Annotated in this window: 94 protein-coding genes, 1 tRNA gene and 2 pseudogenes (2 of these 97 only partly in view); 61 read left to right on the top strand and 36 right to left on the bottom strand. The window is 57.4% G+C overall.

Annotation, left to right across the window (positions count from 1 at the left end; genetic code table 11):
• On the bottom strand, nt 1-799 hold the 5' portion of the coding sequence (locus K5K95_RS27025; RefSeq protein WP_222590445.1) for an alkene reductase. Its footprint begins 302 nt before the window's first position; 799 of the gene's 1,101 nt are visible here — the first part of the coding sequence; the start codon lies at nt 797-799; its stop codon lies beyond the left edge, outside the window.
• A gap of 166 nt (nt 800-965) precedes the next feature.
• On the opposite strand from K5K95_RS27025, the gene K5K95_RS27020 reads away from it, so the two are divergent.
• The 5 genes from K5K95_RS27020 (at nt 966) to K5K95_RS27000 (ending at nt 5,060) form a co-directional block, all read left to right on the top strand.
• Entirely contained in the window at nt 966-1,577 is a 612-nt protein-coding gene (locus K5K95_RS27020) for a TetR/AcrR family transcriptional regulator (protein WP_222586921.1), read from the top strand.
• A gap of 144 nt (nt 1,578-1,721) precedes the next feature.
• On the top strand, nt 1,722-1,940 hold the full coding sequence (locus tag K5K95_RS27015) for a hypothetical protein (protein ID WP_222586920.1): 219 nt from the start codon (nt 1,722-1,724) through the stop codon (nt 1,938-1,940).
• A 192-nt stretch (nt 1,941-2,132) separates the two neighbouring features.
• Nucleotides 2,133-2,567, top strand: coding sequence for a hypothetical protein (locus tag K5K95_RS27010; RefSeq protein ID WP_261398085.1), 435 nt, complete (start codon nt 2,133-2,135; stop codon nt 2,565-2,567).
• Entirely contained in the window at nt 2,564-4,024 is a 1,461-nt protein-coding gene (locus K5K95_RS27005; protein WP_222586919.1) for an ATPase domain-containing protein, read from the top strand. The genes K5K95_RS27010 and K5K95_RS27005 overlap by 4 nt, the downstream gene beginning before the upstream one ends.
• 10 nt (nt 4,025-4,034) lie before the next feature.
• Nucleotides 4,035-5,060, top strand: coding sequence for a sensor histidine kinase (locus K5K95_RS27000; protein WP_222586918.1), 1,026 nt, complete (start codon nt 4,035-4,037; stop codon nt 5,058-5,060).
• A gap of 167 nt (nt 5,061-5,227) precedes the next feature.
• Here the strand turns inward: K5K95_RS27000 and K5K95_RS26995 are convergent, their stop codons facing one another.
• From K5K95_RS26995 to K5K95_RS26970, 6 genes are all read right to left on the bottom strand, one after another.
• Nucleotides 5,228-6,253: a Gfo/Idh/MocA family protein gene (locus K5K95_RS26995; protein ID WP_222586917.1), complete on the bottom strand. Its 1,026-nt coding sequence runs from the start codon at nt 6,251-6,253 to the stop codon at nt 5,228-5,230.
• Nucleotides 6,254-6,259: 6 nt separating this feature from the next.
• Nucleotides 6,260-7,147: a shikimate dehydrogenase family protein gene (locus K5K95_RS26990; RefSeq protein ID WP_261398084.1), complete on the bottom strand. Its 888-nt coding sequence runs from the start codon at nt 7,145-7,147 to the stop codon at nt 6,260-6,262.
• A gap of 117 nt (nt 7,148-7,264) precedes the next feature.
• A complete protein-coding gene (locus K5K95_RS26985; protein WP_222586916.1) occupies nt 7,265-8,698 on the bottom strand; it encodes an MFS transporter in 1,434 nt (477 codons plus the stop codon).
• Between the two features lie 329 nt (nt 8,699-9,027).
• Entirely contained in the window at nt 9,028-10,608 is a 1,581-nt protein-coding gene (locus tag K5K95_RS26980) for an aldehyde dehydrogenase (NADP(+)) (RefSeq protein WP_222586915.1), read from the bottom strand.
• 60 nt (nt 10,609-10,668) lie between these two features.
• Nucleotides 10,669-12,216: a UxaA family hydrolase gene (locus tag K5K95_RS26975; RefSeq protein WP_222586914.1), complete on the bottom strand. Its 1,548-nt coding sequence runs from the start codon at nt 12,214-12,216 to the stop codon at nt 10,669-10,671.
• Between the two features lie 157 nt (nt 12,217-12,373).
• Complete coding sequence (locus K5K95_RS26970; protein ID WP_222586913.1) at nt 12,374-13,327, bottom strand: LysR family transcriptional regulator; 954 nt, start codon at nt 13,325-13,327, stop codon at nt 12,374-12,376.
• A gap of 120 nt (nt 13,328-13,447) precedes the next feature.
• Here K5K95_RS26970 and K5K95_RS26965 point away from each other — a divergent pair, with 120 nt between their 5' ends.
• From K5K95_RS26965 to K5K95_RS26940, 6 genes are all read left to right on the top strand, one after another.
• Nucleotides 13,448-14,626 carry a fumarylacetoacetate hydrolase family protein gene (locus K5K95_RS26965; RefSeq protein WP_222586912.1) on the top strand — a complete coding sequence of 393 codons (1,179 nt, stop codon included), beginning with the start codon at nt 13,448-13,450 and terminating at the stop codon, nt 14,624-14,626.
• 365 nt (nt 14,627-14,991) lie between these two features.
• Nucleotides 14,992-15,720: an IclR family transcriptional regulator gene (locus tag K5K95_RS26960; RefSeq protein WP_261398083.1), complete on the top strand. Its 729-nt coding sequence runs from the start codon at nt 14,992-14,994 to the stop codon at nt 15,718-15,720.
• Nucleotides 15,717-16,517, top strand: coding sequence for a 2-keto-4-pentenoate hydratase (locus K5K95_RS26955; RefSeq protein ID WP_222586910.1), 801 nt, complete (start codon nt 15,717-15,719; stop codon nt 16,515-16,517). Before K5K95_RS26960 ends, K5K95_RS26955 begins: the two co-directional genes overlap by 4 nt.
• Nucleotides 16,518-16,520: 3 nt before the next feature.
• On the top strand, nt 16,521-17,414 hold the full coding sequence (locus tag K5K95_RS26950) for a fumarylacetoacetate hydrolase family protein (RefSeq protein ID WP_222586909.1): 894 nt from the start codon (nt 16,521-16,523) through the stop codon (nt 17,412-17,414).
• Nucleotides 17,415-17,435: 21 nt separating this feature from the next.
• Nucleotides 17,436-18,131: a DUF4286 family protein gene (locus tag K5K95_RS26945; RefSeq protein WP_222586908.1), complete on the top strand. Its 696-nt coding sequence runs from the start codon at nt 17,436-17,438 to the stop codon at nt 18,129-18,131.
• A 285-nt stretch (nt 18,132-18,416) separates the two neighbouring features.
• Nucleotides 18,417-19,712: an OprD family porin gene (locus K5K95_RS26940; protein WP_222586907.1), complete on the top strand. Its 1,296-nt coding sequence runs from the start codon at nt 18,417-18,419 to the stop codon at nt 19,710-19,712.
• A 194-nt stretch (nt 19,713-19,906) separates the two neighbouring features.
• Here the strand turns inward: K5K95_RS26940 and K5K95_RS26935 are convergent, their stop codons facing one another.
• Nucleotides 19,907-20,281 (bottom strand): winged helix-turn-helix transcriptional regulator, encoded by a 375-nt coding sequence (locus tag K5K95_RS26935; RefSeq protein ID WP_222586906.1) that lies wholly within the window; start codon nt 20,279-20,281, stop codon nt 19,907-19,909.
• 102 nt (nt 20,282-20,383) lie between these two features.
• Here K5K95_RS26935 and K5K95_RS26930 point away from each other — a divergent pair, with 102 nt between their 5' ends.
• Together K5K95_RS26930 and K5K95_RS26925 are read left to right on the top strand one after the other, a co-directional pair.
• Nucleotides 20,384-21,502: an NADH:flavin oxidoreductase gene (locus K5K95_RS26930; RefSeq protein WP_222586905.1), complete on the top strand. Its 1,119-nt coding sequence runs from the start codon at nt 20,384-20,386 to the stop codon at nt 21,500-21,502.
• 239 nt (nt 21,503-21,741) lie between these two features.
• Nucleotides 21,742-21,993: a hypothetical protein gene (locus tag K5K95_RS26925; RefSeq protein ID WP_315903128.1), complete on the top strand. Its 252-nt coding sequence runs from the start codon at nt 21,742-21,744 to the stop codon at nt 21,991-21,993.
• Nucleotides 21,994-22,102: 109 nt separating this feature from the next.
• Here the strand turns inward: K5K95_RS26925 and K5K95_RS26920 are convergent, their stop codons facing one another.
• Nucleotides 22,103-22,933: an SDR family NAD(P)-dependent oxidoreductase gene (locus tag K5K95_RS26920; protein WP_222586904.1), complete on the bottom strand. Its 831-nt coding sequence runs from the start codon at nt 22,931-22,933 to the stop codon at nt 22,103-22,105.
• A gap of 537 nt (nt 22,934-23,470) precedes the next feature.
• On the opposite strand from K5K95_RS26920, the gene K5K95_RS26915 reads away from it, so the two are divergent.
• The 7 genes from K5K95_RS26915 (at nt 23,471) to K5K95_RS26885 (ending at nt 30,486) form a co-directional block, all read left to right on the top strand.
• Nucleotides 23,471-24,640: an aldo/keto reductase gene (locus tag K5K95_RS26915; RefSeq protein WP_222586903.1), complete on the top strand. Its 1,170-nt coding sequence runs from the start codon at nt 23,471-23,473 to the stop codon at nt 24,638-24,640.
• Between the two features lie 117 nt (nt 24,641-24,757).
• Nucleotides 24,758-25,891, top strand: a complete 1,134-nt coding sequence (locus K5K95_RS26910; RefSeq protein ID WP_222586902.1) for an NADH-dependent flavin oxidoreductase — start codon at nt 24,758-24,760, stop codon at nt 25,889-25,891.
• A 44-nt stretch (nt 25,892-25,935) separates the two neighbouring features.
• Nucleotides 25,936-26,430, top strand: coding sequence for a heme-degrading domain-containing protein (locus tag K5K95_RS26905; protein ID WP_222586901.1), 495 nt, complete (start codon nt 25,936-25,938; stop codon nt 26,428-26,430).
• A gap of 222 nt (nt 26,431-26,652) precedes the next feature.
• The gene (locus K5K95_RS26900; RefSeq protein WP_222586900.1) at nt 26,653-27,399 is read left to right on the top strand and encodes a YkgJ family cysteine cluster protein; all 747 of its coding nucleotides are present in this window, start codon (nt 26,653-26,655) and stop codon (nt 27,397-27,399) included.
• 573 nt (nt 27,400-27,972) lie between these two features.
• On the top strand, nt 27,973-28,239 hold the full coding sequence (locus K5K95_RS26895; protein ID WP_222586899.1) for a hypothetical protein: 267 nt from the start codon (nt 27,973-27,975) through the stop codon (nt 28,237-28,239).
• A 344-nt stretch (nt 28,240-28,583) separates the two neighbouring features.
• Entirely contained in the window at nt 28,584-29,552 is a 969-nt protein-coding gene (locus K5K95_RS26890; RefSeq protein WP_222586898.1) for an XdhC family protein, read from the top strand.
• Between the two features lie 55 nt (nt 29,553-29,607).
• Nucleotides 29,608-30,486 (top strand): AraC family transcriptional regulator, encoded by an 879-nt coding sequence (locus tag K5K95_RS26885; protein ID WP_222590442.1) that lies wholly within the window; start codon nt 29,608-29,610, stop codon nt 30,484-30,486.
• 168 nt (nt 30,487-30,654) lie between these two features.
• On the opposite strand, the gene K5K95_RS26880 is transcribed toward K5K95_RS26885, so the two are convergent.
• The 4 genes from K5K95_RS26880 to K5K95_RS26865 all read right to left on the bottom strand — a co-directional run bounded on the left by K5K95_RS26880 (nt 30,655) and on the right by K5K95_RS26865 (nt 34,982).
• Nucleotides 30,655-32,895 (bottom strand): xanthine dehydrogenase family protein molybdopterin-binding subunit, encoded by a 2,241-nt coding sequence (locus K5K95_RS26880; RefSeq protein WP_222586897.1) that lies wholly within the window; start codon nt 32,893-32,895, stop codon nt 30,655-30,657.
• A 12-nt stretch (nt 32,896-32,907) separates the two neighbouring features.
• Entirely contained in the window at nt 32,908-33,381 is a 474-nt protein-coding gene (locus tag K5K95_RS26875) for a (2Fe-2S)-binding protein (RefSeq protein WP_064677641.1), read from the bottom strand.
• Between the two features lie 110 nt (nt 33,382-33,491).
• Entirely contained in the window at nt 33,492-33,875 is a 384-nt protein-coding gene (locus K5K95_RS26870; protein ID WP_222586896.1) for a putative quinol monooxygenase, read from the bottom strand.
• Between the two features lie 192 nt (nt 33,876-34,067).
• Nucleotides 34,068-34,982: a LysR family transcriptional regulator gene (locus K5K95_RS26865; protein WP_090184215.1), complete on the bottom strand. Its 915-nt coding sequence runs from the start codon at nt 34,980-34,982 to the stop codon at nt 34,068-34,070.
• Nucleotides 34,983-35,251: 269 nt separating this feature from the next.
• Here K5K95_RS26865 and K5K95_RS26860 point away from each other — a divergent pair, with 269 nt between their 5' ends.
• The 4 genes from K5K95_RS26860 to pgm all read left to right on the top strand — a co-directional run bounded on the left by K5K95_RS26860 (nt 35,252) and on the right by pgm (nt 41,557).
• Complete coding sequence (locus K5K95_RS26860; protein ID WP_222586895.1) at nt 35,252-36,274, top strand: zinc-dependent alcohol dehydrogenase family protein; 1,023 nt, start codon at nt 35,252-35,254, stop codon at nt 36,272-36,274.
• A 557-nt stretch (nt 36,275-36,831) separates the two neighbouring features.
• Nucleotides 36,832-38,310 (top strand): hypothetical protein, encoded by a 1,479-nt coding sequence (locus tag K5K95_RS26855; RefSeq protein ID WP_222586894.1) that lies wholly within the window; start codon nt 36,832-36,834, stop codon nt 38,308-38,310.
• Between the two features lie 67 nt (nt 38,311-38,377).
• Nucleotides 38,378-39,778: a PLP-dependent aminotransferase family protein gene (locus K5K95_RS26850; protein ID WP_222586893.1), complete on the top strand. Its 1,401-nt coding sequence runs from the start codon at nt 38,378-38,380 to the stop codon at nt 39,776-39,778.
• Between the two features lie 132 nt (nt 39,779-39,910).
• A complete protein-coding gene (pgm, locus tag K5K95_RS26845; RefSeq protein WP_222586892.1) occupies nt 39,911-41,557 on the top strand; it encodes a phosphoglucomutase (alpha-D-glucose-1,6-bisphosphate-dependent) in 1,647 nt (548 codons plus the stop codon).
• Nucleotides 41,558-41,711: 154 nt separating this feature from the next.
• Here pgm and K5K95_RS26840 read toward each other — a convergent pair whose 3' ends face one another.
• Complete coding sequence (locus K5K95_RS26840) at nt 41,712-42,407, bottom strand: pirin family protein (RefSeq protein ID WP_222586891.1); 696 nt, start codon at nt 42,405-42,407, stop codon at nt 41,712-41,714.
• Between the two features lie 279 nt (nt 42,408-42,686).
• Here K5K95_RS26840 and K5K95_RS26835 point away from each other — a divergent pair, with 279 nt between their 5' ends.
• A complete protein-coding gene (locus K5K95_RS26835; protein ID WP_222586890.1) occupies nt 42,687-45,161 on the top strand; it encodes a UvrD-helicase domain-containing protein in 2,475 nt (824 codons plus the stop codon).
• A gap of 55 nt (nt 45,162-45,216) precedes the next feature.
• Here the strand turns inward: K5K95_RS26835 and K5K95_RS26830 are convergent, their stop codons facing one another.
• Nucleotides 45,217-45,492, bottom strand: coding sequence for a DUF1652 domain-containing protein (locus K5K95_RS26830; RefSeq protein ID WP_222586889.1), 276 nt, complete (start codon nt 45,490-45,492; stop codon nt 45,217-45,219).
• Nucleotides 45,493-45,755: 263 nt separating this feature from the next.
• On the opposite strand from K5K95_RS26830, the gene K5K95_RS26825 reads away from it, so the two are divergent.
• The 10 genes from K5K95_RS26825 to K5K95_RS26780 all read left to right on the top strand — a co-directional run bounded on the left by K5K95_RS26825 (nt 45,756) and on the right by K5K95_RS26780 (nt 58,708).
• Nucleotides 45,756-46,571, top strand: a complete 816-nt coding sequence (locus K5K95_RS26825) for a nuclear transport factor 2 family protein (protein ID WP_222586888.1) — start codon at nt 45,756-45,758, stop codon at nt 46,569-46,571.
• A gap of 50 nt (nt 46,572-46,621) precedes the next feature.
• Nucleotides 46,622-48,028, top strand: a complete 1,407-nt coding sequence (locus K5K95_RS26820) for an NAD(P)/FAD-dependent oxidoreductase (protein ID WP_222586887.1) — start codon at nt 46,622-46,624, stop codon at nt 48,026-48,028.
• Nucleotides 48,029-48,057: 29 nt separating this feature from the next.
• Nucleotides 48,058-48,399, top strand: coding sequence for a cupin domain-containing protein (locus K5K95_RS26815; protein ID WP_222586886.1), 342 nt, complete (start codon nt 48,058-48,060; stop codon nt 48,397-48,399).
• Between the two features lie 72 nt (nt 48,400-48,471).
• Nucleotides 48,472-49,557 (top strand): polyamine ABC transporter substrate-binding protein, encoded by a 1,086-nt coding sequence (locus K5K95_RS26810; protein ID WP_222586885.1) that lies wholly within the window; start codon nt 48,472-48,474, stop codon nt 49,555-49,557.
• Between the two features lie 465 nt (nt 49,558-50,022).
• Nucleotides 50,023-51,471 carry a serralysin family metalloprotease gene (locus tag K5K95_RS26805; protein WP_222586884.1) on the top strand — a complete coding sequence of 483 codons (1,449 nt, stop codon included), beginning with the start codon at nt 50,023-50,025 and terminating at the stop codon, nt 51,469-51,471.
• 75 nt (nt 51,472-51,546) lie between these two features.
• Nucleotides 51,547-51,972 (top strand): AprI/Inh family metalloprotease inhibitor, encoded by a 426-nt coding sequence (locus tag K5K95_RS26800; protein ID WP_222586883.1) that lies wholly within the window; start codon nt 51,547-51,549, stop codon nt 51,970-51,972.
• Between the two features lie 158 nt (nt 51,973-52,130).
• On the top strand, nt 52,131-53,906 hold the full coding sequence (locus K5K95_RS26795; protein WP_222586882.1) for a type I secretion system permease/ATPase: 1,776 nt from the start codon (nt 52,131-52,133) through the stop codon (nt 53,904-53,906).
• Nucleotides 53,903-55,252 (top strand): HlyD family type I secretion periplasmic adaptor subunit, encoded by a 1,350-nt coding sequence (locus K5K95_RS26790; RefSeq protein WP_222586881.1) that lies wholly within the window; start codon nt 53,903-53,905, stop codon nt 55,250-55,252. The genes K5K95_RS26795 and K5K95_RS26790 overlap by 4 nt, the downstream gene beginning before the upstream one ends.
• 2 nt (nt 55,253-55,254) lie before the next feature.
• Complete coding sequence (locus K5K95_RS26785; protein ID WP_222586880.1) at nt 55,255-56,619, top strand: TolC family outer membrane protein; 1,365 nt, start codon at nt 55,255-55,257, stop codon at nt 56,617-56,619.
• Between the two features lie 235 nt (nt 56,620-56,854).
• Nucleotides 56,855-58,708: a polyurethanase gene (locus tag K5K95_RS26780; RefSeq protein WP_222586879.1), complete on the top strand. Its 1,854-nt coding sequence runs from the start codon at nt 56,855-56,857 to the stop codon at nt 58,706-58,708.
• Nucleotides 58,709-58,822: 114 nt separating this feature from the next.
• Here K5K95_RS26780 and K5K95_RS26775 read toward each other — a convergent pair whose 3' ends face one another.
• The gene (locus tag K5K95_RS26775; RefSeq protein ID WP_222586878.1) at nt 58,823-59,047 is read right to left on the bottom strand and encodes a YgdI/YgdR family lipoprotein; all 225 of its coding nucleotides are present in this window, start codon (nt 59,045-59,047) and stop codon (nt 58,823-58,825) included.
• Nucleotides 59,048-59,283: 236 nt separating this feature from the next.
• On the opposite strand from K5K95_RS26775, the gene K5K95_RS26770 reads away from it, so the two are divergent.
• The 3 genes from K5K95_RS26770 to K5K95_RS26760 all read left to right on the top strand — a co-directional run bounded on the left by K5K95_RS26770 (nt 59,284) and on the right by K5K95_RS26760 (nt 64,194).
• Nucleotides 59,284-60,888: a VRR-NUC domain-containing protein gene (locus K5K95_RS26770; protein ID WP_222590441.1), complete on the top strand. Its 1,605-nt coding sequence runs from the start codon at nt 59,284-59,286 to the stop codon at nt 60,886-60,888.
• A complete protein-coding gene (locus K5K95_RS26765) occupies nt 60,885-63,164 on the top strand; it encodes an ATP-dependent DNA helicase (RefSeq protein ID WP_222586877.1) in 2,280 nt (759 codons plus the stop codon). The genes K5K95_RS26770 and K5K95_RS26765 overlap by 4 nt, the downstream gene beginning before the upstream one ends.
• Before the next feature lie 127 nt (nt 63,165-63,291).
• Nucleotides 63,292-64,194: a zeta toxin family protein gene (locus K5K95_RS26760; protein ID WP_222586876.1), complete on the top strand. Its 903-nt coding sequence runs from the start codon at nt 63,292-63,294 to the stop codon at nt 64,192-64,194.
• Here K5K95_RS26760 and K5K95_RS26755 read toward each other — a convergent pair.
• Nucleotides 64,175-64,930 (bottom strand): type 1 glutamine amidotransferase domain-containing protein, encoded by a 756-nt coding sequence (locus K5K95_RS26755; protein WP_222586875.1) that lies wholly within the window; start codon nt 64,928-64,930, stop codon nt 64,175-64,177. The genes K5K95_RS26760 and K5K95_RS26755 overlap by 20 nt on opposite strands.
• 146 nt (nt 64,931-65,076) lie before the next feature.
• Here K5K95_RS26755 and K5K95_RS26750 point away from each other — a divergent pair, with 146 nt between their 5' ends.
• Together K5K95_RS26750 and K5K95_RS26745 are read left to right on the top strand one after the other, a co-directional pair.
• Complete coding sequence (locus K5K95_RS26750; RefSeq protein WP_222586874.1) at nt 65,077-66,999, top strand: PAS domain-containing sensor histidine kinase; 1,923 nt, start codon at nt 65,077-65,079, stop codon at nt 66,997-66,999.
• Nucleotides 67,000-67,109: 110 nt separating this feature from the next.
• Nucleotides 67,110-67,646, top strand: a complete 537-nt coding sequence (locus K5K95_RS26745; protein WP_222586873.1) for a hypothetical protein — start codon at nt 67,110-67,112, stop codon at nt 67,644-67,646.
• 55 nt (nt 67,647-67,701) lie between these two features.
• Here the strand turns inward: K5K95_RS26745 and K5K95_RS26740 are convergent, their stop codons facing one another.
• The 5 genes from K5K95_RS26740 to K5K95_RS26720 all read right to left on the bottom strand — a co-directional run bounded on the left by K5K95_RS26740 (nt 67,702) and on the right by K5K95_RS26720 (nt 73,464).
• On the bottom strand, nt 67,702-68,178 hold the full coding sequence (locus tag K5K95_RS26740; RefSeq protein ID WP_222586872.1) for a hemerythrin domain-containing protein: 477 nt from the start codon (nt 68,176-68,178) through the stop codon (nt 67,702-67,704).
• Nucleotides 68,179-69,398: 1,220 nt separating this feature from the next.
• Nucleotides 69,399-69,689 carry a hypothetical protein gene (locus tag K5K95_RS26735; RefSeq protein ID WP_222586871.1) on the bottom strand — a complete coding sequence of 97 codons (291 nt, stop codon included), beginning with the start codon at nt 69,687-69,689 and terminating at the stop codon, nt 69,399-69,401.
• Nucleotides 69,690-69,876: 187 nt separating this feature from the next.
• A complete protein-coding gene (locus tag K5K95_RS26730) occupies nt 69,877-71,220 on the bottom strand; it encodes a cation:proton antiporter (protein ID WP_222586870.1) in 1,344 nt (447 codons plus the stop codon).
• A gap of 99 nt (nt 71,221-71,319) precedes the next feature.
• Nucleotides 71,320-72,177 carry an SDR family oxidoreductase gene (locus K5K95_RS26725; RefSeq protein WP_222586869.1) on the bottom strand — a complete coding sequence of 286 codons (858 nt, stop codon included), beginning with the start codon at nt 72,175-72,177 and terminating at the stop codon, nt 71,320-71,322.
• A 132-nt stretch (nt 72,178-72,309) separates the two neighbouring features.
• A complete protein-coding gene (locus K5K95_RS26720) occupies nt 72,310-73,464 on the bottom strand; it encodes a MalY/PatB family protein (protein ID WP_222586868.1) in 1,155 nt (384 codons plus the stop codon).
• A 355-nt stretch (nt 73,465-73,819) separates the two neighbouring features.
• Here K5K95_RS26720 and fdnG point away from each other — a divergent pair, with 355 nt between their 5' ends.
• The 7 genes from fdnG (at nt 73,820) to K5K95_RS26685 (ending at nt 82,880) form a co-directional block, all read left to right on the top strand.
• The gene (gene fdnG, locus K5K95_RS26715) at nt 73,820-76,885 is read left to right on the top strand and encodes a formate dehydrogenase-N subunit alpha (protein ID WP_222586867.1); all 3,066 of its coding nucleotides are present in this window, start codon (nt 73,820-73,822) and stop codon (nt 76,883-76,885) included.
• On the top strand, nt 76,886-77,821 hold the full coding sequence (gene fdxH / locus K5K95_RS26710) for a formate dehydrogenase subunit beta (RefSeq protein WP_222586866.1): 936 nt from the start codon (nt 76,886-76,888) through the stop codon (nt 77,819-77,821). It abuts the gene before it with no gap.
• Nucleotides 77,818-78,471 (top strand): formate dehydrogenase subunit gamma, encoded by a 654-nt coding sequence (locus tag K5K95_RS26705; RefSeq protein ID WP_222586865.1) that lies wholly within the window; start codon nt 77,818-77,820, stop codon nt 78,469-78,471. The genes fdxH and K5K95_RS26705 overlap by 4 nt, the downstream gene beginning before the upstream one ends.
• Before the next feature lie 4 nt (nt 78,472-78,475).
• Nucleotides 78,476-79,402, top strand: coding sequence for a formate dehydrogenase accessory protein FdhE (fdhE, locus tag K5K95_RS26700; RefSeq protein WP_222586864.1), 927 nt, complete (start codon nt 78,476-78,478; stop codon nt 79,400-79,402).
• Nucleotides 79,403-79,452: 50 nt separating this feature from the next.
• Nucleotides 79,453-80,874 carry an L-seryl-tRNA(Sec) selenium transferase gene (selA, locus tag K5K95_RS26695; RefSeq protein ID WP_222586863.1) on the top strand — a complete coding sequence of 474 codons (1,422 nt, stop codon included), beginning with the start codon at nt 79,453-79,455 and terminating at the stop codon, nt 80,872-80,874.
• Nucleotides 80,871-82,778, top strand: a complete 1,908-nt coding sequence (gene selB / locus K5K95_RS26690) for a selenocysteine-specific translation elongation factor (RefSeq protein ID WP_222586862.1) — start codon at nt 80,871-80,873, stop codon at nt 82,776-82,778. The genes selA and selB overlap by 4 nt, the downstream gene beginning before the upstream one ends.
• A gap of 6 nt (nt 82,779-82,784) precedes the next feature.
• Nucleotides 82,785-82,880: transfer RNA gene (locus tag K5K95_RS26685), tRNA-Sec, on the top strand.
• Between the two features lie 8 nt (nt 82,881-82,888).
• On the opposite strand, the gene K5K95_RS26680 is transcribed toward K5K95_RS26685, so the two are convergent.
• The 7 genes and pseudogenes from K5K95_RS26680 to K5K95_RS33285 all read right to left on the bottom strand — a co-directional run.
• A complete protein-coding gene (locus tag K5K95_RS26680; protein ID WP_222586861.1) occupies nt 82,889-84,211 on the bottom strand; it encodes an OprD family porin in 1,323 nt (440 codons plus the stop codon).
• Nucleotides 84,212-84,276: 65 nt separating this feature from the next.
• On the bottom strand, nt 84,277-84,930 hold the full coding sequence (locus tag K5K95_RS26675) for a hydrolase (protein WP_084323411.1): 654 nt from the start codon (nt 84,928-84,930) through the stop codon (nt 84,277-84,279).
• Nucleotides 84,931-85,036: 106 nt separating this feature from the next.
• Nucleotides 85,037-87,427, bottom strand: coding sequence for an exo-beta-N-acetylmuramidase NamZ domain-containing protein (locus K5K95_RS26670; protein ID WP_261398081.1), 2,391 nt, complete (start codon nt 87,425-87,427; stop codon nt 85,037-85,039).
• On the bottom strand, nt 87,379-88,650 hold the full coding sequence (locus K5K95_RS26665) for a putative glycoside hydrolase (protein WP_222586860.1): 1,272 nt from the start codon (nt 88,648-88,650) through the stop codon (nt 87,379-87,381). The genes K5K95_RS26670 and K5K95_RS26665 overlap by 49 nt, the downstream gene beginning before the upstream one ends.
• Nucleotides 88,647-89,513, bottom strand: a complete 867-nt coding sequence (locus K5K95_RS26660) for a polysaccharide deacetylase family protein (protein WP_261398080.1) — start codon at nt 89,511-89,513, stop codon at nt 88,647-88,649. The genes K5K95_RS26665 and K5K95_RS26660 overlap by 4 nt, the downstream gene beginning before the upstream one ends.
• Nucleotides 89,488-90,456, bottom strand: a complete 969-nt coding sequence (locus K5K95_RS26655) for a ribose-phosphate diphosphokinase (protein ID WP_222586859.1) — start codon at nt 90,454-90,456, stop codon at nt 89,488-89,490. The genes K5K95_RS26660 and K5K95_RS26655 overlap by 26 nt, the downstream gene beginning before the upstream one ends.
• 44 nt (nt 90,457-90,500) lie before the next feature.
• Nucleotides 90,501-90,641: pseudogene (locus K5K95_RS33285) on the bottom strand (phosphoribosyltransferase); the annotation flags it as partial.
• Nucleotides 90,642-90,964: 323 nt separating this feature from the next.
• Here K5K95_RS33285 and K5K95_RS26645 point away from each other — a divergent pair.
• The 4 genes from K5K95_RS26645 (at nt 90,965) to K5K95_RS26630 (ending at nt 96,466) form a co-directional block, all read left to right on the top strand.
• Nucleotides 90,965-91,210, top strand: a complete 246-nt coding sequence (locus tag K5K95_RS26645) for an Lpp/OprI family alanine-zipper lipoprotein (protein ID WP_222586857.1) — start codon at nt 90,965-90,967, stop codon at nt 91,208-91,210.
• 154 nt (nt 91,211-91,364) lie between these two features.
• Entirely contained in the window at nt 91,365-92,741 is a 1,377-nt protein-coding gene (locus K5K95_RS26640) for an MBL fold metallo-hydrolase RNA specificity domain-containing protein (RefSeq protein WP_222586856.1), read from the top strand.
• 182 nt (nt 92,742-92,923) lie between these two features.
• Nucleotides 92,924-95,206 carry a heavy metal translocating P-type ATPase gene (locus K5K95_RS26635; protein WP_222586855.1) on the top strand — a complete coding sequence of 761 codons (2,283 nt, stop codon included), beginning with the start codon at nt 92,924-92,926 and terminating at the stop codon, nt 95,204-95,206.
• Between the two features lie 69 nt (nt 95,207-95,275).
• Nucleotides 95,276-96,466, top strand: a complete 1,191-nt coding sequence (locus K5K95_RS26630) for an MFS transporter (protein ID WP_222586854.1) — start codon at nt 95,276-95,278, stop codon at nt 96,464-96,466.
• A gap of 42 nt (nt 96,467-96,508) precedes the next feature.
• Here K5K95_RS26630 and K5K95_RS26625 read toward each other — a convergent pair whose 3' ends face one another.
• Nucleotides 96,509-99,835, bottom strand: a complete 3,327-nt coding sequence (locus K5K95_RS26625; RefSeq protein ID WP_222586853.1) for an EAL domain-containing protein — start codon at nt 99,833-99,835, stop codon at nt 96,509-96,511.
• Nucleotides 99,836-100,362: 527 nt separating this feature from the next.
• On the opposite strand from K5K95_RS26625, the gene K5K95_RS26620 reads away from it, so the two are divergent.
• The gene (locus K5K95_RS26620; protein WP_222586852.1) at nt 100,363-101,307 is read left to right on the top strand and encodes a sensor domain-containing diguanylate cyclase; all 945 of its coding nucleotides are present in this window, start codon (nt 100,363-100,365) and stop codon (nt 101,305-101,307) included.
• Here the strand turns inward: K5K95_RS26620 and K5K95_RS26615 are convergent.
• Complete coding sequence (locus K5K95_RS26615; RefSeq protein ID WP_222586851.1) at nt 101,295-102,434, bottom strand: sensor histidine kinase; 1,140 nt, start codon at nt 102,432-102,434, stop codon at nt 101,295-101,297. The two genes, K5K95_RS26620 and K5K95_RS26615, sit on opposite strands and share 13 nt — an antisense overlap.
• Before the next feature lie 659 nt (nt 102,435-103,093).
• Between K5K95_RS26615 and K5K95_RS26610 the strand changes: the two genes are divergently transcribed.
• From K5K95_RS26610 to K5K95_RS26595, 4 genes are all read left to right on the top strand, one after another.
• Nucleotides 103,094-103,723 carry a dTMP kinase gene (locus tag K5K95_RS26610; RefSeq protein ID WP_222586850.1) on the top strand — a complete coding sequence of 210 codons (630 nt, stop codon included), beginning with the start codon at nt 103,094-103,096 and terminating at the stop codon, nt 103,721-103,723.
• Between the two features lie 438 nt (nt 103,724-104,161).
• Complete coding sequence (locus tag K5K95_RS26605; protein ID WP_222586849.1) at nt 104,162-104,809, top strand: hypothetical protein; 648 nt, start codon at nt 104,162-104,164, stop codon at nt 104,807-104,809.
• Entirely contained in the window at nt 104,809-105,240 is a 432-nt protein-coding gene (locus K5K95_RS26600; RefSeq protein WP_222586848.1) for a phage holin family protein, read from the top strand. The genes K5K95_RS26605 and K5K95_RS26600 overlap by 1 nt, the downstream gene beginning before the upstream one ends.
• A complete protein-coding gene (locus K5K95_RS26595; RefSeq protein ID WP_222586847.1) occupies nt 105,237-106,052 on the top strand; it encodes a DUF3618 domain-containing protein in 816 nt (271 codons plus the stop codon). Before K5K95_RS26600 ends, K5K95_RS26595 begins: the two co-directional genes overlap by 4 nt.
• Before the next feature lie 435 nt (nt 106,053-106,487).
• Here the strand turns inward: K5K95_RS26595 and K5K95_RS26590 are convergent, their stop codons facing one another.
• Complete coding sequence (locus K5K95_RS26590; protein WP_222586846.1) at nt 106,488-106,859, bottom strand: TolC family protein; 372 nt, start codon at nt 106,857-106,859, stop codon at nt 106,488-106,490.
• A gap of 171 nt (nt 106,860-107,030) precedes the next feature.
• Between K5K95_RS26590 and K5K95_RS26585 the strand changes: the two genes are divergently transcribed.
• From K5K95_RS26585 to K5K95_RS26570, 4 genes are all read left to right on the top strand, one after another.
• Nucleotides 107,031-107,186: a hypothetical protein gene (locus K5K95_RS26585; protein WP_222586845.1), complete on the top strand. Its 156-nt coding sequence runs from the start codon at nt 107,031-107,033 to the stop codon at nt 107,184-107,186.
• 1,126 nt (nt 107,187-108,312) lie between these two features.
• Entirely contained in the window at nt 108,313-109,134 is an 822-nt protein-coding gene (locus K5K95_RS26580; protein ID WP_222586844.1) for a hypothetical protein, read from the top strand.
• Between the two features lie 449 nt (nt 109,135-109,583).
• Entirely contained in the window at nt 109,584-109,823 is a 240-nt protein-coding gene (locus K5K95_RS26575) for a hypothetical protein (protein ID WP_222586843.1), read from the top strand.
• A 354-nt stretch (nt 109,824-110,177) separates the two neighbouring features.
• A complete protein-coding gene (locus K5K95_RS26570) occupies nt 110,178-111,062 on the top strand; it encodes a manganese catalase family protein (RefSeq protein WP_222590438.1) in 885 nt (294 codons plus the stop codon).
• 293 nt (nt 111,063-111,355) lie between these two features.
• On the opposite strand, the gene K5K95_RS26565 is transcribed toward K5K95_RS26570, so the two are convergent.
• A complete protein-coding gene (locus tag K5K95_RS26565; protein WP_222586842.1) occupies nt 111,356-111,913 on the bottom strand; it encodes an ATP-dependent Clp protease proteolytic subunit in 558 nt (185 codons plus the stop codon).
• Nucleotides 111,914-112,174: 261 nt separating this feature from the next.
• Between K5K95_RS26565 and K5K95_RS33280 the strand changes: the two are divergent.
• Nucleotides 112,175-112,336 (top strand): annotated as a pseudogene (locus K5K95_RS33280) (general stress protein); the annotation flags it as partial.
• A gap of 383 nt (nt 112,337-112,719) precedes the next feature.
• Here K5K95_RS33280 and K5K95_RS26555 read toward each other — a convergent pair.
• The 3 genes from K5K95_RS26555 to K5K95_RS26545 form a co-directional block, all read right to left on the bottom strand.
• Entirely contained in the window at nt 112,720-113,241 is a 522-nt protein-coding gene (locus K5K95_RS26555) for a cupin (RefSeq protein ID WP_222586841.1), read from the bottom strand.
• A 179-nt stretch (nt 113,242-113,420) separates the two neighbouring features.
• Entirely contained in the window at nt 113,421-114,620 is a 1,200-nt protein-coding gene (locus K5K95_RS26550; protein WP_222586840.1) for a zinc-dependent alcohol dehydrogenase, read from the bottom strand.
• 230 nt (nt 114,621-114,850) lie between these two features.
• Nucleotides 114,851-115,343 carry the 3' end of an NAD(P)/FAD-dependent oxidoreductase gene (locus K5K95_RS26545; RefSeq protein WP_222586839.1) on the bottom strand. Its footprint extends 1,331 nt past the window's final position, so only the last 493 of its 1,824 coding nucleotides appear in the window; its start codon lies off the right edge, out of view — the gene reads right to left on this strand; the stop codon is at nt 114,851-114,853.

The following is a 115,343-nucleotide window of genomic DNA, read 5'->3' as shown; positions in this document are numbered from 1 at the left end:
CTTCGACTACATGCAGATAAACCAGACCCAAGGCATTGAGTTGATCTGTGAGGTAGTCGAATTGAGCCTGCGGATCGCTGCTTGAAACGTCATTGGCAGGTGATACGGGAGAAATGCGAATTCCGGTTCGATCAGCACCGATCTCGGCCACCACCGCGGCGGCAACTTCGAGCAGCAAGCGAGCGCGATTTTCAACCGAGCCACCGTAGGCATCAGTGCGAATGTTTGCGCCGTCCTTGAGGAACTGATCCAGCAAATAGCCGTTTGCGCCGTGGATCTCTACGCCGTCAAATCCCGCGGCGATTGCGTTTGCCGCCGCTTGGCGAAAGTCATTAACGATCCCTGGCAACTCTTCGATATCAAGGGCTCGGGGTTCTGAGACATCGACGAAGCTGTTGTTGACGAATACTTTCGTCGCGGCTCGCAGAGCTGAGGGCGCTACCGGAGCAGCACCGTTTGCCTGAAGGTCGACGTGGGAAACGCGTCCGACATGCCACAGCTGCAGGAAAATGCGTCCGCCTTTGGCATGAACAGCATCGGTGACTTTGCGCCAGCTATCGATCTGCTTCTGTGTATAGATACCGGGCGTGTCCTGATAGCCCTGTCCTTGCTGGGAGATCTGGGTAGCCTCGGCAATCAGCAGGCCTGCGGACGCTCTCTGGCTGTAATAGGTTGCAGCGAACTCGCTCGGTACAAAGCCCTCACCAGCACGGTTACGGGTCAACGGCGCCATTACGATTCTGTTGGAAAGTGTCAGCGAGCCGAGCGTGTATGGCTCAAACAATGTCTTGTCGTTCATATCGTTCCCACAATCGTTGATCAATGACGGCGTCGTGCGCCGTGCCCGCGATGATTCGCGATGACGACTTTTATGATGTTGATCATAATCAAAACTGTCAACTGTTTTGATTACGATCAACATCAGAGTAAGATGACGCATTGCTATGAGACGCTGAGGCCACGAAATGAAGATCACCAAGACGCAATCACTCGCCAACCGGGCTCATATCGTGGAGACGGCTTCCGAGCTATTTCGTGACCGTGGCTACGATGGCGTGGGGGTTGCGGAACTCATGGCAGCAGCCGGTTTTACGCAAGGCGGCTTTTACAAGCATTTCGGCTCCAAAGCCGATTTGATGGCAGAAGCCGCAGCGAACAGCCTCTCGCAATCGCTTTCCAATACCGGAGGCCTCGACGTTGCGGAATTCATCAATGTCTATGTGTCGAGGGATCACCGGGACGGCAGGGGGAGCGGGTGCACCATGGCAGCTCTGTGCGGGGACGCTGCGCGGCAATCAGACGAGTTGAAGGCCACCTTTGCCAGCGGGATAGAAAACACGCTGGCAGCGCTCGAAGAAAAGTTCAAGGCGGGAAATGATGCGCCGCAGGAAGGAATGCGAGCAAAGATGATCGACATGCTGGCGCATGCAATCGGCGCCGTCATGTTATCGCGCGCCTGCCCGGATGATTCTTCCCTGGCTGATGAAATACTCGACGTCTGCCGCGCTGAGATCATTGCGTCATTGCCTCATGCTCATGAGTCACAGGAGAGCACCTGGGAGTTGGCTGATTCGTAATCGAGGTCGCAAAAACGGACGAAACAGAAGCATTCGCTGAGCCGATTGTCGATGGTATGGATCGAACCCGGTAATGCGGTGTCGATGAATTGGATGGGTATAAAGATTCGTAATTTCGAATCAGCCCCATCTTGGCGGAACGAGATGCACAGCACCGATGATTTTCGATTCAAATCCCATCAATTCCTGCTAGAGCTCGACGCGGCAACCACCGAGATGATGATGTTGGTTTCGAGTCGTGAGACGACCGGCGAGCGTTGGGCGCAGGCTAGCCAACGGCATTGTGCGGCCTATGCCGCCTGGAATTCGTTCATCAACGAGTCAGCGCAACCTTTGCGCAATAAGCCCGCTGCTTCCGAGTAGAAACCGATTTTTCCACCGAAGGGTCATATTTGAATGACGCTTTGGCAGGTATCTATGTAACAGTGGTCCGGATGATCCTGATTGGGTTGTCACGTCACAGGTGGCATTAGGCGCAAATCCAATGTCCATTCGAATCTCTACGACTCGGTGAGGGTGTACTATCAATACCAGTCCATCAGAAATCAGTTAGCCATGACCGCGCTAAATGAAGAGTGCCGTCAGATCGTAGCTTCTCTGGCGCATCGGGTCGGCCCTAAAGCTGATGCTGCAAGGATCGCTGACGCGATCGTCTTGACGTTGCAGGATATGGATAAAGCCTTAACGCCTATCATCGGCCAGCAGGGGGTTGCCGCGCTTTTTCGCCGCAGCCTTCATCTTTGCGCCAACCACCACCCGCGCCTGGTCGACAGCGCAAACCGGGTGCTGGCTTCCCAGGCTCCGGCAGCCTTCAAGTCCATACTCGTTGAGCAAAGTGACGCCGATGCCTTGTTTTTCGGTGAGGTGTTACTGATGAACTATTACGAGCTGCTGACCACGCTGATCGGGCCCTCGCTCACCGCACGTTTACTTCGTGACGTGTGGGAGCCTTCTTTGAGCGACACCCCTTCGCAGGAAAATTCGCCATGAGCACCAAAGTGACTATCAACCGCCTGGCCACCGGCGTGCCAGGACTGGACGAGGTGCTGGGCGGGGGATTGCCGGAATTTTCGTTCAACCTGATCGCCGGCCCACCTGGCTGTGGCAAAACCACTCTGGCGCATCAAATGATGTTCGCCCTGGCGACGCCCGATCGTCCGGCGCTGTTCTTCACCGTATTGGGTGAACCGCCGTTGAAAATGCTGCGTTATCAGCAGCAATTCGATTTTTTCGACAACGAAGCGATCAACCAGTCGATCCGCTACATCAACTTGGCCAATGACACCCTGGCCGGGGATTTGGACGAAGTGCTAAGGCGCATCGTTGCTGAGGTTGAGACGTACTCGCCGTCGCTGGTTTTCGTCGACTCGTTCCGCTCCGTGGTGTTGGCCAGCCAGACCCAGGACAACCCCAACAACAACCTGCCGCAGTTCGTTCAGCAGCTGGGCATGTTGATGACCACCTGGCAGGCGACGACTTTCCTGATCGGCGAATATTTCACTGAGACCGACACCAACCCGATTTTCACCGTCGCCGATGGCCTGATCTGGCTGCGCCAAAGCGTTCAGCGCAACTCCATGGTGCGCAAGATGGAAATCATGAAGATGCGCGGCCAGCCAACGCTGCCAGGGCTGCACACCTTCCGCATCGCCACGTCGGGAATCAAGGTCTTTGCACCGGCGGTCATCAAACCGGTCGAGACGCCGCTGGAGTTCCCGATCAAGCGCCTGAAAATGGGCGTGCCGCAGCTCGACGAGATGCTCGGCGGCGGTTTGCCCCGTGGCTACTCCTTGCTGGTGGCCGGCCCCTCGGGCTCGGGCAAAAGCATTCTGGCAGCCACTTTCCTGGCCGAAGGCGCGCGCAATGGTGAAACCGGCGTGATTGCTGTGTTCGAACAACGGCCAAATCGCTCGCAGAACGCCACCCTTGCGGGGCTGATCCAAAGCGGTCAGGTCGGCCTGGTGGACAGCCGTGCGCCTGACTTATCTATCGACGAAATCGTGCAGTTGCTGCTGAGCGAGATCGACCGGCTGAAGGCGACCCGCGTGGTCATCGATTCGCTGTCCGGCTTTGAACTGGCGGTGGCGCCGACCTTCCGCGAAGACTTCCGCGAGTCGTTGTCGCGCATGGTCACGGCGCTGACCCGCGTGGGCGTCAGCGTGTTGCTGACCTCGGAGCTGGAAGACCGCTACACCGACCTGCGTTTCAGTCCGTACGGCACGGCATTTCTGACCGACGCCATCATCGTCCAGCGCTACATTGAAGTGCAGAGCCGCTTGTTGCGCATCATGGCCGTGGTCAAGGTTCGGGCAAGCGCTCACTCCGATGAACTGCGGCTGTACCGCATCGATAATGACGGCTTGCAGATCGGCGAGATGTTGCCGGATAAAGAAGGGTTACTTGGGGGGCGACCAACCCAGCAGTGCTTGGGCAAAGTCGAAGGATGAGCGCACTATCATGAGTGAGGCCGACGGCAAGAATGAGAAAGCGATAGCCACTGCAGCACGCGAACTGTTCCTGCTCGGCCAGAAAACGGTCGCGGCGCGTGCGGTACTCGCGGCGGTGCACAGGGAACTCAACCAAGCCAATACCCAGCTCGTCGATAGCCAGCAACTCGAGCAACTGATCGAAGCCAACCAGCAGTTGGTGCTGGCCATTCTGTCGGCGCAGTCGGATGCGGAAAGTCCGCCATTCGCTCAGGCAGAGCAGCAAATGTACCTGGAGATGCGCGAAGCCAATGAGCAATTGGTGATAGCCGCGCTTAGCGCCCAAGACCTCCAGGTTGCCGCGGAACATGCGCTGGAACAGCAACGCAACTTCCTTAACCAAGTGGCCCACGAGCTGCGAAATCCTCTGACGCCCATTAGCATGATCGCTGGCCGGCTGGTACGGGTCCCTAGCGAAGAACTACCGCGCATGCAGATGTTGATTGAAGGTCAGGTCAAGCAGATGTCCCGATTGGTGGAGGACTTGCTCGACATCGCCCGCGCCAGTACCGGCAAGTTTCGCCTTGATCGGCACCTTGTCGATATGGCTCAGATCATCCATGAGGCCATCGACCTCTGTACCCCGGTCATGATTGCTCACAATTTGCATTTCAGCTCGCAACTGCCTGAGTGTGAACTAATGGTGAATGGCGATGCGACACGCCTCACTCAAATTCTTGGCAATCTGCTGGGCAACGCAGCCAAGTACACGCCAGCGGATGGAGAAGTCATTTTTACAGTCACCGCCGAAGCCGATCAGCTGGAGATTCGCATCCGCGATACCGGCATCGGGATCACGTCCAAGGCATTGCCGTTCATCTTTGAACCATTTGTGCAGGATGTTCACGCGGTCGGTTTCAATGGGGCAGGCCTGGGCATCGGTCTCACGGTGGTGCGCGAGTTGATCGAAGCCCACGGCGGCACGGTGACCGGCAGCAGTGCGGGGGAAGGGCAGGGAAGCGAGTTTGTAGTGACGTTACCCTTGGTGATTCATTGATGCTTTTTTGTTGATAGAGCCGAGAATGACGAAGCTCTTGGCTGAAGCAGAACAAAGTGTCCCGCCTCCCCAAGGACCTCGCCATCGGTGTCTGGCGCTGTCAGCGATCTTGCTCGAGCGTCGCTGAGTTTGCGTGTAGTGGTCGAACTCTCAGGGTTGGCACTTTCTCAGAGGCTGCCCAGAGTCGGCGTAAGCGTCAAAAGCGTACCTCCTTGCCGAGCTGAAGCGTAGGCCGCGTCCATAACCTGCATGATTGCCTCGGCGTCGCGTAATGATGCAATTGGCTTGGCCCCGTTACGGCACTCAGCAAGCACTTGTTTGACGAAAAGTGGGTAATAGACGTCTGTGTCCAGTTGTAGTCGGCGGCTTCTAGTGCCGGCCGCCAGGTTCTGTCGATCCCTTATTTCGATTCGGTCGGGACCGGATTTGGCATACATGTGATCAGATGAAAGGGTGAAGGAAAACTCGCGCTGCTCGTCGGCGGTACTGGGGAAACTGTATCCCGTTTCCACAACTCCGATCACGCCGTCTTCAGTCTGCAGGGTCAGTAGTGAATAGTCTTCGACGGCACCCCGATGCGTGAGTGAATTCATGACGGCTGAGACTCGCGAGACTTCCTTACCGGTCAATAGTCTGAAGAGATCGATAAAATGCGTAGCCACGTTGATCGTCGATCCGCCGCCTGAAAAAGCGGGATCAATGGCCCAGCCTGAGCCTGCAGTTTCATAACGAGCGGGCGGACCTACGATGAATCGGAAAGACATGTAGTTGAAGTCCGCGGCCAGGTGTCCCTCAGCATCTTGCAAAGCACTAAGCAGTTCACTCATGCGGAAGATCAGCGGTACCGCACAGTAGAGATTGGCTTGCTCGGCTAGCTCACGTAACCGTGTGACCTGTGCCATGTTGATGCCGCAGGGCTTTTCCAGGGCAAAAGGGATGTTTCGCGCGATCACGGCCTCTGCCAGCGACGGCATTTCAGAATGCCTGCCGAACACGAAAGCAAAATCGACTTCCTCGCGCTCAAGCAACTCATAGGATGAGCTATACAACGGGCATTTAAATCGCTCGGCAATTGCCTCGCCCTTCATGTGCTCCGAATCCGATACGGCCACCACTTGGACCCCGTTGGTCTCAAGAGCATTCAGATACAGCGGGACATGCCAATGGCTGACCTCCAGTAACGCAACTTTCATGTGTACTCACTCCTGGCGCGGTGCTGTTACGTTATCGGGGTGGTAATCGAACCCAAGGAAGCGCAGTGCAAGCAACGCCTGGCCTTTGTGCATGGGGCCCCCGTCCTGGGTACGACAACCTCTTTTACGCGCAGCATCGCAAAGCGGTGTTGATTCCGGCGAGTTGATGATATCCACGACGAGGGTGCCGGGTTCGAGTCGCTCGGGATCCACAGGCATAGGATCATTCTTGTTCATGCCAAGCGGCGTGGCATTGATCACGATTTCATAGCCATGTGGGTCAGGTGGGCCGGAATGCGTGATGCAACCTGTTTCGTCAGCAACGGATTTCGCCAGCTCCTCGGCTCGGTGTTCGTCGACATCGGAGATAGTGAGCGATCGAGCTCCCGCCGATGCGACGGCAAATGCGATCGCTCTGCCTGCGCCCCCAGCCCCAACCAAAAGAACGTTCTTGTTCGCTGGTTGATAGCCTTCCCATTGCATGCCAAGAACACAGCCGAGGCCATCGAATACGGCACCGACCCAGCGTCCGTCTGTCTCGCAACGAATGACGTTGATTGCACCCACTTGACGAGCAGTCGGATGAAGTTCGTCGACAAGAGCCAGCATCCTTTGTTTATGAGGCATGGTGACCAGGATGCCGGCGAGATTGTTCAATGCTCTGGCACCGGCCACGAACGAGGACAGGTCATCGGCCTTGACCTCCAATGGAATACAAACCGCGTCTGCCTGTTGTTCTATAAAGAGTCGGTTGAATAATTGCGGCGACTTGGCGGCCATCAGCGGATGGCCGACCAATCCATAAAGGCGAGTTGTTCCTGTGATATGTGAGGCCATGGTTGCCTGATATTTGATGTTGACGGGAAGAGGAGCGCTGGCTGGCTTCTTGGGCATGCACAGCGTCGATGGCTATGCATTGGCAAGTGCCGACCGCATGATGCTGCTCTGCCCGTCGGGCCTGTGTGGGTCGCGAAAACTTAAGGGTCGCACCAGTGTAATCGTCGAAGGTCGTTACGAACGCAGTTGGCTAGCCAGGTCATTCGGGACGGCTGTCTGAGCTTTGCCCCGCATCGCTTCGGCCCGCATACGATCGTATTCTTCTTTGGCAATAGGCACTGCGTTGCGCTTGCCGAGATCTTCAAGGCGAATCCGGTATGTTTCGCGTGTAGTGAACGCGGCGATCGCAGCGATAACACAGATACCTAATGTAAGAGAACCGATTCTTAGCGGGATATTGTCAGAGCCGGGGGGCGCAACAGTGACGAAGATTGCCGGGAGAAACGCAGTCATCGCGGTCCCTATGTTCTGTCCGATGGCCATGCCGGTCACACGCACCCGCGTACGGAACAATTCGGGAAAGAGGCTCGGAAATACACCGTTGAAACCCTGGTAGGCGACGCCCCACATGAGTACGGAGAGAACCAGCGAAAGCCACAGGTTATGGATGCTGATAGCGTACAGATACGCGTAAGAGAGCAGTCCCGCGCAGAGAACGCCAATAATGACTGGCGGCCTGCGGCCGATCTTGTCTGAGAGGTTACCGACGAAGGGGATCAGGATTACCGCACACATGTTGCCCAGCAGAGGAATCCACAAATAGACGCCTGCAGGGAAACCGATTCCATAGGCCGGTTGAACCGCATAGGTAGCGCCAAATACCGAGGCGACAATGGCGATCACCGCAGCAAGTGCCATGCAGATCACACGCAAGAGATCACCCCAGCTCTGCCGGATGACTTCGACAACTGGCAGGACAGTAGCTTCGCCTTGCGTTTTTTGTTTGGCAAAAACAGGCGTCTCGTCGACCTGGCGGCGAATGATATATCCCAGGATGACTACGATGACGCTGAGCAGGAACGGAATCCGCCATCCCCAGGAAGAGAACTGATCCGCAGGCATGAAATGAGCGAGAGGCAAGAAGACTGCCGCTGCCAGCAGTTGCCCGGCCTGAACGCCCTGGAGGGTAAAGCTTGCGAAGTAACCTCGGCGACCGGACGGGGCGTGTTCGAGAATCATGGAACTGGCGCAGGAGATCTCCCCGGCTACCGCAAAACCCTGAATCAGGCGCAACGTCACAAGCAGCGCTGGCGCCCAGATCCCGATCTGCTGGTACGTTGGCAGAAGTCCGATACACATCGTCGAGAAGCCCATCAGGAACATGCAGTAAACCAGAACCGTTTTACGGCCGTGGCGATCACCTAAATGCCCTAGGACAACAGCACCTATCGGCCGGGCGATATAGCCCACACCAAAGCTGGCCAGAGAGGCAATGATGCCGACTGCAGGGTTATCAGATGGGAAAAAGAGCTGTGGAAACAGCAAGGCCGCCGCGGTCGCATAGATAAAGAAGTCGTAATACTCCAGTGCTGAGCCGATCCAACCGCTAGCTGCGGCTTTCTTTGATTGGCCTTTGGAATGAGCGTCGATCGGTATGCTCTGATTCATAACGTGTCTCCGGTTTCTCAATTGTTGTTATTGTAACTACGTTCCATCAGTAATTCTGTTACCAGCGTTGGCGCATTGTCAAGGGAGTCTTCCTTGGTCGATCAAGGCATAACGCTGGTTATTTGTGAGGTGCTAATTTCGTACGTCTGACGTCGTCGCCAAGCCGAGCGAGCACGCTAAAGCCCGCTCGTGCAATTGAGCGAATGGGCTGTAAGAGGATGAACAGGCTCCGACGCGTCAAGCGCTCGGCACTGTTGCTTCATACAAAGGGCAATGACGCCAACGACAGGTTCTAACGTCGTAGTACGCCGTCTTGCCCATTTGCCAACCTACAAGCTATCTCGTGAGAGATGACCGTCGATGAGCCTCGAAATGTTCAACGGATTCGCGTTCTTGAGAGCATCGGGAAGCAATGCATCGGGGTAGTTTTGGAAGCAGACTGGTCTCAGGAAGCGGTCGATGGCCAAGGTGCCGACCGAGGTACCCCGACTATCGGAAGTCGCAGGATAAGGGCCGCCGTGCACCATTGAATCGCAAACCTCGACACCCGTTGGGTAGCCATTGATGAGGATGCGACCGACCTTCACCTCCAACGAAGCAGTCAACTCTGCGAATTGCGTTAGGTCTTCTGGCTCACCAATCAAGGTTGCGGTCAATTGTCCGTGAAGGGCATTGATAGCAGCGTTGAGCTGCACCTGGTCATTGACCTCAATGAAGATCGATGTTGGACCAAAAATTTCTTCTTGAAGGACCTTGTCGCCTTTCAGCAGCAACTCTACGTCGGCTTTGAACAATTGTGGCTGGGCTTGATGACCCTGTTGGTTACTGCCAGCCAGGTGCACGATGCCGGCGTGCGCGTGCAGGTTCTGCAAGCCAGTCGCATAGCTACGCAGAGTGCCGGCGTTGAGCATTGTTTGTGCCGGCTGGTCGTTTATCAACGCTGCCACTCTGTTCTGAAAGGCACTGAATGCATCCGAGCGAATGCCAACCACGAGTCCAGGATTGGTGCAAAACTGCCCACAACCTTGAACCACTGAGGCGGCAAGATCCCGAGCGATACTGTCAGCTCGACGCGAGAGTGCCTGAGGCAGGATCACAACCGGGTTGATGCTCGACATCTCGGCGAAGACTGGAATGGGCTCGGGGCGTGCGGCGGCCATATCGCACAATGCTCGACCACCTTTGAGCGATCCGGTAAAACCAACACCCTTGATGAGCGTGTGTTTTACCAAGGCTTCGCCTACGCCACTGCCATAAATCATGTTGAAGACACCGGCGGGCATGCCGCTGCGCTCGGCCGCCCGGATAATTGCATTGGCGACCTGTTCTGCAGTAGCCATGTGGCCGCTGTGGGCTTTGAATATCACCGGACAACCAGCCGCGAGCGCGGAGGCTGTATCACCGCCGGCCGTGGAGAAAGCCAACGGAAAATTACTTGCGCCAAACACAGCAACCGGACCGATTGCTGTGCGGTACTGGCGAAGGTCAGGGCGTGGCAACGGCTTGCGAAGTGGTAACGCTTGGTCGATGCGAGCTCCATAGAAGTCACCACGGCGCAGTACGTTTGCAAACAGGCGCATTTGACCACTGGTACGTGCGCGTTCGCCCTGGATACGAGCTACAGGCAACGCTGTTTCACGGCAAACCAGGGCAATAAACTCATCGTCCAAAGCCTCTAGCTCTTCAGCAATAGCATCGAGAAACTCAGCCCGTTTGCTCGCGCTCAGGATGCGGTAGCTGGAAAAGGCATTGTTGGCTGCATGGGCAGCGTCCTCGATTTCTTGCGGGGTCGCCTGGTGGAAGGCATAGGGTAAGGTTTCCCCCGTGCTGGCATCGACACTCTTGACGATGATACTGCCGGCGGCGCTGCGCTGACCGCCGATAAAATTTTGGCCGGTGATGACGGACATCGTTGTCTCCAGATTGAATGTGCAAGAGATAGCTGGGCAAGACGTTCCCAGGACTGAAAATCAGGTGACGGCGCCGATCTGCCAAGGCACGAACTCGTTTTGTCCGTATCCGTGTTGTTCGCTCATGCTGCGCTCGCCCGAGGCAATGCGTAGCATGGTTTCAAAGATCGCTGCACCGCACTCTTCGATGGTCAAAGTGTCTTCGGCTATTTCGCCGCAGTTGATGTCCATGTCTTCGCGCTGAAGAGCCCACAAGGCGCTATTGGTTGCCAGCTTGATTGATGGGGCAGGGGCACAGCCGTAGGCCGATCCGCGCCCGGTAGTAAATGCAATCAGGTTGGCACCACCGGCGACCTGACCGGTAGCGGAGACCGGGTCATAGCCAGGGGTGTCCATGAAAACCAGCCCGTTGGCCGTGACAGTCTGAGCGTATTCGTAGACATCCATCAGGTTGCTCGAGCCAGCCTTTGCCACAGCGCCCAGCGACTTTTCCAGAATGGTGGTCAATCCACCTGCCTTGTTGCCGGCAGAGGGGTTATTGTTCAGCTCGGCCCCCATACGCTCGCAGTAGTGTTCCCACCAATGAATTCGAGCGATGAGTTTTTCGCCGACTTCACGATTGACAGCCCGCCGCGTTAGCAAGTGTTCTGCACCATATATTTCCGGAGTTTCGGAAAGAATCGCGGTACCGCCGCAGGCGACCAGGCGATCCACCGCATTACCCAGCGCAGGGTTTGCGGTAATACCGGAATAGCCGTCCGAACCACCGCACTGAAGCCCGACGGTCAGATGGCGAGCACTGACCGGTTCACGCTGAATCCGATTGGCCTCGCCAAGCAACTGCTTCACGTGATCAATGCCACTGGCGATGGCCTTGGACGTACCGCCACTGTCCTGGATGTTGAACGTGCGCAGCGTATTACTACGGGTGAGTCCTTGCGTCGTGAGTAATGAGTCGATTTGGTTCGTCTCGCAGCCCAACCCGATGACCAGCACGGCCGCAAAGTTGGCGTGCGTCGCATATCCGGCCAATGTCCGGCGCAACATGCTCAAACCGTCGCCCGCAGGATCAACGGCGCAGCCGGCAGAATGCGTCAGAGCAACAACACCGTCGACGTTTGGATAAGCTTGCAGTGCAGCGGGATTGATGTCCCGACGAAAATGGTCTGCGATGGCCCGGGCGACTGTGGCAGAGCAATTCACTGAAGTAAGAATGCCGATGTAGTTGCGCGTCGCGACTCGTCCATCCGGGCGTACGATACCCATGAACGATGGGGCTTCACTCGGTTTGACGTTGGGTTTCGCATCGATGCTGAAAGCATAATCGCGAGTGAATTCCCCCATGCCGAGGTTGTGCACATGGACATGCTCGCCTGCTTCTATGTCGACAACTGCAAAACCAATGATTTGCCCATAGCGCCTTACCGGTTGACCGGCTTCGATATTCCGGGAGGCAACTTTATGGCCCGGCACAATCGCTTGCCGGATAGTCACGCCTTCTTGCTCAAGGATTTCGCCAGCGAGTAGCGGTCGGCGTGCAATCAGCACATCGTCCAGCGCATTCAAGCGCAGCACAGCTGCGGCGCCGGTTTTCATGATCAGTTCCATCGCATCCTCACGGGCTGCTGGGTGGTGCGCGGTCGCTAATAGCGCCGCACTTTTGTGCCGGCACTATAGGATTCATGGAAATGGCTGCCTAATGAGAGCTTTCGATTGCTCGATAACTTTGCCTCATCGGCTTTTACCAAGATCGCTGCAGTACCTCTTACTCTGTAGCCGTTTGCCGCTGTCTGGCGAACGCTAATAAGGTCGCAATAAACTTCCGCGTTGGTTCTGACAGGGGTTCATCCTTGCGAGTGATAACTCCGTAATCCTGAGATTCAACTTTGAAGGGCGTGTTGAGGATTTGAAGCTGCCCATTTTGCAATTGCGACTGGACCATGGACTCGGGGAGCATCGCGAGCATTGGCCCAGACTGCAGCAACTGCAGAAAGGTTTGCATCGAAATGGTCTCCACTGTGTTGGTTGGCGGGGCGATCTTGAACAGTGTGAATGCGCGCTCCATGCGTTGTCGGATCGGCGTATTAAAGGGATACATGACCCATGGCCATTCGCTGATTGCTTCGATGGGGACCTCTTCAAGTTGGCACAGAGGATGTGTGCTGTTCGCGACGAGACAAAAGGGTTCAGGGCCCAGCGACGTAAATTCGAAAGGCTGACAATCCTCATCCGTGAAGCGCGCGATGATTAAATCGAGTTTTTTCTGTTCGAGCATTTCCAGCAAGTGGTTGCTGGTTTGTTCGATCACCTCGATAGAAAGAAGGGGGCGCTCACGTTTTATGCTGGCGATGGCTTCAGGCAGCACCACTGATGTTGCGGCGAAAATGGTGCCGATTTTTAAATGGCCATGTCCGCCTTTTCGCAGCTTGTTGACCTGATCGACGAACGATTCCGCGTCCTCCAGGGTAATACGCGCATAACGGGCCACGAACTCTCCTAGTTCAGTGAGGACCAGGTTGCGCGTTTGACGCTCAAACAGTGGGAAACCCAGGAGTACTTCCAGATCGCGAAGCAATTTACTGATGGCCGGTTGCGTAACATTCATATGTTCAGCGGTCGTGTGCATATTGCGGGTCTTGGCCAAGCTATTGACCAGTACCAAATGTTTGATCTTCAGCCATCGGGTAACACTGCCAAAAGTAATTTGATCGTTTTCCATCGGATAAGGCCTTGTCTGTCGATAACAAAACAGCATTGATCGGTGAGATTCTTTCATTGGGATTTACGGGGGAGGTCCATTACTTTTACGGCTCTGATGGCTGACTGATCTGGAAGCTCTATGGCGAACTTGAAACTGACGCGCGAAAACACCCTGCCAGTGGATGGCCTGGCCGGAACACTGATCGGCCGCGCATGGATCCCTGGTGCGATTGCAGGCCCCTCGCCGGTAATGCTGCGTGAGGACGGTGTGTTTGACCTTTCTGAAGTCTTTTCGACCATAAGCGAACTGCTGGAACACACCTCGCCATTGATGGCGGTTCGTCAAGCGCCTGGCCGGTACATCGGGACTGTCGAGGAGTTGCTTGGGAACACTGGCAGTCATGCCAACCCCGACAAGCCCTCTCTGTTGCCCCCTGCTGATTTGCAAGTCATCAAGGCGGCCGGGGTGACGTTCGCGTCCAGCATGATCGAGCGGGTAATCGAGGAGCAGGCGCGAGGGGATGCTGCCAACGCTGAAAGCGTTCGCCGCCTGGTGCAGGAAGCCATAGGCGATAACTTGCGGGCAATCAAACCGGGCTCGCCAGAAGCGATGCGCCTTAAAGCTGTGCTGATCAAGCAGGGTATGTGGTCGCAATACCTGGAGGTGGGTATCGGCCCGGATGCGGAGATTTTCACGAAGGCACCGGTACTGGCCGCCGTGGGCAGTGGCAGCGAAATCGGCATCCATCACAAGTCTGAATGGAACAACCCAGAGCCGGAAATTGTGCTGGCGGTGAACAGCCGAGGCCAAGTGCATGGCGTCACCTTGGGCAATGACGTCAATTTGCGTGATTTCGAAGGCCGCAGTGCACTGCTGTTGAGCAAGGCCAAGGACAACAATGCGTCCTGTGCAATTGGCCCGTTTATTCGTTTGTTCGATGAAACGTTTACGCTTGATGACGTGCGCAATTGTGTCGTGGATTTGCAAGTCCAGGGCGACGACGGCTTTGTCCTTCAAGGCAGCAGTTCCATGGCGCTGATCAGCCGTGATCCGTTGGATCTGGTGGCCCAGACGGTCGGTGGGGATCACCAATACCCTGATGGCTTCATGCTTTTTCTCGGGACATTGTTTGCGCCTACCCAGGATCGTGAAAAGCCGGGAAGTGGTTTTACGCATAAGCAGGGTGATGAGGTCAGCATAGGGAGCCCGTTGCTGGGCACGCTGCGCAACACAGTCACCTACAGCCACAAGGCTGCACCCTGGACGTTCGGCTTGCGAGCGTTGATGCACAATCTTGCTGCTCGCGGACTTCTGTAGGTACGGCAGGTGGGTGAGCTGCATTGGGCGTTCTTCCGCGAAGATTGAACATACACCGGCGTACGTCTATTGATAAAAAGAGCCGAACCTGAGGGTTCGGTTTTAAATATCTGTCAGGCGTCCCACGCCCTGGATACCCGGCTGTGTGACCAGTTCTGTCTCGATAAGGCAACCAGATACAAGCGGTTTGACTTATCGGGTGGCGCCTGCATACTATTGGAACAACGTTCCAGTACGAACAATGTTGCTCACATTCACCTCATTGTCAAAGATAAGTCGAGAAAAATATGAGAGTCGTGAAAGGTGCTGTTGACCGCTGCCTGGAGGCAATTGAGCTGTTGGCGCGTGAAGCTCGCTGGATGCGGATGTCCGATATCGCAGCCGAGCTGAGCTTGGAAAAGGGCCCCGCTCATCGAGTGCTTGCTCAATTAGTCGAGCAAGGGTGGGCAGAGCAGGATGAAGCCACCTCGCAATACCGCTTGACGCTGAAGCTGGCGCTGTTGGGGCAGCGCTATTTGCATGGAATTGGTTTGCCTGAGTTGGTCCAGCCGATCCTTGAGCAAGTGGCTGTTCAGTGCCAAGAGTTGGTGCGCCTGACGGTGGTCAACGAGGGCACCTTGTCCTGGCTGTCTTCGGCCCAAGGTGCCGCGCCGGGGCTCATGTATTCGCCGGCCATGGATAAACCGATCAACCTCTACGCCACTGCCAATGGCAAAGCCTGGCTGGCCTCAATGCCAGATGAACTGGCCATTGAGCATGCGCTGCGTAGCGGATTGGGGAAAGCTGACGCCGGGATGGGGCAGGGGCCGAAAGCGATCAACAGCATCGAAGGTTTGTTGGCCGAGCTCGCTCTGACCCGAAAGCGCGGGTATGGCTTGGTCATTGAAGAAGCCGAGGCGGGCGTATGGGCGATTGCCGTACCGGTCAGGCTGATTCCGTCCGGTACTGTGGTCGGCACGATGAGCATCGCCGGCCCGGTCTTGCGCATGCAGCCTGAACGTTATGACGAATTGCATGCTCTGCTGGAAGATGCCGCCAACAAGCTGGGTACGGTTTGGCCGCGCCAGAACAGCGTGCATGCGGAGAACGTATGAGCCAGCTCGCACCTGCATGGACCGAGGCGGTGCCAGGGTTGGAAGTCGCCGCTGCCGCTCTGGCCCGTGCACGGCTAGAGGGTGTTCGGCTGGCATCCTTGCCAGGCCCGAACCTGCCAAGCAGCCTCGCACAAGGTTTTGCCATTCAACAGCATGTGGGGCCATTGGCTGGAAAAACCGTAGGGGGATGGAAGTGTGCGTTACCCCCGGCTGGCAAGTGGATCGTTGCTCCGATCTACAGCGACAGCATCGTAAAAGGCGAACGTTACCGACTGGCCGCCGACGCCGATAAGGCGCGCATCGAGCCTGAACTGGCGTGCGTCCTGGCCCATGATTTGCCGGCTCGTGTCGAGCCTTATACAACTGAAGAGATCGTTGCTGCGATCAGCGACGTGCACGTGGCATTGGAAGTGATCGACTGCCGTTACATCGATCCACACACACTGCCGTTCGAGCAATTGCTCGCGGACGGTCTATTCAATCACGGCCTGGTACTTGGGGCGCCAATCGCGCTGTCGAACTCTGCCAGCATGCCCTCTGAACTGGATATCACCCTGAGCGATGCAACGTCAGAGCCTCTGAATATCAAGGGCCGCCATCCGGACGGGGGGCCGTTGTTGCCGATCGTATGGCTGGCCAATTTTCTGTCTACACAAGGGATAGGGCTGCAAGCAGGGCAGGTGATTATTACCGGGTCCTATGCAGGTGTTCTCGATGTGCCCGTTAATCAGCCACTGCATGTTCAGTTCGGCGAAGCAGGCTCATTGTCTGTCCATTTCTCAACGCTGGAGGAGTAACAAATGCGCTTAGTTCGTTTTGGTTTACCGGGGCAGGAACAGCCGGGAGTTTTGGATTCGCAAGGGGGCGTGCGAGACCTTTCGGGCATTGTCGACGACATCGATGCGTCGGCCCTGAGCCCGACAGTGCTTGAAAAACTGCGTGCCGTTGACGTTGAAAAGCTGCCGGTGGTGGCGCCTGGCACGCGTCTTGGTCCATGCGTAGGCAGCGTACCGAACCTGATTTGCATCGGTTTGAACTACTCAGATCACGCGGCTGAAACGAATACACCCATCCCGAGCCAGCCGGTGGTCTTCAACAAACACACCGCTTCCATCAGCGGCCCCAACGATCCGGTCATTTTACCAACGGGCGCTCAGAAGCTGGATTGGGAGGTTGAACTGGCCATCGTCATCGGTACGCCTGCCTGGCAGATCGATGAGTCGCAGGCATTGAATCACGTTGCCGGTTATTGCCTGGCCAATGATGTTTCCGAGCGGGCCTATCAGCTTGAGTACGAAGGTCAGTGGACCAAGGGGAAAAGCGGTTTTTCTTTCGCGCCATTGGGACCTTGGCTAGTCACCCGTGACGAAATTGCCGATCCGCAGGCACTTGACCTCTGGCTCGACGTGAACGGCAAACGTCTCCAGACCGGCAACACCCGTACGATGATTTTCAGCGTTGCACATATTGTCGCGTACCTCAGTCGCTTCATGCCGCTCATGCCGGGTGACGTCATCATTACAGGTACGCCACCAGGTGTGGGGCTCGGGCAGAAACCACCGGTATTTCTCAAGGCGGGTGACACCATGCGTGTCGGTGGCCAAGGGCTGGGTGAACAATTTCAGACCGTGGTTCCTTACGTTGCTGAAATGGGGGCTGCATGGGTCGCCGGTCGCCATCCCAATGTTGACTGACTATCGCTAGAGGAAAACGCTATGAGCTTTGCAGGAACAGGTGTAGTCGCGATCTGGCACGATCTTTTGCCTGAAGCGCGGGACGAGTTCTATGAGTGGCATAACCGTGAGCACATGCCTGAGCGGGCCGGCATTCCGGGTTTCTTGCGGGGACGCCGATACATCGCTTTGGATGCAGGGCCAACCTATTTCAACCTTTATGAGGCTGACACTGTGCAGGTGTTGGGAGGACAGGATTATTTGTCGCGTCTCAACAGTCCGACGGCATGGACCCAGCAGTCGGTGCAGTCCTATCGCAACGTCGCGCGATCCATCTGCGAGGTCACTTACACCAGCGGTGTAGGGCAGGGCGCGTATTTGTTAACGGTCCGTTTCGATGTTGCCGAAGGCCAGCATAAGTCGGTGTCAGACGCATTGCGCCAACGCGTGCTTCCTCCCCTTGCGGATAAACAAGGTATTACGGGCGTGCATTTGTGTGTGGCTGATGAGGCCGTGAGCAGAGTTGAAACCGCAGAGAAAAAAGCCCGCGCCGAGGGAACCCAAATACCGGCTTGGATCGTCATGATCGAAGGTTGTGCGCCTGACTACGTTCGTGCCGCCAGCGAGTCTTTGGCGGCTGAGCTAAAACGGCTGTTGGAGGGGCAATCGACGGAACCAGAAACCACGCTTTATCAATTGGAATACACACGTTGCAAAACACCAGGGAGTGCGGGTTGATCGCCGAGCGTTCGAGCACGTTTTAACTTCCCAACGTCATTTTTAGACAGTTCACCAGGGGCGTGCCATTAAAGGCATTGAGTCAGGCTCACGTCTGCGCACGCTCGAATTTTGTGAGAGATGAATATTAACCAATTATAAGTTTCTCAATAAAAGGCTATTACGAGATAGATAGTGCTCCCTGCAATTGCTCGGAAGTTAGCTCTTTGAGCTGCCTGTGCAAAGGGTGAATGACGAGCTAAAAATCGAAACAAAAACAATAATAACTCATTGTGAGAAAACATCATGCGCTACCCTGTTAGTTCCCGCAGCGTGTCTGCACATCAATCTCTGATCAGTCTGACTCTTGCGGTCTTCGCGGGTTCGTCGGCGGCTGTTCAAGCCGATCAGAATAGCGGCTTTGTTGATGGTGCTACGGCTACCCTCAATTTGCGTAACGCTTATATCAATCGCAACTTCATCAATCCTGCTTATCCCAACAGCGCTGCGCCACAGAACAAAGCCGAGGAGTGGACACAGAGCTTCATCCTTGACGCTCGCTCTGGTTATACCGCTGGGCCGATAGGGTTCGGTGTTGATGTGTTGGGTCTTTATTCTCAAAAGCTTGATGGTGGCAAAGGCACCGGCGGAACCCAACTGTTGCCGATCCACGACGACGGCCGACCAGCCGATAACTTTGGGCGTTTGGGCGTGGCGTTGAAAGCCAAGCTGTCGAAGACCGAATTGAAGGTGGGTGAGTGGATGCCCGTACTGCCGATCCTGCGCTCTGACGATGGCCGTTCTCTGCCGCAGACCTTTCGTGGCGGCCAGGTGACCTCCAATGAAATCGCCGGCCTGACCCTCTATGGCGGCCAGTTCCGCGCCAACAGCCCGCGCAACGACGCGAGCATGGAAGAAATGTTCATGAACGGCAAAGCCGCGTTCACCTCCGACCGTTTCAACTTCGGCGGCGGCGAATACAGCTTCAACGACAAGCGCACCCAGGTCGGTCTGTGGTACGCCGAATTGACCGATATCTACCAGCAACAATACGTCAACCTCACCCACAGCCAGCCCGTGGGCGACTGGATCCTGGGGGCTAACCTCGGTTTCTTCAACGGCAAGGAAGACGGCAGAGCCCTGGCCGGCGACCTCGACAACAAAACCACCTTCGCGCTGCTCTCGGCCAAATACGGCGGCAACACCTTTTACGTGGGCCTGCAAAAGCTCACCGGCGACAGCGCATGGATGCGGGTCAACGGCACCAGTGGCGGAACTTTGGCCAACGATAGCTATAACTCCAGTTTTGATAACGCTCAGGAGCGCTCATGGCAGGTGCGCCATGACTTTAACTTCGTTGTGCTCGGTATCCCGGGACTGACATTAATGAACCGATATATAAGCGGTGATAATGTTCACACAGGTTCGATCACAGATGGCAAAGAATGGGGCCGAGAATCGGAATTGGCCTACGTCGTGCAGTCCGGCGCGCTGAAAAATCTCAGCGTTAAATGGCGCAATTCGAGTGTTTGCAGAGATTTCAGTACCAATGAGTTTGATGAAAACCGGATTTTTATTAATTATCCCATATCGTTATTGTGACGAATATTTCGCTCCCCCAATACCTGGGGTAGTTGCTTCTGCAATCGCCTGAACAGCAATAACTTCATCAGGCGGTCGCAGATAAACCTGGAGTCAATGTGGCGTTGGTAGGTTTAGGAATACCCCCAGCAGATCTATCAAGTAATGCGTTGCAGGTTGGCAGTGGCGGCGAGTCGATAAAAAGAATCACACCGTCAATTTACCTGCGCGGCCTCGTCAAACTTCGACCGGGCCGCTTCAACTTCAGGCAATTTGTCGAGCGTCCATTTATGTAATTCGCGAAATGGCTGCTGAAGTGTTCGACCAAGTTGGGTGATCTCATACTGGACTGCCACGGGCGAGAACGAGATGACCTTGCGCGAGACAAGGCCATTTCGTTCCAGCCGTCGCAGGCACTGAGTCAGTGCCTTCTGAGTGACGCCCTCCAGGCGGCGCTTGATGGCATTAAAGCGATGCGGCTCGTCATCAAGTACCGCCAGAACCATCATTGACCACTTGTCTGCGATTTGGTCGAACAGCGCCCGGCTTGGGCACTCCGACGAAAAACATTGCGGCTTTAATTCCAGCATCGAAGTTTCCTCGTATATACCTAGGCGACTCTAGGTGCCTAATTGACATTTGGTTTACAAAATATACTTATATGGCTTCCAAAAGCAAACGGAGTCCATCCAATGTCAAACCCTGATACCAGCATTTTATTTCGTCCTCTTTCCATCCGGTCGCTTGAACTGAAAAACCGGATTGTCATGGCACCGATGACGAGGCAATTGTCGCCTGAGGGCATTCCCGGCGAAGCGAGCGCTGCGTACTACCGGCGGCGGGCAGAGGGGCGGGTCGGGTTGATCTTGTCAGAAGGGACCGTCGTTGATCGTCCCGCTTCACGTAACGGTTCAGGCATTCCTTTTTTCCACAGTGAGGCAGCGCTAGCCGGATGGAAGAACGTGATTGATTCTGTTCACAATGCGGGTGGCCGTATGGGGCCGCAAATTTGGCATACCGGTGCAGTGCGTGACGTCTCTGGCTGGGAGCCTGATGCGCCCGTCGAAAGCCCATCGGGTCTCGATTCGCCAAACAACCCACGCGGTGTGGCGATGAGCGAAGAGGATATTGCAGACGCAGTTGCTGCGTTCGCCAAGGCGGCGGCGGATGCCCAGCGCCTGGGTTTCGACACCGTCGAGATCCATGGGGCTCATGGTTATTTGATCGATCAGTTCTTCTGGGCGGGTACCAATCAGCGCACCGACCGTTACGGCGGACCGACGATCAAAGAGCGCTCGCGCTTTGCCGCTGAGATTGTGTCTGCAGTTCGTCATGCGGTTGGCCCCGAATTCCCTATCATCATGCGCGTTAGCCAGTGGAAGCAGCAGGACTTTGGGGTGCGCCTCGCCGAAACCCCTGCATTGATGGAAGACTGGCTGCTGCCGTTGGTAGAGGCGGGTGTTGATGTTCTGCATTGCTCACAGCGCCGCTTCTGGGATCCTGAGTTTCCCGAAATTGATGGTGAGAACGGACTGAACTGCGCGGGTTGGGCGAAGAAAGTCACTGGAGCCACAACCATTAGCGTCGGTTCGGTTGGGCTGGATAATGATGTTACTCATGCCTTCGCCGGCAAGGGATCAACCCCTGCGAGTCTGGATCGGCTTGTCGAGCGCATGGAGCGCGAAGAGTTTGATCTGATCGCTGTAGGGCGTGTTCTGCTCAGTGACAAGGATTGGGCAGCCAAAGTGGAAAATGGCGATTACGAAGATCTGAAGGGCTTCAATCCGGCATCGTTAGCCGAATTGGTTTGAGCCTTATTGCCGGACCGCGTGGCTGACCTTCTTCCGAAGGCCGCTCTAACAACGACAAAGCCCTGATGATCAGGGCTTTGTTGAATAAAAATGGCGAAGGCGATGAGATTCGAATGACTGACCAGCTCGAAGAGCTCTCACGGTTGGCGCTTTTTCAGAGGCTGTCCGGATCCCCGAAAAACATTTTGACTGGGCTCTAGGGCGGTGGTTTCAGGTTGTAAAAAACTAGTGATGCCCCCATTTTTGCCCCCAATGAAACGGAAGGCCTGCGCGGCCTCGGGAAGAAGCTCGGCCCAGGGCCTGATTACCCTGGCCTGCTGATCGGTTTCTGGGTCGCGGGCCATGTCTCTGATTACTACGCCACCCCTGCGGGGCACCAGTGGCAGAGCATCTGGTTGTTCCCGGCGTTCTTTTCCCTGGGTGTGGTGCTGGTGTTCATGTTTGCCTTTCGCGATGCGCGGCGGTCTGAGTTGGCGCCTGCCAAGGCTTGAGCGGTTATGACTTGATAACAACCCACCATGAAATGGCGATGCGCGGGGCGGGCAAAAACTGAATGGCGAACCGAATGCCTTTCAGAGCCCCGCGTTGGACAGTGCGATATCAGTCGTGAGCGAGTGACACCGAGAGATCACGCCACGCCGCCAGTTCCTCATGACGCTTCTGAAGTTCGTCTTCAAAATAGCCGATAGCGTCGCTGCCAGCGGTGAAGCGCAGTGGAGGCTTTTCAGTGTGGGCCAAGATAATCAGGGCCTGCGCCAGCTTCTTCGGATCATTGGCTTGCTTGCCATGTACCGCCAGGACCGCTTCACGCGAGCCGGCTGGATTCTTTGCGTAATCTTCAATGACCTGCTTCGCGAATCGTACGGAGTTCGTGCTGAGGAACTCGGTTCTGAAATACCCGGGCTCGACAACAGTCACGTGTAAACCCAAGGGTGCAACCTCAAGTGCCAGGCATTCAGTGATGCCCTCGACCGCATATTTGGTCGCACAATAGGCCGAGGCCCCCACACCACCGTGATAGCCAGCCACAGAGGAAATGTTGATCACGTGGCCTTGTCCCTGTGCGCGAAGCACGGGCAATGCCGCTCGGGTCACGTTCAGCAGTCCAAACACGTTCGTGTCGAACTGCTCACGAACCTCGAAGTCGGAGAGTTCCTCCAGGGCACCGAGAACGGCGTAGCCCGCGTTATTGACAATAACGTTAACCCTGCCGAAACGTTCAATGGCAGCCCTGATTGCTGCCGCTGCCTGTGTTTCATCCGTCACATCCAGCGCCACTGCAAGCAGTTCGTCGTGGTGACCTACAGCTTGAATCACCGCCTGCGCATCTCTGCCTGTAGCCACGACCTTATCGCCCGCCGCAAGCGCCGCTTTAGCGATTTCGGTGCCCAGACCGCGTGTTGTACCTGTGATAAACCATACTTTGCTCATCGATGGTGCCTCTTTGAACGTGAGGTAAGGCGCAACGCTCCGGCAATGAGCAGGACACCGTGCGATGTTCCTCATCTGTAACGGCCGAGGACAGTCGGACGTGCGTCTGCTTGCCTCCGGTATGAGCCATCATTCTCTCTCTATGGTTGTCTGAGGGGTTGCAGACTTCGTTTGAAATACTGCCTAAAGCAACGAATTTAAACGGCTGGTCGACGCACGCCATCGGTGCCGAGGTGGGCCTCGGGCATCCTGTCGTTCGATGATGACCTTGCCAACTGCGCGGCCGGCAGCCGTAGAGTCATGCTGCTCGTCAATCAGCGGCTTGATCAGGCTACGGACTCCCCTCTGTAAACGACCGCGCGGTCCGCTGACTGTCTGAAATGCTCAGAAGAATCCTTGGAATAGGCAGTGATGCCGACAAAACGGGCAAATGATCCCGGCAGGTGCGCCGCATACTGAAACCAGGATTCACCCGGGGTATCGACGGGTTTAACCAACGTCTATCCCATGGCAGCAATTTACAGATAGGACCCGATCATGCAGCAGGATAATAGAGGCACATCAGAAAACGCATTCCAGGATCATCCAGGCTTCAGCCGCCGCAACGTTTTGATTGGCGGGGCGGTCGTTGGGGCCGGTTTGAGTGTTGCACCGCTGTCCTGGGCAGCCTCACCGGATAGCGCAAAAGGCGCTGGCGGCTCAGTGAGCGGAACGCGAGTTACAAACACGCGCAAGCTGGGTTCGCTGGAAGTCTCGGAACTCGGTGTCGGGTGCATGAACATCAGCGCCAATTACGGCGCACCTGCAGGCAAGGAGCAGGGCATCAAGGTCATCCGCACGGCCCATGAACAGGGCGTCACTTTTTTTGATACGGCCGAAGTGTATGGGCCGTACACCAATGAAGAATTGGTAGGTGAGGCGCTTTCCCCGTTTCGCAACGAGGTTGTCGTCGCGTCAAAATTCGGTTTCGACATGGATGCCGGCGGCGCACTCAATAGCCGCCCGGAACATATCAGGAAGGTGCTTGAGGGCTCGCTGAAGCGGCTGCGCACCGACCGTATCGATCTCTACTATCAACACCGAGTCGATCCAAACGTACCGATAGAGGATGTTGCGGGTACGGTCCAGGACCTTATAAAAGAGGGCAAGGTGTTGCACTTTGGTCTCTCGGAGGCAAGTGCAAGCACCATTCGCCGAGCGCATGCCGTTCATCCCGTGACGGCGGTCCAAACCGAATACTCCGTGATGGAGAGAAGCGTCGAGCACAACGGAGTCCTTGATACCTGTGAACAACTGGGCATCGGTTTCGTGTGCTGGGGCCCGCTGGGCATGGGCTTTTTACCCGGTACACTGAATGCCAGTACACGGTTCGACACCAACACCGATTTACGTTCCGGGTTTGAACGATTCACGCCTGAGAACCTGTCAGCAAACGAGCCGATCATTGCTTTGCTCAGGAAGTTCGCACAGGAAAAGCATGCCACTCCTGCCCAGATATCGCTGGCGTGGTTGCTCGCGCAGAAGCCCTGGATCGTCCCGATTCCAGGCACGCGCAAGCTCGATCACCTTCAAGAGAACCTGGCATCCGTCAACGTGAAGCTGACGGCCGCCGAACTGGTGGAAATGGATGCAGCTCTGGCAAAGCTAAAAGTGCACGGTGGTCGAATGAGCCCAATGCATATGCGTGCCGTCGACGTCACCCAGTGACCGTCAGAATGTGAAAGCCGCTGAAGGCGTCCAGTAGCGATTTTCCTCCAGCCGGCGCGTTTTGGCGCGGGGTAGAGAAGGGCGTCATTGATCAACCCATTTGTATCAGGTACTCAAATGAATCAGGTTACGCGTAAGGTGTTCGAGCCGTTTGTGTTCGAAAACGGAATCGAGTTGCGCAATCGCGTGGCGATGGCCCCCATGACAACGTGGGCCGGCAACGCGGACGGTACTGTTTCCGACGAGGAAATTGCTTACTACCAGCGTCGGGTAAACGGTGTCGGTCTGGTGATCACCGGTTGCACGCACGTGCTCGCCAACGGTATTGGATTCACCGACGAATTTGCAGCGTTCGACGATACATTCGTTCCCAGTCTCAAGCGATTGGCCAAGGCCGCGAAGAGCGGTGGTGCAACGGCAGTGCTGCAGTTGTTCCACGCAGGTAACAAGGCCGTTTTGGAGTTGGTGCCGGACGTTGTCAGCGCCAGTGCAGTGAGTATTGACGCAGGACCGTTCAGCGTTTCCGCTACCCCGCGCGCAATGACCAAGGAAGAAATCCACGACGTTATCCAGGCGTTTGGTGAGGCGACGCGTCGTGCCATCGAGGCAGGATTTGATGGTATAGAACTGCATGGCGCCCATGGATTTCTGATCCAGAATTTCTTCTCTCCGAAGTTCAACCAGCGCGATGACGAGTGGGGCGGCTCACTCGAGAACCGTCTGCGTTTTCCATTGGCGGTTGTGCATGAGGTTCATCGAGTCATCAAGGCACACGCTGATCGACCGTTCCTGTTCGGCTATCGCATTTCGCCAGATGAATCTGGCGAAAATGGATTGCGCATCGACGACACCTGTGTGCTTGTCGATGGACTGATCGAAAGCGGTATCGACTATCTCCACGTCTCCCTTGGGAGCGTTCTGGAAACGGTGCCTGTCGACGAACAGGGCGACCAGACTACGGCGAAGGTGATTCTGGATCATGTGGACGGACGCATTCCAGTGATCGCCGCCGGGCAGATCAGGACGCCCCGCCAAGCTCAGGAAGCGCTTGAACTCGGACTGTCGCTTGTTGCGGTTGGACAGGGCCTTGTCATAAATCCTGACTGGGTGGAACTGGCAGAAAAAGGCCACGACGATCAGATTCAAACGGCGCTGAACCCGGCACGCGTTTCGCAGATCGCGATCCCGCCAAAACTGTGGGGCGTAATCGAGGCCACCACGGGTTGGTTCAAGCTCCAGGGCGCACCGTAACGTAGATTTGGCCGCAGCCCCGCCCTGAGAAAGGCAATCCGCATATGGCTACGGATAGGCAGCGAGATATTCTGCGCATTGCGCTGCAGGAACACGTTCTTCAATTTGAGACGTTCGATAAAAACTCGGCCTGGGCATTGGGCGAGCGTCTCAAGATAACCTGTGAGAAAGCCGCGGTGGCCACGGCCATCGAGATCAGGCTTGCCCGTGAAACCGTATTTTTTTACGCCATGCCGGGTACTGCTGCAAGCAATGCTGATTGGGCGCGGCGTAAAAGAAACGTTGTCGAGATGATGGGTAAAAGTTCCTATGGCGTGGGCTTGTCGTGTGAAGAGGAGGGGCAGCCTCTGGAGGCGCTGATGGGCTTGCCGTCACGCGACTACGCCTGCCACGGGGGCAGCTTTCCTATCCAGGTCAAAGGGTGCGGCTGTGTCGGCGTTGTGACGGTGTCCGGCTTGCCACAACGCGACGACCACATTTTAGTGGTGCAAGTGCTCGCTGAAATGTGTGGGATTGCCCCGTCTGAAGTAGCGTTCTGAATCGACGTCAGTGTGGAGGCCCAGACAACTCGACGAGTAGCTCCCGCCGCTCCTCAATCTCCCGTATTTGAGATCGCTTGAATCGAGCAAAGATGCCACTCGATCGAGCAAACACAACCGCTCTGCATTTCACATACTCCCAAGGTGCCTCAAGACCTGCCTGCGCTGTAGGCAGGTGGCGGGTGTTTCTGTGGAAAGTCGAACATACAGGCGAGTAGCGATATGCAAAACAACAGCATCCGGTTTGCGTGCAATGGCTGCGGGATCTGCTGCAAGGGGCGGTTGGTTCCACTGACGTTGAACGAGACAAGGCAGTGGCTGGAAAGAGGGCATGAGGTCGCGATCATACTGGAGGCGTTTGAGCAATCCATCTGGACTGCTGGGCCGCAACAGTTTGCCCACGCCGCAGGACGCGCAGTCGAGGTGCCTTGCGGTAACGCCCATGTGCGGGTCGTTGCAGTGTTTGCGGGCAATGCGCTGGTGCAATGCCAAAGTCTCGGCGATGACGGTCGTTGCGGTATCTACGAAGAGCGGCCGCTGGTGTGCCGTATATACCCGGCGGAGATCAATCCGTTCATTGCCCTTGATCCGGAAAACAAGATTTGCCCGCCCGAAGTCTGGGAGGAGGGTGAAGCGTTGTTTACAGATCGGATCGTTGATCCGGTTCTTGCTGATCAGATTGAACGCTCCCGCCAGGCTGACAGAGAGGATGCGCAGGCAAAAATTGCGCTGTGTGAAACCTTGGGGTTGAACGTGGCTGCATGGAAAGGAAATGCGCTGGCGGTGTACTTGCCAGATCGCCTGCAGCTCGCCGAGGCGATTGCCCGCTACGATGCTGGAAAAGTGGGGCCTGCTCGTTCCAACTGGAAGGTCCGCGTCGATGCTCCGGCGTTGCGCCAGCAGCTTCATCAGGTGGGCTTGGCGTTTGATGACCAGCTGCCAACTGACTACATTTTTCATGTGCTGTAGGTGTCAGGCGTTCTGATTGATTCGGGCAGCTTTCATTTCTGAAATATATAGAAATATCTAGGTCTGCGGGATTGATGCTGCTTGATAAGCGTTGAATCAAGCAATCAATCGCGTTGATCGGGCAAGAAGTGAGGTTCGTTGGCGCAGCATACTGAGGTCATGCTGATCAACGATGAAGGACCTCAAATGGCCTCTCTTCTGGCTCCCCGCACATTAAAGGACGCCTGGACCTGGTTGGTTTCGCACGATCCTTGCCGGCAAATCCCCGCTGGTCATTCCAGGCAGCGCTCGATCCGGGCATTGCGAGCCCCCGCGCAGCGTATTCAACCGCTTGTTCACATGCGTTTGAAAACTGGAAGTGTCGATGTGCCGTGTACTCCCGCGTAGCGCTTTGCGGTGTTTGCCGATGCGCGCTCGGTCGCCCCCCTCGGTAAGCACTGAAAGTGCACGTCGACCGTACGATAACTTTTTTGGAGAGCCTTCATGACCTGGTCAAGCCGAAACTGCGGGTTCAGTCACGTCGTTGAATTTACCGTCGACCCCATCCACATGCGGGAGTTGGTGGCGTCGTTGATGAGCCGTATTGAACGCTTTACCTGCTCATGTCCAGGGTTCATCAGCGCGTGCGTGCAGGTGAGTGACGAAGGCGATCGCGCGCTCATGCAGCTTCTGTGGTCCTCCAGAGAACACGGGGAGCAAGCGCTGGAGAGGGCGCAACGCCTGGAGCTCGATCTGTTTCACATGGTGGGCCAACCGTCGGCCAAAGCGCTGCTCTTCAGCTCCTTCAATGTCGTCGCGCAGGTGCAAGCGCAGCGCTGTCGACGTAAGCAACACGAATGATTTTCAGGGGTGTCCCTGGATCCCATGATCGGTGAGCGAGCACGTGCCGCAACCGTGAGGATCACGCCTTTGGCTGGCGGTGCCTGATACTGACGGGCAGGGCATTTGCGGGTGGTTATTCGTGCACATCACCGAATGCGGAAATGCCCTTCATCAGTTTGAGCAGTTGAAATTGCTGAAACATAGGGTTGCAAGCGCGCTACCTCCAAGTCTTTAATCAAAATAGGCAATATTGTCGTTTGATCAGGCAATTATCGCCAGATTCGAAGACCCATACTGAGGTCGATCTTCCGTCCGCCTAAAAGGCGTTGGTCCTCGGTTGAAGTATCGGTTTGAGACCCACCATGCAAAATCTTGACGTGCAGGTCATTCAGCAAGCCCTCAAGTGGATCGAGCAAGGCCATCAAGTGTGGTTGTGTACGGTCCTGGCAACCTTTGGCTCTGCGCCGCGTGGCCCTGGGTCTATGTTGGTCGCGTTATCGTCCGGTGCGTTCTGTGGCTCGCTGTCGGGTGGATGCGTGGAAGACGACTTTCTGCAACGGCTTGGTCGACATGAGTTTGACGACTTCAACCAGATTGTTCGTTATGGCGAGAGTGGACTGCCACCGTCGCGGGCGTTGCCTTGCGGCGGGGTTCTGGATGTCCTGGTAGAAAAATTCGAACCCGATTGCGCTGCGCAGGAGCACTTCGCGGTGTTGCTGCGCGCGCTGCAGGGGCAGCATCTGTTGGTTCGCCATATCGCCCTTGGAACTTGCCGTCGACACATTGAGGTCGGTGTGAGTGTCGACGCCACTGTCGCTGTAGACATTGATCAAGTGCGCATTCTCGTGGGGGCAGCCCGGCGCCTGCTGGTCGCAGGCCTCTCACCGGTGGCCGAGTTCTGTGCCAGTTTTGCATGCTCCCTGGGCTATGAAGTGATCGTGTGTGACCCGCGCGAAGAACTGACTTCAACGTTTGCCATGCCACAAGTAAAGTTAATGAAGGTGATGCCCGCCAGCTATATTTCCCAAGGCGGATGCCATGCAGCGACGGCTATTGTCGCCTTGACTCATGATCCTCGACTTGACGACCTGACCTTGCTCGAAGCCGTCAGGACACCCGCATTTTATATCGGCGCCATGGGCTCCCGGCGCACCAGTGAAAAGCGCTTGGAAAGGGTCAGACGAATCGGCGGGCTGGACGACGATGCGCTTGATCGCATCCATGCGCCGATCGGACTCAAACTGGGAAGCAAGACCCCGGCAGAGATCGCACTTGCGGTCATGGCCGACATTGTTCGGGTGAGTAACGGCGTCAGCCGTGACTATCTCTAAGTCTGGTTTTTTTGGGGAGTTGAATGTGAATACCGATTTGTCACACGACCAAGTCATGACTGATATCACGCGTCTCGCTAAATCGGTCAGCCAGTTGGTTCCTGGCGACGGCGACCGCATTACCGACATTCCCGGTCTGAGCCTGCATCGGCGTAAAGCCGTTACGGCGCCCATGCACTGTATCTACGGCCTGGGAATTGGCGTGACCTTGCAAGGCGGCAAGCAGGTGATCGTCGGCAGTGAAGTACTCCCCTATACGCCCGGCGAGTCGATGGTGACCAGTGTCGATCTCCCGGTCACTTCCCATGTCACTCAAGCCAGCGTGCTCAAGCCATTCCTCGGCATGATGCTGGCACTCGACAGCACCACCGTGACGCAGGTCGCCGAGCGCATGCGGTTATCGCAGCGTATGCGAGATGACGCGTTTCGTCCCGTGACCGTACAGCCTTTGGATGTGGGGGTGCTGGATGCGCTGAGGCGCTTGGTGGACCTGCTCAAAGAGCCCCACTGGATTGAGACCCTCGCTCCGCTGATCAAGGAAGAGATCATTGCCCGGCTGTTAAACGGAACCCATGGCCCGCAGTTGCTGCATGTCATTGCCGCCGGTTCACCCAGTCAGCAAATTGCCAAGACATTAGCCTGGCTCAAAGTTAATTTCCGTCAGACGTTGCGCATGGATGATCTGGCGGCACAAGCGCATATGAGTCCTTCCACGTTTCGCCAACACTTTCGGGCCGTGACCGGGATGAGCCCGCTGCAGTATCAGAAGCAGTTACGGCTACAAGCAGCTCGACAGTTGATGCTCAGCCAGAATATCGATGCAAGCAGTGCGGGCGGGCTGGTGGGGTATGAAAGCTCATCGCAGTTCGGCCGCGAATACAGTCGTCTGTTTGGTGAGCCACCTCAGCGCGATATCAAACGGATTCGCATGTGACGGAATCAGTGGCGTGTGAGAGGAGCCTCTAACCAGGACGTTTGCAGCGTCCTGTTCGGCTCCCTCGCACGTATCCACTGGCAGGCACATAACCCCCCTCATTTCTCCCGGCCAACGCCCCCACCTCGAACCGCTGGGTGACGTTGACGGGGGGCTGGCATCCTCGATTTATCCCAGCTTGAAAGGCAGCTCGCGTATTGGCTTACCCGTCAGACTGGCTATGGCGTTTGCAAAAGCGGGGGCCAGTGCCGGCAAGCCAGGCTCGCCCATGCCGGTGGGCGGTTCGGCGCTTGGCACTATATGGACCGCGAACTCGGGCATGTCGGTGATGCGCGGAACGCTGAAGTCTGCAAAGTTGCTTTGCTGCACGACGCCGTCTTTCAGGGTGATGGCATTGCCTGGCAAACACATCGACAAGCCCATCAGCGCGGCGCCTTGCACTTGGGCCTCAACGCTGCGTGGGTTGACGACCAGGTTGCAATGGACACCGGCGGTCACGTGGTGCAGCACCGGGCGACCGTTCTGCACTGAGGCTTCCACCACATAAGCCACTACCGAACTGAAACACTCATGGACCGCAACGCCCCACGCGTGTCCGGCAGACAGTTGACGTTTGCCATACCCGCTCTTGTCCACCGCTAATTGCAGCGCTTCGCGATGGCGCGGGCTTTGCTCGCCAAACAGCTTCATTCGGTATGCCACCGGGTCTTGCTTCGTCGTTCGCGCAATCTCGTCGAGCAATGTCTCCATCACAAAGGCCGTGTGGGTAGAGCCCACGCTGCGCCACCACAGCACGGGTACGTTGAGCTTGGGATGGTGGACTGTCAGCCGCATCGGTAGGGGATAAGGGTCACGCATGCCTTCTGTCGCCGTCGGGTCAATGCCGTTCTTAATCTGGCCTCCAAACATCGTGTCGGTAAGGATCGATTGCCCGATCAAGACATGGTCCCACGCCACCACCGTGCCGCTGTCGTCAAAGCCTATACGCGCGCGATGCAGGTGCATGGGGCGGTAATAGCCGCCCTTGATATCGTCTTCGCGGCTCCAGAGAGTCCGTATGGGAACATTCAGCCCAACTGACCGTGCGGCTTTAGCGACTTCACACGCCTGCACGATGAAATCACTGGTGGGCACGCCACGCCGGCCAAAACCACCGCCGGCCGTTTGCACGTTGATTTGAATGTACTCGGGTTTCAGATTCAGTACCTTGGCCGCTGCGGCACTGTCACCCCCCGGAAACTGAGTGCCAACCCACAGTTGTGCGCCCTTATCGGAAATCTGCACGGTGCAGTTCAGCGGTTCCATGGGCGCATGAGCCAGGTAGGGAAATACGAACTCTGTCTCCAATTGATGCTTGGCTGTAGCAAGCGGTGCCATGTCGGCGTCAAAGTGGACCAAGCCCGGTTGACCCGCTAACGCCCGGTACTGGATCAGTTGCTGTTCGCTGTCTACCTTCTCGACGGTGGCCAGGTCCCATTGCAGCTTCAATGCGTCGCGTCCAAGCTTCGCCTGCCAGTAGCCATCGGCAATCACCGCGACACCTTCGGCGCCGCCGTCCAGAGGTACTCGCAACGCGGCTTTTACCCCCTTAATTGCGCGTGCGGCGCTGTCATCCAGGGAGGCGATTTTTGCACCGAACACCGGTGGGCGCGCAACAACGGCAGTGAGCTGTCCGGGCAAGTGCATGTCGATGCCGAAATCCTGCTGGCCACTGCTCTTGGCCTTGGCATCGATGCGCGTAGTGGCCTGGCCAATGATGCGGAAATCCCTGGGATCCTTGAGCGTGACCTTGTCGGGCACGGGCAAGGCCATCGCAGCCTCTGCCAGTTCCCCGTAACTCGCTTTAAGGCCTGCCGGGCCAAGCACCATGCCCGCTTGAGTGCTAAGGCGCGTGACCTCCACGTTCCAGCGTGCGGCCGCTGCCGCGAGCAGCATGGCCCGAGCGCGCGCACCCAGTTCGCGGTACTGGGTGTAGCTGTTTTTGATCGAATTGGAGCCGCCGGTGAGGTGCATGCCGAAGACCGGGTCCTGGTAGGCCGTGTTGTTATTGCCGTTGCGGCTACGCACGAGACTCCAGTCGGCATCGAGTTCCTCAGCGAGAATCATCGGCAGTCCGGTCTGAACGCCCTGACCGAACTCCAGCCGGTTGATCGTTACAGTGACCTGTCCGCTGGAGTCGATCTGCACGAATGCAGAGGGTTGCTGACTCGGTTTGAGCAGCGCAGCGTCACCGCCAGTGGCTTCCTGCGCCAGCGCCAAGTGCGGAAAGGCACCCAGAGCCAGGCCGCCAATCCCGACGATTTTGAGGAAACTGCGGCGTGGAAGTGTGAAGGCACCGTCGGCTTGGTCGCGTTCGAGTAGGTGTTGCAGGGAACGCGGAAGCTCTTGGGAAAAGATGTCGTTCAGCATGGTGAGCTCCGGTCAGGCAAGGACTTTAGCGGCATCCGCCACCGCCGCGCGAATACGGGCGTAGGTACCGCAGCGGCAAATATTGCCCGCCATGGCTGAATCGATCTCGGCAGCGGTGGGTTGCTTGCCTTTGGGTTGGACTTTTAGAAAAGCCGTCGCGCTCATGATTTGACCGCTCTGGCAGTAGCCACATTGCGCCACGTCGTGCTTGACCCAAGCCTCATGCACGGCAGCACCGACCGGGTCGCTGCCATTTGTCGCCGCTTCGATGGTGGTGATCTTGCGACCCTCGGCCGCTGCTATTGGCGTCACACAGGATCGAATGGCCTGACCATCCAGGTGAACAGTGCAGGCGCCGCACAGCGCCGCGCCGCAGCCAAACTTAGTGCCGGTCATCCCCAAGGTGTCACGCAGGGTCCAGAGAATGGGGGTGCTGGGATCTACGTCAACCGTGTATTCACGGCCATTGATGGTGAGGACGCTCATGATAGGACAGCTCTCCGGAATGTGTGAGCAGCAGCTTGCTCTTAATAACGGCTAACTATAGAGCTGTGCCTGCGGGCCTGATTGCACAATCCGAGCAAATAATTGCCCAATCATTGACCTTGCTGTGCGCTGAGTTGCACCGGGTCGGTTTCGATAAGCGTACTGGACACGATCATCGACTTTGTCGTATTCACGTATTTCTGAAAATGGGCAGATGCGATGTGGCTTTTGTAGGCCGCTTCGTTTGCATAGATTTCGAAGAAGTGAAGGCGGTTCGGGTGGTCCTGTTCCGCCACCGAATAAATCGCGAGCACGCCTGGCTCAAGGCGAACAGAGTCAGCTATTTCCTCCTTGACCGCCGTTTGGTAAGTCGCCAATTGAGCAGGGTCTATCACGAGTTGTGCAATCCGCACGACTTTTTCGGTCGGCTCCGCTGCCAAGACCGAACCTACCCAAATGCATCCAACTACAACAGCTATACGCAGGACCGACATGTGCATTTATTCCAGATAGCTACTAATGTGGCATTCTCGGGACGTTGAGCAAGCCCTGGGGGCATCCTTTTCAAACCATCCAATGCATGCCCTCAGATGTGCCCCCAATGTAGCAATCCACTGGAAGTGAATGGAGCTCCATGGTTTGTGGAAAGGCAGAAATGATCAGCCGAACAGCCTGCCAGACCACGCCTAAAGACTCTCAGGGTCGCCAAAAAACATCTGAATCCGCGACCGCAACCAGCGCTCACCCGGGTCATTGTCCTGCGACCCGCGCCAGGCCATGTGCAACTCAAAGCTGCGCACCGGTAGCGGTGGGTCTTCCGCCCGCACACCACCGGCGGCCGTCAACGCTTCAGCGGTGTAGTCCGGCACGGTCGCGACGATGTCGGTTCCGCTGATGAGCGTGCTGAGTCCATTGAACTGCGGGACCGCGAGCACCACATGACGTTTGCGTCCGAGCTTTTCCAGTTCTTCATCGATAAAGCCGCTCAGGTCGCCGGCGAATGACACCAGTGCGTGCGGTCGCGCGCAGAAATCGTCCAGGCTCAATGGCCCTGGCACCGTGTCGGCCCGCAACAGCTTGGGCAGGCTGCGACGCAACACTTTGCGCTTGGCGTTGGCCGGGAGGTCGGCGGTGTAGCTGACGCCGATGGAAATTTCGCCCGAGGCGAGCAGGCTCGGCATCAGGATGTAGTTGGCCCGACGCACCACCAGTACGATCCCCGGCGATTCGGCGCGCAGGCGCTTGAGCAGCATCGGCAGCAGGGCGAACTCGACATCGTCCGACAGCCCGATGCGGAACACCGCCGTGCTGGTCGCAGGATCGAACTCCGCCGCACGGCTGACCGCGGTGGAAATCGAATCCAGGGCCGGGGAGAGCAGGGCGAAGATCTCCACCGCACGGGCCGAAGGCTCCATGCTGCGGCCGGTACGCACAAACAATGGATCATCGAACAGCCCACGCAGACGCGAGAGTGCTGCGCTGATGGCCGGCTGACCAAGGAACAATTTCTCCGCAGCACGGGTCACACTGCGTTCATGCATCAATGTTTCAAAAACGATCAACAGGTTCAGGTCGACACGACGCAGGTCATTACGATTCATCTGGAGTCCTGGCAGAGTCATCAAGCTTGACGAGAGCAGCCATATGAGAACAATGGCCGGCATGAATATTAAGGGTAAAGGCTGCTACTCTGCACCGAGTAATTCAGTTTTTCCAAGAAAGGCCGCTTCGGTTTTCATGGCATTTGCGAATGTCGCCGTCGCTGCGGAATCAATGACAGGCATGTCGACTATTAATAGCCACTGATGGTCTTGGGTAGAAAGCCCAGATAGAGTTCAGGGCATTAGAGGTTTCTTTGACGAGGTTTGCGATGTCCCGCACGATCCGTTTTCACAAGTTTGGTCCAGCCGAGGTGCTCAAATGCGAAGAGCATGCGGCCGCTCTCCCTGCTCCGGGCGAAGTGCAGGTGCGCGTCGAGGCGATTGGCATCAGCTGGTACGACATTCTCTGGCGCCAGAACCTGGCCTCATCCCACGCTCGTCTGCCTTCGGGCCTTGGCCATGAAATGGCAGGTATCGTGACGGCAGTCGGCGAGGGCGTCGATGACCTGGCAGTCGGTGACAAAGTCGCCAGCTTCCCGGCTGAAAGCCCCAACGACTATCCGGTCTACGGCGAGCAGATCGTTCTGCCACGCTCGGCACTGACCCGCTACCCGGACGTGCTCAGCCCGATCCAGGCCAGCGTGCATTACACGCCGCTGTTGATTGCCTACTTCGCCTATGCCGATCTGGCACGGGTAAAACCCGGGCAATTCGCCTTGGTGACTGACGCCAGTCACTGCGCCGGTCCGTCCTTTGTACAGTTGGGCAAGGCGTTGGGTGTGCGAGTGATCGCCGCTACCAAAACGGCTGAGGAACGTGAATACCTGCTGTCGCTGGGTGCCGAAAAAGTCATCGTCACTGAAGAAGAAGATCTGCTCATGCGGATCAACAAAATCACTGACAACCGTGGTGTGGACGTCGTGTTCGATGGCCTTGGCGGTCCGCAGATGTCGCTGCTTGGCGATGTGCTCGCACCGCGTGGCAGCCTGGTGTTGTATGGCCTGCAAGGCGGTAATCAGACGCCATTCCCGGCCTGTGCGGCGTTCCAGAAAAACATTCAGTTCTTCGTGCACTGCATCGGCAACTTCACCGGCAAGCCGGAACTGGGCATCATCCAGGATCAGGTCGCGCTGCAACGTGCCTTGCGCGACATCAACCAGATGACCGCTGATGGCGTGCTGCTGCCACTCAAGACTCGGGTCTTTCCGTTTTCCGAGTTTGTCGAGGCACACCGCTACATGGACGAGTGTCCATGCCGCGAACGGGTCGCCCTCCAGGTCGAACCTGCGTAACACTCCTGAAAAAGTCCGTGCTTGCACGGACTTTTGCATTTCCCCACCGACACCCTGAGACACCCTTCAATCAGTGATGGGGCCGTTCAGCAACTGAACTGGTTTTTGCTCTCAATCTGTATCTTCTAATCATCATGTAAGCCCCGATAATTGAATGATTACTTTCATCTCAAGGAATGAGCCATGTCCAGGTATCGAACAGGTACTTCTCAGCGCGCTCCGGCAATACAAACTCGACAAATAATGCCCTATCGATCAGTTGGCGAAAAACCAAGGGTGACTTCTTTCTTTATTTATCGTGCTACTAGTCTGTGGGACGCTGTGGGACATTTCCTAGGATCTCCCATGCAGGGGCAAGATGCCTGTGCTGCGGGGCTTTGCTGCAAAGTCTCGCCAAAATGGCTTCCTGCATCGCGATATCATTTCAAATAATTACTAAAAACTAAGTGTTAGCATTTGATATCCAGCAAAACACTCTAATCATTCCAGGCAACCGATTGCGCACTGCATAGAGTTGTTTGCGTGACATTGAATCTATGAGTAACAGGTAAACAACGATGACCCATACCCATGATCAGGCAATGAACTATGTTTATCAGCAAGTATTGCAGCGGTTGCTGAGTTTCTTTTCACGTGCCGAACGCACCGCCTTGCAACTTATGATTCAACGCCTGGTGGTCGCCGCGGGCGGCATGGAGCGCATCGGAGATTACAAGGTGTTGGCGGTCCAGTCCGGGACCCGAGACAGTTGTTACACCCTGGCGCTGCTGCGTGCGGCGCAATTGAGCATTGCCGGCCGGGCACCGGCGACATTCCAGTTGAGAGTGGCGACATTGCGCTCGAACGGGGCCAGCGCCACGGCCCTTGAAAACATCCATCGCAGTTGCAGCGCGTTGTTTCTCTATGACGACCCCCGGGTCGAAATGCTGATGGTCGATAACCGTGAGGTCCTGCCGTTCAATCACCTTGCGCCGATTTCCGACGCTGGTCGCGAGTCCAATCGCATCAATCTATTGATGGTGGGTCATCGCCGTGACAGCAACGGACCGCTCGATCTATGGGACGACGGCTATCTGGCGACCGGCGAATTTTACGGGCAGATTGCCCGTTGGGACCGAGGCGTCGACGCACTGATCAGCAGTGATACGCCTCGCCAACAAAAGCAGTTCCTGGAAGGCTTGAACCGCGCGGCGGTAAAGGCGGGACTGAAGGCATCGCTCCCTCCTGAAACAGGCTTCGAAGAGCTGTTCTCCCGGCTCGATGAATTGGGTGGCGATTACTACCGCGAGTTTTACCCGCAAGGTGTACAAGCCGCATGGCGTCCAGCGGAGCGTTTTGAGGCGTGCCGTCGTACAACGTTCATCGACATTCACGACATGCTGGTCAGTAACCTGGAAGAGCGTTGGCCGCTGCTTACCGATTTCCTCAGGTTCCAGCCTGACGAACTCGCGGTTCATCTCAGCGATAACGAATACGTCAGCCTGACGATTTGCGCGCACCTGCGCGGGTTGCAGAGTGGCTTCGTTCAAGGCCGCAGCTACGAAACCGGCGTTGCCGAGTACGTGCAACGGACATTGGTCCTGATGCGCCGCAAACAGATGCCGGAGCGCTTTTGCGAGCAGGTCATGGAAAGGCTTGGCAACCCGGCGGCAACGGTCGAGCAACGTGCATTGGCCTCGGTCGAGGCGCAAAAAAGCCTTGGATTGAGTGAATCTCAGCTGGTGTGTTTGCTGTTCGCGCCCTTTGTCGATAAGGGCGCCTCGCTTGAACGTTTCCTGCGCCAGTGCCACCCCGGCATGCTCGTCGCCTTGCCTGATCTGCACCGAGCGATGCAGGGCAACCCGGCCCCCGAGCAAGTGCTGCAATGGATGGTCGACGTCAGCGGCTTGCCCGTCAGCCTGATCGCGACGCTTTACCGCATGGGGCCAGTCGCCGCTGTAACCGACGTGGAAGAAAATCCTGCGGTCTCGCACGCAATGAGACCGGATATTGACGCTGACGGCTCGGTGCCCGTCGAACGGTCAACGGGCCGTTGAAAGTGCCTGGCTTGACAGCTTTCACGCCGGGGCGTCGCGCTGCGCGTACCGTGCTCGGCCATTTCCCATGAAGGGGCCGCGAGAAACCGACTTCGCTTACCAGGCGGTGTACCGCTACCTGACGAACCTGATCAGCGAGCCAGTCAGCGACACGCGTGTCCGTCTTCCTTCGTTGCGGCAATTGGCGGACCGTCTTGGCGTATCGATTTCGACCATCCAGTACGCCTACTCGCTGCTGGAAAAGGAAGGGCGCGTGTACTCGATCGCCAAATCCGGTTACTACGCGTTGCCGGTGTCGTCCGTCCGCCCGCTCAGCAGTGGCAATGACCTGCTCGAAACGCTTTACGTGAACGCCAGGCGCCCGGGAATGCTGGTGTTGAGCGCCGATGAGCCGGCTCTGCTGCAACCCCTGGACAGCCCGCTGTTGCTGCTCGAGCGAGAACTGTTGCGCCAGTATCCACGTCAGCCGCAACCGGTGTCACAACCCTGCGGTGAACTGGAACTGCGCGCCGCCATTGCGGCACGCTACACCTCATCTCCGGCGCGTTGCTGGCACGCCGACGATGTCTATATCGGCGCCGATTTACGTGGCGTACTGGAAATACTGATCACCGTGCTTTGCCTGAAAGAAGCCATTGTCGTGGTCGAGTCGCCCTGTGACTGGGCAATTCTGCGCCTGCTTCAGGACGCCGAGGTTCAAGTCATCGAGCTGCCGTTGCAAGCCAATGGCAGTCTGGATCTGGAGCAGCTAAAGCAACTGCTGGAGACCGAACCGGTTCGGCTGGTCATGCTTTCATCTGGCCTCAACATGCCGCGTGGCAGCATTGCTTCCCACAATAACCGGCAGTCAACCGCCCTGTTGCTGGAGCGTCATGGCAGCTGGGTGTTGGAGAACGACAGCCATGGCGAGCTCGAATTCGAGCCCGACGGCCAGCGGTTTCGCGATTTACTGGACCCGGATCGACTCATCGTGTTTTCCACTTTCGAAAAAATCATCGGGCCTGAGGCACCATATGGCTATTTACTCTCGCGCCAACTGCATGCCGAGCTGCAACGGCATTTTTTGCTGCGTGCGTTCCGCCTGTCGCCGATCCGCCAGAAAGCCATCGCACGTCTGTACGGCAATGGACGCATCGATCAGCACTTGGTGGTGCTGCGCAGGATGCTCAAGGACCGCAAGGTGCAAATGACCCAGCTGCTGCAAGAGCGCTTGGGTGATGCGTTGCACTTCGTCGAGCCTCAGGGCGGGGCAACCGTGTGGGTCCGGTCATTGCGCCCGGTTGATGTTCGTCGGGTGTTCCAGCGCCTGCTCAACCATCAGGTGGTGATCGCGCCGGGTGAATTGTTCAGTCTCCAGGGCCTGCACACACAGCACTTGCGATTGAGTCATACCTTTGGTGGCGACCACGACCTCGCGGCGGCAATGGGCCTGCTGGGCGACGCCTTGCGTCTGGAATCGATCGATTGAGCCAAGCCGCGAGCCGTTCCTGGCCTGCAGAGATGGATAACATCATGCATGGGATCGATAACGTCGCGCTGCGGTCAAACTGCCAGTAAACTGCGTTCCTATTCCTGAACCACTCTATTCCAGAGGTTTTGCATGACAATCAGTCCTTTTGCGGGCAAACCGGCACCGGCAGAATTGTTGGTCGACATCCCGCGACTGGTAACGGCCTATTACACCGGCCAGCCTGATGCCTCCATTTCTACCCAGCGCGTTGCCTTCGGCACGTCCGGCCACCGGGGCAGCTCGTTCGACCTGAGTTTCAACGAATGGCACGTTTTGGCGATCAGCCAGGCGATCTGCCTGTACCGTGAAGCCCAAGGCATCGATGGCCCGTTGTTCGTCGGTATCGATACTCATGCACTGTCCACGCCGGCCGGTGTCAGCGCCCTGGAAGTGCTGGCGGCGAACGGTGTTACCGTGATGATCGCCGAAGGCGATGAGTACACGCCGACCCCGGCGATTTCCCACGCCATTCTTTGCTACAACCGTGGCCGTACTTCCGGCCTGGCGGACGGCATCGTCATCACGCCGTCCCACAACCCGCCGCAAAGCGGTGGCTACAAATACAACCCCACCAACGGTGGACCGGCCGATACCCACATCACCAAGTGGATCGAAGCCAAGGCCAATGAGCTGCTGACCAACAAGCTGGCCGGCGTCAAACGCATCAGCTACGAACAGGCCCTCAAAGCCAGCACCACGCACCGCCACGACTACCTCAACACCTATGTCGCCGACCTGATCAACGTGATCGATTTCGACGCCATCCGTGATGCGAAGCTGCGTCTGGGTGTCGATCCGCTGGGTGGAGCAGGGGTGCGCTACTGGTCGGCGATTGCCGAGCATTACCGTCTGGACCTGGATGTGGTCAACAAACAGGTCGATCCGACGTTCCGCTTCATGACTGTCGACTGGGACGGACAGATCCGCATGGACCCTTCCTCCAGCCACGCCATGCAAGGCCTGATCGGTCTCAAAGAGCGCTTTGATGTTGCGTTTGCCTGCGATCCGGACCACGACCGTCATGGCATCGTGACGCCGTCCGGTGGTTTGCTCGCGCCGAACAGCTACCTCGCGGTATCCATCGATTACCTGTTCCAGAACCGTCCGCACTGGCGCGCCGACGCTGCCGTGGGTAAAACCGTGGTCAGCAGCGGCTTGATCGATCGCGTGGCCAAACGTCTGGGACGGCGCCTGTACGAAGTGCCGGTCGGCTTCAAATGGTTTGCCGACGGTCTGTTTGACGGTTCTCTGGGCTTTGGCGGCGAAGAAAGTGCCGGCGCATCGTTCCTGCGCAAGGACGGCGGCGTCTGGAGCACCGACAAGGACGGCTTGATTCCGGCCCTGCTGGCTGCAGAAATGACCGCTCGTACCGGCCGCGACCCAAGCCAGGCTTACCGTGCGTTGACCGACGAGCTCGGCGAGCCGTTCTCGGTGCGCGTCGATGCCAAGGCCAACCCTGAGCAGAAAGCCTTGCTGAGCAAGCTGTCGCCTGATCAAGTTACCTCGACTCAGCTGGCCGGCGAAGCTATCCAGAGCATCCTCAGTCACGCCCCGGGCAACGACCAGGCCATTGGCGGCTTGAAAGTCATGACCGAGAACGGCTGGTTCGCGGCGCGTCCTTCCGGGACCGAAGACATCTACAAAATCTACGCCGAAAGCTTTGTGAGTGATGACCACCTCAAGCAGTTGGTCGCAGAAGCTCAAACGCTGGTAGACGGCGCGATTTCTGCGAAATAAACGCAAACCCCATCGCGGGCAAGCCCGCTCCCACATGGATTGCATATAACCCTGTGGGAGCGGGCTTGCCCGCGATGGCGTCGGTACAGTCACCAGTAATCATAAAAAAGGGCGACCATACGGTCGCCCCTTTTTTTGCCCGACGTTTACTGCCTCAAGCCAGGTCCACCAAAACGATTTCACTGTCCTCGATCGCGGTGACGCGCAACACCTGCTCATCGGCTACTGCGATACCGTCTCGAGCTTGTGCACGCAAGCCATTGACTTCAATGACCCCTGTGGCGGGAACCAGGTAAGCGCGACGGCCTCCGTCCAGGCGATATTCGGCGGTTTCACCGGCTTTAAGGTTCGCTGCCACCAACCGTGCATCGGCGCGAATGCGCAGGCTCTGATCATCACCGGCCTTGCCACTGGCCAGCGTCACGAATCCTTCGCGCTGGCCTTTCGGAAAAGGCCTTGCGCCCCAGGACGGTGCCAGACCGGACTCATTGGGGATAATCCAGATCTGGAAGATCTTGGTTTCGCTCGATTCCAGGTTGTATTCGCTGTGGGCGATGCCGGTGCCCGCGCTCATGACCTGAACGTCACCTGCTTCGGTGCGCCCCTTGTTGCCAAGGTTGTCTTCGTGGGTAATGGCCCCTTCACGAACGTAGGTGATGATTTCCATGTCGCGGTGTGGGTGTTTCGGGAATCCGGTGCCAGCGGCAATCACGTCGTCGTTCCAGACCCGCAGGTTGCCCCAGTTCATGCGTTTGGGGTCGTGGTACTCGGCGAACGAAAAGTGGTGATGCGCATCCAACCAGCCATGATGGGCGCCGCCCAGGGATTTGAAGGGTCTGAGTTCAAGCATGATCGTCTCCTGAAAAGGTTCGTCATGGGGCAGAGCGCCTGAGCCACGAAACAAGAACCGGTGGTTGATGGAGAGCATCTTCTATCAGTCACCAATCGATAAAAAGCGTAAAAAGTGCCTCAATAAGATCGGATTCATCGATGTTTAATAACCTCGAAATCGTCTCATCCAGCCTTCACTTCATCGTATAAGCCAATGACCTGTAAGCATTTCACTAGAACTCAACGGCAAATACAGACACCATAACCGCAACAGCCTCACACCCTGGAGTCAGTCCGCGTGCCGCAACACACCCCCGATCTTCCTCCCGAACTCCGTCCATTGGCCGAGATGCCGCTGCTCAAACGATTGGCCGCCCGATTCTTTGGTCATGGCCTGACCCGTTTGCGCGCTCAGCACCGGGCTTCCTGGTTGCACGGGCAAGCCGACGGTTTTCGCAGCGGGCACAGCGCCGGGGTGGATTACGGCTATAAAGAAGGAAAGCTCGACGGGCTGGAAGAAGGTCGGCAAGTACTGTTGATCCGCGATTCGCGCTCGACCGAACACCGGCCGCCCAACGTCGATGACAATCTGTTCGATGATTGGCGCTTGCCACTGAGCGCCGACGTGAAGAAGCGCATGAAGGCCGATGTCGCTCGTCTGCTGCCACCGCATGCACAACCCAGCGTCGCACAGTGGAAGATGATTTTCAGTGATACGCCTTCGACCTCGGTGATCGCCGGGGCGGGCGCGGGCAAGTCAACGACGCTGGTGTTGCGTATTTTGCTGCTGACCCATTACCTGGGTTTCGAACTGGGCTCGATGACCGTCGTGACCTTCACCCGTGAGTCGCGCAAAGACTTCATTAATAAGCTGATCGAGCTGTTTGCCCTTTGGGGACGGATGCTGAGCCTCAAAGAAGCGCGCGACCTGGTGCGTACCTTTCATTCGCGCATCCTGCCAATGGTTCGCAGCCTGCCGGGTTTCGAACGCCTGCAAGCGTTCGAGAACCTCAGCAATCGTCCGCAGAACGGCGATGAAGAGGTCGACAGCAATCCTTTCGACCTGCGAATCAACGATGCTCAGCGCCAGCAGCTCAATGCCTGTTTCCACAGCCTGCACACTCGAGATGAGCGCTTTCGCGAACTGATCAAGCCGTTGTCTCGGCATGCCTTGCAACTCAAGGAACTGGAACGCGATCACCCCGATGTGCAGAAACGCATGGCGGTCACCGAGTTGGCTGCCAAGCGCGATGAAGAGCTGTGCGACACAATCGAAGACCTTTGGTTTCGCGCTGGCGCGTGGCCGATCAAGGGTATCGAACCGAATCGCCAGACATTCGACATCAATGGCTCAACGTTCCATTGCCACGGTTACATCCCGAGCCTGGACGCCTGGGTGGTGCTTGGGTTCGACTCCGGGGAAAATCCGCAGCTCAGCCGTCCGAATGCCAAATTGACGGTCCGCGCGGAATGGGCGGTTAAGCGCACCCTGTTTCAAGCTTTCTGCCGTAAGCCTTTGATATGGCTTGATAGTTATGAGTCATCCAAGCGCGTATTAGCCTCCTTGGCCGGTGACGCCAGCGCCGGGCCTGGCTTCGACTACAAGGTTAAAGGCGAGCTCGGATCGGCGCCGTTGCTGGACTGTTTTGTTGCAACCGCCGGGTTTATCGAAAACCTGGGCCTGGACGTGCCGAACGCCGTGGCTCAGATGAGCTTCGCCAAAGACGACCCGGACCGGTTTTTCTTCGAGGCCTTGAGCCTGTTCTGGCGTGCCCTGGAAGATCATCTGCTCGATCAAAAGCCACCGGTGATGACCTACAACCGAATGTTCGCCTTGTTCAGCGAGCATTCGCCGGAAAACCTGAAACTGCTGAGCGATGAGCAGCTAAGGCCTTTGTCGCATTTGATGATCGACGAATTTCAGGACGTTTCGCCGCAGATTGTCTCGTGGATTCGTGCCAGCCTGGCCGAAATCCGCAGTCGCGGCCCGGCGATGCACGTCGGACGCGGTGCACAGCATTCGTCGCTGCTGTGTGTCGGCGATGACTGGCAGTCCATTTATGGTTGGCGTGGCAGTTCGCCGACGTATTTCATGGAGTTCAACAAGCAGTTCCTGTCGCCGAGTACCACCAAGGTCATGCTCAGCGACAACTATCGCAGCCATCAACACATCATCGATGCCGCCGAGCACATCGTCCGCGCAGCTCCGGCGATCGCAGGCAAAAAGGCAAAGGCGAGCGGTGAAGCCAAGGCAGTGTTGCCGGTGAATGTCCTGGATCGTGACGATCAAGGCATGGCCCAGCGCCTGATCGAGCACTATCGGCGGGGCGATTCAATCTTGATGCTTTATCGAAAAAGCAGCGATAAGTTAATGATAGAACAGCATATTAAGTCAGTAGTTAATGTTGATTCTAGCTTGCCGTACGAAGCACGCCGACTGAAGCAGCTGACCTATCACAGTGCCAAGGGCCTTCAAGCGGACGCGGTTTTTCTGCTGGGAGATTGCCAGCACCTGACGCTTTCGCCTTACAAGAACCAGGTCTACCGCATGGCTGGCCTCGGCAAGGCAGGCGACACTGAGCCGTATGACAACGCGCAGAAAGACGAGATTTTACGCCTGGCCTACGTGGGCATCACGCGTGCAGTGAGTCATTGCTATTGGTATGTCGACGGTCAGGACACTCAGGCTGCGAACATGCCCAAGGCGTCCGACCGCATCGGCAAGGGCAAGCCGTATTTCGTGGATCATCGTCAGGGGCAAACCCAAGGCTGACCCCGTCGCGCACAAAAAAGCCCACATAATGTGGGCTTTTTTATGGGTTTGGCCTTCAGGCGTAACTTCTGAGGGTCACGGGTGGAATGAAAGACTCAAGCTCGTCTTCGACGGCTTCGATTATTCGCTCTACATCCGCGGCATTCATGACGGTTGCGCAAGGAATGCCTGCAATGGCGATCATGGTCTCGCCACTGGCGCGGTCGAACAGACGGGCGATCATGCTGCCCGGCGCATCCATGCTCGCCTCGAACCCCATGGGATGAAAATGCCAGCGCATCAGCTGGCAGGCGTTTGGAAACGTAACTTTGCTGAAAGATCCTTTGTTCATATGTTGCCCGCCTTCTTCATCGAGCGCTTCCATTAGCTCATGTTAGGAGGGAAGAACCTTCAATGGCTCAACCGGTGACTGCCTTTAAAAGTAGCACCGAGATGTGAAAACCATGTGATTTTTTTCAGTCCGTTTGGCGATTGGCGGCTGTTTTTTTGATGTGGATCATGTGTCGGGCTGGTCAGGCGTTGGGCTGATTGTGAGCATTTATTGATGCTGAGACAGAATTTCGGCAAGCTCGGCTTTTTTTCGTCGAGTCCTTTATGCACGCCGATGATGATGGCCCGCTGCAAACCCAGGCCACGGGTGAGACGGTCATGCGCTACCACTTGTGCTGGAAACACCGGGATCTGGACGGCGTGATGGCGCTTTATCACCCGGACATTCAGTACAACGACTTTTTCCAGAATCGCGTCATGGGACTCGACGAACTGCGCGAGTACGTGCGTGACAGCATGCCGCGCAACCCGGACGAAGCGCTTGAACATTCGGATCGTATTCGTCTGGACGGCAACACTGCCTTTATCCAATACCAAATGACGTTGCGCGGCAGCGAGGGGCTAGTGTCATTCCGTTCCAGCGAGGCGATCACGGTGCGCGACGGATTGATCTGGCGCGTCAATGAATACGCCTCGCTGGTGCGTGAACAGGCGCAAAGCCATACGGCTGCCAGTGTGCGCCCGGCAGCCAGTCGCCTGGGGCTTTCACCACGGCAACTGAGTTTCATGGCGCAAGACCTGCAACAGTATTTCGAGCGTCAACAACCCTATCTGGACCCCGAACTGGACCTGCAGCGCGTGGCAAACGAGTGCGGTTACAGCCGCAACCAGATTTCCTACCTGCTGAATCAGGTGCTTGGCCAGAGTTTCTACCGCTACGTTAACCGGGCGCGCCTGCAACATTTGCTCACCGCACTGGATGCTGCCACGGCCCCGGTGCGTGTCGATGAGCTGGCGTTCGCCGCCGGCTTCAATTCGTTATCGGCGTTCTACACCTGTTTCCGCCAACACACCGGCTTGTCGCCGAAGGCTTACGCCAAACAAATTTCTTTGCGTGCACGCGCGCAAGACAGTCCCTGAGCCCACGCACTAGGATCGACGCCATCGAAGTTTGAGTGGTGGGATCTGGCATGTCGGCGTGGCGCACAATCAGTTTGTGGATGGATCAACTCGACGAGCCTTTACTGGCACGTCCCGCGCTGGAGCGCGATCTGGACGTCGACGTGGCGATCATCGGCGCGGGCTACACCGGGCTCTGGACCGCGTATTACCTCAAGCGCCTGGCACCCAGCCTGGATATCGCCATCGTCGAAGCGCAGACCGCCGGTTTTGGCGCGTCGGGTCGTAATGGCGGCTGGCTGATGGGCAACCTGCTGGGCGAAGACCGCCTGCTGGCCGGTTTGCCGGCAGAACAGCGCCGCGCGTCTTTCGATTTGCTGCATGAAATTCCAGATGAGGTCGAAATTGTCATCGAACGTGAAGGCATCGACTGTGATTTTCTGAAAGGCGGGGTGCTGTACTGTGCTGCCCGTTATCCCGAGCAGGAAACCAGCCTGCGCCACTATCTCGACAAGCTCTACAGCCAGGGCCTGACCGAAAGCGACTATCGCTGGCTCAGTCCCGAGCAACTGGCGCAACAGATCAGAGTTGCCAAGCCTTATGGCGGTATCTATGCACCGCACGTTGCGACCATTCACCCGGCAAAGTTGGTGCGAGGGCTGGCCAGAACGGTGGAGCGCATGGGCGTCAAGATTTATGAAAACAGCGCGGTCACCCAATGGCAATCGGGGTCGTTGCGTACAGACAAGGCTCAGGTCCGCAGTCGCTGGATCGTCCCCGCCGTAGAAGGGTACGCAACGACGTTGCCGCCACTTGGGCGTTATCAATTGCCGGTGCAAAGCCTGATGGTGGCGACCGAGCCATTGTCCGCAGCGACCTGGGACGAAATCGGTCTCAGCCACGGCCAGGCGTTCAGTGAAAGCAGTCGTCAGGTCACTTACGGTCAGCGCACGGCAGACAACCGGTTGGTGTTCGGCGCCCGTGGCGGATATCAGTTTGCCGGCAAGCTGCGGCACGACTTCGATTTGACCAACCGCGAAGTGGAGCTGCGGCGCTACCTGTTCAGTGAGCTCTTCCCGCAACTCAAGAACGTGCGGATCACCCATGCATGGGGTGGCAACCTGGGCATGTCCCGGCACTTCAAGCCGCACATGCTGTGTGATCACGCCAGCGGCATTGCCTTGTCCGGCGGTTATGGCGGGGAGGGTGTCGGTGCCAGCAACCTGGGCGGCAGAACCCTGGCTGATCTGATTCTGCAGCGTGATACCGAATTGGTCCGCCAGCCGTGGGTCGTGCCACAAGGACGTCTCGACACGCTCAGGACCTGGGAGCCGGAACCCTGCCGCTGGCTGGGCTACAACGCGATCATCCGTAGCTTCGTCCACGAAGACCAGACCCTGGCCAATCCGGCCACTGCCCCGTGGCGGCGCAAGCTGGCCAGCAAGGTGGCGGGGTTCATGGAAGGTTTCATGCAGTAAACGGCGTTTCTCACACCACAGGTACTCCCATGGACATTACGCAATTCAAAAACACCGCATCCCTGAAACTGCAAGAGTCGAACCCGGTCGCCGTTCCATTGGGAACCCCCGTGGCAACGGCCTCGACCACCAGCGTCGAACGCGACGACGGCGTTGAAACCGGTGTCTGGGAATGCACGCCCGGTCGCTGGCGGCGGCAGATCGTTGCGCAGGAATTCTGTCACTTCATCCAGGGCCGCTGCACCTTCACCCCGGACGACGGTGAAACCCTGCACATAGAAGCCGGTGACGCACTGATGTTGCCAGCCAACAGCACCGGTATCTGGGATATCCAGGAAACCGTGCGCAAGACCTACGTTTTGATTTTCTGACTTTTTGAATTTTGATCTTTTGATTGCCTGCCAGCCCATAAAAAACACAACAGCCTATACAGGAATCGACTCATGATCCGAAAGACATTGACTCTGGCACCCCTTGCGCTCGTTGCGACCCTCAGCCATGCGGCCGAGACCGTGAAGATTTACAACTGGTCCGACTACATCGCCCCTGACACCACCAAGAACTTCCAGAAAGAAACCGGCATTGCCTTCAGCTACGACGTCTACGACAGCAACGAAACCCTCGACGGCAAGTTGATGACCGGGAAATCGGGGTATGACGTGGTGTTCCCGTCCAACCACTTCATGGCCCGGCAGATTCAGGGTGGCGCATTGAAGAAGCTCGACAAGAGTCAGTTGCCGAACTGGAAAAATCTCAACCCGGTATTGCTCAACGCATTGCAAACCAACGACCCCGGCAACGAACATGGCTTCCCGTACCTGTGGGGCAGCACCGGCATCGGCTACAACATTGCCAAGGTCAAAGCCGTATTGGGCGACAACGCGCCAGTTGATTCGTGGGACTTGATCTTCAAGCCCGAGAACATGGCCAAGCTGCAAAAGTGCGGCGTGGCGATCCTCGACAACGGCCCGGAGCTGCTGCCGGCCGCGCTGAACTACCTGGGGCTGCCGCATCACAGCAAAAACCCGGAAGACTACAAAAAAGCTGAAGCGTTGCTCATGAAGGTTCGGCCGTATGTCAGCTATTTCCACTCATCCAAATACACCAGCGACCTGGCCAATGGCGACATCTGCGTGGCCGTCGGCTTCTCTGGCGACATCCTGCAAGCCGAGAACCGCGCCAAGGAAGCCAAGAACGGCGTGGACATCGGTTACGCGATTCCCAAGGAAGGGGCCGCGATCTGGTTCGATATGGTCGCCATGCCCGCCGACGCCCCGGACGACAAGGCCGGCTATGCCTTCATGAATTACCTGCTGCGCCCCAACGTCATGGCCGACATCAGCAATTACGTGCACTACGCCAACGGCAACGAACAGGCCGACAGCCTGATCGACCCTGCCATCAAGAACGACACCAAGGTTTATCCGAGCCCGGAAATGATGGGCAAGCTGTTCGCGCTCGAAGCGATGCCGCTGAACATCGACCGAATCCGCACGCGGGTGTGGAACAAGATCCGGACGGGGAGCTGAGGGGGCAGGCCGGCAACGCTGTGGATTCCTTGCCTCCTTACAATGGTCAGGAGGCAATGGAATGCCTTACGGCTTGAACGCGGGTCGACTGCGTATTGGCCGCTTCCCGAAATCTTGCCAAATATAATTAAACTGATATCAATTCACTGGCACTGATACTAATAAGTCCGAAAAAACCGAGACGCCTTAGTCATAAAATAACTTAGGCCTATTTAATATTTAAATAGGCAATTGTCAGACAATCTTCCCGAACCCCCCTATTTACAAGATTATTTCGACAGCGCACGCATTATTTCCGGGTACTTGCTGGAACAACACAACTTGACGTCAAAAAAACAGTAGACGTTTGATTTCGAATTGTGTCAGTTTTCTTTCGCCTTCATTGGGCGAGTGATAGGACGATCTCGCCAGAGATTGTCGCTATCTGAAAAAAACTGTTCCATTGCTAAACAAGGAAGTGTGTTTATGTCGAATGTAAAAGACAACGCTGTCGGTCTTGCCGAACAGGCCTTTGCACCATTGGCTGCACCGAGTTCGGCTTACAGTCAGATCAACAGTTTCAGCCATCAGTATGACCGGGGTGGCAATCTCACGGTCAATGGCAAACCCTCCTATTCCGTCGACCAGGCAGCGACCCAATTGCTGCGCGACGGTGCTGCCTACCAGGACAAGGACGGCAGCGGCAAAATCGAACTGACCTACACGTTCCTGACCTCGGCATCGTCGAGCACCATGAACAAGCACGGTATTACCGGCTTCAGTCAGTTCAGCTCGCAACAAAAAGCCCAGGCTGTGCTCGCCATGCAATCCTGGTCTGACGTTGCAAATGTCACCTTCGCCGAAAAGGCCACAGGCGGCGACGGTCACATGACCTTCGGCAATTACAGCGGTGGTCAGGACGGCGCAGCGGCATTTGCCTATCTGCCTGGCACGGGTGCAGGTTACGACGGTTCTTCGTGGTACCTGACCAACAGCAGCTACACGCCGAACAAGACACCGGATCTGAACAATTACGGTCGTCAAACCCTGACTCACGAAATCGGCCACACCCTGGGCCTGGCGCATCCTGGCGACTACAACGCCGGTGAAGGTGCACCGACCTACAACGACGCCTCCTACGGGCAAGACACCCGCGGTTACAGCGTCATGAGCTACTGGAGCGAAAGCAATACCAGCCAGAACTTCAGCAAGGGCGGTGTCGAAGCCTATTCGTCCGGGCCGTTGATGGATGACATTGCCGCGATCCAGAAACTCTACGGTGCCAACACCACCACCCGAACCGGTGACACCACCTACGGCTTCAACTCCAACGCCGGTCGCGACTTCCTGAGCGCGTCTTCGGCGTCGGACAAGGTGGTGTTCTCGGTGTGGGATGCGGGCGGCAAAGACACACTGGATTTCTCCGGTTTCACCCAGAACCAGAAGATCAACCTCAATGAAGCCTCGTTCTCCGATGTCGGCGGCCTGGTGGGCAACGTGTCGATTGCCAAGGGCGCAATCATCGAGAACGCAATTGGCGGTTCGGGCAACGACCTGCTGATCGGTAATGGCGTGTCCAACGAGCTCAAGGGCGGTGCCGGCAACGACATCCTCTACGGCGCGGGCGGCGCGGACAAGCTGTGGGGCGGCGCTGGGTCGGACACCTTTGTGTTCGCGGCCAGCAGCGATTCCAGGCCAGGGACTGCCGACCAGATCCTCGACTTTGTCAGCGGCCTGGACAAGATCGACCTGACCGGCATCACCAATGGCGCGGGCCTGCATTTCGTGAATTCGTTCACTGGCGCAGCAGGCGATGCGGTGTTGACCTCGTCGGCCGGTAACAGCCTGTTGTCGGTGGACTTCTCCGGGCACGGCGTGGCTGATTTCCTGGTCAGCACCGTGGGCCAGGCAGCGTTCTCGGACATCGCGGCGTAAATTGAGGCAAAAGGAGGGTGGCGCCGATGCGCTGCCCTCTGCGCAACAAACCTGCAAGCTGGAGTACAACAACCTATGGCTGATAAGGCCTTGATCCGTCGAACAATCGCGTGGCTTCTGGCGACGTTCATGATTTTTATTGGAGAGACCGCCATGGCAAGTAGCTTGAAATTGACAGATCCCTCGGAATTGGCCGGCAAATGGCAGGCAACCTTGAGTGCCAGGGATAACCCCCCAGAGTCCCTGGTTTTGCAGGACAAACCGTCCAAGGTGTGCATCATCGACTTCCAGTTGCAGCAGACACTGGGTGACGGCGCAGAGTGTTTAAGCGCATGGCTGGCGGGTGAAAAAGCGACCGGTTGGTTCACTGAGCCGGACGGTATTGCGATTACCGGTAACGAAGGTTCAAAGATTCTGTTTCTCAGCCGCCAGCGTGATGGCTCGTATACAGCCACATTGAAATCCGCTCTGGTCATAACATTTGTGCATCAAGCGCAGTAATAAACAGACAGCGGTCATTATGTGATAAGCCCTAAACCAGATTAAAAGTTGTTATTCATTTGTAAGCGCTAGTTCGCCAAACCTATGGCCGCCTCTGCACGAACAGTTAATGGAAACTTCGTCAGGTATGACGGGGAATAACACCTCAGGAAGAACCCATGAAGATGGCAAAGAGCCCAGCCACCGCACCACTATTAAAAACCTTGGGCGACTACAAGAGCATCCTGATCAGCGTAGGGTGTTTCACCGCGTTAATTAACGTGTTGATGCTGGTCCCATCGATTTACATGCTCCAGGTCTATGACCGCGTGCTGTCTTCGCAAAACGAAACTACCCTGGCCATGTTGTCGCTGATGGTGGTCGGGTTCTTTGCCTTCATCGGTTTGCTTGAGGTCGTGCGCAGCTTCATTGTTATTCGCATCGGCAGCCAGTTGGAACGGCGCTTCAATTTGCGGGTGTATCAGGCCGCGTTCGAACGCAACCTGTTCAAAGGCGAAGGCAATGCCGGGCAATCCCTCGGGGACCTGACCCACATTCGCCAATTCGTCACCGGGCCTGCGCTGTTCGCGTTCTTCGACGCGCCGTGGTTTCCGGTGTACCTGTTCGTTATCTACCTGTTCAACATCTGGCTCGGTGTATTGGCCACCGCGGGCGCGGTGTTACTGATCGGCCTGGCATGCCTCAACGAGGCGATGACCAAAAAGCCATTGGGGGAGGCGGCGGGGTTTTCGCAGAAATCCAGCCAACTGGCGACCAGCCACCTGCACAACGCCGAAACCATCCAGGCGATGGGCATGCTCGGGGTGTTGCGCAAGCGTTGGTTTCAGGTGCACTCGCGCTTCCTGGGCCTGCAGAATCAGGCCAGCGACACCGGCGCCGTCATCAGTTCCCTGAGCAAAACCTTGCGTCTGTGCCTGCAATCCCTGGTGCTGGGCCTGGGTGCATTGTTGGTCATCAAGGGCGACATGACCGCCGGGATGATGATCGCCGGGTCCATTCTGATGGGCCGCGTCCTCAGTCCAATCGATCAGTTGATCGCAGTCTGGAAACAATGGAGCGGCGCCAAGCTCGCTTACCGTCGTCTTGATGCTTTGCTGCAGGCTTTTCCGCCGAGTGACGAGGCGATGTCACTGCCGGCGCCGAAGGGGCAGATTACTTTTGAACAGGTCAGTGCCGGTCCGCCGGGGCGCCGCGCCGCGACCCTGCACATGGTCAATTTCAGCCTGGGTGCCGGTGAAGTCATGGGCGTGCTCGGCGCCTCCGGCTCCGGCAAATCGACTCTGGCCCGGGTGCTGGTCGGCGTCTGGCCAACCCTGGGCGGCACCGTGCGGCTCGACGGCGCCGACATCCATCGCTGGAACCGCGACGACCTCGGCCCCTACATCGGCTACTTGCCGCAGGACATCGAGTTGTTCAGTGGCAGCATCGCTGAAAACATTGCGCGGTTTCGTGAAGCCGATCCGCAAAAAGTCGTCGAGGCTGCGCAACAGGCGGGCGTGCATGAGCTGATCCTGCGCATGCCGCAAGGCTACGACACGGTGTTGGGCGAGGACGGCAGCGGTCTGTCCGGCGGTCAGAAACAACGGGTGGCGTTGGCCCGTGCGCTGTACGGCAATCCAAGCCTGGTGGTGCTCGATGAGCCCAATTCCAACCTCGATACCGTGGGCGAAGCGGCCTTGGCGGGCGCCATCGCGCACATGAAAGCCCGGGGCACCAGCGTGATTCTGGTGACCCATCGTTCTTCGGCCTTGGCCCAGGCCGACAAATTGCTGGTCCTCAACGAAGGCCGTTTGCAGGCCCACGGCCCCAGTCAGGAGGTGCTCAAGGCACTTTCCGGCACCCAGGAACAGCAACGTGAAAAAACTGCGCAAGCACCGGGCGGGCTCAACCTGAGTCGCCAGAATCAGCCCACGACAAGGAATTCGGGTGTATGACCAGCGCACGCATGAACACTGAAAACGAAGCGACGATGGAACACGATTACATCGCCGAACGCCCCGAGCGCGATGCGCGTTTCTTCGCCCGCATGGGCTGGTTCCTGGCCATCGTCGGCGCGGGCAGCTTTTTCACCTGGGCCAGTCTTGCGCCGCTCGATCAAGGCATCCCGGTGCAAGGCACGGTGGTGGTGTCGGGCAAGCGCAAGGCCGTGCAATCGATGAGCGGCGGCGTCGTCAGCCGGATTCTGGTGCGCGAAGGCCAGGTGGTGAAGCTGGGCCAGCCGCTGTTCCAGCTCGACCAGACCCAGGTCGCGGCCGACGTGCAATCGTTGCAAGCGCAATACCGCATGGCCTGGGCCAGCCTGGCCCGCTGGCAAAGCGAACGCGACAACCTCAAGCAAGTGAATTTCCCCGCAGAACTGAGCAACGATCCCGATCCACGCCTGGCGTTGGTCCTTGAAGGCCAGCGGCAATTGTTCAGTAGCCGTCGCGAAGCATTTTCCCGCGAACAGGCAGCCTTGCGTGCCAGTATCGAAGGAGCCGGGGCACAACTGGCCGGCATGCGCCGTGCGCGCTCGGACCTGACGGCACAGGCCAGCTCCCTGCAAAAACAGTTGAGCAATCTGCAGCCCTTGGCGGACAACGGCTACATCCCCAGCAACCGGTTGATGGAGTACCAGCGTCAGCTGTCGCAAGTTCAGCAGCAATTGGCGGAAAACGCCGGCGAAAGCGGCCGGGTGGAGCAGGGCATCATTGAATCGCGCCTGAAGCTGCAACAGCACATCGAGGAGTACCAGAAAGAAGTCCGGACCCAGTTGGCCGACGCGCAGCTCAAAAGCGTGACGCTGGAAGAACAACTGACTTCCGCCGGCTTCGATCTGCAACACAGCGAGATCATCGCCACCGCCGACGGCATTGCGGTCAACCTTGGGGTGCATACCGAAGGCGCCGTGGTGCGTCAGGGCGAAACCCTGCTGGAGATCGTGCCCCAAGGCACGCGCCTGGAAGTGGAAGGGCACCTGCCGATCAATTTGATCGACAAGGTTGGCACTCACTTGCCGGTGGACATCCTGTTCACCGCGTTCAATCAAAGCCGTACACCGCGTGTCCCAGGCGAGGTCAGCCTGATCTCCGCCGACCAGATGGTCGACGAGAAAACCGGCGCGCCGTACTACGTGCTGCGCAGCAGCGTCAGCGATCAGGCGATGGAAAAACTCCACGGCCTGGTGATCAAGCCCGGCATGCCGGCGGAAATGTTCGTGCGCACCGGTGAACGTTCACTCCTCAATTATCTGTTCAAACCGCTGCTCGACCGGGCAGGTTCCGCGTTGACTGAGGAATAAGGATGTTCGGCTGTATGAATAAGCTTTCCATGCTCGCGGCAACCCTGGCGTTGCTGACGTGCAACAGTGTGATGGCCATGGGGCCGTTCGATATCTACGAGCAAGCGTTGCGTAATGATCCGGTGTTTCTCGGCGCGATGAAGGAGCGCGATGCCGGCCTTGAAAACCGCATCATTGGTCGGGCCGGCTTGTTGCCGAAACTGGGTTACAACTACAACAAGGGCCGCAATACCTCCAAGGTCACCTACCTCAATGAGCGCGGGCAAAACCAGAGCGATGACCGCAACTACAACAGTTACGGTTCGACCTTGACCCTGCAACAACCCTTGATCGATTACGAAGCCTACGCGGCGTATCGCAAAGGCGTGGCGCAATCGTTGTTTGCCGATGAAGCGTTCCGTGGCAAGAGTCAGGAATTGCTGGTGCGCGTCCTGGAAAACTACACCAAGGCGCTGTTCGCCCAGGATCAGATCGACATTGCGCTGGCCAAGAAAAAGGCCTTCGAGCAGCAGTTCCAGCAGAACGAGCAAATGTTCCGTCAGGGCGAGGGCACACGCACCGACATTCTTGAAGCCGAGTCCCGTTACGAGCTGGCAACCGCCGAGGAAATCGAGGCGCGCAACGAACAGGATGTGTCCTTGCGTGAACTGGGCGCGCTGATTGGCGTGCAGGCCATCGACATCGCGGACCTCGCCCCGCTGGACCAGAACTTTCAGACGTTCAGCCTGCAACCGGCCAACTATGACACCTGGCACGAGATGGCCGTGGCCAACAACCCGAACCTGGCCTCCCAGCGCCAGGCGGTGGAAGTCGCGCGTTATGAAGTCGAACGCAACCGCGCCGGGCACTTTCCCAAAGTCAGTGCCTACGCCTCGGTGCGCCAGAACGAGTCGGAAAGCGGCAACACGTACAACCAGCGTTATGACACCAACACCATCGGCATCGAAGTCAACGTGCCGCTGTATGCCGGCGGCGGGGTGTCGGCGTCGACCCGTCAGGCCAGCCGCACCATGGAACAGGCCGAGTACGAACTGGATGGCAAAACCCGGGAAACGTTGATCGAGCTGCGCCGGCAGTTCAGTGCCTGCCTGTCGGGTGTGAACAAGCTGCGCGCCTATCAAAAAGCCCTGAAGTCCGCCGAAGCGCTGGTGGTCTCGACCAAACAAAGCATTTTGGGCGGTGAGCGGGTCAACCTCGATGCGCTGAACGCCGAACAACAACTATTTACCACCCGCCGGGATTTGGCCCAGGCAAGGTACGACTACCTGATGGCCTGGACCAAGTTGCATTACTACGCCGGCACCTTGAGCGAACAGGACCTCGCCAAGGTGGACGAGGCGTTTGGACAGGGCCCGCGAACACAATAAAGCACCACGAATACCCCTGTAGGAGCTGTCGAGTGCAACGAGCCTGCGATCTTTTGACTTAACTTTTTTTAAAGATCCAGACCCAAAGATCGCAGCCTCGTTGCACTCGACAGCTCCTACACAGCTAGGTTTGCGTGAAGGCTGCATGCACTGGAAGCTCCGGGGCGCCTCTTCAGTGGGGCGTCCTGGTTGTGAGCTATCTCTGACAATTCCAACAACAAGAGAGGCAATACCAATGGGTGTGTACGACTACAAAAACTTCGGCACGGCAGATTCCAAAGCGTTATTCACTGACGCGATGGCAATCACGCTGTATTCCTACCACAACCTCGATAACGGCTTCGCCACCGGTTACCAGCACAACGGCTTTGGACTTGGGCTGCCGGCGACGCTGGTCACTGCGTTGCTGGGCGGCACCGATTCCCAAGGGGTGATTCCCGGCATTCCATGGAACCCCGACTCGGAAAAAGCCGCGCTGGATGCCGTGCACAAAGCCGGCTGGACGCCGATCACCGCCTCGCAACTGGGCTATGACGGCAAGGTCGATGCGCACGGAACGTTCTTCGGTGAGAAAGCTGGCTACACCAGCGCGCAGGTGGAGATTCTCGGCAAGTACGATGCGCAGGGGCATCTGACTGAAATCGGCATCGCCTTTCGTGGCACCAGCGGTCCGAGGGAAACCTTGATCAGCGACTCCATCGGTGACGTGATCAACGATCTGCTGGCGGCGTTGGGTCCCAAGGATTATGCGAAAAACTACGTTGGCGAAGCCTTCGGCAATTTGCTGGGCGATGTCGCGGCGTTTGCCCAGGCCAATGGCCTGTCGGGCAAAAACGTCCTGGTCAGCGGCCACAGCCTTGGCGGGTTGGCGGTCAACAGCCTGGCGGACTTGAGCACTGGCAAGTGGAACGGCTTCTACCAGGACTCCAATTACATTGCCTACGCGTCGCCAACCCAGAGCAGCACCGACAAAGTGCTCAACGTCGGTTACGAAAACGATCCGGTGTTTCGTGCCCTCGACGGTTCCTCCTTTAACCTGTCGTCGGTGGGCGTGCACGATGCTCCCAAGGAGTCGACGACCGATAACATCGTCAGCTTCAATGACCACTACGCCTCGACGGCGTGGAATGTGCTGCCGTTCTCCATCCTCAACATCCCGACGTGGATCTCGCACCTGCCCACTGCCTATGGCGACGGCATGAATCGGGTCATCGAATCGTCGTTCTACGACCTCACCGGCAAAGACTCGACGATCATCGTCGCCAACCTCTCGGACCCGGCGCGCGCCACGACCTGGGTGCAGGACCTGAATCGCAACGCTGACACCCACAAGGGCAGCACATTCATCATCGGCAGCGACGGCAATGACCTGATCCAGGGCGGCAAGGGCAATGACTATATGGAGGGCCGTGACGGCAACGACACCTTCCGCGATGCGGGCGGCTACAACATCCTGCTCGGCGGCAAGGGCAACAACGTGCTGGACTTGCAGCAATCAGTGAAAGGGTTTGAGTTCGCCAATGACGGCGCCGGCAACCTCTACGTGCGGGATGCCCAAGGCGGCATCAGCATCACCCGCGACATCGGCAGCGTCGTCAGCCAGGAACCGGGGGGCTTGTGGGGACTGCTCAAGGATGAAGTGACCCACAGCGTCACGGCCAATGGTCTGGTGGCGGGTAATAACCTGACGCAATACGCGTCCTCGGTGAAGGGGGGCACGGGTGCCGATACGCTCAAGGCCCAGGCGACGGGCGACTGGTTGTTTGGCCTGGACGGTAACGATCATCTGATCGGCGGCAAGGGCAATGATGTGTTGGTGGGCGGGGCGGGGAACGACCTGATGGAATCGGGCGGCGGGATCGATACGTTCCTGTTCAGCGGCGCGTTCGGTCAGGATCGAGTGCTGGGCTATCAAGCCAACGACAAGTTGGTGTTTCTCGGGGTGCAGGGGGTGACGCCGAGCGATGATTATCGGGCGCATGCCACGGCAGTGGGGCACGATACGGTGCTGACGTTTGGTGCGGATTCGGTGACGCTGGTCGGGGTCGGACTGGACAGTTTGTCCGGCTCAGGGATTGTGATTGCCTGATAGTCCTGTGGCGCCGGTAGGGGCCTCATCGCGGGCAAGCCCGCTCCCACAGGTTGCAAGTCGAATGCATAACTGTGGGAGCGGGCTTGCCCGCGATAAACGATAACGCAGTCCTCAATCTTCCTTGCGAACCGTCGCCACGTCGTTGGCATTGACCCTCACTTTCGCCCCGGAAATATCCTCGAACTCGTAAAAACCGTCCTTGGACTTGGTCTTCGGCATGTCCTTGGTCAAATACTGGGTGCCGTTCTGCAAGGTCACGACTGTGGGTGTAGAGCAACCGGCCAGCACCAGAAACGCTACCGCGGCCAGTGGCAAACTCAGAATCCTGATATTCATAAACACCTCTAACAATGCCAAAAAAAATCATCTATGTCGGTTGGTGCCGTGGATCAAAGGAAAGTTCGATAACCCGCGCAAATTGCCAATTAGCGCCGCCGCTTATCCTTTTCCGTTTGCACCGGGTACGCCTTGGCTGGTATCTGTACGCATAACCAGTACTCACTTCCCAATGGCCCTGTTTTTCTGTGACTGAGAATCCGCTCGACGATCCGTTCTACTACTTGAACAACTTCATGCAAGTCCTTGATTGGCTTGAACACCGCTACGGCGATGTGCTCAGCGTCGAGGAGCAGGCCTTCGTCCAGGATTTCCGTCGACAACCCCGTGAATCCCGCGCACTGCTGGTCAGGATGGTGATGCGCAAGGGCGTGCATTTCAGGGCCGGGAAACTGAGCTACCTGGAGATCGGCGACATTGCCCGTGCTGCCGAACCGTTATTGGCGGCAGGCTGGATCGATGAACACTCGCCCTTGCCGATCGTGGAGCTGTTCGACGTGCTGCTCAAGGCTGAAATTCTCCAGTGCTTCGGTACGGTCATCGAACAGCCCAAAGGCAAAAAGTCCGATTGGCTACCGTCGTTGAGCGAACAGTTATGCGATGCCCGAAGCTTCAGCCAATGGTGCCCGCAACTCGATGACCGACTGTTTACCCTGACCATCATGAGCTTGTGTGACCGGTTGCGGTTGATGTTTTTCGGCAATCTTTATCAGGACTGGTCGGAGTTCGTGCTGGCCGACCTCGGCATTTTTACCTATGAGAAAGTCGAGTTCTGCGCCGAGTCCCGGGGCCTGCGCTGCCGTGAAGACGTGGACGCCTGTGTGTTCCTGCACCAATGCCAGCAACGTTTCGAGGCGGGTGAGGCGGTGGCGGACATCGTCGAGCAAATCAATGCGCTGGAACTCAGCAACCCATGGCTGCAAAGACGCCGGGGCAAGCTGTTGTTCCAGATCGGCCAGCATTGCGAACGCCTGGCGGATTTCTCCACCGCGCTGACCATTTACCGCGACTGCGCCTATCCTGGCGCACGGGTACGACTGATTCGGGTGTTGGAGCGCTGTGGTGAATATCAACTGGCCATGGACCTGGCGACTCACGCCGAACAAACGCCGGAAAGCGCCGCCGAGCATCAACATCTGTTGCGCGTACTGCCCAGGCTGCGGCGCAAACTGGGCGGCCCGGCGATGAAACGGCCAGCGCCCCGGGACATGCAGCGACTGGACCTGCAATTGCCCAGAGTCGATCCAGCGCTGTCGGTGGAATATTACGTTCAGGCCCACCTGGCGCAGGATTCGGCGCCAGTGCATTACGTCGAAAACAGCCTGATCAACTCTCTGTTCGGGCTGCTGTGCTGGCCGGCAATCTTTGCGCCGTTACCTGGCGCTTTTTTTCACCCGTTCCAGCGCGGGCCGGTCGATCTGCTGAACGAGGACTTCCATGCGCGTCGGGCCGGGTTGTTTGAGGCGTGTCTGGCCGAACTCGATGACGGGCGCTACGTACAAACCCTGCGTGAGCGGTATGTCGCCAAGTGGGGCGTGCAGTCGCCGTTCGTGTTCTGGGGCGCGTTGAGCCAGGAACTGCTCGATCAGGCCCTCGATTGCCTGCCGCCCGAGCACCTCAAGCATTGGTTCAATCGGCTGCTGATGGACATCAAGGCCAACCGCGCCGGCATGCCGGACCTGATTCAGTTCTGGCCGCAAGACAAGACCTACCGCATGATCGAAGTCAAAGGCCCCGGCGATCGCTTGCAAGACAACCAATTGCGCTGGCTGGAGTTCTGTCACGAACACCAGATGCCGATCGCCGTCTGTTACGTGCAATGGTCGGAGCAGAGCGCTTGAGCTACAGCATCGCGGTGCGGGCGTTGTGCGAATTCACCGCCAAGGTCGGTGACCTGGACCTGCGATTTACCCCGTCGCCCACGGCGCTGGAAGGCATCGTCGGGCACCGCACCGTCGCTTCACGGCGCAGCGAGGGTTATCAAAGCGAAGTGGCCCTCGAAGGCCTGTACCGAACCTTGACCGTGAAGGGCAGGGCGGACGGTTACGATCCTGCGCAAAACTGCCTGGAAGAAGTCAAAACCTATCGCGGCGACCTGAGCAAACAACCGGCCAACCACCGCCAGTTGCACTGGGCACAAGCGAAAATCTACGGCTGGCTGATGTGCCAGAAGCTGGAACTGGCCCGGATCAATCTGGCGCTGGTGTACTTCGACATCGTCAGTGAAAAGGAAACCTGCCTGGTCGAAGCCTTCAGCGCTGAGCAACTGCAGCAGTTCTTCGAACATCACTGCGGATTGTTTCTGCACTGGGCCGAGCAGGAAATGGCCCATCGTGATGCGCGCAATCACGCGGCGCAGCAGTTGGCATTTCCCCACGCCAGCTTTCGTGCGGGGCAACGGCATCTGGCTGAGTCGGTGTTCAAGGCGGTCAGTACCGGACGCTGCCTGATGGCTCAGGCGCCCACCGGAATCGGCAAGACCCTGGGCACGCTGTTCCCGATGCTCAAGGCCCTGGCGCCGCAGCAACTGGACAAAGTGTTCTTTCTCACCGCGAAGACACCGGGGCGAAAACTGGCGCTGGACGCCGCGCAAGTGATCCTTCAAAGCACCGCTGCGCCGCCGTTGCGGGTGCTGGAAATGATCGCCCGGGACAAGGCCTGCGAACACCCGGACAAAGCCTGTCACGGTGAGTCCTGTCCGTTGGCCCAGGGTTTTTATGATCGGTTGCCCGCCGCTCGCCAGGCCGCCAGCAAGCTGAGCCTGCTCGACCAGGCCGCCTTGCGCCAGGTTGCCCTGGCGCATGAGGTTTGTCCTTATTACCTCAGCCAGGAAATGGCCCGTTGGGCAGACGTGGTGGTCGCCGACTACAACTATTACTTCGATTTCAGCGCGCTGCTGTTCGGGCTGGCGCAGGCCAACAACTGGAAAGTTGCGGTGCTGGTGGATGAAGCCCACAACCTGGTCGAGCGTGGCCGGCAGATGTACAGCGCCAGTCTCGAGCAATCGACCCTTGATGGAGTGCGAAAAACCGCTCCCGAGGCGCTGAAAAAATCGTTACAGCGGGTCAATCGAGAGTGGAATGCCTTGCACAACCTGCAAACGGCGCCGTATCAGGCCTACGACAAGGCGCCGGAAAAACTCCTCCAGGCGCTGTCTTCATGCAGCGCGAGCATTGGCGATTATCTCAACGATCACCCCCAGGGCCTGGACAGCGCCTTGCAGGGTTTCTACTTCGACATCCTGCAGTTCTGCCGAGTGGCCGAACTCTTCGATGAACAGTTTCTGTTTGACATCAGCAAACGCGACCTCGACCGCAAGCGTCACCTGTCCCGACTGTGCCTGCGCAACGTGGTGCCCGCCGGTTTCATTCGCCCACGCCTGACGGCCGCGCGCAGCACGGTGATGTTCTCTGCCACCCTCAGCCCTCGGCATTACTACGCCGACCTGCTGGGAACCCCGGCGAACACGGTGTGGATCGATGTCGAATCACCGTTCCATGCCGACCAGCTGAAAGTGCACATCGTCAGCCAGATATCGACCCGATACGTCCACCGCCAAGCATCCCTCGAGCCGATCGTAGAGTTGATTGCACAGCAATTTACCCAACGCCCGGGCAACTACCTGGCGTTTTTCAGCAGCTTTGATTATTTGCAGCAAGTGGCGCAGTTACTGGCCGAACGACACCCGCAGATCACTCTGTGGTCGCAGTCCCGGGGCATGGCCGAAGATCAGCGTCAGGCTTTTCTCGATCAATTCACGGCGCACAGTCAGGGTGTCGGTTTTGCTGTGCTGGGCGGAGCCTTCGGCGAAGGCATCGACTTGCCCGGCGCTCGCCTGATCGGCGCGTTCATCGCCACGCTGGGGCTGGCGCAACTCAATCCGGTCAACGAACAACTGAAGCACCGCATGGCCGCCATCTTCGGTGCCGGTTATGACTACACCTACCTGTTTCCCGGGGTACAGAAAGTGGTGCAGGCGGCGGGACGGGTGATCCGCACGCAACAGGATCAAGGTGTGGTGATGCTGATCGATGACCGGTTTGGCGAGAGCAAGGTCAGGCAGTTGCTGCCGCGCTGGTGGTCAGTCGAACAGGCGCCTTTTCTCTCGATGGTGTAGGAATTTTTACTTTAAAAACAGCTACATATCTTGAAAGACACACACATTTGAACAAACGCTGAAACAGCGCTTTATTCAGAGGACCGGCCAGCACTTCCCGCCGGCTCTTTGATAAGGAAATCAAGGTATGTCAGTTACGCCGAGTTACACCTACACCCCGGAGCAGGTCACTGCAGCGTTCAACGAAATCAAAGCGACCCTGTTTCGCGGTATCACTGCCGAGCAAACGCCAAAAATCCTGGTGGTTGCCGGGCTTCAAGGGTCAGGTAAAACCTTCCTGCTGGAAAAGCACCTGTTGCCTTCAAAGCGCTACGAAAAATACGTTCGTCTCTACCTGCCCGAATACCGCCAGAAACATCCTCAATACGCAGAGATGATCAAACTCGGCGTCTTGCACGCCTACGAGCACACGCAAGCCTTTGTAGAGGAAGTCAGCGAAAAAATCTTCACTGAAGCCTTTACCCTCAAATACAACATCATCATGGAGTGCGCGTTCGGCAGAATCGGTTTCGCCACGTTTCCACCCCTGGCCACGGCAGCCGGATATCAATTCGAAACGCATATCGTCGGCTGTACGCAGGAATTCGCCCACGTATCGAGCATCAAGCGGGCACTCAAGAGCCTGGAGAATCGGGAGCTCGAACGCTTTGTCAGCTACGCGGACCTTGATGCCAGCATGAGTCTTGCACAAGCGATCATTCTGGCCTTTGAGGTTGCCTCCAAAGCAGTCGACGGCTCACAAATCACCTTGTATGAGCGCGGGCCTGGAGCGTTGAAAGAGCGCCTCCAGCGTGCTCATTTCACCTACTCAAAAGCTGACATTCCTGCACCCACACCTTCAACGGCACCGACACCGAACAGCACCTATGCCAACATCATCAATAACCATGTCTGCACCCCGCGCGAACGTGACGAGATGGTAAAAGACTGCCATTTGGCGTTGCTAAAAGCCCAAACCTACGCCCAGCTTGTCCCTGACGTTGTCTACAACGATTTGTACGCTTACATCGTCAAATACGTTTACCGATAAGAAGTCGGACCCATTCAGCGGCGAACCGGTGGCAGTCTCCTGGCCAGCGAGCGGTCAACAACTGACCATCACGCACGACGAAGCCTCGCTGGGGTTCGTCCGCTGAATCACGGAGCGCCAGCAACGGGCCTCGCTGAAAATGCGCAGGGCTGGCGAGGGCGCCCGTGACCTCTGCTTCGACGGTTTGCGGATAGGTCCGGTAATAGCGTCCAAGCCAAGGGGCGGTGATGACCCAGGCCGGCAATTCCATGGTGCTGGCCAGCAAGGCAGTGACCTTGCGTCCATGCAACACCGAACGCCGGGTATCGGGATCGATGGTACGGGCTAGTAACAACACGCCGTGACACACTGCTGCCACGGGTTTGTCAGCCTTGAAAAAATGCAGGGCGATCCGTTGCGCCTGGTCTGACTCCAGCAGACTGCGCATGCCCTTGGCATGGCCGCCCGGAACCAATAGTCCGTCGTACTGATCGAAGTCGACGTCGGTATAGGCCATCGGCTGACGAAACCATTTGTCTTCGATCATGCGGGCGTAGTGGGCAAGATCGGAATCACGGGTCATCAGCAAAGGGTTCAACGGGCCGAAGCCAATGTTCACCAGACGTGAGTCGGCGTAGGCCGGCAGACCTTGGGGTGTTGCAAAGCGCACCTCGATACCGGCCTGGCGCATGGCTTGCCATACGACGCTGCTTTCGGTGGGATCGTAGTCAGACGTGGGCAACAGAATCAGGATCATCGGGGTGCCTTGTATCGGCCGGGGTGGCAATTGGCGTCGAGAATAGGCTGTGTGAGCGTTATGCTCCAGTTCTCAACCGTTTTCATGGTTTCTAAACCCACGGTTTGTCGCATACTCCATAACAATGATAATCACGGGTGTGATCGATGAGTGATAACCAGTCCAGAACCTATTCCATCGAGGAGATGCGCTTTCGTCTGCTGATCGATGCCGTGGTGGACTATGCCATCTACATGATTGATCCAGACGGCATCATCACCAGCTGGAACGCTGGCGCCAAGCGCTTCAAAGGTTATGAGGAGGCGGAGATTCTCGGCCAGCACTTCTCGCGTTTTTATACCGAAGAAGATCGCCAGGCCGGTTTGCCACAACGTGCGCTGGAAACGGCAATTCGAGAGGGTCGTTTCGAGGGCGAAGGCTGGCGTGTGCGCAAGGACGGTACGCATTTCTGGTCGCACGTGGTGATTGATCCGATTATCGACCCTTCGGGCAAGCTGTTGGGTTTTGCCAAGATCACCCGCGATCTGACCGACCGCAAAATGGCCGAAGAAACCCTCAAGCAAAGCGAGCAGCAGTTTCGCTTGCTGGTGCAAAGCGTCACTGATTACGCCATCTATACGCTCGCCCCGGATGGACGCGTCTCCAACTGGAATCTGGGCGCCCAGCGCATCAAGGGTTATCGCCCCGAAGAGATCATTGGCCAGCATTTTTCGATTTTCTATACTCCGGAAGATCGCGCTGCCGGTGAGCCGCAACGGGCGTTGGAGATCGCAACGCGCGAGAAGCGCTTCGAAAACAAAGCCTGGCGCGTGCGCAAGGACGGGACTCGGTTTATGGCACATGTGGTGGTCGACCCGATTTGGGGCGATACCGGCACGTTACTCGGCTTTGCCAAGATCACCCGTGATATCACCGAGGCTACTCAGGCGCAGCACGAACTTGAGCAAGCCCACGAGGCGTTGTTCCAGGCGCAGAAGATGCAGGCCATCGGTCAACTCAGCGGGGGGATTGCCCACGACTTCAATAACCTCCTGACCGTCATCCTCGGCAACCTGGAAATCTTGCGCAAGCGCGTGGGTGACGATCCGAAAGTCACCCGTCTGCTGGATAACGCCACTCAGGGTGCCATGCGCGGCGTGTCGCTGACCCAGCGCATGCTGGCGTTTGCGCGACGTCAGGAACTCAAGTTCGAATCAGTCGATTTGTCCGAGTTGGTGCAAGGAATCACCGGTCTGTTGCGTAGCTCGCTCGGGCCGTCAGTAACGCTCGAGACACGCTTTGCACCCGGGCTCGTCCCTGTCAGAGCCGACCTCAATCAACTCGAACTGGCGGTGTTGAACCTCGCCACCAATGCCCGTGATGCGATGCCCAAGGGCGGTCAGATCGTCATCAGTGCCAAGCTGGGAGACGCCAGCAATCAATCAGCCCTGCACCTGGCGCCGGGCGATTATGTTTGCCTCAGCGTCAGCGATTCGGGTGAAGGGATGGATGAAGCCACACTCGCGTCGGCGAAAGACCCGTTCTTCACCACAAAAGGCATCGGCAAAGGCACGGGGCTTGGGTTGTCGATGGTTCATGGGTTTATCGAACAGCTGGGCGGGCGGTTCATTCTCAAGAGCAAGAAAGACGTAGGCACTACCGCCGAACTCTGGATACCTGCCGCCACGACCGCGTCGGTGGCCAAACCCGTCGTGGAGTCGGCTCAGCCGCCTCCAGTGGAGCAGTTGTGTGTGTTGGTGGTGGACGATGACAGCCTGGTGTTGACCAGCACCGTGCTGTTGCTCGAGGATCTCGGGCACCGGGTCATCAGTGCGACATCGGGGGCGCAAGCGCTTGAGCAGTTCGATAACGAGCCGAACATAGACTTGCTCATTACCGACATGGCCATGCCGCAGATGAATGGAGCGCAACTGGCTCAGGCCATACGGTTCTTCAAGCCCGGCTTGCCGATTATTCTTGCTACGGGGTATGCCGAGCGGCTGGAAGGCTTCGCCGCCAAACTTCCGCGCTTGTCCAAGCCCTTTACCCAACTCAACCTGGTGGAAGTCATCGCCTTGGCCATGAAGTGAGTGGCGCTCGATGCGCCGCTGGAAGAGCGCGGGGCGGGCACTGTGAGATCCGGCTGAACTTTGCCCGGGTACGTTTCTTCTAAACGTTTTCCCAGACTCATGTGATTGTCGTGCCAAGAATACTGACCGAACCACCGGCTGAAGAGGCCCTGACCGAACACAATGCGAAGATGTTCGGCTCACCCAAGGAACGCCTGGATTTTTACCGCCGTGAGATCCAGTACGAAACCAGCATCCTCGCCAATCGAACCGACGCCTATCTGGCCGCGCAATCGTTTCTGGTGATTGCCTTTGCTTCCTGCATGTCCAACCTTAACCCGGAGTGGGGAAAACTCTTCACGCTGGTGGTACCGGCGTTCCTGGCGTTACTGGGGTTGCTCAGCTCACTCAACGCCTGGCCGGGCATCCGGGCCGCTTATGACATCATCGATCACTGGCATTTCAAGCAGAGTGAATTGCTGCGCGCCGAGCCATTGATGGGCTTGGCTTACGATGAATCTCCGCTGTTCAGCGAGACGGAGTCGTCCCACAAGGGGTATCGCAAGTCGTTGCTGTTTTCCGTGCGCACGCCGTGGATTTTCGCCACGTTCTGGGTGCTGCTGGGCTGCTACGCGGTGTACATCCAGGTCACCAACCCCGGCGGCTGATTCACGCAATAAAAAGGCCCGGCAGTTGCCGGGCCAGGTAAATCAAAGCTTTCCATCATGCCGCCAGGTTAGATGCGCTCAGTTCTTTCTTGTATTGAACCTTGAGCGTTTCCATCTGTGCCCCCAACTCTTCCAGAGTGGCGTTGCCCAGCAGCTTCTTGGCTTGCGGGAACATTTCCGTTTCCTCTTCTTCGATGTGGTGCTCCAGCAATTCCTTGACCACTTTGGCCCGACCTGCGAATTCCGGGGTAGAAGGATCGGTGGCTTTCAAGTCAGGCAGTACCAACGAATCCACGGTGCGATGCTCTTCCTTGGCTTCGTAGTACATGACGTCTTGTTCCTTGCCGCCCGCTTTTTTGAACGCGGGGTACAGGATTTCTTCTTCGAGGCGGGTATGGATGGTGATCTCCATTTCAAGCTTGGCCAGCAGTTCGGTGCGTTTTTTCACGCCCCGTTCGGTGGACTCGCTCAACTGGGTCAGGATGCCTTTTACGCGTTCATGGTCGGCTTTCAGCAGGTCGATGGCGTTCATGGTCAAATCTCTCAGGTAATCATTGGGGGGGCGCTATCGGTCTCAAGGCCGAAGGTCGCTTCCTGTACTGGAGCATTTGTCGTGCCGACTTTTTCACTCGCAGTATTTCTATGTAAAACAATGGGTTGAGCGCGCTGCTGGCGAACTGCATTCGTGCAGGCTGCATGAGTCCGGAATTTGACTCATGCACTTCGCGGGACTCAAAAGCCCGGCGTTTGTGCAAAATTTTGGGGTGGGTACATATCCGTTTTTTTGGTGATGGCGGATATTGGTTCCGCCCTGACGGCGGGTTACTTGGAAGAGCGCCAAGTAACCAAGCGCTAGCGCCCCTGACGTACGGTGCCTCGCTAAGGCTCGGCATTCCCTCACTCCGGTCCTGCTCCGTGGGCCCGCCGCCATCGGCCATCCATGGCCGGGGGCGGCTAACCCGGCATCCATGCCGGGTTGCCCACTACGCAGAACCTGCGTTCGGCCTCCCGACGGGGCAGATCAAGATCAAGATCAAAAGCGCAAGGCGAGCTAACGCTCGGCCTGAAGAGTGGTGAGGAGCCACGGGTGTACACCGTCAAATGTGGGAGCGAGCTTGCTCGCGATGAGGCCCTGTCAGTCGGAGGTGATGTTGCCTGTAATGCCGCCATCGCGAGCAAGCTCGCTCCCACAGGTATTGAGTACATCTGCCAAAGCCAGGTTGGCCGGAAGGCCCCTCGCGTTGCTGATCGTTCCCACGCTCCGCGTGGGAATGCATCCCGTGACGCTCCGCGTCACCATCGCGCAAGACTCAAGCCTGATGTCGACAGCGGAACGCAGAGCGTCCCCGGCGGCATTCCCACGCGGAGCGTGGGAACGATCACGACGCGCAAGCGTTGAAGAACCAGGCCGGCCCGTAGGCCGCCTCGTTTTGCTTTGGCGGTGCACGCCCCCTCGTGAGGCCGAGCGCAGGTTCTGCGCAGTGGGCAACCCGGCATGGATGCCGGGTTAGCCGCCCCCGGCCATGGATGGCCGATGGCGGCGGGCCCACGGAGCAGGACCGGAGCGAGGGCATGCCGAGCCTTGGCGAGGCACCGAACGTCAGGGGCAAGAGCCCTTTGGTTACTTTGGGCCGGGCCGCGCAGGCTTTTCCAAAGTGACCCGCCGTCAGGGCGGAACCCTAAGCCGCCATGACCGCAGAAACGGATATGTACCCAACCCCAACCCCAACCCAATCCCAACCGCATTCAAGCTCAAAGCTCAAGTGACTCACGCAACCGCTGTGAATGATTGGCACACACCGGAATCGGCGGAAAATCTTCATTAAGCAATCGCAGGTGCTCGATCGCTTCCTGAAACTTCTGATCAGCTTTTCTGCGCAACGCCCGATAACGCTCAAACAGCTCCACGTCCAGATCGCCGCCCTCAAGCATTTCAAAGGCACAGCGACTCAACAACTGGGCTTCTTCGAACAACTGTCGGTTGCGTTCCAGAGCGAACGTGCGGCAGGCCTTGATCTGATCGGGAGAGGAACATTGAGTCATGACGGGCACCTATTTCTTATCCGAGGTCCCTTTGAACGGCATCGTTGCCACAGTGGAACCGAACACTGTCGTTTCCTGCCTGCAAAACCGAGGCGGGTTTAACGTTGTGACTGTCGGGTTTCACAGGGATTTCAACTTTTTGAAGATGAAAATTCGATAGGTCAGCCAGAGATATTCGGTCGAAAAATCAAAAAACCTGTTTCTTGCTGCGTTCGTAATGGGCGAGGGTGGGTTGCGTGCTGACCCCGTGAATCAGAATGCTCAAGGCAACCACCGACAACGTCAGGTCAGTGCACAGGGTCGCCACCGAGTGATCCAGCCCGTGGTTCAAGGCATAGAACAGGTAATACAGACTGCCGATGCCACGTATGCCGAACCAGCCAATCAACATACGCTGCCGCCCGTCGAGCAGGCCGCCCCAGGGCATGACCACGACACTCAAGGGCCGAATCAGGCAAAACAACACCCCGCTGACCAGCAACGCACGCCAGTCCCAGTGCGCGATCAGCACTACGCCGAGCAGCGTCACCAGAAACACTTCCATCGCCCGTTCCACCAAACTACCGAAGGCAAGCATGTCACCCATCATGATCCCCGCCGCGACTTGGGTGTCCTCAAGATGCTCGGTGTCGCCATGCACGGCGTGTTGCGGTTCGACATTCTGATGACCGACAACGGGTTGAACCAGATGCTCGGCGGGCAGTTGTGATTCGCCGGTGGATTTCACCTCGGCTTGACGCAACCCCAGGCCGGCAGCGAATACAGACAAGAAACCATAGGCGTGAATGGACTCGGCGCCGACGTAGGCCAGGGCGATCAGGGCGAGGGCGAGGTAGTCGTTCGGGGACAGCGTGCTGTCGTCATTCTTGATTCGCAGCGATAACGTCAACCGCCCGATACCGCGCCCCATCCAGTATCCCGTCAGCAATCCGGCGGGAACTGCCCAGAGCACATTGCGCAGCACCCAGTCGCCGAGCCAGCCGGGGTTGCCATCGTGTTGCAGCAGAAGCAGCCCAAGGATCACGAACGGAAACGCGATGCCGTCATTGAGTCCGGCTTCACCGGACAGGCCAAAACGCACGCTGTCGTCGTCCCGCGCGTCGTTGACCTGGACGAGGGCGGCGAGCACAGGGTCAGTCGGCGCCAGTATCGATCCGATCAGCATCGAGGCACCCCAGGACAATTGCAGCCCGTAATGCAGCAACAGACAGAGGCCGCCAATGGTCAAGACCATGACCGGACCGGCGAGTCCGAAGGCGATCCGCCAGTTCTTTTCCTTCAGCGGCGAGCGCAATTTCAGGCCGCAAACAAACAAGGAAAAGAGCACCGCGACTTCCGTCAGGTGCTCCATCCAGGTAGACGCATCATTGGTGTCGAGTTTCAACAGCCCGAGCCCCGCCGGGCCGATGCCGACGCCCAGCGCCAGGCACACGGCAGACGTGGTCACCGGCATCCAGCGCAGGTACGACGAGGTCAGTGCCAGCGTCAGCAGCACGGCGCCCAACACGGCCACCCATAAAATAAAGCTCATGATCGGTACTCGTCAGGGGGCGCCGCGTTGGCGGGTTCAAGGTGATCAACCGAACGTTACGTCTGCCCGGTGAGGTGCAAGACGTCACGACAGGCGCGATCACAACATCGGCTTGCCGCCCGTGACGCCATAGCGCTGACCCGTGATGTAACTGGCCTCGTCCGATGCCAGCAGCACATAAATCGGCGCCACTTCCACCGGTTGGCCTGGTCGCCCCAGCGGGGGTTGGGCTCCGAAGTTCTGTACTTCTTCATCGGGCATGGTCGAGACGATCAAGGGTGTCCAGATCGGACCGGGCGCCACGCAGTTCACCCGAATGTTTTTCGGCCCGAGCATCTGCGCCAGGCCGCCGGTGAAGTTGGCGATCGCGCCCTTGGTCGTAGCGTAGGCGAGGAGGGAGGGTTTTGGCATGTCCGAGTTGATCGAGCTGGTGTTGATGATCGAACTGCCGGCCTTCATGTGCTTGAGCGCTGCCTGACAGATCCTGAACATGGCCGTGATGTTCACGTCGAAAGTCATGACCCATTCTTCGTCCGGGATGTCTTCGAAGTTCTCGTGAGTCATCTGGAAGGCAGCGTTGTTGACCAGGATATCGATCCGGCCGAAGCGCTCGACGGTCTTGTCGACCAGGGCCTGGCAATTCGCTTTGTGCGCAATGTCGCCGGGCAGCAGCACGCATTGGCGTCCGGCCTGTTCGACCCAACGTGCGGTTTCCTGTGCGTCTTCGTGTTCGTTGAGGTAGGCAATGGCGACATCCGCGCCTTCACGGGCGAAGGCGATGGCCACCGCTCGACCGATGCCACTGTCAGCCCCGGTGATCAGGGCGATTTTGCCGTCCAGCCGGCCCGAGCCTTTGTAGCTTTGCTCGCCGCAGTCCGGGTAGGGATCCATCTTCTTTTGCGAGCCGGGAACGGGCTGGCCTTGTTTCTTGAAGGGTGGTTTTGGGTAATCAATCATCGGGAAATCTCCGTTCTCAAGGCACAAGAGTCAAAGGGTTGACCTTGTGTCTTTGCCTTGAGTTCGGTTGGATTTCAGTGCCTCTCCCGATCGTTCCCACGCTCTGCGTGGGAATGATCAATCAAGCGAGTATCAGGCCTTGAGGTTGAGCAGGCTGCGCTCCATTCGCGCCAGGCCTTCTTCGAGCAACGCCCGCGGGCAGCCGAAATTCAGGCGCACGAACTGTTGGGCGTTATCGCCGAAATCCAGACCCGGGCTCAGGCCTACCTTGGCCGTGTCGAGGAAGAACTGCTGCGGATTGTCCAGCCCCAGGGCTGAGCAATCGAGCCACGCCAGGTAAGTCCCTTGCGGGATGTTCATTGTCACGCCCGGCAGACGGGTGCGAACCGCGTCCACCAGGTAATCCCGATTGCTTTGCAGATACGCTTTCAACCCGGCCAGCCACGGACCGCCTTCGCTGTACGCGACGCGTGTCGCTTCCATGCCCAACGGGTTGACGCTGTCGACCATGCCGCAGCGGGCGTGATTGACCCGAGCACGCACCGCGGCGTCCTGAATGATCATGAAGGAGGTTTTCAGGCCGGCGATGTTGTAAGCCTTGCTCGCCGACATCAGCGTGATGGTGCGCTGAGCGATCTGTGGGCTTAGCGAAGCGGTCGGAATGTGCACACGTCCGTCGAAACACAGCTCGGCGTGGATTTCATCGGAGATGATCCAGGCGTTCTGCTCCAGGCAGATGTCGGCGAGCGCTTGCAGTTCTTCCCGTGGAAAGACCTTGCCCAGCGGGTTATGCGGGTTGCTCAGCAGCAGCGCGCCACCGCCTTTGAGTGCCTGGCTCAAGGCGTCGAGTTGCGTGGCATAGGTGCCGTCGGCCAATGCATCGAATTCCAGTTCAACCTTGTTCAAACCCCAGTGACCCGGCGCGTGGCGCAGCGGCGGGTAGTTCGGGACCTGGACCACCACGTTCTGCTGCGGCTCGACCAGTGCCTTCAGGGCCATGTTGAAACCCGATTCCACGCCCGGCAGGAAGATCAGTTCTTCCGGCAATACGCGCCAGACGTACTTGTTCCAGAGGTCGGCAATGACGGCGGCGCGCAGATCATCCTGAGGCACGCTGTAGCCGACCATCGGGTGTTCCAGGCGTTTGCGCAGGGCTTCAACGATGACCGGCGGCGCGGCGAAGTCCATGTCGGCGACCCACATTGGCAACACATCGGCCGGGTAGCGGCTCCACTTGGTACTGCCGGTGTTGTGGCGGTCGAACACCTGATCAAAATCGAAGGTCATGCTCAGTCTCGTAGAAAGCGTGGTTGAACGTGGCGCAATGATAAACGCCAAGCCCTTGTGGGGGCGAGACAGTAATCGCCCGAACATCACATTCCCATGTGGGAGCGGGCTTGCTCGCGAAGAGGCCGGCAAGTCCAGCATTTATGTCGGCTGACACCATGCCTTCGCGAGCAAGCCCGCTCCCACAGGATTTGTGTGATGGCTGGAATCTGCGCACTGCCCGATGGTCGGTTTTCAGGCAGTCAGTTCTCCCATTGGCTAAAGTTTCAGATGTCGGTAGCCACGCTGCCGCCACCGTGATCGTCCAGAAAAACCCGGCAAAAATACCGGGTTTCCACCTGATCAGGAGTGCACGATGGACCTCAACCGTCGTCAGTTCTTCAAGGTCGCTGGTATCGGCCTTGCGGGCTCGAGCCTCGGCGCGCTGGGCATGCTCCCCGCGACAGCCTTCGCCGAGCAGGTACGCCATTTCAAACTCGCCCACACCCATGAAACCCGCAACACCTGCCCGTATTGCTCGGTAGGCTGCGGCGTGATCATGTACAGCCAGGGTGATACCGCCAAAAACGTCGCGCAAAGCATCATCCACATCGAAGGCGATGCCGACCACCCCGTCAACCGTGGCACCCTGTGCCCCAAAGGCGCCGGTCTGCTGGACTTCATCCACAGCCCCGGGCGCCTGCAATATCCGCAAGTGCGCAAGCCGGGCAGCACCGAATGGACGCGCATTTCCTGGGATGAAGCGCTGGACCGTGTCGCCGACCTGATGAAGGCCGATCGCGACGCCAACTTCATCGAAAAGAATGCCCAGGGCCAAACGGTGAACCGCTGGCTGACCACGGGGTTCCTGGCGGCGTCGGCGGCGTCCAACGAAGCGGGCTACATCACCCACAAGGTCATTCGCAGTCTCGGCATGCTGGGGTTTGATAACCAGGCGCGTGTCTGACACGGCCCGACGGTGGCAAGTCTTGCCCCGACGTACGGCCGTGGTGCCATGACCAATACCTGGACCGACATCGCCAACGCGAACCTGGTCCTGGTGATGGGCGGCAACGCAGCAGAAGCGCACCCCTGCGGCTTCAAGTGGGTGACCGAAGCCAAGGCGCACAACAAAGCGCGGCTGATCGTGGTCGACCCACGGTTTACCCGCACGGCCTCGGTGGCCGACTATTACGCGCCGATCCGCACCGGCACCGACATCGCCTTCATGGGCGGGCTGATCAACTACCTGCTGACCCAGGACAAGATCCAGAACGAATACGTGCGCAATTACACCGACGTGTCGTTCATCGTCAAAGCCGGCTATGGCTTCGAGGACGGCATCTTCAGCGGTTACGACGTCGCCAAGCGCAGCTATACCGACAAGTCCGGCTGGGGTTATGAACTCGGTGACGATGGTTTTGTAAAAGTCGACCCGACCCTGCAAGACCCGCGCTGCGTCTATCAATTGATGAAGCAGCATTACAGCCGCTACACCATTGAACTGGCGAGCCAGATCTGCGGCATGCCGGTCGATGCCATGCAAAAAATCTGGGACGAGATCGCCACTTGCGCGCAACCGGGCAAGACCATGACGATTCTCTATGCGCTGGGCTGGACCCAACACTCGATCGGCTCACAAATCATCCGCAGCGCCGCGATGGTGCAATTGCTGCTGGGCAACGTCGGCATGCCGGGCGGGGGCGTGAATGCCCTGCGCGGGCACTCCAACATCCAGGGCCTGACCGACCTCGGTTTGCTGTCCAATTCGCTGCCGGGTTATCTGACCTTGCCGGCGGATGCCGAGCAGGATTACAACGCCTACATCGTCAAACGCACGCAGAAGCCGCTACGTCCGGGGCAACTGTCGTATTGGCAGAACTACAGCAAATTCCACGTCAGCCTGATGAAAGCCTGGTACCGCGACAATGCCACGGCCGAGAACAATTGGGCCTATGACTATTTGCCGAAACTGGACATTCCCAACTACGACATCCTCAAAGTGTTCGACCTGATGGGGCAGGGCAAGGTCAATGGCTACCTGTGCCAAGGCTTCAACCCCATCGCCGCGCTGCCCGACAAAAACCGGGTGATGGCGGCACTGGCCAAGCTGAAATGGCTGGTGGTGATGGACCCGCTGTCGACTGAAACCTCGGAGTTCTGGCGCAATGTCGGGCCGTACAACGATGTGAAGAGCGCCGATATCCAGACCGAAGTGATTCGCCTGCCCACCACTTGTTTTGCCGAAGAGGACGGCTCGCTGGTCAACAGCAGCCGCTGGCTGCAATGGCACTGGAAAGGCGCCGACGGCCCGGGCGAAGCGCGCACCGATATCCGCATCATGGCTGAGTTGTTCATACGGCTGCGCCAGCGCTATCAAGCCAACGGCGGCGCTTACGCCGAGCCGATCCTAAAACTGTCGTGGCCCTACAAGATGCCCGAAGAGCCGTCGCCGGAAGAACTGGCGAAGGAAATCAACGGCTACGCGGTCAGCGATTTCACCGACGCCACGGGCACGGCGATCAAGGGCAACGCGCAATTGGCGGGGTTCGCCCAGCTCAAGGACGATGGCAGCACGGCGTCAGGCTGCTGGATTTTCTGCGGCAGCTGGACCGAGACGGGCAACCAGATGGCCCGCCGCGACAACAGCGACCCTTACGGCATGCATCAACATCAGGGCTGGGCCTGGGCGTGGCCGGCGAACCGGCGGATTCTCTACAACCGCGCTTCGGCCGACCCGCAAGGCAAACCGTGGGACGAGAAAAAACGCCTGGTGTGGTGGAACGGCAAAGTCTGGGGCGGCACCGACGTGCCCGACTACAAGGTCGACGTGGCGCCGGAAGCGGGGATGAATCCGTTCATCATGAACCCCGAAGGCGTGGCGCGATTCTTCGCCGTCGACAAGATGAACGAGGGGCCATTCCCCGAGCACTACGAGCCGTTCGAGACGCCAATCGGCATCAACCCGCTGCACCCGCAAAACAAGAAAGCCACCAGCAACCCGGCGGCCAGGATCTTCGATTCGGTCTGGGATTCGCTCGGCGTGGCCAAGGATTATCCGTATGCGGCAACGAGCTACCGGCTGACCGAGCATTTCCACTTCTGGAGCAAGCACTGCAAGCTCAACGCCATTGCCCAGCCCGAGCAATTCGTCGAGATCGGTGAAGTGCTGGCCAAGGAAAAAGGCATCGTCGCCGGCGACCGGGTCCGGGTCAGTTCCAAGCGTGGCCATATCGAAGCGGTGGCGGTGGTGACCAAGCGAATCCGGCCGCTGCAAGTCAACGGTCAGGTCGTGCACCAGATCGGTATCCCGCTGCACTGGGGCTTTACCGGGCTTACGCGCCACGGCTACCTGACCAACACCCTGGTGCCGTTCCTCGGCGATGGCAACACTCAGACCCCGGAATCCAAGTCATTCCTGGTCAACGTGGAGAAAGTCTAAATGGCCAGCCAAGACATCATCGCCCGTTCGGCCACCACCACCGTGCCGTCCTCGGTGCGCAATCAGGAGGAAGTGGCCAAGCTGATCGACACCACCAAGTGCATCGGCTGCAAGGCTTGCCAGGTCGCCTGCTCGGAATGGAACGAGCTGCGCGACGACGTCGGCCACAACCTCGGCACCTACGACAACCCTCAGGACCTCAGCGCCGACACCTGGACCTTGATGCGCTTCACCGAGCATGAAACCGACGCCGGCAACCTGGAGTGGCTGATCCGCAAGGACGGCTGCATGCATTGCGCCGAGCCCGGTTGCCTGGCGGCGTGCCCCAGCCCCGGCGCAATCATCAAGCACGCCAATGGCATCGTCGATTTCGATCAGGACCATTGCATCGGCTGCGGCTATTGCATCACCGGCTGCCCGTTCAACATTCCGCGGATCTCGCAAAAAGATCACAAGGCGTACAAATGCACCTTGTGCTCGGACCGGGTGGAAGTAGGGCTGGAACCGGCCTGCGTGAAAACCTGCCCGACCGGCGCCATCGTGTTCGGCAGCAAGGAAGACATGAAGGAGCACGCCGCCGAACGCATCGTCGACTTGAAGAGTCGCGGCTTCGACAACGCCGGCCTGTATGACCCCGAAGGCGTTGGCGGCACGCACGTGATGTATGTGCTGCACCACGCGGACACGCCGAGGCTGTACGCCGGTTTGCCGAGCAATCCGACGATCAGCCCGCTGGTGGAATTGTGGAAGGGCGTGAGCAAACCCTTGGGCTTGTTGGCCATGGGCCTGGCGGTGCTGGCCGGGTTCTTCCATTACGTGCGCATCGGGCCGCAAGTGGTCGAGGAGGATGAACTGCCGCCCTTCAAAGACCCTTCGGTGCATGAAGTCGATCCATCGGTGCATACCTATGATCCGAAACGGGAGGACCGGCCATGATCCGCAAACAGATCCTTCGCTACACCGCCAACCAGCGCACCAATCACTGGCTGGTGGCGATCCTGTTCTTCATGGCGGCGCTGTCCGGCCTGGCGTTGTTCCACCCGGCACTGTTCTGGCTCAGCCACCTGTTCGGCGGCGGGCCGTGGACACGCATCCTGCACCCGTTCATGGGCGTGGTGATGTTTGTGTTGTTCCTCGGTTTGGTGATTCAGTTCTTTCGGGCGAACTTCTTTATCAGCAATGACCGCTTGTGGCTCAAGCGCGTCGGGCGGGTGATCCGCAATGAAGAGGAGGGCGTGCCCCCCGTCGGCAAGTACAACCCGGGGCAGAAACTGCTGTTCTGGACGCTGCTGCTGTGCATGCTGGTGTTGCTGTTCACTGGGCTGGTGATCTGGCGCGCTTACTTCAGCGTGTACTTCGGCATCACCGCGATTCGCTGGGCGATGTTGCTGCATGCGCTGGCGGGTTTCGTGCTGGTGCTGAGCATCATCGTGCACATCTATGCCGGCATCTGGATCAAGGGCTCGATCAGCGCCATGGCGCATGGCTGGGTCAGTCGCGCCTGGGCGAAGAAACACCATGAACTCTGGTATCGGGAAGTGACCCGCGACGAGCATCCCGACCGGCCGATCAGCAAAAAAGGATAAGCCCTTGGCGACCATTCTTCAGCCTGGCGAAATCGAAGCGGCGGCGACTTCACCGCCATTTTTGCACCTGCCCCCGATCAACCTGTTCGCCTTGCGGGCGCAGCGTCTGGAAAAACTCGCTGACGGGCATCCACTCGCCGATTACCTGCGACTGGTGACCGACCTGTGCCGCGTCCAGCAAGACCTGTTGGACGATCCACCCGACACCGCGCCGCTCGATCCCGAGCGCCTGCACATCTGTCAACAACACGGATTGCCGCCGTTCGCCGCCGACAGCCTGGCGCGCGAGGACGCCTGGTTGCCGTACCTCGACGCCTTGTTGCAGCGCTATCAACCGCAGGCCACGTCCGCTGTGGAACAAGCCGTCGCTGCGTTGCGCAACGCCACCCCCGGGCAACGCAAGGCCTGGGCGATCGCCTTGGTCAGCGGTCAATATTCATTGCTGCCGGCAGCGCTGGTGCCGTTTCTCGGTGCCGCGTTGCAGGCTGCCTGGAGTCATTGGTTGCTGAGCACGCCCGACCTGGCGTTGAAACCCGGCGACAGTCTCAGCCAGTGCCCGGCCTGTGGGTCGCCGGCCATGGCCGGAGTGATTCGCCATCGCGGCAAATACAACGGGTTGCGTTATCTGGTGTGCTCGTTGTGTGCCTGCGAATGGCATGTGGTGCGGGTCAAGTGCGTGTATTGCGAGCACAGCAAAGGCCTGGAATACGTCAGCCTCGATGACGATCGCCATGCCGCCAATCAAGCGCCGTTGCGCGCCGAAACCTGTCCCGGCTGCCACCACTACCTGAAACTGCTTTATCTGGAAAACGACGCCGAGGCCGAAGCGCTCTCGGCTGACCTCACCAGCCTGATGCTGGACATGCGCCTGGAGCAGGAAGGCTACTTGCGCGCAGCACCCAATCTTCTACTCGCTCCGGGAGGCGATTAAGCACAACGACTACACTCAGGCGCGACGGTCAACGTTTGCGGGAGCGCCTGATGTCTGCCAGATCCGCCAGCCCAGCCTTGCGGCTGCCTTCCATCGACAGTTTGTTGCGTCATCCGGCGTGCCAGCCATTGGCCCAGCGTTATGGCCGGGATGCGCTGTTGGCCAGTCTGCGGCAATTGCTTGATGAGCTACGCGAGCAAGTGCTTTCAGGGCAGCTCGACGCCGTTGAAATCACCCCTGAGGTGCTGGCCGGCAGAACCGGCGAACGCCTGGCGATCCAGCAGCGTAGTCACGTGCGCCGGGTGTTCAACCTGACCGGCACGGTCCTGCACACCAACCTCGGTCGCGCGCTGTTGCCGGAGGAAGCCATCGACGCGGTGCAAATGGTCGCGCGCTATCCGCTCAACCTGGAATTCGATCTGCACAGTGGCAAGCGCGGTGACCGCGATGACCTGATCGAAGGCCTGATTCGCGAGCTGACTGGCGCCGAGGCGGTGACGGTGGTCAACAACAACGCGGCCGCCGTGCTGCTGACGCTCAACAGCCTCGGCGCGCGCAAGGAAGGCATTATTTCCCGGGGCGAACTGATCGAAATCGGCGGGGCGTTCCGCATTCCCGACATCATGGCCCGGGCGGGGGTCAGGCTGCATGAAGTCGGCACCACCAACCGCACCCATGCCCGCGATTACGAAGCGGCCATCGGCCCGCGCAGTGGTCTGGTGATGCGCGTGCACGCCAGCAACTACAGCATCGAAGGTTTCACCGCGCGAGTGCCGACCGCCGAACTGGCGGCGCTGGCGCATAAACACGGATTGCCGCTGCTCGAAGACCTTGGCAGTGGCAGTTTGCTGGACCTGACTCGCTGGGGCTTGCCCGCCGAACCCACGGTGCGCCAGGCGCTGATCGACGGCGCGGACATCGTCACCTTCAGCGGAGACAAGCTACTGGGCGGTCCCCAGGCCGGTTTGATCGTTGGCCGCAACGACCTGATCGCCAGGATCAAGAAAAACCCGCTCAAGCGCGCATTGCGCGTCGACAAACTGACCCTGGCGGCGCTCGAAGCGGTGTTGGGTTTGTACCGCGATCCGGATCGGCTGGCCGAGCGGTTACCGACTCTGCGCCTGCTGACCCGAGCGCAGGCCGACATCCTCGCCCAGGCTGAGCGCTTGCAACCGTCTCTGGCGCAGGCGGTGGGAGAGGGCTGGAACGTCAGCGCGGTGCCGGCACTGGGCATGATCGGCAGCGGCAGCCAACCGGTGGCGCGATTGCCCAGCGCAGCGTTGTGCCTGCGCCCGCTGGTCAGCAAACGTCTGCGTGGCCGGCAATTGCTGGCGCTTGAGGCCGCGTTTCGCCAATTGAGCATTCCGGTGCTGGGCCGGATTGACGACGACGCGTTGTGGCTGGACCTGCGGCAACTGGACGACGAAGCCGCGTGGTTGGCGCAACTCGATCAATTGCAGGTGCAAGAATGATTGTCGGCACTGCCGGGCACATCGACCACGGCAAAACGGCGTTGCTCCAGGCATTGACCGGCCAGGCCGGTGACCGGCGGCGCGAAGAGCGCGAGCGGGGCATGACCATCGACCTCGGCTATCTCTACGCCGCACTGGAGCCGGGCGCGGCATTGACCGGTTTTATCGACGTGCCCGGTCACGAGCGTTTCACCCACAATATGCTGGCCGGTGCCCAGGGGATCGACCTAGTGTTGCTGGTGGTCGCGGCCGATGACGGCGTCATGCCGCAGACCCGTGAACATCTGGCGATTGTCGAACTGATGGGCATCCCGCGGGCGCTGGTGGCCATCAGCAAATGCGACCGCGTCGATCCGGCCCGGGTGCAGGCGGTACGCGAACAAATCCTAACGTTATTGGCGCCGGGACCTTTTGCCGGTGCGCCGCAAATTGCTCTGTCGAGCGTGACCGGGGAAGGCGTCGAGGCACTGCGGGCGGCCTTGCTGCACGCACAACGTGAGGTCCATCAGCGCAGCACTCGCGGTGGTTTTCGGCTGGCGATTGACCGTGCGTTCAGCGTGGCCGGCGCCGGCGTCGTGGTGACCGGCACCGCGTTATCCGGACAGGTTGCCGTGGGCGACACGTTGACGCTCGGTCCGGTGGGCAAAGCGGTGCGGGTGCGGGGGCTGCATGCGCAAAATCAAGCGACAGACACGGCGGTGGCGGGGCAGCGTGTTGCGTTGAACCTCAGCGCCGAGCGCTTGGCGCTGGAGCAGATTCACCGGGGTCATTGGCTGGTGGCCGAGTGGCTGTACGCACCGACCCAGCGCCTGGATATCGACATGCGTTTGCTGGCCAGCGAAGCCAAGGCCTTCGAGCATTTTCAGCCGGTGCATGTTCACCTCGGCACTCAGGATGTCACCGGGCGAGTGGCGTTGCTGGAGGGTTCGAGCCTGGCGCCCGGTGAGCGAATGTTTGCGCAGGTCCTGTTGAATGCGCCGGTGCAAGCGGTGAAGGGCGACCCTTTGATTCTGCGCGACCAGAGCGCCCAACGCACCCTCGGCGGTGGCCGGGTACTCGATCCGTTCGCGCCGACCCGCCAACGCCGCAGTCCCGAGCGATTGGCGCAGCTAGAGGCGCTCGCGACATGCAGCGAGCTGGAAGACGTCTTGCCTGCATTGTTGGTGAACAGCGACACCGGGCTAGATCCGCAGCGCCTTGAGCGTCAGTTCAATCGTCCGCGCGACACCTGGATTTTGCCGGCCGATATCCGCTTGATCGATACGCGCCAAGGGTCGTTGCTGTTTAGCGCAGCACGCTGGGATGCCTCAAAGGCCACATTGCTGGAGCATCTGGCGCGCTTTCATCAACTCGAACCGGATCAAATGGGACCCGACCGCGACCGACTGCGGCGCTTCTCTGGAACATCGCTGGATCGACCGACGTTCATCCGCCTGGTCGAGGAGTTGCTGGCCAGTGGTACGATCCTGGCCAGTGGTCCTTGGCTGCATTTACCGCAACATCAGGTGCGCTTGAGCGAAGCGGATCAAGCCCTTTGGCAACGCCTGCAGCCGTTGTTCGAACAGGCCGGTTTCGACGCGCCATGGGTGCGCGACCTGGGCCATGACGAAGCGGCGGTGCGCCTGCTCTTGCGCAAGATGGCGAGGCTGGGGTTGGTGCATCAAGTCGTTCGCGACCTGTTTTACACCGATGCAGTCCTGCGTCGATTGGCGGCTATGCTTGTGCAACTGGCGGCGCAGAACACGGTGATTCAGGTCACGGCGTTTCGCGATGCCGTGGGCCTGGGACGCAAGCGCAGCATTCAGATTCTCGAGTACTTCGACCGGCTCGGCCTGACCCGTCGCATGGGCGACAAGCGCCATATACGCCTGGACAACGCCTTGGCTCAACCCAACGATCACTGACATCAAGGAAGGCAATCGCGCCCGGTGGCGCGGCCGGGCTTCAAACCCGGTTGGGGACGGCATCCGTTCCCGGGCCGGTTCGACTCCGGCTGCCTTCCGCCAATTTCCGCTCAGAGATGCCCCAGGTTCAGCGGGTACTCGATGACCACGTAAACCCTGTCGATATTATCGCCCGCCTGGGCCGCGTTGGCCCGATGCGACACTTGCGACAGTTGCAGGGACAACCCCTTGGCCGCACCGGATTGCACGATGTAGTGCAGGTCAATGTCGCGCTCCCAATGGCGTCCGCCGTCACCCTGTTGCGGCACGTATTCACCGGTCGACGCATCGAACGGGTTATAGGCGCCGCCCTGTGGGGCGTGGGTGCCGTCAATCTGGCTGCCCGTGACATACCGCGTCATGAACTTCAGGCCCGGAATCCCTAAGGTAGTGAAATCGAAGTCGTACCGTGCTTGCCATGATTGCTCGTGGGCGCCGTTGAAGTCGGCGTACTTGATCGAGTTGGCCAGGTAGATCGAATCGCCGCCAACGAAATCGAAGGGGGTGTCGCCGTTGATTTTCTGATAGGCGAGGGTGAAAGCGTGCGCATCGACCGTGTATTTGCCTGACAGGCTGAACGCGGTGTTGTCGATGGGGCCGGCCAGCGCTTCGCCGGTGTCCCGCGTGTGGTAGAGATTGGCGTCGAGGAATACGCCGGGTTGCTTCAGGTGCAGGTTGGCGTAGTACTGATGCCAGGTGTCGGTGAGATCGGAGGCATAGAGCGAGCCGCCGACAGGACTCTGAGTGAACAGGTCCGTACCGACAAAGCTGATACCACCAGCCTCGGTGTTGGCGCCGTAACCATAGAAGTTGCCCTTGCTGGAGGAGCTGTCCTGGTTCTTGAATGCCGTGAAATGACCGGCGACCAGATTGACGCCATCGATTTCGTGGCTATTGAGCAGAAAGCCGGTGGCGTACTCCGGTTGCAGGCGCTTGTCCGCAGTGTCGAACACAGGGGTTTCGACCATCATTTCACCGAACGCCAGGGTGGTGCGCGAAGCCTTGATCTTGAGCGCGCCACCGCCACTGGAATAGTTGTCTTCGCTGCGACCTTCATCGTCCACGGGCAGCAATCCCGTCCCGGAATGGCCCTTGCCGCTATCCAGTTTGAAGCCCGCAAAGGCATGGGCATCGAGTCCGAATCCGATTATTCCTGGTGTGAAACCAGATTCAAAAGCGCCGATAAAGCCTTGAGCCCACTCTTGTTTGTAGCTTTTACCAGTAGAAGAGGGTGTTCGGTAATCACTGTTCAAATAGAAGTTTCGACTGAGCACATCAAGTGTTGCACCGTCGAGAAAGCCTTGTGCGGATTCGTCAGCCAGCGCTGTGCCGGCGAACAGCGCGGGTATCCAGAAGGACAAACCGGCGCGAAAGTCTTGCTTGCCAAACTTCATCGATCAATCACCACGGGCGCAGCGACTGCGAAAAATCCGCAGCCGCTGGCTTTGCATGAAACCGCTTAATGGCCTTCGGAGGCGCCGAACATGGTTTTGGCGTAGATCAGGCCCAGACCGTACGAGCCACCGTTGGCGATCGAGGTTTTCACGGTTTCGTCGTAGGTTTCGGTACGTGCCCAGTCGCGCTGCAGTTCGAGCAGGTATTGCAGCGAGGTCATCGGGCGGGCGCCGATCTGGATCATGCGCTGCATGGCCATTTCATGGGCTTCGGTGCTGACGTCGCCGCAAGCATCGGCAATCACGTACACCTCAAACCCTTGGTCGATGGCCGACAGCGCCGGGCCGACGATGCACACGGACGTCCACAGACCGGCCAGGACGATCTTCTGTTTGCCGAACTTGTTGACTTCGACGGCGATGCGTTCGTCTTCCCAGGTGTTCATGCTGGTACGGTCGATAACGTTGTGTTCCGGGAACACCGACTTGATTTCATCGAAGATCGGGCCGGAAAAGCTCTTTTCCGCAACGGTGGTGAGGATGGTCGAGACCTTGAAACCACGGGCAGCCTTGGCCACGAGCGCGGCGTTGTTGCGCAGGGTAACGGCGTCGATCGACTTGGTCGCAAACGACATCTGCGACTGGTGATCGATCATGATCAGAGTGTGGTCAGTCGGGGTCAGCAGGGTTTTGCCAGGAACAGCTTTTGCGATAGCCATGACGATGTCCTTACGGGTGAATGAGGAGGCCATGGTTACGTAAATTCCGGCGGCGAGATTGAATCGGTGTGCTGTGTTTTTACCAAATCCGGGCTGGCACACGCGCTCAATAGCGCAGGCTCTCTTGTCGCATCCGTGCAAAGCGCGCCATTGCCGCGGCATCGAAGGCTTGGGCGGCCTGCGGCGCGGCGCCGTCGCGGATGGCTTGCCACACCGATGTCGAGCCGATCGAGCCGCGGGTTGCCACAAGATTGAATTGAGTGGGATACAGCGCGTGCAGGGTGACGAGCAGCGACAGTCCCAGGCTGGCGACGGGGCGTCGATCAGCGCTCTGGTCACGAACGATGCTGACGCCATGACACAGTTGACCGTGCCAGGTGGATTCGGTGGGGACGAAATCGATCGGCTCGAAATGCAAGCCAACCTGCAGTGCATTTAGCGCGGCTGCCAACCGTGTCGCATCGATCCACGGCGCGCCGAGCCACTCGAACGGGTGCGGCGTTCCGCGCCCCACGCTCACATTCGCGCCTTCCAGCAAGCCGACATCCGGGTACAGGTCGAGTTGGGCCAGCGTGCGCAGGTTCGGCGACAACGGCACCCAACCGAGCCCGGTGTCGGTAAAGGTCATGTCGCGCCGGTAGCCTTGCATCGGCACCACGCGCAGATCCGCCCCGAGGTGCTTGTGACGATTGAACAGGCTCGCCAGCTCACCGACGGTCATGCCCGGTTGCAGTGGCGCGGGGAAATAGCCGGTGAACGATTCGCGCTGACTGTCCAGCATGGGGCCGCCAAAGCGCTGCGCGCCGAGCGGATCGGGCCGGTCCAGCACAAATAACGGAATGTTTTGTGCGGCAGCCGCTTCAAGGGCGTAGCCGAGTGTTGTTTCATAGGTAAAGAAGCGTACGCCGGCATCCTGGATGTCGAAGATCAGCGCATCGAGTCCTTGCAGGGAGCCGGCCGGGAATCGCTGTTTTTCGCCGTAGAGACTGTGCACCACCAGTCCCGTTGCCGCATCGCGTGTGTCGCCGACCCGTTCGTCCACATCGCTGTCGAGCCCGTGTTCAGGCGAGAACAGCGCGACCAGCCTGACGCCTGGCGCATGGGCAAGCACGTCGATGGTGCGCCGGCCTGCAGCATCGAAGCCGCTGCGGTTGGTGATCAGCCCGACGCGCTTTCCGGCGAGCGGGGCAAACTGTTGCGTCTCGAGCACGTCGATCCCGGTTTGAACCGGTCCCGTGGAGATCGGCAGACGTTTGGCGGCCAGGAGCGCGGGCATCGCTGACGGCAGCGCCTGGCCGATCTGCATGGCGCTCGCCGGCGCCCCGTGACTGGCCAGCAACGCGAGCAACTGAGCGCGAAGCGGGCGGGCGTCGCCGCGATCGTCCGGGTACACACGGTTGGTCAGTATCACGATGAATTGACGTGTCACCAGGTCGATCCACAAACCCGTGCCGGTGTAACCCGTGTGGCCGATGCCGCCAATGGGCGGGAGGCGGTCATGGTTGGGCACCAGCGGTGCACTCAGCTCCCAGCCAAGTCCGCGCCAGGGTTCGCTTGTGAATGGCGAGGACGCAGCCGCCAGCGCGGCGATACTGGCGGGCTTCAGTATCTGCGCGGTGCCGGCGCGGCCATCATTGAGGAGCATTTGTGCGAAGCGTGACAGGTCATCCGCCGTTGAAAACAGCCCTGCATTCCCGGAGACACCCTCCATCCACCGAGCTATAGGGTCGTGCACACGCCCGCGCAGCAGGCCGGCCTTGTTGGCGAGGGTCGGTGCACTGCGCGCGACTCGCCCTGCGTCCGGCACAAAGAGTGTGTCGCGCATGCCGAGCGGTGCAAAAATGTGCGTCCGGCAATAGGCGTCAAGTGAAAGGTGGGTGATGCGTTCGACCAATTCGCCGAGGGCCACGAAATTCAGATCACTGTAGATGACCCGAGCACCGGGCTCGTCAAGCAGAGGTTGCGCCGCGATGGCGCTCAATACGCCGTTGCGTTCGCCCGACCGGGGCCGCGAGGGCAAGCCCGGGCGTAGTCCCGAGGTGTGCGCCAGCAGTTGGCGCACCGTCACGGCCCCTTTGCCACCCGAAGCAAAGGCTGGCCAGTAGCGGGCAACCGGTGCATCCAGGTCGATACGGCGGGCTTCGGCCAGTTGCATGATCGCCGTGGTGGTGGCGATGACCTTGGTGAGCGATGCGAGATCGAACTCGGTGTCCAGCGTCATCGGTTCGGGGGCGGGCGTCGTCATCCGTTGGCCGAAGGCCTGGCGATAGAACACGTGCGTGGCATCGCCGATCAGGACAACGGCGCCCGGCATGCGTCCGGCAGTGATCTGCGCTGCAACAATCTGTGCGGCTTGCAGGCGCGTCGGCGCGTCCAGATCGATGGCGACGGCAAACTGGGCGCACATTGCCAAACCGAGCAACAGCGCCCAGCGTTCAAGCGTACCGATCAATGATGCGGCAGATCGGCGGCTTCGTAATGATTGCGCGGGTTCCATAACATCCATCCATCAGTACCGGCCGCGTCGGCGGCATCAACCTGAGCCTTGATCGCCGCCTGGTCAAACAGCCGATGATCGAACGCATAGTCGCGAAAAGCCTGTAGCCAGGGACGAAAGCGTAGGCCGGGCAGTTTTGTGCGGTGCTTCGCCTCCGCCAGGGAACGCCTGACGATCTGAGCGGGATCCTCCGTCGGGTTGGTAAGGCCCGGCAGCCCCCAGGTGAAGCTGGAGGGGTACAACATCGGGGATATGTAGTCGAGGGCCGCGCCGAGCAATTCGATTTGCTGGCCGATGGCGGTGTCGTCGAGATTCCAGCAGACGTAGCCAAAGATATCCGCCGAGACAAAGACGTTGTAGGGCGCGAGCCGTTGACGCGCCTCCTTCAGGAACCCGACGATCGCCGCCGTCCGGTTGGCCCGGGTGTTGGGGAGCGCGAAACGTAGCCCGCTCTTGTCGGGAAAGCGCACATAGTCGAACTGGATTTCATCGAAGCCCATGCGCGCCGCCTCCTCGGCGAGATCAAGATTGTGCTGCCAGACCTCATGTGAAAACGGATCCATCCATTGCAGGTTTTCGCGATCTCGCCACGGTGTGCCGTCCGCGGCATGCACGCTCCACTGTGGGTGCGCGTCGGCGAGGGGATCGTCCTTGAACACCACAATACGGGCGATCAGATAGAAGTGCCGCGCACGCAACTTTGCCAGTAGCCCGGGAAAGTCTCGTGCTTGAGGTGCGGGGCGACTTGTGTGAGCCGCTGCGCCAATTGCCTCGCGGGCCGCGCTGCGATAAGGCGTCAAGCCGCGATCACCCTTGACGTCGATGACCAGCGCGTTGATGTCAGTGCTGTCGGCCAGGCTGACGACTCTGTCGCGTAACAGCGTACTGGTCACGCCGAACACCGACAGATAGACCGCTTTGGGGCGAAACGGGGTCAACGTGAGCACGCTGGGCGCTTCATCGGCCACAAGCGTTGCCTCGGTGCGCAGGTAGCCGGGGGCTCTGGCCGCGATGGTTGTGTCCGCAGAGTCGGTTTCGAAGTGCCCCAGTTCGTCGGTTTGCGTCACCGCGCCCGAGCTTGTGACCGTTGCGCCGGCAATCGGCCTTTGGGTGTCGGCGTCCAGTACGATGCCGCTGATGGCCAAGGCCTGATCAGACAGCAAGACAGCGATGAGCAGCAACGTTGGAGTCACCTGGTACCTCAAGGCACGGACGAAAGTCATCGTGTGCTCCCTGCGATGGGCAGCGGCCGGGTTTGCGGTTCGCCAAGCAGGCGGGCGAAGGTCTTGGCTCCGTAGGCGTCAATCATCAGATAGCGCGGCAGGGTGAGCAGGCGTGCGTGCCGGTCAGCCTTTTTTTCCTCCAGTGAAAAAGCCGCGATGTAGCCTTCGTCGGCGGCGAGTGCGATCAACTCGTCGTCATAGAGGCCGAACGGCCAGGCGAGCATGTCGACCGTGCCACCGGTTTGCGATTCGATCCGTCGCCGCGATTTGTCCAGTTGCAGGTGAACGAACTGGCGGAAATCGGCCGGGGAAAGGCGCCGACGCTCGATCTTGAAATTGGGATGCCAATAAGTGTGCGACTGGATGTCGACGAGGCCAGTCTGCTTCAACGTTCGCAACTGCTCCCAGGTCAACGCATAAGCGGCATTGGAAATCGCCGACGGATAGACAAACAGCGTCACGGGAAAATGCTCGCGCAGCATCACCGGCAGCAGCTTGTCGAATACCGAGCGATGCCCGTCATCGACAGTGATTGCGACTGGTTTGTCCGGTAACGTCGCATCGGGATTTCGCAGCCAGTCGACTACCGCGCGCAGCGTGACGAAGTGGTAGCCATGCGAACGCAAGACACCCAGCTGGCTGTCGAACGTACTCATGCGCACCGTCATTGAATCGTCCGCAGTGTCCGAGAACCGGTGGTACACCAGGATCGTGACAAGCGGTTCGGTGGGACGCGCTGCCCCCCAGGAAAACCCGCAGGCGCACATTAAAACGGCGAACAACAGAAGCCATGACACGACGCGGTCTTCGATCCACGACAGGATGTTCCCGTACATGTCAGCTCCCGCGATCGAATGCACCATTTTCCCGCAGGAAAGCGGCGGTCAGGGCAGTACTGTCGAGTATCTGCAGGTGGCGCGTCACATAATCAGCCGGCAGACGAAACGGCGGCACGGTGTCGGTGATCGCGATGTGTTCAAAGACCGGTGAGTCGAACAATTGACTGCGGGCGGTAAACAAACCATGGGTGGCGGCTGCGAACAAGCGTCCGGCTCCGGCCTGCTGGCAGGCAAGGCCGGCGCGTTTGAGCGTTTCCCCTGTGCTGATCAGGTCGTCGTAAATAATCGCGGTCTTGCCGCGTACATCGCCGATCAAGAGAGTGCCCGTCAGCGTGGTATGGGCACGGTGTTTTTCCATCACCGCGCTGCCGACCGAACGTCCCAGTTGTCGCTCCAGCGCCTGCCGAAATTGCTCGGCTCGCTTGGTGCCACCCGAGTCCGGGGATACGGCAACCACTTCTGTGTCGCCGACGTACTGGGCGAAATGCTCAGCGAACAGCTCCGCGCACTGCAGACTCCACGCCGGCTTGCGAAACGCGTTATCGAACGCGGCTGGATTGTGCACTTCAAGGGTGATCAGGCGATCCACGCCACTGGCTTCAAAGAACGCTGCCACGTAGCGCGTGATGGTCGGGTCCTGAGGCTGGCTGCGGCGGTCCTTGCGCCCGTAACAGAGGTAGGGTGCCATCACCTGCACCTGGCGAGCGCCGGCATCCTTGAGGGCGCCGCAGAAAAACAGCAGACGACACAGCTTATCGTTAGCGCTCTGCCGTTCATCCCCATACAAGGCATGGAACACCACGACCTCGCGCCCGTTGACCGAATCCAGCGGGCGGCATTTATGCTCGCCGTCTTCATAATCACGTTCCTCATGGCGCGCCAACGGGCAGCCAAGCCGCTGCGCGACGCGGGCGGCATAGAGCTCGCTGCCTTGCAGGGCAAACAGAAGCGGGGGCAGGGTAAGCATGCAGGACTCCTTCGAGGCCGTTGCCAAGTACGCATCATCTACCGTCAGCGAGCGGCGCCATGGCGCACAACCTCAATGCAAAACTCCTGCTCGAAGGGCGGCACGTTGCACTCGACGATGTCATCGGCGGCGACTTGCAGATGCACGCCGACGATGTCGGCCCGGATCGTCTGCTGGCAGACATATATTCAATCTAGCCCGGTCGGCACTGGCGCGATTGATATTGATAAATTTATCTCCTGCATACAACGGTTATGCGCCGCTGGTCAGTGATTGCTGGATTTTGGCGGTCAAGCAATCAGCGTTGGGCTTCGCACCGGACTTGTGATCGCCGGACCAGCACAGAGGAGGGCGCCCGCGGGTGCGCGATGCCCCGGCAGATGGTTTCCAGGCACAGGCCGTTATTAGCCATGTGGTTTGTTGATAAATATCAGAGGGCACCGCGGGTGACACTTGGATACTTGGCATGACTGACCGTATCAGGTCGGTATCCACCAAGGAGTCGATCATGAACAAGTGTTTGCCTGTTGCCTGGCTCGGCATTCTCCTGGCAACCACTGCCGGGTGCACGGATAAGTACGCCCAGGAAATCAGTGCACGCCTGGAATCAGCAGAAAACAAAGCGGCGATGGCACGGCTACGGGCCGATCAGGCTTACACCAGGGCATTACTGGCTGCGGAAGTAGCTCGAAAGGCACAACAAACTGCCGATGAAGCCAACAGCCGCACGGCCGGTAAAGCGACACGCAAATGAAGAGACGAGCATCAAGCCCTGACAGGAACGCAGGGTTGCAGCATCGCAGGTAAGCATTGTCAGTGAGGTGCGGACCGGGCTTGATAAATATCAACGACCGCGGGTCTGTAAAGAGCGTTCTATGACCTTTACACGAGCGATTCAGGAGACGGGCATGCGAATGACATTTCTCGGCGCCGCTGGCACCGTCACAGGCAGCAAGTACTTGCTGGAGCACCGTGACCGGCATGTGCTGATCGATTGCGGTTTGTTTCAGGGCTATAAGCAATTGCGACTGCACAACTGGGACCCGTTTCAGCTACCGGTTTCCGACCTCGACGCCATTGTGCTGACCCATGCCCATCTGGATCACAGCGGCTATCTGCCGGTGCTGGTGCGCAATGGTTATCGCGGACCGGTGTATGCCACGCCCGCCACCTGTGAACTGGTGGCAATCCTGCTACTGGACAGTGGACGTCTGCAGGAAGAGGAAGCCGAGTTTGCCAATCGGCACGGTTTTTCCAAACATGCGCCGGCTTTGCCGCTTTACACCGAGAAAGATGCCGAACGAGCCCTGAAACTGTTGCGGCCGGTGGAATTGCATCACCGAGTCGACATTCTTCCTGACTTTGCCATCCTGTTACGCGGTGCCGGGCATATCCTCGGCGCCGCCACGGTGGAAGTGACCGCCGATGGCATCACACTGCTGTGTTCCGGGGATCTGGGGCGTCCGGAAGATCCGCTGATGTTCGCCCCGGAACCCGTCGAACAGGCGGATTATCTGCTGGTGGAGTCGACCTATGGCGACCGTAAACATCCGTCGCAATCGCCGCTAGCGCAGTTGGCCGATGTCATCACCCGCACCACGTTGCGTCACGGCATTACCCTGGTGCCATCGTTCGCGGTGGGTCGTGCCCAGTTGCTGATGTACCACCTGTACCAACTCAAGCAACAACACGCGATTCCCGTCGTGCCGATCTACCTCAACAGCCCCATGGCCACCGACGTCACGCATTTGTATCAGCGCTTCGGCAGCGAGCACCGATTGTCAGCAAAGGATTGCGAAGGCATGTGCAGTGTCGCGCACTTCGTGCGAACGACCCGTGAGTCTATCGAGCTGGACCAGCAGCGCACCCCAGCGGTGATTATCGCCGCGAGCGGGATGGCCACCGGCGGACGGGTGATCCATCACCTCAAGGCGTTGGCCCCCAACCCGATCAACACCTTGCTGATTCCCGGGTTTCAGGCCGGCGGAACCCGTGGCGCACACATTATCGCGGGGGCGCCTTCAGTGCGTATCCACGGCAAGGACGTGCCGATCCGCGCTGAGGTGGTGCCGATGGAAACCCTGTCTGCCCATGCGGATGCCGACGAAATCATGCAGTGGTTGCGCGGCTTCAAACGACCTCCCAAACACACCTTCGTCGTGCATGGGGAGCCTAATGCCTCGGATGTGCTGCGCCGACGTATCAGCGTGGAATTGGGATGGTCGGTGTCGGTGCCGGAGTATCGCGAAAACGTCGAACTCACTCGCAACGATTCATCGCCGTAACGCCCGTTTGCACTCGCCTGTGCCGCGCGGGGTAGACATCAAAATCCTGATGATGATCGTCATCATCGCCTTCGTGGCACCGTATTGACCGACACAAAAGACGTTCAAGTCCTAAGCTCTACCTCGAAAGCGGCGGATGATTCATCGCGAGGGAAAGCCGCGTTTTCAAGGTGCCCACTTCAATGCTCAGTAAATGGCGGGACCCCATCCTGTTGCTGCTCACGACCCTGACGTTGCTGGCCGGTGGCGCTGCGCAGGTGGCGCAAAAGTCTGACTGGGCTTCGATGAGCTGGACCGCAGGCAGTCTGGTGATGGCGCTGGTGTTGCTCGTCGAGATCGTCGGGCGTCTGGCTCGGCGCGAGGCGGGGGTCGACCTGATCGCGCTGCTGTCGATTGGCGCCGCACTGGTGTTCAAGCAGACGCTTGTCGCCGCAGTGATTGCCTTGATGCTCGCGACCGGACGGACCCTGGAGTTTTTCACTCGCCAACGCGCCGAGCGTGAGCTACGTGCGCTGATCGACAGGGCACCGCGTTTTGCCTGGTTGCAGGAGGAGGGCGGCTTGCGCCAGATCCCTGTTGAACAAATCCAGCCGCATCAAACCTTGCTGGTACGCCTGGGGGAAGTGGTGCCGGTGGATGGTCGCCTGCTGAGTCCTTCGGCCATTCTGGACGAATCGGCGCTCAGTGGTGAATCGTTGCCGGTGACCCGCCGGGAGGGAGAGCCACTGCCCAGCGGCGTCTCAAATGTTGGCGCGCCCATCCTGCTGATCGCTACGCGAACGGCTGCGCAAAGCACCTACGCCGCAATAGTGCGACTGGCCGAGGCAGCACGCCGTTCGCGCGCGCCTTTCGTGCGTCTGGCTGACCGCTATGCGCTGGTCTTCATTCCTCTGACACTGCTGATCGCCGCATTGGCCTGGCAACTCAGTGGTGATCCCTTGCGTGCCTTGGCGGTGCTGGTGGTGGCGACACCTTGCCCATTGATCCTGGCGGTGCCCATTTCGATCCTGTCAGGGATTTCCAGGGCGGCGCGACGCGGGATCCTGATCAAGGACGGAGCAACGCTGGAGGCGCTGGCCGGGATCAAGCAAATGTTTTTCGACAAGACTGGCACATTGACCAGCGGGCATGCCCGACTGCAGTCGATCGAAGTCAACGGGGTGGCCGATCCGCAGCAATTGCTTGGCCTGGCAGCGTCGCTGGCACAGGCCTCGACGCACCCGATCTCCCAGGCGATTGTCGAGGCGGCGCACCAGCGCCAACTGCCACTCAGCGTCCCGCAGGAGGTGGAAGAAAGTCCCGGATCGGGTCTTTGTGGGTTGATCGATGGCCGGCGTGTGCGATTCGGCACGTTGTCTTTTGCTCACCGGGACTCCCCCGCGACCGATTGGGCCACCGTCATGCTGCGCCACATGGATTATCTGGCTTGCACCGGAAGCTTCATCGAGGTGGATGGACTACTTGCCGGCCTGCTGGTGTTCTCGGACAACGTTCGGCGCGAAACCCCGCAAACGCTGCGTCGACTGCGCAACCGAGGTATCGAGAGGATCGTCATGCTCACCGGGGATCGTCTGGAACCGGCCGAGATGATCGCGCTGTCTGCTGGAATTGACGAACTGCGAGCCGGGTTGACCCCAGAGGAAAAGGTGCGTGCCGTCCAGGAGGGTTGCCAGCGCACCAGCACGCTGATGGTCGGCGATGGCATCAACGATGCCCCCGCATTGGCGGCGGCGAACGTCGGCGTCGCGATGGGGGCCAGCGGTGCGACGGCTTCTGCGCAAGCTGCCGGTGTCGTGCTGCTGGTGGATCGTCTGGATCGCCTCGTCGAGGCGCTGGACATCGCCCGACGCACCCGCCACATTGCCCGTCTTGGCGTGCTGGCCGGCATGGGCATGTCGCTGCTGGCCATGGTGGTCGCGGCCCTCGGTTATCTGCCGCCACTGATCGGCGCCGTGGTGCAGGAGGGCATCGATGTGCTGATTATCATGAACGCCTTGCGGGCATTGGGGCCATTGTGGGGGCGCCGGCAGCAAAAGCTGACGGCGGAGCTTATCGATCGCTTGCAAGATGAACACCAGCAGCTGTCCAGCGTGTTGAGCGAGCTGCACCAGATGGCCAGTGACTTTGCCTGGCGCCCGGTTGAGCAAGCGCAGGCCGACTTGCTGGAACTGGTCGACAAGCTGCAAACCTCATTGGCGGACCATGAACGCGACGATGAAAAAACACTGTATCCGCTGCTGACGCAAAGCATGCCCGGCGAAGACCCGATGTCAGCGATGAGCCATGCTCACCGCGAGATTTTTCGCCTTATCCACCTGTTGGTGCGCATGAGCCGTGATTTTAGTGCTGATCCGGCAACGACGCCCGCTGACGAGATTCAGCATCAATTGATTCGACTGGATACCCTGGTGCGACTGCACTTTGATCAGGAGGAGGAGTTGTTCCGCTTTCTTGATGGGCGTTAGACGTCTTGTTCCAGCACACAGCGCCTTTGCGCAGTCTTTCCTCGGTGCCCATGAGTTAAGGAAGAAAATATGAGTCACGAAAGTCCGACCACCAAAGCCGAGCGTCTTCGCATTCCGCGCACGATCTGGGCGTTGGGCTTTGTCAGTCTGTTCATGGATCTGTCTTCCGAGCTGGTACACAGCTTGTTGCCCGTATTTTTGGTCACGACGTTGGGGGCGAGTGCATTGACCGTCGGGGTGATCGAGGGAGTTGCCGAGTCGACAGCCATGCTCGTCAAGATATTCTCTGGCGCGATCAGCGACTTCATTGGCCGACGCAAAGGATTGCTGTTGCTGGGATATGGTTTGGCCGCGCTGAGCAAACCCCTGTTTCCTCTGGCGCACTCGGTTGAAGTGGTCTTTACCGCACGTTTTCTGGACCGCATTGGCAAAGGCATTCGTGGTGCGCCGCGCGATGCCCTGGTTGCCGATGTTTCGCCGCCCGAGATCCGTGGCGCCTGTTTTGGTTTGCGCCAATCAATGGACACCGTAGGCGCTGTTCTTGGCCCGGCTATGGCCATCCTGCTGATGCTATGGCTTGCCGATCTCCAGCTCGTCCTTTGGTTTGCGGTGATACCCGCAACCGTCGCAGTGGCTCTGATTGTCGCCGGCGTAAAAGAACCCACACACGTCGCCAGCGAACATAAATTCCGATCGCCTATCCATTGGCGAGTCCTTCGCGAGTTCTCTGCTGGCTACTGGTGGGTCGTCATTGTCGGTGGGGTGTTTACACTGGCCCGTTTCAGCGAGGCATTTTTAGTATTGCGTGCGCAGGAGACAGGTCTGTCGGTCACCTGGATTCCGCTGGTGATGGTGGTCATGTCGATTTTCTACACGTTTTCCGCTTACCCCGCCGGCTGGCTGTCTGATCGTATGAGCCGTACGAAGCTGCTCTGCGTGGGGATGGGGTTACTTGTTTTGGCGGATCTGGTGCTGGCTCAGTCCAGCACTGTCATCACGATGATGCTGGGCGTTGCATTGTGGGGACTTCACATGGGATTCAGCCAAGGCATCCTTGCCTCGCTGGTCGCCGATACAGCGCCGGGGAAACTCAAGGGCACCGCCTTCGGCATTTTCAATCTGGTCAGTGGCGTGTGCATGCTAATCGCCAGTGTTCTGGCGGGCGGGTTATGGCAAAGCTTCGGGTCAGGCAGCACGTTCTTCGTGGGGGCGGTGATTGCCGCGACAGCGTTACTCTTGCTCTTACTGAAGAAGCAGTGATTCTTCAGATGAAGAGCAAGTCAGGCGCCAGCACCATAGGCTTCACTCAAAATATTTATCACTCTTCAACCACGACTCAAACTCTATCGCCGGCATCGGGCGTGCATAGAGATAGCCCTGTCCCTGGTCGCATCCGATGCTTCGCAGAAAAGAGCTCTGCTCAGCGGTCTCAACGCCCTCCGCAATAATCTTGAAGCCCAGGGCATGTCCCAACTCAACGACGGTTTTGGTGATGGCCACATCACTTTTGTCGTGAGGCAGATCGGAAACGAAGCTGCGATCAATTTTCAGACTATTGATGGGCAGCATCTTTAGATAGGCCAGGGATGAGTAGCCTGTGCCAAAGTCATCGATCGCCGTCGAGATCCCCAGACTTTGGAGCGTGCTCAAGACTTCTCTGGAGTGCTCTGGACTCGCCATCATCAAACTCTCCGTAACTTCTACCTCCAGGACGCTCGCGGGCAAATCATATTTATACAACGCCGCTCGAAGTGTCTCGACGTAATCAGTTCGGTCAATTTGTATAGCCGCCACATTGACAGCGACAATCCCGCAAGCGATATCACTATCGATCCAGCGTCGAATATCACGGCAGACCCTGTCGATAACTTGCTCACCTATCTGGATTATCAGCCCGGTACTCTCTGCCAGGGGAATGAAGTCCGCCGGGGAGATAAGGCCGTGAACCGGATCGCGCCAACGAACCAGTGCCTCGGCGCCTTCAACCTTATCGCTCATCAGATTGATCTTTGGTTGATACCAGACTTCAAACTCATGGTTTTTTACTGCACGTCGCAGGGAGCGCTCCAGGATCAAACGCTCCTGCGCGCGAAGGGTCATTTCAGGCTGATAGAAGCGATAGTCGTTGCGACCGCTTTCTTTGGCGCCGTACATGGCCGTATCCGCTTGACGGAGCAATTGCTCTGGCGTTTCGCTATCTTGCGGTGCTACTGCAATCCCGATGCTGGCTGTCAGCAGCGTGGAGTTTCCCCTTAGATCAAAAGGCTCCTGGAGAGACATCAGCAGTTTTTTCGCGACGACGATGGCATCGGTTGGCTGGCTGAGGTTGTTCAAAATGACTGCAAATTCGTCTCCGCCTATTCGAGAGACGGTGTCCTCAACGCGTACACACTGCGAAAAGCGAATGCCTGCTTGCTGCAGTAGCAAGTCTCCCATCGAGTGACCAAGGCTATCGTTTACCGTTTTAAAGCCATCCAGGTCCACCAGAAGCACTGCAAGTGCCTGGTCATAGCTTAAGGAAAGATCCAGTGAGTGCTGGAGTCTTTCCTGGAAGAGGAGACGATTGGGCAGGCCTGTAACCGGGTCATAATGCGCCATGCGGTCAAGCTCGCATTGCGACTGATTGATCGCTGATATATCTGAAAAAACGGCCACGTAGTTGACGGGCTGACCGAACTCGTCGAACACAGTGTTTATCGTCATCCACTTTGGATAAAGCGTGCCATTTTTTCGACGGTTCCAGAGCTCGCCACGCCAAAATCCATTGGCCTTGAGCGTCTCCTGGATATCGCGGTAGAAATCGAGATTCTGTTCCTCTGAAATAAGGATATAGGGCTTCAACCCTATAGACTCTTCTGCGCTGAAGCCTGTGATATCAGAATATGCTTTATTGATCGATACGATATGACCCAGAGCATTAGTGATAATCACGCCGTCGGCAGTGTTCTCCAGGACAACGCCCGCAAGTCTTAATTGTTCGGTACTTTGCTTGATTTCAGTGATGTCAGTAGAAATGCTGAGCACACCTGTTTGCTGGCCATCATTGTCGTAAAGAACGCACTTGGTTGTAAGGTAAATATGAGTAGTGTTATTTCTGTCGATCTGTTCCTCAAAGCGCATGGCGCTTCCAGTAGCAAGAACCTGTTCGTCATTTTGACGTTGGGTGTCAGCCTCTTCAGAGGTCAGAAAGCTTTCGCGCGGCCTGCCGTTCATCTCTGCAAACGATAAGCCTACTGCGCGCTCAAACATGAGATTGTAAAGTTGAAGATTTCCCTGGAGATCGAACACATAAATCAGCGACGGTGCATTATCCACAACATCCTGAAGCAAAGTCGTTTGAGTAAGTAATGCCTGTTCGGCCTTTTTACGGTCGGAGATGTCTCGAACCACCGCATACAGCATTAACTCCCCCGACAACGCAACGGTGGAGAGCGTTACTTCAGCTGGAAATACCACCCCGTCGGCACTTTTATGGAGCCATTCAAAACGATGAACACCTTTTTCCATTGCCATGTTCAACATGACTTGTGCTTTCTTTGTCGTGCATTGACCATCGCTTTGAAACGGAGGAGAAATATCAGTGGCTTTGACTTCATGTAGCGTTTCCAAGTCTTCATAACCGAATAACTTGAGGGCTGCGGTGTTTGCATCACTACAAATGCCGCCGCGACGCAGGATCCATATCGGATCTGGCGAGCGCTCAAACAGGGCGCGGAAGCGTGCTTCACTTTGTACTAGAGATAGTTCCGCAATCTCACGCTCTTCAATTTCCTTGGCGAGCTGCGCATGGCGCTGGCGAATAAGGCGGTGACTTCGGCTCAGTTGAGCAGCAAGAAAGGTAAAAAAGCCGGTGCAGGTCAGCGCAAAGATAAACAAAGGTGAGGTGAAGAGTGTGCCGTTCCTCCAGCCTTCCCGAGGAATCGCCGCGAGCTGCCAGGTGCCGCCTGGCACATCGACAGAGGTTGTAATGGCATCTTCTGAAAATACTGCTGGATTTCCCCAGATCATTTTTCCGTTGTTGCCTAATCCGTCTGCACCTCGTAGGGCCAGCTCAAGTGTCCCTCGCGCATTGATGCCACCGGCTTCAAGCAATGCATCAACATCAGCCACAACTGACGCGCTGCCCCAATAACGATCAGTACCGTCTTGGGTGGTGACAAACACCGGGCGCCGATGAATAAAACCTCGCCCTCCCTGGAAAAGGTCAATAGGGCCTGCCAGCACGGGGGCTCTTGACTCCCGAGATCTCAATACGGCTGCGTACTGGCCGGGCAGATTGTGGTAATCAACGCCTAAAACGCCTTCATTGCCTTTGATGGGATAGACACTGCGAATGACGTCGTTGGGAGCAAGCGCGATGTGATGGATGTGCGATTGCAGAGCCATTGCTTGCTCCGCCATTCCCTCAAAATGCGCAGTTGTTATGCCGCCGTCCAACCTCAATAGCTGAGCAATACCTTCCGTCGCATCAAACGTAGCATTTATTTGACCTTCTAAATGAGCTCGGACGCCCGTCAGTTTCGTAGTGACCTGCGCTCTATCCTTACTTGATTCTTGCTGGACGTCCAAGTGCCCTAGCGTTACGGAGAGCAACGTACCTAACAACAAGATGCTGATAGGGAGCAACATGGATCGAAGCGATCGTTTATGCGAAACAAGTGCAAATGGGTTAAATCCCGGGTTTGCCATCCGTAATTCTTCCAATGTTTAAACCCCGGTTATTTTGTGATGGGCAGGTCTTGATGTTTCTAACGTCTGCTTCGCAACTACGAATACAGTTGCTGATTTGCTTTCAAGGCCAGTATCAATACCTGTACAAAATAAAATTAATGTATAAGGGGTGGAAAAGGCATGGCATTCAATCATGGGTCAGATAGAAACTCCTGATATAGGCTCCCTGGCAAATTTTTCCAGAGCCCTTCTGTAGTGAGCTACTGGAAATCTTTCGTATTAACGCCCGATAAAGCGTTTGAGCTCAGAGGTACCGAAAGGTGCATTTTTTCTGAAATAAGACGTTTCGTCGGCTTCCTTGACGGGCTCGAACTCTGCTCTGTGGTGACCAGATACAATCGTCCACCCTTCATAGGCCCACTCGGCGTTTCGGTGATGGTGTCCACCTTTTTTGCCTATGCCCAACCTATGAGTCGAAATACCCGATGAGTGATTTTGAAGATACCGCGCGTGAAGTGCTTTCGTTCTTGCGGCACCGGCTGGGGTTCGATTTGTGGATGGTTACCCGGGCTGACGGCGACGACTGGACCGTTTTGCATTGCGAAGATCATGGCTATCAAATTCAGCCAGGCAAAGTCCTCATCTGGAGCGATTCTTTTTGCAGTCACATGGTCAAGGGGCTCGGGCCACGAATAGCGCCAAACGTCGGACTGGTGCCTTGTTATGCAGCGGCGCCCATTAGTCGCCAGCTCACCATCAACTCGTACATCGGGGTGCCACTTCTGCTGTCCGATGGCTCCTTGTTCGGCACCCTGTGCGCCATTGATCCATCGACTCAACCTGAAAAAATCAGGGAAGACCAGGAACTCATCGAAATGGTCGCCAAGGTGCTCAGCAAGATTTTGCAAATGGAGTTGAGGGCCGATGAAGAGGCGAGCAGAGCGGAGCGATTCGAAGCGCAGGCACTTAACGATGCCTTGACGGGACTTTATAACCGTGCGGGCTGGGATCAGTTGGCCACGGCTCAGGACATTCGAAACCGTCGTTACGGACATTCCTCAGCGGTTGTGATTATTGATATAGACGATTTGAAACTCATCAATGATGGCGAAGGTCATGCTGCGGGTGACAGTGCGCTCAAGAGTGCCGCTGACGCCTTGATTCACGCTTCGAGATCCGGCGATATCGTTGCAAGACTTGGGGGCGATGAGTTCGGAGTCATCGGTGTCAATTGCGACAAAGTCGGCGGCGAGGCGCTTCGCGAGAGGGTGTACGAGTCACTCCAACTGTTGGGCGTCAGTGCTTCTATCGGTTTAGCCATGGCTAACGCTTCCAATAACATAAGCTCGGCGATGACGCTCGCTGACAATGAGATGTATGAGCAGAAGCGCACGAAAAAAACTGGAGAAGTTGTTTCTCAAATACTTTGAGATTTACCGACAGGTACTTTGACCACGAAAGTGGTTCCACGCGCTCGGTCGGAAGTCACATCCACTGTCCCCGAGTGTGCGGCCACAATCTCGGAGGCGATGTACAGGCCCAACCCCAGCCCGGCGCTTGGGCCAAGACCACTGGTAGTGGACAGCGAGACACGTTCCATAGGGTTAAAGATAAAGGGCAGGATTTCTTCTGGTACAGGCTCGCCACGATTGTGTACAGAGAAAATCACGCTACCGTCTACTGGCTCCAGCGTGACCTCGATAGGAAACTGCAGATCACCATGTTGAACTGCATTGCTGAGCAGATTGGAGATGACTTGCTCAATTCGGGCTCCATCGAATTCACCACAAGCCGATGCACCTGAGTTGAATATGATCTTCGCGCCGGGATGAAACGTTCGAATCTCTTCCACCATGCGCGTGCACAGGGGCGTCAGGTCGATGTATTCCTTTTTAACGGGAATCCCTGGGCCCATCTGGCAGCGGGTCAGGTCCAGCAAGTCGCCGACTATCTGGCTGGCGCGTCTGACGCTGGTATATATCCCTGATGCAATTTTAGTCTCACGGGGCCCCAGATCGTCCGAGTTTCGCAACACATCGGCCCCCAGCAAAATAGCGCCCAGCGGCGTGCGTAAATCATGGCCGAGAATGCCCAGAAAGACATTGCGTGAGGCCTCTACAGCACTCGAGTAGCTAGCAATGGATTCGGCTAGCGCCTGGTCGATGGCTTCGTTGAAGCGGGTCATGTCATCCACTTCAAAAGCTGCCCCGACTTTCACCTGCCCCAGCCATTGGCCGACCACGCTCATTCTCAGCGCGCGATACTCCGACACCATTTGATCCAGGGTAAAGCCGGCCATTAAACGTGTGACGGCATGGATTTCCGCGGCGGTTTCCAACTCGTCCACAGGGGCATTCCCATGCGCCTTGGCGATCTGTTCCTGAGCGGACTGGTACGTGCGCATGTCTAACGCGATAGCGCGCAACATCTGTTCGGCATGATCGCGTAAAGCCTTGGAATCCAGAGCTTTGCCGGGGACCTCGATGGTTCTTGCAAAATCCTCCCAAGCTTGCAGTATCGGCTCAAGATTCTTGATGATGAAGTCTGACAAGCGCATGCCGATAGATCCTGGTTATTCGTAGGCCTTCGTCAGGCGTAACACCTCAGGTGTAAGGGGGGAGGGCATGGCGAATTTCATCGAGCTCATCCCAGGGTCGTGTCCTCGCCAAAGCTGCTCTCGAGCACGTTGTGGCATGGGGGAAATCGCTTTTTCTATCGAGTTCGGACTGCGTCGCCTTGCATGACTTGCAAGTGACGGTAGCCTGCGAAAGGCTCCAGTTTCCGTGCCAAGCGATAAGACTTTCCGAAGGAGACATGGTAATCAAAAACTCTACAGATTTTGTACAACTTTAGTTTCTTGTATAGGTTTTGGCGAGTTAATTTTGCATTTTTACTGGCTTGGCTGCTCAGAGGTGATTGGCGTCTGCCACGTGGCTGTAAGCCGCGCTCTCCTGGTGGTTGATCGATGCAATCCCGAGCAAAAGACCGACGATAAATAGCCGCACAGCCAAGCGTCGTGGCGATGGATAGAATCAGCAACCTTTGCCGAGTGACCGCGAGCGCTCCAAATAGAACCAGCTTTTTTTTGAGATCCGCCGGCCAGAAACTAAGTTAGAGTGCTCACAAGGGCTTTCCACTCGATTCGCATAGTTGCGCCAAGCGATTACAGCGAACGAATAGGGCAATAAAAACCGTTTATCTATCGTTATGTGAAGAATGAATCGTGCGCTGTTTGTTTCTCTGGATGGGCCCAAGGGGGCCGGCAAAACCACACTGTTGGAGGCCATCACGAAAGTACTGAGGGCCGACAACAAAAAGGTCATCCGACTTTGCGAGAAAAAAAGCGATCCCTGTCGAGGTGAAACCATGGCCCTCGTGAACAAACTCGTCAGAAATCCCACCCGGGAATTAGAGTTACGGGTTTGTGAGCGCCTTGCTGATAGCCGCACCTGGATTTCCCTGCACGTATTGGCTAAACAGCCACCAGACAGCATCATCCTGATCGATCGCTGGTATCCGTCTGATGCCGCGTTTCGCCAGCTAGTCCCGTTTGCAGAAATTCTGCAGTTGAACATTGATCGAAACGTGCAAGTGCCAGACCTGCATGTCGGCGTTGTCACCGACCCGGATATTTCGTGGGCGAGGGCAGCAGCACGATCGCGTGGGCTGAGCAGTACGGTCATGCATAAGCTGGAAGAACATGTCGCCTGCACCAAAGCGTTCGAGCGCGCGATTGCGGATCACGGCTGGGTGTTATGCCGTAATGAAGGAACGCTCGAAGACGCAACGATGCAGGTGGTTCGCGAGATCTATAAAGTGCTTCTCGGGCGCCATGAGCATTGCTAGCGTCATGTATGCGCGATGCGTTGTGACATGCTCGGCAGCTAACGCTATACAAGGCCGACAAACGAAAGAATGACCAGGACGATCACAACTGCTCCGACGATGTAGATAATATTGTTCATGAAAACCACCTCTCTCTATCTGCACAGGATTACGACGAACAAGGTCGCCTAATACAGACGACACCTTGATTCGCCGTTCCGTTCCACACACTGGTCTCAACGGCGACGCAATCACAGCAGAGCTCTCGATCCTTCCTGAAGGACGTACAGATTGCTTGGGCTGTGCGCTTATCCATGCGCGTTTGGTGATCAAGTTTTCTCACTCATCATTTCGTTGGAACTCCCCCATAACCCGCTCCGTCATTTGAAATGAGGGGAGCTGCGGGTATTTCGTGGCGAACCCGAATAACGCTTTTTCATTCAGAAGGCGAGGGACGACATGAATACTTCAGATAACAACACTGGGAGTCAGCCAGATAAACCCAATTCCGGAGGGCCAGAACAGAAATTTGAACACTTGAAAGAAAACGTGACTGAGGCGCTTGGCGACGCAAAACAACAGGCTGATGCGCAGTTTGGTCAATATCGAGATACGGCAGCCGACCAGATAGAGGCATTGGCAAAAGGTGCGAAATCGGTTGTTTCCGAACTGGAAAGCAAGGACACCCTTGGCATGTCCGACTACCTCGCAGACATGGCGGAGTCCATGAGCGGGCTGGCCGGGAATCTGCGTGGAAAAAGTGCCGAACAGTTGCTTCATGATGGAGCCGACCTTGCCCGTAATAACCCGGCACTGTTCATTGCTGGCAGTATCGCACTGGGTTTTGGCCTGTCGCGCTTTCTCAAGGCCGGGGTCGCGACTGCGGCGACATTCAGCAATGCCAATGATCCTGCAGCAGGCAACTCGATGCCTCCATCAAGTGGTTTTGGCGCTCAACGACGTTACGAAACTTCTGTTCCTTCACGTACCGATCAAAGCTCGTTGTCCACTGGCAACGCGGCGGCTTCGCCGAGTGAGCGGGAACATGTTTCGGACTTTGCAACGACCTCCACGCCAGGCTCGACGAACTTCAAAGGAGCACTGTGATGAACAGAGAAAACCCAGACTATCCGGGCTCAAGACCCGTCTCTGTGCCTGATCCCGACGCCTCGGTTGTCGGGCTGATACGCCAGCTAACCCGTGAAGTGCCCGCGCTGTTCACCAAGGAACTCGCGCTGGCCAAAGCTGAGCTTCAAGAAAGTCTCACGACGCTCAAGGCCGGCATTGCCGGTGTCACGGGTGGTGCGATTGTGCTGCTGGCGGGGTTCATCATCTTGCTGATGTCTGCTGTCTACGGCCTGAGCATGATCATGGCACCTTGGCTGGCAGCGCTGATCGTCGGTGTTGTGGTGATGATCGTTGGCTTCGTCATGCTGCAGTCAGCGAAAAAACAATTCGAACCGTCAAACCTCAAGCCTGATCGCACGCTGGATGCTTTAAACAAAGACCAGGAAGCGCTGCGGAGGAAAGTCTCATGAACAGTGAATTCGAAATCGAATCGCAGAAAAGCCCTGAAACCATCGAGCGTGAAATCGATGCGCAGCGGGCGAGTATCGGCAATATCGTTGATGCATTGGAAAGTAAGTTCACGCCGGGGCAGGTGTTCGATCAGGCATTGTCTTTTATGCAGAACAACGGATCGACGTTCCTGAACAACCTGGGCACCAGCGTCCGTAATAACCCGGTTCCCGCTGTACTGACATCGGTCGGATTGCTGTGGTTGATGCTGGGTCAGAATCGTCCACCGACCCCTCGTCCCGGCAATCAAATTGTCCCTGATCAAAACAGGGTGGGTGAGTGGGCCGAGGGTGTTGCTGATGGCATCGACAATGCCCGTGATCATCTACACCAGGCAGCAGACACGTTTAAGGAGGGCTACCAGACTGTCAAAAGCAAAGCGGTGAACCTGAGTGATGATTTGGGGGCTGCTACAGAAAACATCAGCCATGCCGTTCATGAGGCCAGCGACCGTTTGGTGCGCTCTACACAAGTTATGAGCAATCAGTTCAGCCATTTGCTCAAGGAGCAGCCTTTGATGGTCGCCGCTGCGGGAATCGCGTTAGGTGCGATGTTGGGGGCGGCGTTGCCTTCGACAGCGACTGAGCAACGCTACCTGGGCAAGACCAGCGCGGGTCTGGCGGACAAGGTCAAACAGCAGGCGCGCGAGGGATATGAAGCGGTGCGAGACACGGTGACCAACACGACTGATCATTCGGCCGGGGATGAGAACCCGACTCGTACAGCAACCGATACGTCGACTGATCTTTCTCGAGGTCTGGGAATGTCATAAGGGGTGAATGAAAGGCGGGAGGTTCGGCACTGTGTCCTCCCGCTGCCCGAACCCGCAACTCTCTCTCAACAACGTTGAGTGGTTTGCCAGAAGTATTCGGTGGAGCTGAAGTCGGTCGTGACAGCAGTTGAGATCAACCAATAAAAATAAGTTTTAATCGATTGCGAAATTGCACTCCACTTGACCACCCGCTTGCATTCGACCTGACCAGTCATTTGCATTCGTTCTGACCAACGATTTGCATCGGATTTGACCAGCAGGCTTTGTCACCATGAGCGGCAGAGAACGGCCAGAAGCCGTCGTGACGACCGGCAGAGAACGGCCATGAACTGCCTCCAGTGGATGTGACCATCTGCGTAATGCTGAGCTTCCATGCAGCTATCTCTGCAGGAACTAGCACGCCGACAACTGAGAGGATTTCCCCGTGGGAGCTTGCTAAGAGGACGGCACTCTTGGATCTGGCTCTTCGACGGAAGAGATCGCTGTCTGGTCTTGTTGTGCTGGGGGTGTCGCCGGATCCCAGCCTCCACCAAGAGCACGGAAGACCCCCACCGCGGCTCGTGCAGCATCAGCACGGTTCGCGTCGAGTTCATCGCGCGCCGTCAGCAACTGACGATCTGCGTCCAGGACATCGGTCAGGGTGATCGATCCTGCACGGTAAGCCTGCTCAGACAGATTCCGAGATTTTTCCAAGGCCTCCACCTGCTCCTGAAGCTGGACCACGTGGATCACGGTCTGACCCAACTGAATGAAGGAGTTCTCCACATCTTCTGCGGCCCGAAGGACGGATTGTCGATAAATGGTCAAAGCTTCGCCTGTATACGGCCTAATTCCTCCCTGCTCGCCTTTCCGGGCAGTTGCAAGTCGAGAAGTAATGAACGCTTCAGATCGACCTGACTCCAAGTCTTACCCCGACGCTCACATTCAACGTGTCGCGTCGATGGGTGTTCGAAACATCCGCCAAATCAAGGAATTCCCATGACCGACCCACGTAACGTCGCCCACGACAAAAAAGTACAGCAAGAGAAAAAGAACCACGGCGAAGAAATCGCGCCAAATGCTGAGCACACGCCCCAGCCTGGTATGAAGCCAGCACTCAAAGACGATGATGACAAGCAAGCCGACCAGGCTTGAGCAAGGCAGCAACCTGATTTAGAAACTGCCATTTGGCGGCGCTGGCTGAAGTCAGCAGCCGCTGCTTTGCCGCTAACTCACCATCTGCTGCCAAGCGTCCGCCGAGAGTGTCAGCAGTTGTTCGGGCGTGGTGACCGCAACTTCTTCCAAGGGACAACATGTGGGTCAAACGCTAGTAAAAGCGTTGGTCGCACATGCACCTCTGCGCTGTCAGAAGGTGCGTTTTTCCACCGATTCGTCCGAATGGGAACAGAGGATGTTGATGCTACCCATATCATGCTGCCAGGCGACGCCTGATGCAGGCAGCTAACGGCCAATAGCTGACCTTGCAGATCGGCTGCCAGAAAGCCACTTTTCCACTGCTATGCTAACAACGTCTGTTTCTACGCCAGAGACGAGCAGAATGGCAGCACAAGGCATTTTTTATTCATTGCACATCGTCAGAGGAACGCCCCGCGATGCGACACTCACTTAAGCATTCGAGACTTCGTTTTGGCTTTTTGCTGACTGTTATCTCAATGGGGCTTACCGCTTGTTCCAGTAACGACAATATCAATACACCTGCCACAGCCATTGCTCGACCACCGATCGATGATAGCGAGACGTCTTCTGTACGTGTCACTACCAGTTGGATACAACACTCGCTTAGTCAAGCTGAATGCCTGAAGCACGCTCAATCAGCGCTTACAAAAGCGAGATATTTTGTTGATGTCGGAGACAGGTCCGTTTTTGGGTTTCGTCAAGGGATGACTTTTTCGATCCGCTGCGACTACGAAGGCGTTGCATTTTTAGCAGTGGCTTATCGTCACAGACCCAGTGTTGAAACGCAGGATCGGATCTTGAATGAAATAACCAGGTTATTTTAAGGACTAGTGACAGGCAGCAAACGGCCAGAAGCGGACAGTTATATTAAGCAAGAAACCGATGAACTCTGCTTTTCTAACCGTCACGCAGTTTAAATACACCTGCGCATGCTGTAGATATTCGATATGTAGTGCGGAAAACCGCGTTAAATTATGGTAAAGAAGCACGTGTCGCCCGATATTGGGAAATCATCGTGAACGCCTTATTTAAGGCAGAGACGTAACCCATCGGCCAGTTCATTAAAACTACTGAGGGCGAACATATGAACTCAAAATTTGCAATGATCAGAAAGTACAAGAAAGAGGTGGTGAGGGCCGCTGCGCATTTTTACATAGGCTATTTAAATATGTGGATCGTCATTGGAGTCATCACTTCGGCATTAACCTTAGTTGCGTGCGGCAAATCTGAGCACAAAGATAATGCTGAGACAATGGGGGCTCAGCAGAACACTTGCATGACCGATGCATTAGTTTCGACTAAGGATAAATATAACATGAGCTACGATCAGCTGATTGGTCGTGATAAAATCACTCGTCATGCGTTCATTGGAACGGTGGAGTTTAAATCCCTCAAAACAGAGAAGTGGGCGTTAGAAAACATCTATCCTGACAATACGCTGAAAGATGGTTCGAAAATAGCGAGACCTGGAATCATGGCGGCGGCCCGCGTGCCCATGCGTACCATTAAAGAAATTTACCCAGATGTCATCCTAACCGAAGTTTCAAATCAACCTACTTCGCTGGTGGTTATGGTAACTTGCCGACCTGATTTGACAGCTGCACCAAGATCAAGGTCGGAACCGTCCACTACTTATACGACACTGAATCAAGAATTAGGCGTCTATGAATCCAAAAAAAATGGGGAAGTGATCAGTATTCCGATCGATGATGGCGACAGGTACCCGGATGGAACCGTCGTCGCGCTCAATTGTGAAGAGAACCTTACTAAAATATGCAGCAGTACCTTTGTATTAGTCCCTGGCGTGTTTGTTGAATATCGTTATCCTGTAGAGCAGAGAGCAGACTGGAAGCGGATTAAAAATTTCGTAGTATCTTCTCTTAATGCTTCAATGATAGTTAAATGATGAATTTTGCGCTGAAGCAGTTTGAAGAACCATTGAGGCTATCGCGTGTCTTGCATGCTCTTCGTTACACTGGTGATCAGCATCAATCTAGACAGTGCTTTGTGCGATAATTTTAGTGGAACGCACACCTCTCTATACATAATCGCTTAAAGTATTCTTCTGTTGTTGCACATCAGGGTGAGCCAACACGATGCTGCATTAAGTACTTCCGGCGGGGCATAGCACGTATTATGGGGCGGTACCTTCAAAGCAGATTCGCGTCGGACGCCTGCCTTTGTCCGATTTCTGGCTTTCTGTCACAGGCAGCTATGGGTCGTTTTCTCACTCTCGTGACAGGCAGAGAACGGCCAAAAGCGGCTTTTGAGCCCAACGCGCAATTACCGGCCAAGAGCGGCCACTCGATCTGCTTTTCTGGCACATAAAGCCGGGCAAAAAAACGAGCTATGAGTATGAAACATGAACTTTGGCTGGAACCCGATGGTTGCCAGACTTTCTGCCTGGCAGGTATTCACGGTGATGACGCGCGCAATCTTCTTTCAGCAAACCCCCAATTGATCTGGACGGTCGAAGCTGACAGCTACTTCGAGGCGATGACCAAATACTATTCCTTCATGGCATGGGGTAAATACCAGACAGACTTCCCCGATCAGGACCAAATTTCCTACGCAGAGCTAGGATGGGTTGAGTAACGGGTGCCAAGCGACAGGATAAGCAGCTCCGCGTTTTGAGCTCAAGACCGAACGTCCGGATTGGGTCGTTCTCTGCCGGTCATGTCCACGAATTGTGCTGGTCAAATCCGATGCAAATGACAGGTCAGGTCGAATGCAAATGGGTGGGCAAGTCCGTGCAATTACCCAATCGATTGCACAGTGACCGACGACTGGCGAGAAAACGGGTAATTTGCACGGTTAAAAACCGCCTGTCGTGATCCCTCGATCTTTTTAAAATTTTCTCCAAAGCATCCCCTTCAGATGACTGTGGGCGACGCATTCGGTCAATCACCGAATGAGCATCGCTCCTTTTTAGTCCTAAGGAGATTCGCCATGTTCTTACATAACAAACGACTTCAATACACCGTGCGCGTCGCCCAGCCCAATCCAGGGTTGGCGAACCTTTTGCTGGAGCAATTCGGCGGAGCCCAAGGTGAATTGGCGGCTGCGTCCCGATATTTCACACAGGCCTTGGCCGAGGATGATCCGGGAAGAAAGGACCTGCTGATGGACATTGCCACCGAAGAGCTCAGCCACCTTGAAATCGTTGGGTCGATAATTGTGATGCTCAACAAAAGCGCCAAAGGCCGCCTGGCAGAGGGCGTGGAAGAAGAGGGCGAGTTGTATCGCGCCATAAACGGTGCGGGCAACGACTCGCACATCACGAGCCTGCTGTACGGGGCTGGGGCACCCCTGACCAACTCTGCTGGCGTGCCGTGGTCAGCCGCCTACGTCGATACCATTGGCGAACCTACTGCCGATATGCGCTCCAACATTGCCGCAGAGGCGCGCGCCAAAATCGTTTACGAGCGATTGATGAATGTCACTGACGATCCGGGTGTGAAAGAAGCTCTCGGTTTCTTGATGACCAGGGAGATCGCCCACCAACTGTCCTTTGAAAAAGCCTTGCACTCGATCCAGCCGAACTTCCCTCAAGGCAAGTTGCCCGGCATGCCGGAGTTTACGAACGTTTACTTCAACATGTCCCAAGGTGAGGAAAGCATGCGTGGGCCATGGAACCAAGGCGACGATTGGGAGTATGTCGAGCAGCCAACACCTGCCGTCGATGGTGGTGACGGTACGGCGAGTGTTGAGCTGAGCGCCGAGGATGATGCGCTGTTGCTGGACATGAAAGCGCGGACGATGTCTGACCCGCAAAGCAACCCCATTACCGGTGCCGATCTGGGTGCTGGCATACAGGGAAAACCTGAAGCCTGACGAGGATCACCGCATGCGTTTGATGCGTGCGGTGCCTTTCAGTTGTTGAGTGAGGTGAATCAAATGAAATCCAATTCAAATACGATTTTCGCAGAGGCCACGCAGCGTTTTTCCGGTCTTTTCAAGGCCACTGCAAAAGCTTTCGAACGAGACGCTTTGCGAATGTCAAAGCAGATTCACAGGGCTTCACCGAGGTTCTCTCATAAGCACTCCAATGGAAAATAGGCGTGCTCATGTAGCGACATTCTTCGCCGATTATGCGTCGGCATTTGCTTATGCCCACGGCACCACGCTCATCCACCGCTGACTTTCCAGTGTTTGACATCATCGGCGAACACCATTTGCCGCATTTCATGAGCAATCCCATAGGACAGGGATTCGTGCGCGGCAATCACTTTTTCTTCTGCTGAAAGACAATGAAAAATATCAAGTTTGGTCTCTGCATCAGCTGTTTCGAGCGCAAAGATTTGCACATAACGCGCCAGGTCATTGTCGAGACTGGACAGATATTCTCTCAAGCGTTGATGGTCGACCGATTTCTGGCTGAAGTACCAGTTCATCGGATGAATCAAAAATCTGGCATGAGGGGAGGTGATTCTGCGACCAGCTGCCAGAAACATGATGATCCCCATCGATTCGATGTTGCCGGCATTGATGGCGCAGAGCGGTACGGGTAATGACTTCAGGAACGTGTAGAGCGTGAAGCCGAAGTTGGTGCTACCTCCACAGGTGGACAGATTCAGTAGCAGTGACGTGGCGCCTTGGTCGATGGCCTCAAGGCAGCAATCCCTGAAGCGCTCAGTCGTTGACTGATCGATCTGGCAATGAAAATGAACGATGTGTTCTGTCATCGACTGACCTCCTGAACTGGATGCGTGGAGGGCTCCTGCGAGTCTTCCATTCTATTGAAAATCGACGATTCGATCTAAAAAAAGAAGCGGTTGGTGCTCTTTAAACCGGCAGGCCGCCAGTCGGATGTGCGTGTTTTCGATGGAACCAAATCTCAAAATCCACTCATCCGCAAGTTGGATGTTTCGTTCAAACTTTCGATTTTCTACACCCTCCGAATTATACGGGCCAATGCTCGTGCTAACGATGTAGAGGTGATTGAAATGGCTAATACAGAAAATAAAAACCCGGGTAATTTTGCGAATGACCGGGACAAGGCTTCTGAAGCAGGCAAAAAAGGTGGAGAAGCCTCTGGCGGGAATTTCGCCAACGATCCACAACGAGCGTCTGAGGCGGGCCAGAAAGGTGGCCAGGCATCCGGCGGACAACCATCCCGCGATACTGATCGCATGTCCGGAGGCGGGCAGGGTACGGGTCGTGGAGGCGAATTTGCCGATGACAATGAAGGCGCCTCCAAGCCAGGCCAAAAAGGTGGTCAGGGCTCAGGAGGACGGCAATCCAAGGATACCGATCAAATGACCAGCGGTGGCCAGGGAAGTGGGCGCGGTAGCAATGTTACCGATGACCGTGACAAGTCCGAAGATATGAGCCGCAAGGGTGGTGAACAAGGTGGCGGTGGAGGACGCAAAGCCTGATGCGGTGTGTTCATCAAGCCCCGAGTTCGTTTCGGGGCTTGGTTCAAGAGCATTCGCTGATCAGGAATAAGGTTGAAGGGAGTATTCAACCGAGTGATACATCGTAAGCAGTGTCAAACCCAATATCGACTCATCGCACCATGCCGGCCCTGAACGGGATCCTGCTCTGGAAACTGCAGTTTTTGAATGCTTGCCAATTGCTCTGAAGTCGGTGCTTCGCGACAGATGTCCGCGTGCTGGCCCGGGGGGTAGGCGCCGACAACAAGAAAGTCACCGCTGGATGCGACATTGCAGTGACCGGTACCGGCAGGCAAGAGCAACACATCCCCACCGCTGACCTCCAATATCCGACCACCCGGCCCGCCAAGCATCAAACGAGCGTAGCCAGCGGCGACGCCGAGCACTTCATGACCTTCGGTGTGATAGTGGTGATAGTCATAAGCGCCGTAGCGCCATTGCGGCGGCCAGCCATTGTCGTTGAAGGTTTTCTCGAACAAGGCTGCCGGGTCGCTCCCTTGAATGGCAATCGCCTTGATGTAAATGAGTACAGGAAGGCGAGGGTTGTTAGGTACCCAATCGTTTGGTTCGAGGAGCAGCACTTGCACGGGAGCATCGACAACCTGTGACCTGACCATAAGAAGTCCTCCGCGTTCGAGTATGTGTCTTGAAGACAACTTTTAAAGCATCATCCATTAAGGACATTTGAGGCTCTTGAGATGTTCAAGAAACCTGCCTTTAAAAAAGCAGGAAGAGATCTCAGGCTTGCACATGAAATCTCGACCTTTCGCTTGATTAATCTCCTGAGCGATAAGGACTACAGATCTGCTGGCAAAGGCGTCTTACTGCCATTTGGAGTCAGGATAACTTTCCTGCAGTCATCCTCCTTCTTGTCGAACATCTTGTAGCCCTCTGCGGCTTGTTCCAGAGACATTCGATGGCTGATGATCACCTCGGGAGAAAGGCGACCAGCCTCGATATGTTCGAGCAGCTCTGGAAGATAGCGTTGAACATGGGTCTGCCCCATTTTAAACGTCAGGCCTTTATCGAATGCATCGCCAAACATGAAGCCGTGTATGAAGCCGGAGTAAACACCTGGCACACTCACGACACCACCGCGTCTTACCGCAGCAATGCATTGTCGCAAGGCTTTACCGCTACTGCCTTCAAGCTTGAGCGTGGCAAGTACGGTCTCTGTGGTACTGCCTTTGGCTTCAAAGCCCACCGCATCCACTACACCGTCAACACCACGCATACCTTTGGTTTGGCGAATGATGGTGTCGGCGGGATCATCATCTTCATCAAAATTAATCGGGATTACGCCGTAGGTTTTCTGTGCGTAAGCCAGGCGGTAGGGATGGTGATCGACCATGAATATTTGATCGGCACCGAGCATCCTTGCACACGCGGCGCTTAACAAACCAACAGGCCCGGCACCGTAGATCGCGATGCTTGAGCCCTTTCCAATGCCAGTGTTTGTCACGGCTTGAAAGGCGGTCGGCAAGATGTCCGAGAGAAATAGAACCTTCTCGTCAGAGAGTGTCCCCGGGACCTTGAATGGCCCGGTGTTGGCTTTCGGTACCCTTACATATTCTGCCTGGCCCCCAGGTACGCCACCGTACATATGGCTAAAACCGAAGAGAGCAGCGCCTGACGGAATAGACTTTTTATTCAGGATCGCACCACGACCTGTATTGGTCGTTTCGCACGCGGCAAACAAATCCATCTCACAAAAAAAACAGCTCCCGCAGGCGATAACGAAAGGTATCACTACACGGTCACCCGGCTGAACGGCGGTGACGGCAGAGCCTGCTTCCTCCACGATGCCCATGAATTCATGGCCGAAGATATCGCCGTGCTCAACGGTCGGAATTTTCCCGCGATACAGATGGAGGTCAGAACCACAAATCGCGGTGGCCGTGACGCGAAGAATGATGTCGTCGTTATCCTGAATCACTGGGTCGGGGACAGTATCGACTTTTACGCTATGGGCGCCGTGGTAGGTAAGTGCTCTCATGACATCCTGCCTCTCTCATTTGTTGGGTAATAAGAGGGAGAGGAGCGATGACGGATGGAAGTTCAGAGATATAGGGGCGAGATGTGACTGGCGGTATTGAAGCGGCCGTTGGTCTTTTGGCCCGGCCTTGTCTGTTTCATGACTCGAGCCTCTTTCGATGCGCTCGCTCCTTCGGGCTTCAGCCAGGGCATTGTGAAGAGGCGCCCAACCACGGCTGGGCGCCATTCGAATCAACCAGTGTGGTGACTCTTGGCAAGGCCATAGACGGATGTGTCGATGCCTTCGAAGCGCGCTTTTAACTGCAGCGCCAGATACAGCGAATAATGCCGTGACTGATGCAGGTTGCCACCGTGGAACCAGAGGTTTTCCTGCTGCGTTGGCTTCCACATATTGCGCAGTTCGCCCTCGTACGGGCCAGGATCATTGGTGGTTCCGGAACCCAGGCCCCAGCAGCGGCCGACCTTGTCAGCGACTTCCTGGGAAATCAGTTTCGCCGCCCAACCATTCATCGAGCCATAGCCAGTGGCGTAGACGATCAGATCTGCCGGTAGTCGGCTGCCATCGTTGAGTACGACGGCATCTGCTTCGATGCGTTCGACACCCAATCCCGGCGCACTCTTGAGCTTGATCGTGCCGTTGGCGATCAGCTCGCAGGCGCCGACGTCGATGTAATAACCAGAACCACGGCGTACATATTTCATGAAGAGGCCAGACTCGTCGTCA

Source organism: Pseudomonas sp. DR48, assembly GCF_019823085.1.
Lineage (GTDB): Bacteria > Pseudomonadota > Gammaproteobacteria > Pseudomonadales > Pseudomonadaceae > Aquipseudomonas.
Note: the sequence above shows the minus strand (reverse complement) of the source record. Positions and strands in the feature narration are given on the sequence as shown.

Bases quoted from the DNA above. Each gene is read 5' to 3' on its own strand.
- K5K95_RS27020 (WP_222586921.1), top strand. From the start codon at position 966: ATGAAGATCACCAAGACGCAATCACTCGCCAACCGGGCTCATATCGTG.
- K5K95_RS27015 (WP_222586920.1), top strand. From the start codon at position 1,722: ATGCACAGCACCGATGATTTTCGATTCAAATCCCATCAATTCCTGCTA.
- K5K95_RS27010 (WP_261398085.1), top strand. From the start codon at position 2,133: ATGACCGCGCTAAATGAAGAGTGCCGTCAGATCGTAGCTTCTCTGGCG.
- K5K95_RS27005 (WP_222586919.1), top strand. From the start codon at position 2,564: ATGAGCACCAAAGTGACTATCAACCGCCTGGCCACCGGCGTGCCAGGA.
- K5K95_RS27000 (WP_222586918.1), top strand. From the start codon at position 4,035: ATGAGTGAGGCCGACGGCAAGAATGAGAAAGCGATAGCCACTGCAGCA.
- K5K95_RS26995 (WP_222586917.1), bottom strand. From the start codon at position 6,253: ATGAAAGTTGCGTTACTGGAGGTCAGCCATTGGCATGTCCCGCTGTAT.
- K5K95_RS26990 (WP_261398084.1), bottom strand. From the start codon at position 7,147: ATGCCCAAGAAGCCAGCCAGCGCTCCTCTTCCCGTCAACATCAAATAT.
- K5K95_RS26985 (WP_222586916.1), bottom strand. From the start codon at position 8,698: ATGAATCAGAGCATACCGATCGACGCTCATTCCAAAGGCCAATCAAAG.
- K5K95_RS26980 (WP_222586915.1), bottom strand. From the start codon at position 10,608: ATGTCCGTCATCACCGGCCAAAATTTTATCGGCGGTCAGCGCAGCGCC.
- K5K95_RS26975 (WP_222586914.1), bottom strand. From the start codon at position 12,216: ATGGAACTGATCATGAAAACCGGCGCCGCAGCTGTGCTGCGCTTGAAT.
- K5K95_RS26970 (WP_222586913.1), bottom strand. From the start codon at position 13,327: ATGGAAAACGATCAAATTACTTTTGGCAGTGTTACCCGATGGCTGAAG.
- K5K95_RS26965 (WP_222586912.1), top strand. From the start codon at position 13,448: ATGGCGAACTTGAAACTGACGCGCGAAAACACCCTGCCAGTGGATGGC.
- K5K95_RS26960 (WP_261398083.1), top strand. From the start codon at position 14,992: ATGTCCGATATCGCAGCCGAGCTGAGCTTGGAAAAGGGCCCCGCTCAT.
- K5K95_RS26955 (WP_222586910.1), top strand. From the start codon at position 15,717: ATGAGCCAGCTCGCACCTGCATGGACCGAGGCGGTGCCAGGGTTGGAA.
- K5K95_RS26950 (WP_222586909.1), top strand. From the start codon at position 16,521: ATGCGCTTAGTTCGTTTTGGTTTACCGGGGCAGGAACAGCCGGGAGTT.
- K5K95_RS26945 (WP_222586908.1), top strand. From the start codon at position 17,436: ATGAGCTTTGCAGGAACAGGTGTAGTCGCGATCTGGCACGATCTTTTG.
- K5K95_RS26940 (WP_222586907.1), top strand. From the start codon at position 18,417: ATGCGCTACCCTGTTAGTTCCCGCAGCGTGTCTGCACATCAATCTCTG.
- K5K95_RS26935 (WP_222586906.1), bottom strand. From the start codon at position 20,281: ATGCTGGAATTAAAGCCGCAATGTTTTTCGTCGGAGTGCCCAAGCCGG.
- K5K95_RS26930 (WP_222586905.1), top strand. From the start codon at position 20,384: ATGTCAAACCCTGATACCAGCATTTTATTTCGTCCTCTTTCCATCCGG.
- K5K95_RS26920 (WP_222586904.1), bottom strand. From the start codon at position 22,933: ATGAGCAAAGTATGGTTTATCACAGGTACAACACGCGGTCTGGGCACC.
- K5K95_RS26915 (WP_222586903.1), top strand. From the start codon at position 23,471: ATGCAGCAGGATAATAGAGGCACATCAGAAAACGCATTCCAGGATCAT.
- K5K95_RS26910 (WP_222586902.1), top strand. From the start codon at position 24,758: ATGAATCAGGTTACGCGTAAGGTGTTCGAGCCGTTTGTGTTCGAAAAC.
- K5K95_RS26905 (WP_222586901.1), top strand. From the start codon at position 25,936: ATGGCTACGGATAGGCAGCGAGATATTCTGCGCATTGCGCTGCAGGAA.
- K5K95_RS26900 (WP_222586900.1), top strand. From the start codon at position 26,653: ATGCAAAACAACAGCATCCGGTTTGCGTGCAATGGCTGCGGGATCTGC.
- K5K95_RS26895 (WP_222586899.1), top strand. From the start codon at position 27,973: ATGAGCCGTATTGAACGCTTTACCTGCTCATGTCCAGGGTTCATCAGC.
- K5K95_RS26890 (WP_222586898.1), top strand. From the start codon at position 28,584: ATGCAAAATCTTGACGTGCAGGTCATTCAGCAAGCCCTCAAGTGGATC.
- K5K95_RS26885 (WP_222590442.1), top strand. From the start codon at position 29,608: ATGACTGATATCACGCGTCTCGCTAAATCGGTCAGCCAGTTGGTTCCT.
- K5K95_RS26880 (WP_222586897.1), bottom strand. From the start codon at position 32,895: ATGCTGAACGACATCTTTTCCCAAGAGCTTCCGCGTTCCCTGCAACAC.
- K5K95_RS26875 (WP_064677641.1), bottom strand. From the start codon at position 33,381: ATGAGCGTCCTCACCATCAATGGCCGTGAATACACGGTTGACGTAGAT.
- K5K95_RS26870 (WP_222586896.1), bottom strand. From the start codon at position 33,875: ATGTCGGTCCTGCGTATAGCTGTTGTAGTTGGATGCATTTGGGTAGGT.
- K5K95_RS26865 (WP_090184215.1), bottom strand. From the start codon at position 34,982: ATGAATCGTAATGACCTGCGTCGTGTCGACCTGAACCTGTTGATCGTT.
- K5K95_RS26860 (WP_222586895.1), top strand. From the start codon at position 35,252: ATGTCCCGCACGATCCGTTTTCACAAGTTTGGTCCAGCCGAGGTGCTC.
- K5K95_RS26855 (WP_222586894.1), top strand. From the start codon at position 36,832: ATGACCCATACCCATGATCAGGCAATGAACTATGTTTATCAGCAAGTA.
- K5K95_RS26850 (WP_222586893.1), top strand. From the start codon at position 38,378: ATGAAGGGGCCGCGAGAAACCGACTTCGCTTACCAGGCGGTGTACCGC.
- pgm (WP_222586892.1), top strand. From the start codon at position 39,911: ATGACAATCAGTCCTTTTGCGGGCAAACCGGCACCGGCAGAATTGTTG.
- K5K95_RS26840 (WP_222586891.1), bottom strand. From the start codon at position 42,407: ATGCTTGAACTCAGACCCTTCAAATCCCTGGGCGGCGCCCATCATGGC.
- K5K95_RS26830 (WP_222586889.1), bottom strand. From the start codon at position 45,492: ATGAACAAAGGATCTTTCAGCAAAGTTACGTTTCCAAACGCCTGCCAG.
- K5K95_RS26825 (WP_222586888.1), top strand. From the start codon at position 45,756: ATGCACGCCGATGATGATGGCCCGCTGCAAACCCAGGCCACGGGTGAG.
- K5K95_RS26820 (WP_222586887.1), top strand. From the start codon at position 46,622: ATGTCGGCGTGGCGCACAATCAGTTTGTGGATGGATCAACTCGACGAG.
- K5K95_RS26815 (WP_222586886.1), top strand. From the start codon at position 48,058: ATGGACATTACGCAATTCAAAAACACCGCATCCCTGAAACTGCAAGAG.
- K5K95_RS26810 (WP_222586885.1), top strand. From the start codon at position 48,472: ATGATCCGAAAGACATTGACTCTGGCACCCCTTGCGCTCGTTGCGACC.
- K5K95_RS26805 (WP_222586884.1), top strand. From the start codon at position 50,023: ATGTCGAATGTAAAAGACAACGCTGTCGGTCTTGCCGAACAGGCCTTT.
- K5K95_RS26800 (WP_222586883.1), top strand. From the start codon at position 51,547: ATGGCTGATAAGGCCTTGATCCGTCGAACAATCGCGTGGCTTCTGGCG.
- K5K95_RS26795 (WP_222586882.1), top strand. From the start codon at position 52,131: ATGAAGATGGCAAAGAGCCCAGCCACCGCACCACTATTAAAAACCTTG.
- K5K95_RS26790 (WP_222586881.1), top strand. From the start codon at position 53,903: ATGACCAGCGCACGCATGAACACTGAAAACGAAGCGACGATGGAACAC.
- K5K95_RS26785 (WP_222586880.1), top strand. From the start codon at position 55,255: ATGTTCGGCTGTATGAATAAGCTTTCCATGCTCGCGGCAACCCTGGCG.
- K5K95_RS26780 (WP_222586879.1), top strand. From the start codon at position 56,855: ATGGGTGTGTACGACTACAAAAACTTCGGCACGGCAGATTCCAAAGCG.
- K5K95_RS26775 (WP_222586878.1), bottom strand. From the start codon at position 59,047: ATGAATATCAGGATTCTGAGTTTGCCACTGGCCGCGGTAGCGTTTCTG.
- K5K95_RS26770 (WP_222590441.1), top strand. From the start codon at position 59,284: ATGCAAGTCCTTGATTGGCTTGAACACCGCTACGGCGATGTGCTCAGC.
- K5K95_RS26760 (WP_222586876.1), top strand. From the start codon at position 63,292: ATGTCAGTTACGCCGAGTTACACCTACACCCCGGAGCAGGTCACTGCA.
- K5K95_RS26755 (WP_222586875.1), bottom strand. From the start codon at position 64,930: ATGATCCTGATTCTGTTGCCCACGTCTGACTACGATCCCACCGAAAGC.
- K5K95_RS26750 (WP_222586874.1), top strand. From the start codon at position 65,077: ATGAGTGATAACCAGTCCAGAACCTATTCCATCGAGGAGATGCGCTTT.
- K5K95_RS26740 (WP_222586872.1), bottom strand. From the start codon at position 68,178: ATGAACGCCATCGACCTGCTGAAAGCCGACCATGAACGCGTAAAAGGC.
- K5K95_RS26735 (WP_222586871.1), bottom strand. From the start codon at position 69,689: ATGACTCAATGTTCCTCTCCCGATCAGATCAAGGCCTGCCGCACGTTC.
- K5K95_RS26730 (WP_222586870.1), bottom strand. From the start codon at position 71,220: ATGAGCTTTATTTTATGGGTGGCCGTGTTGGGCGCCGTGCTGCTGACG.
- K5K95_RS26725 (WP_222586869.1), bottom strand. From the start codon at position 72,177: ATGATTGATTACCCAAAACCACCCTTCAAGAAACAAGGCCAGCCCGTT.
- K5K95_RS26720 (WP_222586868.1), bottom strand. From the start codon at position 73,464: ATGACCTTCGATTTTGATCAGGTGTTCGACCGCCACAACACCGGCAGT.
- fdxH (WP_222586866.1), top strand. From the start codon at position 76,886: ATGGCCAGCCAAGACATCATCGCCCGTTCGGCCACCACCACCGTGCCG.
- K5K95_RS26705 (WP_222586865.1), top strand. From the start codon at position 77,818: ATGATCCGCAAACAGATCCTTCGCTACACCGCCAACCAGCGCACCAAT.
- selA (WP_222586863.1), top strand. From the start codon at position 79,453: ATGTCTGCCAGATCCGCCAGCCCAGCCTTGCGGCTGCCTTCCATCGAC.
- selB (WP_222586862.1), top strand. From the start codon at position 80,871: ATGATTGTCGGCACTGCCGGGCACATCGACCACGGCAAAACGGCGTTG.
- K5K95_RS26680 (WP_222586861.1), bottom strand. From the start codon at position 84,211: ATGAAGTTTGGCAAGCAAGACTTTCGCGCCGGTTTGTCCTTCTGGATA.
- K5K95_RS26675 (WP_084323411.1), bottom strand. From the start codon at position 84,930: ATGGCTATCGCAAAAGCTGTTCCTGGCAAAACCCTGCTGACCCCGACT.
- K5K95_RS26670 (WP_261398081.1), bottom strand. From the start codon at position 87,427: ATGGAACCCGCGCAATCATTACGAAGCCGCCGATCTGCCGCATCATTG.
- K5K95_RS26665 (WP_222586860.1), bottom strand. From the start codon at position 88,650: ATGACTTTCGTCCGTGCCTTGAGGTACCAGGTGACTCCAACGTTGCTG.
- K5K95_RS26660 (WP_261398080.1), bottom strand. From the start codon at position 89,513: ATGGTGCATTCGATCGCGGGAGCTGACATGTACGGGAACATCCTGTCG.
- K5K95_RS26655 (WP_222586859.1), bottom strand. From the start codon at position 90,456: ATGCTTACCCTGCCCCCGCTTCTGTTTGCCCTGCAAGGCAGCGAGCTC.
- K5K95_RS26645 (WP_222586857.1), top strand. From the start codon at position 90,965: ATGAACAAGTGTTTGCCTGTTGCCTGGCTCGGCATTCTCCTGGCAACC.
- K5K95_RS26640 (WP_222586856.1), top strand. From the start codon at position 91,365: ATGCGAATGACATTTCTCGGCGCCGCTGGCACCGTCACAGGCAGCAAG.
- K5K95_RS26635 (WP_222586855.1), top strand. From the start codon at position 92,924: ATGCTCAGTAAATGGCGGGACCCCATCCTGTTGCTGCTCACGACCCTG.
- K5K95_RS26630 (WP_222586854.1), top strand. From the start codon at position 95,276: ATGAGTCACGAAAGTCCGACCACCAAAGCCGAGCGTCTTCGCATTCCG.
- K5K95_RS26625 (WP_222586853.1), bottom strand. From the start codon at position 99,835: ATGTTGCTCCCTATCAGCATCTTGTTGTTAGGTACGTTGCTCTCCGTA.
- K5K95_RS26620 (WP_222586852.1), top strand. From the start codon at position 100,363: ATGAGTGATTTTGAAGATACCGCGCGTGAAGTGCTTTCGTTCTTGCGG.
- K5K95_RS26615 (WP_222586851.1), bottom strand. From the start codon at position 102,434: ATGCGCTTGTCAGACTTCATCATCAAGAATCTTGAGCCGATACTGCAA.
- K5K95_RS26610 (WP_222586850.1), top strand. From the start codon at position 103,094: ATGAATCGTGCGCTGTTTGTTTCTCTGGATGGGCCCAAGGGGGCCGGC.
- K5K95_RS26605 (WP_222586849.1), top strand. From the start codon at position 104,162: ATGAATACTTCAGATAACAACACTGGGAGTCAGCCAGATAAACCCAAT.
- K5K95_RS26600 (WP_222586848.1), top strand. From the start codon at position 104,809: ATGAACAGAGAAAACCCAGACTATCCGGGCTCAAGACCCGTCTCTGTG.
- K5K95_RS26595 (WP_222586847.1), top strand. From the start codon at position 105,237: ATGAACAGTGAATTCGAAATCGAATCGCAGAAAAGCCCTGAAACCATC.
- K5K95_RS26585 (WP_222586845.1), top strand. From the start codon at position 107,031: ATGACCGACCCACGTAACGTCGCCCACGACAAAAAAGTACAGCAAGAG.
- K5K95_RS26580 (WP_222586844.1), top strand. From the start codon at position 108,313: ATGAACTCAAAATTTGCAATGATCAGAAAGTACAAGAAAGAGGTGGTG.
- K5K95_RS26575 (WP_222586843.1), top strand. From the start codon at position 109,584: ATGAAACATGAACTTTGGCTGGAACCCGATGGTTGCCAGACTTTCTGC.
- K5K95_RS26570 (WP_222590438.1), top strand. From the start codon at position 110,178: ATGTTCTTACATAACAAACGACTTCAATACACCGTGCGCGTCGCCCAG.
- K5K95_RS26565 (WP_222586842.1), bottom strand. From the start codon at position 111,913: ATGACAGAACACATCGTTCATTTTCATTGCCAGATCGATCAGTCAACG.
- K5K95_RS26555 (WP_222586841.1), bottom strand. From the start codon at position 113,241: ATGGTCAGGTCACAGGTTGTCGATGCTCCCGTGCAAGTGCTGCTCCTC.
- K5K95_RS26550 (WP_222586840.1), bottom strand. From the start codon at position 114,620: ATGAGAGCACTTACCTACCACGGCGCCCATAGCGTAAAAGTCGATACT.